The following is a 108,964-nucleotide window of genomic DNA, read 5'->3' on the forward strand; positions in this document are numbered from 1 at the left end:
TGACCAGCGCCGCCGTGCGCGCCGGAGCCGCCCTCGGCGCCGGAGCCGACCGTTGAGGAGCGATCCGCTCCCCTGGCTGGAGCCCCGGGCCCTGGCGCGGGTCCTGGCCGAGCGCTTCGGCCGGGACGGGCTGGTGCTGCTCGACGGCGACGGCAGCCCCCTCGGCTGCCGCGGCGTGCTCGGGGTGGATCCGGTGGCCAGCGTGACCTGCCGGGGGCTGCCGGGCAGTCCGGGGGCAGCCGATCCCTTTGACGTCTTCGCCGATCTGGAGGGCCAGGGGGGACCCTGGCTGGGCTGGCTCGGCTACGAGGCCGGGGCCTGGGTGGAGCCGGCCGGGCACTGGCTGGCCTCCGACATGGCCACCCTCTGGGCGGCCCGCCACGATCCCCTGATCCACTTCGACCGGGGGGAGGGTCGGCTGTGGCTCGAGGGCCAGGACCCGGCCCGGTTCGCGGCCATGGCGGGGCTGCTGGCGGATCCCGCCCTGGCGGCGGCGGTGGCCGGGGCCGGGGAGCGCCCGGCCGAGGGGCCCGGCATCGCCCGCGGCGCCTGGCACTGGCACACCGACCCGGACACCTATGCCGCCCAGGTGGAGATCCTGCGGGAGTGGATCGCCGCCGGCGACCTCTTCCAGGCCAACCTCACCGCCTGCTGCGAGAGCCTGCGGGAGGAGCCGCCCGATCCGCTGGCGCTGTTCCTCCGTCTGGTGGGCCATGGCCCGGCCCCCTTCGCCGGCCTGGCCATCGCCGGTGGGGAGGCGGTGATCTCGGCCTCGCCGGAGCGCTTCCTGCGCCTGCACCCCGACGGCCGGGTGGAGACGCGCCCGATCAAGGGCACCCGGCCCCGCCACGCCGACCCCGACGCCGATGCCGCCCGCGCCGCCGAGCTGATCTGCGACCCCAAGGACCGGGCCGAGAACGTGATGATCGTCGACCTGCTGCGCAACGACCTGGGCCGGGTCTGCGTACCCGGCTCGGTGCATGTGCCCCAGCTGCTGGGGCTGGAGAGCTACGCCCACGTGCACCACCTCACCTCGGTGGTGATGGGACAGCTCGCCGCCGGGCGCGGCCTGGTCGACCTGCTGCGGGCCTGCTGGCCGGGGGGCTCGATCACCGGCGCCCCCAAGGTGCGGGCCTGCCGGCGCCTCAGCCAGCTGGAGCCGGTGCCGCGGGGGCCCTACTGCGGCTCCCTGTTTCACCTGGGAGCCGATGGCGGCTTCGACAGCAGCATCCTGATCCGCACCCTGCTGCAGAAGGATCGGCGCCTGCGGCTGCATGCCGGCGGCGGCATCGTGGCCGACTCCGACCCCGTGGGGGAGGCCCGGGAGATGGGCTGGAAGATCGAGCCGCTGCTGGAGGCCCTGGCATGAGCGCTGGCCCAGCTCCGGCCGGCACGGCCATCGCCTGGATCGACGGGCCGACGCCGGAGGGAACCTGGGGCGATCCGGACCGGCTCTGCCTGCCCCTGAACGACCGCGGCCTGCTGCTGGCTGATGGTCTCTTTGAAACGGTGCTGATCGAAGGGGGGACGCCCCGGCTGCTGGCGGAGCACCTGGAGCGCTGGCGCGTCTCGGCCGCCAGCCTGGGCCTGGCGCCACCCCCCGGGGCCGACCGGGTGCGGCCGCTGCTGGCCGAGGCGGTGGCCCGCAGTGGCCTCACCGGCAGCGGGGCCCTGCGGCTCAACTGGAGCCGGGGCAGCGGCGCCGGCCGGGGCCTGGCGCTGCCGGGGCCGGACGAACCCCAGGGCCGCCCCCGCTTCTGGCTGCAGCTGAGCCCCTGGAGGCCCGCCTCCACGCCGGTGGCGGTGATCGTCAGTGGGGTGGAGCGGCGCAACGCCGCCAGCCTGGTCAGCCGCTGCAAGACCTTCGCCTACGGCGGCGCCATCCAGGCCCTGCGGGAGGCCCGGGCCGCCGGGGCCGATGACGCCCTGCTGCTCGGCAGCGGCGGCGACCTGTGCTGCGGCACCAGCGCGAACCTGCTGGTGCGGCGCAGGGGCGCGTGGGTCACCCCGCCCCTGGAGAGCGGCTGTCTGCCGGGGGTGATGCGGGGCCGCGGCCTGGCCCTGGGGTTGCTGCGGGAGGAGCGGCTGTCAGTGGCGGACCTGCTGGAGAGCGAGGCGGCCCTGCTGGTCAACAGCCTGGGCGGCCGCCCGATCCGGCGCTGCGGGGCCATCGATCTGCCCCTGCCCGCCGGGGTTGATGGCCTCTGGAGACGGCTGCTGGCGTCGTCATAGGTTGGCGCCAGAATCGATCCATCACGTTGTTCGACGCTGTGGGGGGCCTGGGGTCCCGGAAGCACCTGGCAGGACTGCTGGCCGGCTTGCTCGCGGGCACGGGACTCGCCCTGGCCGGTTGCGGCGCCACCCCGAAGGAGGTGGCCGTTCAGGACGCCAAGCCGGGCGACCTGCTGGTGCAGGTGGACGGGAGCCGGGTGGAGCTGGTGCGGGCGTTCCAGCCGGGCGTTGCCAACGGGCTGCACAAGGGTGTGGTGAAGGTCACCTCAGGTGGCGGCGATGCCAAGGGCCAGCTGTACGAAACCACGGCGATCTGCAGCGTCAAGGGAGAGCCGGGCTGGCAATCGTATGACAATATCTATGGGGATCCGATCAGTGATCTCAACGCCAAGAGAACATTTCCGGTCAAGGATCGCTGGCAGTTTCTGTTCCACTTTGATGGCCGCACGGAGCAGGTCGGCAAGCTGGATCCCAGTGTCTGGGTAGCCCGATTGAAGGATAATCTCTGCCGCAAAGGGGATTTCGACGACACCTGATCCCCCGGTGGTCGAGGGGAGGGAGAAAGGTCTCCTGGATGTGAGAATGATTCTTGATCCCGTTCCCTGGAGCGGACACAGGGCCCCAATGTCCTGTAGCAATCGACACTTTCGGGCCGCAGGTCATCCTTTTGGATGGATGGGAAATTGCGCCTCGGTTCTTCGATGCCCAAAACACTCTTCTCCGTTGATCTCACCAAGCCGATGGATCAACAGGACATGCCCGGGCACAACCGCTGGCACCCGGAAATCCCTGCCGTGGCCTCGGTGAACCCTGGCGACGTGTTCCGGATCGAATGCAAGGACTGGACCGATGGTCAGATCAAGAACAATGACGACCCCAAGGACATCGAGGATGTGAATCTCGAGGTCGTTCACGTCCTCAGCGGCCCGATCTGGGTCAACGGTGCCCAGCCCGGCGACATCCTGGTGGTCGACATTCTCGATGTCGGTGCCCTGCAGGGGGATGAGTGGGGCTTCACGGGCATCTTCGCCAAGGAGAACGGTGGCGGATTCCTCACCGATCACTACCCCAAGGCCGCCAAGGCCATCTGGGATCTCGAAGGCATCTACACCTCCTCCCGCCACATTCCCGGTGTCCGTTTCGCCGGCATCACCCACCCGGGCCTGATCGGCTGCGCCCCCTCCCACGAGCTGCTCAACGAGTGGAACCGTCGTGAAACGGAGCTGGTGAAGACCGCCCCCGACCGCCGCACCTACGGCGCCGGCCTCTCCGGCAGCGAGCCCGTGCTGGCGGCCCTGCCCAACCCCAACAGCGCCATCCTCGGCACCCTCCCCGGCAGCGAGTTCGAGCGGGTGGCCAACGAGGCCGCACGCACGGTGCCGCCCCGCGAGCACGGCGGCAACTGCGACATCAAGAACCTCACCAAGGGCACCCGGATCTATTTCCCGGTCTATGTCGAAGGGGCCAAGCTCTCGATGGGCGACATCCACTTCTCCCAGGGGGATGGGGAAATCTCCTTCTGCGGCGCCATTGAGATGTCCGGCTATCTAGACCTCCACGTCGAGATCATCAAGGGCGGCATGGCGAAGTACGGCATGGTCAACCCCATGTTCAAGACCAGCCCGGTGGAGCCCCACTACACCGACTACCTGGTGTTCGAAGGCATCTCCGTGGATGAGTTCGAGGGCAAGCAGTACTACATGGACGTCCACATCGCCTACCGGCGTGCCTGCCTCAACGCCATCGAGTACCTCAAGAAGTTCGGCTACACCGGTGAGCAGGCCTACCTGCTGCTGAGCTGTGCGCCGGTGGAAGGCAGGATCAGCGGCATCGTCGACATCCCCAACGCCTGCTGCACCCTGGCCATCCCCACGGGGATCTTCGACAAGGACATCCTCCCCTGCTGATCAGCAGGCTGGCGGGAGGGGCCTGGATACCAGGCCCCTTTTTCTTGTCTGCCACTGTTCTTGTCTGCCACTGTTCGGGCCTGCCTGTGTTCCTGGCGGCCCTCTCTTTCCTCCCTGTCGTTCCCCTCGTCTTGCGATGCCTGTCTACGAATACAGCTGCAGCAACGGCTGCGACAACTATGAGGTCTGGCGCAGCATCGATGAGCGCCACAAGGAAACCAACTGCCCGAGCTGCAGCGCCGAAGGCCTCCGTGTGTTCACACCGGTCATGTCCCTGAGCGGCCCTTTCCGACTGAAGCAGGAGCAGTCCGAACCGCGTCTGGTTCGCAAGGAAACCAGGGAAGCCACCGGCAAGCCCCGGCTCAAGGAGAGTGGCACCCGTCCCTGGATGCTCAACCGCGGCTGCTGAGCGCCCCACCAAAGCAAAAGTCCCGGGTCGCGCCACCACTGGTGGCCTCGGCCCGGAACTTGCTGTTGCGCCGGAATCCTCAGACCGTGAGGAACTCCTTGATCACGTCGTCGGAGAGCTGGTCGGTCTGGCCGCTGGAGACGATGCCACCGCGCTGCATGGCGTAGTAGAAGTCGGACTGGCGCACGAAGTGCAGGTGCTGCTCCACCAGCAGCACGCTGATGCCGGTCTCCTTCATGATCCGTTGCACCGCATTTTCGATGTCGAGGATGATGGAGGGCTGGATTCCCTCGGTGGGTTCATCGAGGAGCAGCAGCTTGGGCTTGCCCAGCAGGGCACGGGCGATGGCGAGCTGCTGCTGCTGGCCGCCGCTGAGATCACCGCCCTTGCGCTTGAGAAACTTCTCGAGGATCGGGAAAAGATCGAAGATCAGCGGATCGATGTGGCGGTTCTTTTCCAGGCCGCCGGGAAGGGCCTCCATGCCCAGCAGCAGGTTCTCCTTGACGGTCACCTGGGGAATGATGTCCCGGCCCTGGGACACATAGCCGATGCCGGACCGGGCCCGTTTGTAGGGGGGCTGGTTGGTGAGCTGGCCGTCCTGGTAGGTGATCGTCCCGGATCGCTGCTGCAGCAGTCCGATGACGGTCTTGAGGAAGGTGGTCTTGCCGACGCCATTGCGGCCGATCAGGCAGACCATCTTGCCTTCGTGGATGGTCAGATCCACGTTGCGGAGAATGTGGCTCTCCCCGTAATACACATTGAGGTCGGAGACCTGGAGCAGGGGCTGGGCGCTGGTGGTGGACATGGGCTCGCGGTGGGTGATGGTCGGGAAACGATCAGTGTTCGGGCGGCCCCAGGTAGACCTCGATCACCCGCGGATCGGCTTTGACCTTCTCCAGCGGTCCTTCGGTCAGCACCTGTCCCTGGTGGAGCACGGTGACGTCGAAGCCCAGGTCGCGGATGAACTCCATGTCGTGCTCGATCACCACCACGGTGTGGTCGCCGGCGAGGGACTTGATCAGCTCGGCCGTGCGCAGGGTTTCCTCATCGGTGAGGCCGGCCACGGGTTCGTCCAGCAGGAGAACCTCCGGGGCCTGGGCCACCAGGGAGGCAATGGCGAGCCATTGCTTCTGGCCGTGGGACAGGGAGCCGGCCTTGACGGTGGCGAAGGGGGTCAGGCCCACGTAGTTCATGATCCGGTGCACCTCGTCCTTGGAGGACTGGGGCAGACCGGACCCCAGCAGACTGAAGGCGTTCTTGACCGGTGAGGCGGAGAGCTCCAGGTTGCGGAGCACGGTGAGGTTCTCGAACACCCGCGGCGTCTGGAATTTGCGGCCGATGCCGCTGCGCGAGATCTGCTGCTCGGAGACGCCAAGCAGCGACTTGCCCTTGAAGCTCACCGTTCCTTTCGTGGGCCGCACCTTGCCTGTGATGACATCCAGGAAGGTGGTCTTGCCGGCACCGTTGGGGCCGATGATGGACTTCAACTCACCCTTGTAGAGCTTCAGGCTGAGGTCGGTGAGGGCATAGAAGCCATCGAAACTCACGCTGACGTCATTGAGCTCGAGTAGAGGTTCTGACATGGACTTCGGAAGGGTGCGGAATCAAAGGAGCGGTCACAGCAGATGAGCCAGGAAGCGTCTTCCTGGGGGACTAATCCACAGGAACGGCCTCCTTGTCGATCTGGGGGTAGGTCTTGGCCTTCTGGGCGATGCCGAAGGCGGCCAGGAAGGTGCGGAAGCCACCCTTGGTGATCCAGCCGTAGATGCCATCGGGCATCAGGACCACCACGAAGATGAACAGGGCCCCCTGCACGAACAGCCAGGCCTCGGGCAGGGCCTCACTCACCAGGCTGCGCAGGTAGTTCACCAGGGTGGCACCGATGATCGGACCCACCAGGGTGCCCCTGCCGCCCACGGCGACCCAGATCACCATCTCGATCGAGAAGGAGATCGACATGTACTGGGGCGAGACGATGCCGGACTGGACGGTGTAGAGGGCTCCGGAGATGCCGCAGAGGGCTCCGGCCACCAGGAAGACGATGGTCTTGAAGGGGACGGGGTTGAAACCGGCGAAGCGCAGGCGGCTCTCGTCGTCACGGATGGCGATCAGGGCATCACCGAAGCGACCGCTGGTGAAGTAGCGGCAGACCAGAAAGGCCAGGGGCAGCAGCACCACCGTGAGGCGGTAGAACCAGACCTGCATGTCCGGGGAGCCCACCAGCTGGCCGAAGAGTTCGCTGGTGCTGGTCTTGAGACCGTTGGTGCCGTCAAAGAGTTTCTGCTGGCCGTTGAAGAAGTGGAAGAAGACCATCAGAGCCGCCTGGGTGATGATCGAGAAGTACACCCCCTTGATGCGGTTTCGGAAGATCAGCCATCCCACCAGGCCCGCCACCACCGCCGGAATCACCCAGAGGGCAATCAGGGTGAACACCGGTGACCAGAAGGGCTGCCAGAAGAATGGCAGCTGGTCGACGCCGTAGTTCTCGAAGAACTTGGGAATCCCGTTGCCACCCGCCAGGCTCTTGGTGTTGAGCATCAGGTACATGGCCACCGCGTAGCCCCCGAGGGCAAAGAAGATGCCCTGCCCCAGACTCAACAGACCGGTGTATCCCCAGATCAGGTCGATGGCCAGGGCCGTGATCGCCAGGGAGAAATAGCGGCCGAAGAGGTTGAGGCGGAAATCATCCAGCGCTGCCGGCAGGATGAACAGGGCGATCGCCAGCAGAATCCAGGGGACGAGTCGTTGGAAGATTTTCACAGGTAGGGCCTCCTGGTGGGGAGATGGAACGGGAATCTGCAGAGGTTGGGACGGACCGGGTCAGGCATCGACCGAGCGACCCTTCTGGGGGAACATGCCGTTGGGGCGGAACTGCAGGAAGACGATGATGAAGATGAACACCAGCACCAGGGACATGCTGGTGGTGGCGAAGAATTCGATCACCCCTTTCGCCGCCAGTGGCATGTCAGGGAAGATCGTCAGCAGGGTGCCAGAGCCGATCACCGACTGGATGATGCCCAGCAACAGGGAGGCCAGCACGGTGCCCAGCAGGTTGCCGACGCCTCCGAGGACGATCACCATGAAGCAGGAGACGATGTAGGCCGCGCCGAGGTTCGGACCCACCGAACCGAGCAGGGTGATGGCGCACCCGGCCACCCCCGCCAGGCCGGAGCCGATGCCGAAGGTGATGCTGTCGACGCGGTCGGTGGGGATGCCCAGGCAGTTGCTCATCTGACGGTTCTGGGTGACCGAACGGATGCGCAGGCCCCAGACGCTCTTGTTGAGGAACCAGTAGGTGGCCAGCAGCAACAGGGCGGACAGCAGAATGATGAAAATGCGCAGGCCGGGCAGTTCGATCGTGCCGATCATCCCCCAGCTTCCCTGCAGCCATTTCGGGGCGGTGACATCGATGTTGCGCGGACCGAACCAGGCCTTGGAGAGCGGACGGACCTGGTCAAAGAGGTTGACGGCGATCAGGCCGATGCCGATGGCGATCGCCCAGCCCAATCCGTTGAGATAGGTGAAGAAAGGCTTGGCGGAGAACTTCGCTGCGAGCAATTTCGAGATAATGAAGCCAACGCCGACACCCACGAGGATGCCCAGCATCATGGCCGTCGACACGCTCCGAATCAGCTGAATCAGAATCAGGCTGACCCCCCACGTGGCCAGGAGAGTTTCAAGCGGTCGGCCATAGAGCTGCCGGATCAACGTTCTTTCCAGCAGAACTCCAATCAGTGCCGTCACAATGAAGGACAACACCAGCGAGACCGGGAAATACAGTTCGAAGATCACACCACCCATGGGCTTGAAAGCCGATTGCACCACGTAGGTGACATAAGCCCCGAGCATCATGAATTCGCCATGGGCGAGGTTGATGACACCCATCAATCCGAAGACGATGGCCAGGCCTGTCGCTGCCAGCAGCAGCACGGACCCGATGCTGAGGCCATCGAGGATCTGAGAAAAGAAAAGTTCCAACGGAATGAAGGTTGAACGTTAGATCCAGCGCTGCTGAGGCGACGCTGGATCGGGTCGAACGTGGTGGTGTGGCGGACCGGAAAGGGGGCGGTTCCCGCAGGAACCACCCGACTTTCATTCCCTCACGGATGGCTCCGTGATCACATCTTGAACTTGCCGGCGTCAGGCCGATCCTGGGTCCAGTCGCAGGTGAAGCCCTTGGTCTCGGGAACGAACTGGTTCCAGGGAATCGGGGGGATGGCCTTGACGCTGTCGTACAGGATCTTGAACTGGCCGGTGGGCTCCGCTTCGCCGATGAGCACCCGCTCGGAGGTGTGGTGGTTGGGGAACATCTTGATTTCGCCCTGGGGAGCGGCGAAGGTGATCCCGATCATGTTCTGACGAACCTTGTCGAGATCCTCGAAGGTGCCCGCCTTCTCGACGGCGTTCTTCCAGAGGTACACCATGTTGTAGGCGGATTCGGCCGGGTCACCCGTGACGCGGTCGGCCCCGTACATGGCCTGGAAGTCGGAGGTGAACTTCTTGGAGGCCGGGGTGTCCAGGCTCATGAAGAAGTTCCACGCGGCGTAGGTGCCGGTGGTATACTCGGGGCCGATCTGGCGGATCTCCTCCTCGGCGATGGAGAACGACATGATCGGGTACTTGGCCGGATCGATGCCCGAAGCCTTGAACTGCTTGAAGAGGGCGACGTTGGAGTCACCGTTCAAGGTGTTGATGATGATCCCGCCATCCGGGAAGGCTTTCTTGATCTTGGCGATGATCGGAGCCACCTCGGTGTTGCCGAGGGGGATGTAATCCTCGCCGACGGTCTCACCGCCAAGGGCCTTCATCTGCTCCTTGATGATGGTGTTGGCCGTACGCGGATACACGTAGTCGGAGCCCACCAGGTAGACCTTCTTGCCGAGCTTGTCTCCGAACTTATCCATCAGCCACTGAACCGCGGGCTCAGCCTGCTGGTTCGGAACAGCGCCGGTGTAGAAGATGTTCTTCGAGCACTCTTGACCCTCGTACTGAATCGGGTAGAAGAGGATGTGGTTCTTCGACTCGAAGACCGGCAGCATCGCTTTGCGGCTGGCGGAGGTCCAACCACCGAAGACGACGGCGACCTTGTCGGAGTCGATCAGTTTCTGGGCTTTCTCGGCGAAGGTGGGCCAGTCGGAGGCGCCATCTTCGGAAACGGCAACGATCTTGTAGGACTTGCCGCCGACTTTGACGCCGCCGGCGTCATTGATTTCCTTGATCGCCATCTCTTCGACTTCTTTCAAAGTCGTTTCGGAGATGGCCATGGTGCCGCTGAGAGAGTGAAGGATGCCGACCTTCACTTCACCGTCAAAATTGCCGCCGGACCCGGACTCGCCCCCGCAGGAGACGAGGGTTACGCTCACGGCAGTTGCGGCGATTGCAGCTGCCAGTCGCCTTGAAAGATGCAGAGACATTGATGCCTGTTCAAGATGAATTGTAGTCGCCGTAACCGACGGCAAAGGGAAAGGTACGGAAGGACGTGGTTACCCCCGGTATCCAATGAGACAGAAAGCCGCCCAGGGCCCGCCGGAGTGAGGATTTGAACGTCGCAGACCTGTCGATATGTTGCATTACCTACGGTTTTTCTGATCAACGCCTGAAAGGCGAATACCAGAATCCTTGATCGCGTGCTCGACTCAGGCGGCTGCCGGTTCAGGCAGCTGCCGCAGCAGGAAGCTTTCGACCCGATCGAGGCCTTCGCCGCTGCGCAGATTTGTGAAGCACCAGGGGCGACCGCCGCGCATGCGTTCGGTGTCGCTCTCCATCACGGCCAGGCTGGCCCCGACCATGGGGGCCAGGTCGATCTTGTTGATGACCAGCAGGTCGGAGCGGGTGATGCCGGGCCCCCCCTTGCGGGGGATCTTGTCCCCGGCGGCCACGTCGATCACGTAGATGCACAGATCCACCAGCTCCGGGCTGAAGCTGGCCGCCAGGTTGTCGCCGCCGCTCTCCACCAGCACCAGGTCGAGGTCCGGGAAGGCCTCCTCCAGTTCCTGGACGGCCGCCCGGTTGATCGAGCAGTCCTCCCGGATGGCGGTGTGGGGGCAGCCGCCGGTCTCCACGCCCCGGATCCGCTCGGGGGCCAGGGAGCCGGCACGGGTGAGGAACTGGGCGTCCTCCTGGGTGTAGATGTCGTTGGTGACCACCGCCAGCTGCAGCCGCTGCCGCAGCCGCCGGCAGAGCGCGTCGACCAGGGCCGTCTTGCCTGATCCCACCGGACCGGCCACGCCGACCCTCAGTTTGCTGCCCATCGCCCCGGTCCAGGATGGGTGCCATCCTGACGCCAGCGCCGAGGGCTGCGGTGAGTGACGGACCGATGCCGACGCTGATCCGTCGCTTCGAGCGTCTGGATGCCCGACTCGTCGCCTCCGTCATGGGCACGGGGGTGGTGGTCTGCCTGGGGTTCATCGAGCTGCTGCGCAGTCCCCTGCAGCAGCTCTCCAGGGTGACGATCGAACTGCTGGCGGTGCGGGCCCTGCTGTTTCTGGCTCCCCTGCTGGTCAGCCTGTTGCTGCTGCTGCGGGATGGCCCGCTGCTCCTGGGCGGCCGTCGCCCCCCCGCCTCCTGGGGGCCCGACCTGCTGGCCAGCGGCCTGCTGAGCGTCGTGCTGCTGCTCTATTTCATGGCGGCCGTGATCATCACCGCCAGCCTCATGCTCAACCAGGGGGATGGGGTGGCGGAGGTGGGCTTCCTGATCGGCCAGCTGGAGCCGGCCCGCTTCGCGGCCGCCCTGGCCAGGGCGGCCGCCTATGGCGGGATCTGCGCCGCCATCTGCCTGCAGCAGGCCCGGCGCAGCGCCTCCGGCGAGGTGGGGATGGCCTCGGGCATGGCCCGGTCGCTGCGGCTGGGCATCGGGGTGATGGTCTGCCTCGATGTGCTCTGGACGATCGTCGTCGATCCCCTGCGCATGGGAGGAACCTGACCGTGTCCACCTCCGCCAGGCCGCGGCGCCCCGGCCCCCAGAGCCTGGTCTTCCTGGCCGGAGCGGTGGCCCTGCTGGGGGTGTTCGTGCTCGGGATCGCCCGCTCCGGCAACTGGCTGGCGCCCAGCGTCCGCCTGCAGTTCCGCACCCTCGACGCCGCCGGCCTGCAGACGGGCATGGCGGTGCGCATCTCGGGGTTCGCCGTCGGCCAGGTGCGCCGGATCGTGCTGCAGCCCGATGCCCAGGTGCTGGTGGAACTGGAGCTGCGGGACCCCTACCGCTCCATGGTGGGTCGCCGCAGCCGGGCCGAACTGGCCCAGCTGGGGCTCCTGGGCGACAACTACATCGCCATCACCCCCGACCCGGCGGCGATCGGCCAGCCCCCGATCGGCGACGGCGAGACGCTCGTCTTCACCAGCCGGCCCGACATCGACGACCTGATCGCCGAGGTGGCCAGCAGCCGCATCCCCCTGCAGCGGGCCGTCAGCAGCGGCCTGACCCTGGCGGAGACCCGCCTGCCCCGCAGCCTCGACGAGCTCGATCGCACCCTGGTCGCCAGCCGTCGCCTGGCGACGCGCCTGGAGGCGGACACCCGCCGCAGCAGCAGCGAACTGAATCGCACCCTGGGGGCTACCCGCGCCCTGGCCGAGCGGCTGGAGGACCGGGCTGACGGCACCGCCGCGGATCTGTCCGCCCTGATCCGGCGGCTGGAGAGCACCGAATCCCAGACGCGGCCGCTGCTGCTCCAGACCCTGCGCGAGCTCTCCACCATGGCCACCGCCACCAACCGCCTGGTGAAGACGCTCAACGAGAGCTGGGTGATCGAACTGATCGAGCGGACCGGGGAGCCCCGACGCGAGCGGGACCGCTGAGCGCCGCGACGGCTGCCGGCGGCGTCACCCCTCCACCCGGTCGGCCTGGCGCAGCAGCGGCGGCGGCAATGTCACTCCGATGGCCCGGGCCGTGCGGCGATTCAGCAGCAGCAGCTTCCGGGTCACCGGCACGAAGGCCATCGTGGCGGGGGAGCGGCCGCGCAGCACCTGCACCGCCAGGGCTCCGGCCTGGGCCCCGTCGGCCTCCGGATCCCAGCCCACCACCGCCAGGCACCCCGGCGTGGTGATGTCGGACGGGTCGACGGAATAGACCGGCAGGCGATGGCGCAGGCCGGCTGCCGCCAGGGCGGGGAAGCCCACGCTGGTGGCGTAGTCGCCCACCCGCACCAGGGCCCCCACCCGGTGGCCGGCCAGGGCGTCGGCCGCCCGGGTCACCTCCGCCGGCCCCGCCACCGGCTCGACCATCACCGCCAGGGAGCGCGGCGCCGCTTCCCGGCGCAGCAGCTCGGCTTCGAAGCTGGCGTTGGCCTCGGAGGGGTTGTAGACGAGCCCGACACTGGCCAGGCCGGGCCTGATCCGGCTGGCGAGATCGAGCTGCTCGGCCAGGGGATTGGTGCTGACCGTGCCTACCACATTGGGCCGGTGGCGGGTGTAGCTGGTGCCGGCCCCGGCCCCCCACGGGTTGGAGCAGTAGCAGAACACCACGGGCACCCGAGCCGGCGCGATCGCCAGGATCGCCGCCAGGGGCGGGGTACCGATGGCCACGAGCATGTCGACCCCGGCCTCCAGCAGCTCCTCCACCTGGGCGCGGCAGGTGGCCATGCTGCCCGCGGCGAAGCGCTCCAGCAGGGTCACGCCGGCCGGTGCCCGGAAGCCGCCCTTGGCCAGGCCCCGCACGAAGCCGCGGCGGGCGGCATCGGGGCCGGCCCCCCGCACGTATTGGACGATCCCCAGTCGCGGCGGACCCGGCGGCCGGCGGCGGGCGTTGCAGCCGGCGGCCAGGAGGGTTCCGGCGGCGGCGGCCCCGCCCAGCAGGCCCAGCGCCTGGCGCCGGCTGGCCCCTGCCGTCGTGGCCATCAGCTGCGGAACAACCGGGAATACAGCTCACCATGACTCAGCTGGGCCAGGCCCGCCCCCACCCCCCCGTTCCAGAGGGCTTCGGGATCGGCCGCCACCAGCTCCGCCGCCCGGGCAGCGACGGCGGGCGCCAGGGCCAGCTGCAGCCGCTGGGCTTCGGTGGGGCCCAGGGGCACCAGCCGCACGGCGGCGCTGAGCTGGGTGGCGATCCAGCCGTAGAGGTAGGCCTCGACCACCTCTTCGGGCCCGATCTCCAGGGCCACCCCGGCCCAGGCCCAGGCCGCCGGCCAGGCCAGCCGAGCTGGCTGCTCCCCGGGCAGGGGCAGGTCCAGGTCGGCCAGCAGCTGCAGCAGGGAGCGGCCCATCTGGCGCTGCTGGGCCCGCACCTCGGCCGCCTCCCGCTGGGCCAGCAGCCAGCCGTCCAGGTCCAGCACTTCCCCACGGGCCGGCCCGTCCGGGGACCCACGCCAGCGGGTGAGCCCCTGCATCAGTCGGCCCAGGCTGGCGGCCTCGATCGCCAGCGCCCCCCGGGCCAGCTCCGCCTCCAGCCAGTGGGCCACCGCCTCGGCGTCGCCCAGCTCGCCGGCCTGCACGAGCACCTCCAGGCCCTCGGAGTAGCTGAAGGCCCCCACCGGCAGGGCGGGACTGACGAGTTGGAACAGCCGCAGCCGGGTGAGGCTCATGGGTGGGCATGGTCCTGGTGACCATGATCCTGATGGCCATGGGGGTGGTGGTGGCCGTGGCCGGAGGGGGTGTAGGCCCCGGGCTCGGGCTGAAAGGGCCCCATCGTCCGCTCCACGCTCAGACCGCGGTGCCGCAGCAGATCCTCGAGCACGCTGTCGACCCCCAGGCGCAGCGCGTCGCGGTGCAGTTCCATGGCCACGTGGCGGTTGCCCAGGTGATAGGCCGCCTGCAGCAGGGCCAGGGGGTCGGCGGCACGCACCACCATCAGCGGCTCATCGGCGGCCTCCACCACCACCAGGGGTCCACCGGCCTCCGGTGCCAGCCGGTCGCCGGGTTCCAGGGCCCCGCCGCGGGGCAGCTGCAGCAGCAGGTCCCGTCCACAGGCGCTGCGGCGGTGGCCCCGCAGGCTGGTGCGCTCGTCGGCCCGGAGCGGCAACCGCAACCTCGCCTCCGGCTCCGCCGCCGTTTCCGGACCTGGCGCCTCGCCCTGGCGCAGGTGCCGCACCAGCACCAAGGGCCCGGCGGCGGCGGCAACCGTCACATCAGCCGTGGCGTCGGACACCGTGCCGTCGGAAACCGTGGGGCCGGGCATGGAGCAGGCCGGGGGTGAGGGATCGTCCACCCTGGCCAGCCGCCGGCCGGCGGCCGTGTGTCGGGCGCTACCGAATCCCGCCCCCTGGGGACCCAGCATCGGCGCCATGCAGCTCACCGCCCCTGCCCCCTGGCGAGCCCAGGCCCGGCTTCGTTTCGAGACCGGCACCGGCGTGGACGGCGCCACCCGGCACCAGGGCGGGGCGACGGCGCCGCTGAAGATCCAGCGGGCCTTCGCCGCCGCCGATGGCCGCTGCGAACTGCCCTTGCTGCACACCGGCGGGGGCCTGGTGGGCGGCGATGAGCTGGCCATCGAGGCCGAACTCGGCGCCGGCAGCCGCGCCCTGATCACCAGCGTGGCGGCCCAGAAGGTCTACGGAACCGTGGGCCGCTCCCGGCGGGTCCCCGCCGGCAGCTGGACCCACCAGAGCCTCGACTTCCGCCTCGCCGCCGGGGCCGACCTGGAGTGGCTGCCCCAGGAGCTGGTGGTCTTCCGGGACGGCCTGTTCCAGCAGACCTGTCGGGTGGAGCTGGCTGAAGGGGCGAGCTGGCTGGGGGCGGAGGTGGTGCGGCTGGGGCGCAGCGCCGACGGCGAGACGCTCGGATCCGGCCGCTGGCGCTCCCTGCTGGAGATCCGGCGGGAGGGGCAGTGGGAACTGGTGGACCGGCTGGAACTGGGCGGTGCCAGCCTGGAGAGCCCCCACGGCCTGGGGGGCCAGCCAGTGTTCGCCAGCCTGGTGTGGGCCGCCCCGGCGCCGGTGGGCGAGTCCCTGCTGGAGGCCTGCCGCGCCGAGCGGCACGGCCTGGAGGGGGCGATGGCCTGCGGCCGGCTGGAGCGGGGCCTGTTGGCCCGCTACCGGGGCCGCTCCACCCAGGCGGCCCGCTTCTGGTTCACGCGCATCTGGGCCCGGATCCGGGCCGAGCGGGGCCTGGGGGCTCCGGTGCTGCCCCGGGTCTGGCCGTTCCAGGAGCAGCCCCTGAACCAGGACCCGCTGCCGGTGACCACGGCCCGCAGCTGGTGACCCCCGGCCAGGCGCAACAACGGGCCTAGGTTCGCCCCAGGCGCCGTCCCCCCGATGCATCGCTTCCAGCTCTCCCTGCAGGCCCTGGGCCAGGCGCGCCACCTGATCGCCGTGGGCCGCAGCCAGGGGGATCTCGCCCGGATCGCCGATCTGGTCGACAGCTTCCTGGACACCCCCCAGATGGCCGCCTGCATCGCCCGCTTCCGGGCCCTGCCGGGCGGGGCGGCGATGATGGACGAACGCTACCCGCCCCTGCAGCCGGATCTGGAGCGGCTCGAGGCGCTGCCGGAGGGGAGCCTGGGGCGCACCTACGCCGCCCTGATCCGACGCTTCAACTACGACCCTGAATTCTTCCGCCCCCGTCCCGTCGACACGGAGGGCCGCTGGCTCACCCAGCGGATCGCCACCACCCACGACATCCACCATGTGGTCAGCGGTTTCGGCACGACGCCGTTGGGGGAGAACGGCGTGCTGGCCATCACCGCCGTGCAGATCGGCTTCCCCGCCTATGTGAGCCTCACCCACGCCGCCCAGATCGCCGGGTTCCGCTTCAGGCTCGACGGCTACGAGAGCCTCAGCCGCTCCATCAGCCATGGCACCACGATCGGCTTCACCGCCCATCCCTTCGCCACGGCGCGCTGGGAGGAGGGCTGGGAGCTGCCGGTGGCGGAGTGGCGCCAGCGGCTGGGGGTGACCCTGCCGGCGGATGGGGAGTCCTATGGGATCCTCCAACCCTGACCGGCCGTCCTGGGAGTGTGGTGGCCCCTGTCACCTGGGCCCCCTTGAGTTTCCCCGTCCGCCCATGAGCAGCGATCTGCCCTTCGGGATCCAGGCGCTGGTGGCGTTCCTGGCGGCGATCGCCGCCGGCGGGATCAACGCCCTGGCCGGCGGCGGGTCGTTGATCAGCTTTCCCGCCCTCACGGCCATCGGCCTGCCGGCGGTGATGGCCAACATCACCAACACCGTGGCCCTGGCCCCCGGCTACCTGGGCGCCACCGTGGCCCAGCGCCAGGACCTGCAGGACCAGCAGCGACGCCTCTGGCTGCTGCTGCCGGCGGGTGCCGCCGGCGGCCTGGTGGGCGGCCTGCTGCTGCTGCACACCGGCGAGCGCCTGTTCACCCAGCTGGTGCCGTTCCTGATCCTGTTCGCCTCGGGGCTGCTGGCGGTGCAGGAACCCGTGCGCCGCTGGGTGCAGCGCCGCTCCGAGCGCCACGGCCGCCGCCCCTCGGAACTCTGGGCCGTGCCGCCGGTGTTCCTGGCGGCCATCTACGGGGGCTTCTTCGGCGGCGGCCTGAGCGTGATCGTGCTGGCGGTGCTGGCCCTCAGTCTCGATGACACCCTCACCCGCCTCAACGGCCTCAAGCAGGCGGTGGCGTTCGCCACCAACCTCACCGCCGCCGCCTTCTTCCTCTTCTCCGGCCAGGTGGCCTGGGCCCTGGCGGCGGTGATGGCCATCGGCGCCATCCTCGGCGGAGCGCTGGGCGGCCGGCTGGCCGGCCGGATTCAGCCAGCCACTCTCCGCACCCTCGTGGTGGTGGTGGGCGTGCTGGTGGCGCTGCTGTACTTCCTCAAGACCTGAGCCGAGGCCCCCTGATGGACCAGCCGGACAACGCCCCTAGGCTTGGGCCCTAACCTACCGCTGGGCCATGCCGCTGCTGCTGATCCTGGTGGCGGTCGCCGCCGTCGGGTTGATCCTGATCTACAACCGCCTGGCCCAGCTGCAGGTGCTGGCGGATAACGCCTGGGCCGACATCGACGTGCAGCTGAAGCGCCGTCACGACCTGATCCCCAACCTGGTGGAGACGGTGCGGGGTTACGCCAGCCACGAAAAGGAAAGCTTCCGGACCGTGATCGAAGCCCGTAACGCTGCCATGGCGGCCCGGGGGCCCCGGGAGCAGCAGCAGGCGGAGCAGGCCCTCGGGGCATCGCTCGGCCAGCTGTTCGCCCTGGCGGAGGCCTACCCGGCCCTGCGGGCGGTGGAGAGCTTCCAGACCCTGCAGACCAACCTCAGCCAGATCGAAGAAACCCTCCAGAGCGCCCGTCGCTACTACAACGCCGTGGTGCGGGACCTGAACACGGCGATCGTGCAGTTCCCCTCCAACCTGGTGGCCGGTGGCTTCGCGATCCGCCCGCGCACCTATTTCGAGCTGGAGAACCCGGCCGAAGCGGCGGTTCCCGCCGTCCGCTTCGATGGCTGAGGGCCCTCCGGCCACCCGGAGACTGTGGCGGCGCTGGCGCTGGGGGCTGGGTGGGCTGCTCGGCCTGACCCTGACCCTGCTGCTCCTGGCCCCCTGGGGGGCCGGCGCCGCCCTCAGTGCCGGTGAGCGCCAGCTCACGCTCACCGATTTCCAGATGCAGGCGGTGGTGGAGCCCACCGGTGCCGTGCAGGTGAGCGAAACCCTCACCGCCCGCTTCGATGGCTCCTGGAACGGCCTGGTGCGCCAGATCCCCCTGCTGGCCCGGCGGCCCGGTGGGCTCGAACCCCTCGGGCTGCGGGTGCTGGCGGTCACCGACCCCGAGGGCCGGCCCTTCCGCTACGAGAGCAGCCACCCCGGTGCCGACCTGAAACTGAAGATCTGGATCCCCGGCGCCGAGAACACCAGCCGCACGGCCGTGATCACCTACCGGCTGAAGCGCGGTCTGCGCTTCTACCCGGACCACGACGAATTCAACTGGAACGTGACCGGCAACGCCTGGGAGGTTCCGATCGAGCGGGCCTCGGCCCGGGTGCAGCTGCCGCCGGGTGTGTCCGGACTCCACGCTTCAATCTACACCGGGCCCCGCGGCGCCCGTGACCGGAACGCCACCCTGGCGGTCGGTGCCGACACGGTGTCCAGCACCACCACCCGGCGGCTGGAGCCCGGCGAGGGCTTCACCCTGGCGGTGGGCTTCGCCAAGGGGCTGGTGCCGCCGCCCTCGGCCCTGGCCCAGCTGATCGACTGGTGGCAGGGTCGGCTGGCCCTGCTGCTGCCCCTGCTGTGCGCCGGCGTGCTGGGCCCGCTTTGGTGGCGGATCGGACGGGATCCGGCGGTGGGCGCGGTGCCGGTAGCCTACGAACCCCCTGAGGGGCTGCCGCCGGCGGTGCTGGGCAGCCTGGTGGCGGAGCAGGTGAGCGGAACCGCCCTTTCGGCCACCCTGGTGGCGCTGGCGGTGAAGGGCCAGCTGCGCATCGAGCAGGACCAGCGGAAGCTGCTGTTCCTGAATCTGGGCAAGCGCTACGTGTTCACCCTGCTGGGCGAGCCGGGTCAGAGGTCGGCGCTGCTGCCCCATGAGGCCTACCTCCTCGACACCCTGTTCCCCTCAGGCACGGCAGGGGACACGGTCAGCACCGATCAGCTTCGCGACCATTACTACGTTCATGTGCCCGGCTTCGAGCGGCTGGTGAAGCAGGCGGTGCTGGCGGAGCGGTTCTTCCGGCGCTGGCCCGGCACCGTGCGGGCCCTCACCTTCTTCGGCGGCCTGGGACTGGCCGGTGCGGCGGTGGCGCTGGCCCTGGTGCTGCTGCCCCACGACATCGTGCTGCTGCAGGGGGAGGCGCACCCGTGGCTGACCTTCGGCTCCCTGGCGCTGACGGTGGTGCTGGTGGGCGTGTTCGCCTGGATCATGCCCAGCCGCACCAGCCGGGGCACGGCGGTGCTGCGCCAGACCCTCGGCTTCCAGGAGTTCCTGCGCCGGGTGGAGGCGCCGCGGCTGGAGCGGGTGGTGCTGACGCCGGAGCTGTTCGAGCGCTTCCTGCCCTACGCGATGGTGGCGGGCCTGACCCGGCAGTGGACAGCTGCGTTCCAGGGGATCCTCGAAGTGGCCCCCAGCTGGTACGTCGGCAGCGGTGACTTCGATCTGACGGATTTCGGCACCAGCCTGGAGGACTGCTTCAGCACCACCACCGGCGCCATGCAGTCGTCACCGAGCAGCTCCAGCAGCTCCAGCGGCAGCTCCGGTGGAGGCAGCTCCGGCGGCGGCGATGGAGGCGGCGGCGGCGGCGGCTTCTGAGCACCGGGTCGGGGGCCTCCGCCAGGCCTAGCTTTCCCCGAGTTGCCGGCGTTGCCGTGGCCCCAAGCGTCCTGCGCCGCCCCGGGGCGGCCGCCCTGGTTCTGGGTCTGGCGCTCCAGCTCCCGGGGGCCGCCCGCAGCGCCGAGCCCCCCTCCGGCCCGCCGCCGCCGCCGCGCCAGGTGACGGCGGAAAGCCTGGCGGCCGCCCTGCCCCGGCTCGATGCCCTGGCTACGGAGATGCAGCGCAGCACCGGTGTCCCGGGCCTGGCGATCGTGGTGGTGCATGCCGACCGGGTGGTGTTCCTCAAGGGCTACGGCCTGCGGCGGGTGGGCGAGCCCGGCGCGGTGGATGCCGACACCGTCTTCCAGCTGGCGTCGCTCTCGAAGCCGATCGCCTCCACGGTGGTGGCCGGCCTGGTGGGCGACGGGCGCGTGGGCTGGGACGACCCGGTGCTGCGCACCCTGCCGGTGGCCCGGATCGGTCCGCCGGCCATCGCCCCCTTGGTGACCATCCGCGACCTGCTGTCCCACCGCAGCGGCCTGCCGGACCACGCCGGTGATCACCTCGAGGACCTGGGCTTCGATCGGGCCACGATCCTGGAGCGGCTGCGGCTGCTGCCCACCGGCAACCGCTTCCGCGCCGACTACGCCTACACCAACTTCGGCTTCACCGCCGGCGCCGTGGCCGCCGCCAACGCCGTCGGCCGGCCCTGGGAGCAGCTCTCCAGCGAACGGCTCTACGGGCCCCTGGGCATGAGCCGCACCAGCTCCCGCCACGCCGACTTCGCCGGCGCCGCCAACCGCGCCTCCCTGCACGTGCCGGAGGGGGGCCGCTGGGTGGCCCGCTACCAGCGGGATGCCGATGCCCAGGCCCCGGCCGGCGGCGTGAGCTCCAGCGTGCGGGATCTGGGCCAGTGGCTGCGGCTGCAGCTGGCCGGCGGCCGCCTCGATGGCCGTGTGCTGGTGGACGGCGCCGCCCTGGCCGAGACCCACCGGCCCCAGATCGTCAGCCAGCCGCCCCGCGATCCGGCCACCGACCGGGCCGGCTTCTACGGGCTGGGCTGGAACGTGAGCTATACCGATCGGGGCACGGTGCAGCTGGGCCATTCGGGCGCCTTCGACCTCGGCGCCGCCACGGCCGTCTACCTGCTGCCGGCGGAATCCCTCGGCATCATCGTGCTCTCCAACAGCCAGCCCCTGGGGGTGCCGGAGGCCCTCAGCCTCAGCTTCCTCGACCTGGCCACCACCGGAACGGTGAAGCGCGACTACCTCGCCGCCCTGCGCCCCCTGTTCCGGGGCATGGAGCAGCAGGACTACCCCGCCGTGGTCACCCCGGCCCGGCCCCTGCCCGCCCGCCCCGCCGACGCCTACACCGGCAGCTACGCCAATGCCTACGTGGGCCCGGCCGCGGTGATGCGCCGCGGCGATGGCCTCGAGCTGCAGCTTGGGCCGAGGCTGACCCCCTTCCCCCTCACCCCGGTGAGCGGCGACACCTTCCGCTACCAGCCCGCCGGCGAGAACGCCTACGGCCCCAGCGCTGTCAGCTTCACGGTCGGCCCCGACGGCCGGGCCACGGCGGTGCGGATCGACAACCTCAACCTCAACGGCCAGGGGGTGCTCCAGCGGCGCTGATCGGGGCAGCGAACGTTCCTTCTGAACCTGACCCGGTGCCGGAGCGCTGCGAGAGTGGGGCCGGCCAGCGCAGCCTGCATGAACCTCACCCCCCAGGAGAAAGACAAGCTGTTGATCGTCACCGCCGCCCTGCTGGCGGAGCGGCGACTCGGCCGGGGCCTGAAGCTCAACCATCCCGAGGCGGTGGCCTGGCTCAGCTTCCAGGTGATCGAAGGGGCCCGCGACGGCCGCAGCGTGGCGGAGCTGATGCGGGAGGGCACCACCTGGCTGAGCCGGGATCAGGTGATGGAGGGGGTGCCCGAGCTGATTCCCGAGGTGCAGATCGAGGCGATGTTCCCCGACGGCACCAAGCTCGTCACCCTCCACGAACCGATCCGCTGATCCCCCACCCCGCCATGCCCCCCCTGATCCCCGGCGAACTGATCCCCGAGCCCGGCACGATCGATCTCAACGTCGGCCGCCCGGTCACCACCCTGTCGGTGGCGAACCGGGGCGACCGGCCCGTGCAGGTGGGTTCCCACTTCCACTTCTATGAAGCCAACGGCGCCCTCGAGTTCGACCGCGAGGCGGCCCGCGGCCTGCGGCTCGACATCCCCGCCGGCACCGCCATCCGCTTCGAGCCCGGCGACCAGCGGGACGTGCATCTGGTGCCCTACGTCGGCGACCGTCGCGTGTTCGGCTTCAACGGTCTGGTGAACGGCCCCCTCGACTGAACCCCCATGGCTTACCGAATTGACCGCCGTGCCTACGCCGAGACCTACGGCCCCACCACCGGCGACCGCCTGCGGCTGGCCGACACCGAACTGATCCTGGAGGTGGAGAGCGACTGCACCACCTATGGCGATGAGGTGAAGTTCGGCGGCGGCAAGGTGATCCGCGACGGCATGGGCCAGGCCCAGACCCCCCGCTCCGAGGGCGCCGTCGACACGGTCATCACCAATGCCCTGATCCTCGACTGGTGGGGCATCGTCAAGGCCGACATCGGCCTGAAGGACGGCCGCATCTGCGCCATCGGCAAGGCGGGCAACCCCGATATCACCGATGGGGTGACGATCGTGGTGGGCCCCGGCACCGAGGCCATCGCCGGGGAGGGGCACATCGTCACCGCCGGGGCGATCGACACCCACATCCACTTCATCTGCCCCCAGCAGATCGAAACCGCCCTCGCCTCCGGCGTCACCACCCTGCTGGGCGGCGGCACCGGCCCGGCCACCGGCACCAACGCCACCACCTGCACCCCCGGCGCCTTCCACCTGGCCCGCATGTTCCAGGCCGCCGAGGGGCTGCCGATCAACCTGGGCTTCTACGGCAAGGGCAACGCCAGCACCCCGACGGCGATCGAGGAGCAGATCCGCGCCGGTGCCTGTGGGCTGAAGCTGCACGAGGACTGGGGCACCACCCCGGCGGCCATCGACTGCTGCCTGACGGTGGCCGACAAGTACGACGTGCAGGTCTGCATCCACTCCGACACCCTCAACGAGGCCGGCTTCGTGGAGGACACGATCCGGGCCATCGGCGGCCGCACCATCCACACGTTCCACACCGAGGGGGCCGGCGGCGGCCACGCCCCCGACATCATCCGGATCTGCGGCGAGGCCAACGTGCTGCCCAGCTCCACCAACCCCACCAAGCCCTACACCGTCAACACCCTCGAGGAGCACCTCGACATGCTGATGGTGTGCCACCACCTCGATCCCCGCATCCCGGAGGACGTGGCCTTCGCCGAATCGCGCATCCGCCGCGAGACGATCGCCGCCGAGGACATCCTCCACGACCTGGGGGCCTTCAGCATCATCGCCAGCGATTCCCAGGCCATGGGCCGCGTCGGTGAGGTGATCACCCGCACCTTCCAGACAGCCCACAAGATGAAGGTGCAGCGCGGCTTCCTCCCCGAGGACGCCGCCGGTCCCCGCGGCGGCCGCAACGACAACACCCGCCTTAAGCGCTACATCGCCAAGCTCACGATCAATCCCGCCATCGCCCATGGCCTCGACAGCCAGATCGGCTCGGTGGAGGTGGGCAAGCTGGCCGACCTGGTGCTGTGGAAGCCGGGCTTCTTCGGCGTCAAGCCGGAGCTGGTGATCAAGGGGGGCTCGATCGTCTGGGCCCAGATGGGGGATGCCAACGCCTCGATCCCCACCCCGGGCCCCGTCCACGGCCGGCCGATGTTCGCCGCCTACGGCGGATCCCTGGCGGCCAGCTGCCTCAACTTCGTCAGCCAGGCCTGCCTTGAGGACGACCTGCCCAGCCGCCTCGGCCTGAAGCGGGCCTGTGTGCCGGTGGTCCAGACCCGGGGCATCGGCAAGGCCCAGATGCGCAACAACACCGCCCTGCCCAAGGTGGAGGTGGACCCCCAGACCTACGAGGTCTTCGCCGACGGGGAGCTGCTCACCTGCGAGCCGGCGGAGGTGCTGCCGATGGCGCAGCGCTACTTCCTGCTGTAACGGCTGCTCTGAGGACCGGTGAGGGAGGGGGCCGGGGGTCAGAGGGCCACCCGCTCCCGCTCCTCCTGAACGGCCCATTCCTCCTGGTTGGGATCGCGGCGTGTGCCGCGCCGCTCCACCGAAAGCACAGGCACCTCCTGGAGGGGGGTGGCGAAGGCGACGCCGAAGCTGAGGGCGAAATGGGCCCGGGTGAGCCAGCGCAGCCGGGCCCGCAGGCGCAGCTGGCCGAAGCCGGGATGGGAACGCACATCCAGCAGGAGCCACTGCCCCAGCTCCAGGGCCTGGTCCTCATTGGCGATCAGGCACATCCCGCCCTCGGCCACGTCGGCGATGTCGGCGAGGAACCAGCGTCCGCAGGGCTGGCCATCGCCGTCGAGGCGCCGGACGGCGATGGTGCGGCAACTCTCGATGGAATGGCGGGCAAAGAGGCGCTTCTCCCGGCGGGTTCCGCCCTGCTCCTTTTCGCGCAGCTGGACGCCCGGGGCCCGCGGAGCCGAGGAAGGCTGGGATCCGCTCTGGCTCATCAGCATGGCCCTTACCCCCTGCCGTTCTGTTCATCCTCAACCCTGCCGATCCCGCAGGGACCAACGCTTATCAAAGCGCTATTCGTCGGCGCCGCCCGTCGGGGTGCCTTGCCGGCACCCGTCGGAGGCCGGCAAGGCACCCTGGGTTTCGTAGCAACGGCAACGGGTGGCCACCCCGGCGGCACTGCAGGATCCAAGCGCGCGGACGGGTGTGGAATGTTCAGTCAGTACAAACCGAACCAGGGGTACGACGAGTACTTCACCTCCACCGACCAGCCGAGGGCGACCCTGACCCCCCTGCTGTCCTCCCTGGGCCAGATGGGTCTGGACCAGCTGAACCGCAACCACGCCGCCGCCGGCATGCTGCTCAAGCGGCTCGGCGCCACCTTCCGGCTCAACGATTCCGACAGCAAGGGCGTCGAGCGGATCCTCCCCTTCGATCCCCTCCCCCGCCTGATCGGCGCCCGGGACTGGGAGCGGCTGGAGCGGGGGCTGTTCCAGCGGCTGGAGGCGATCGACCGCTTCCTGGCCGACGTCTACGGCGACCAGAAGATCCTCGCCGACGGGGTGGTGCCCAGGGCCGACGTCGAAAGCTCCCAGGGCTGGCGGCCCCAGATGCAGGGTTTCCAACCGCCCCTCGGCCGCTGGTGCCACATCTCCGGCCTCGATCTGGTGCGCGACGGCGACGGCACCTGGCGGGTGCTGGAGGACAACCTGCGCTGTCCCTCGGGGGTGGCCTACTTCCTCGAGAACCGGCGCGTCATGAAGCGCATGTTCCCGAGCCTGTTCGCCGGCCGCACCGTGCAGCCCATCGACGACTACCCCTCCCACCTGCTGCAGACCCTGCGGGAGCTGGCCCCCTGGACCGACACCCCCAAGGTGGTGCTGCTCACCCCCGGGGTGTTCAACAGCGCCTACTTCGAGCACAGCTACCTGGCCCAGCAGATGGGCATCCAGCTGGTGGAGGGGCGCGATCTGGTGTGTGAGGGGGATCGGGTCTGGATGCGCAGCACCGCCGGCCTGGAGGCGGTCGACGTGATCTACCGCCGCATCGATGACGATTTCCTCGACCCGGCCGTGTTCCGCAGCGATTCGCTCCTCGGCGTCAGGGGGCTGATGGGCGCCTATGCGGCGGGTCGGGTGGCGATCGCCAATGCCCCCGGCACCGGCGTCGCCGATGACAAGCTGATCTACGCCTACGTGGGCGAGATGATCCGCTACTACCTGGGCGAGGAGCCCATCATCGAGAACGTCCCCACCTACATCTGCTCCCGCCCCGACGACCAGGCCTACGTGCTGGCCCATCTCGGCGAGCTGGTGGTGAAGGCGGTGGCAGAGGCCGGCGGCTACGGGATGCTGATCGGCCCCCATGCCACCCAGGCGGAGATCGAGGAGTTCGCCGTCAAGATCCAGGCCAACCCCCGCAACTACATCGCCCAGCCGACCCTGGAGCTCTCCACCGTGCCCTCCCTGAGCGAAGGGGAGCTCTACCCCTGCCACGTGGATCTGCGGCCCTACGTGCTGCGCGGCAAGGACGCCTGGGTGAGCCCCGGCGGCCTCACCCGGGTGGCGCTGCGGCGCGGGTCCCTGGTGGTCAACTCCTCCCAGGGCGGCGGCTGCAAGGACACCTGGATCGTGGATGAAGCCCCATGCTGAGCCGCGTCGCCGACTCCCTTTACTGGATCAACCGCAACGTCGAGCGGGCCGAGAACATCTCCCGGTTCGTGGAGGTGAGCGAGGCCATGGCCCTCGACTGTCCCCCCGGCAGCGCCGAGCCCTGGCTGCCCCTGATCGATGCCAGCGGCGACCGCAAGCTCTTCGATGAGCTCTGCCCGGTGGTCACCCCCGAGGCGGTGATCCATTTCCTGGTGCGGGAGGCTGAGAACCCCAGCAGTGTTCTCAACTGCATCGGCAACGCCCGGGAGAACGCCCGCCAGATCCGTGAGGTGATGACCACGGAGATGTGGGAGCAGATCAACGACATCTACTGGACGCTGCAGGAGGACGCCTTCTGGCAGCAGCCGCCCCAGGAGCAGCTGCGGGAGATCCGCCGCGCCTGCCAGCTCTTCTACGGCATCACCGACGCCACCCTCAGCCGCGACCTCTCCTGGCAGTTCAGCCGGCTGGGGCGGCTGCTCGAGCGGGCCGACAAGACCACCCGGATCCTCGACGTCAAATACTTCCTGCTGCTGCCGTCCCCCGAGGAGGTGGGCGGGGTGCTCGACGAGCTGCAGTGGATCTCCCTGCTGCGCTCGGCCGGGGCTTACCAGATGTTCCGCCAGTCCAGCCAGCAGGCCATCGAACCCAAAGCCGTGGCGGCGTTCCTGCTGCTGGATCCGATCTTCCCCCGCTCGGTGCGCTACTGCCTGGAGCGGATCAACGAGACACTGCGGATCATCCGCGGCAGCTCCGTTCCCCGCCCCGCTGACGATCTGGAGTGCCTGATCGGGCTCACCCTGGCCCACTGGAGCTTCACCAGGATCGACGAACTGGTGGCCACCGGGCTCCATGAAGCCATCGACAACTTCCAGTCCGATCTCAATCGCCTGCATGAGCTGATCGAAGCGCGCTACTTCATCGCCCCTGCCGGCACCACCGCCAGTCAGGAGGCGGCATGCGAGCCCGCATAACCCACACCTTCGACTACCGCTACAGCGCTCCGGTCTTCCTGGGTCCGCACCGGTTCTGCCTGAAACCCCGCGGCCACGGCTTCCAGCGCCTGCTGCACTTCCATCTGGCGGTCACGCCGGAGCCCTCCCGCTTCTATCCGCTGCTGGCCGCCAGCGGTGATGAGATCCTGCGGGCCCGCTTCACGGGCAGCACCGAGCACTTCCGGGTGCAGGCCATCAGCGATGTGGAGACCCAGCAGCCCCCGGCCCTGGCCAGCTGCCTGGAGGATCAGGAGCCGCTGCTGCCCTATCCGGTGGGGCACCTCAACGGCGATCTGCTGGGCTCCCTGGAGGGCTGGCTGCCCAACGGCCAGCACGATCCCGCCGCGGTGGACCTGGCCCAGGAGGCGCTGATGGGCAGCGACCAGCGGGGGCTGATGTTCCTGGAGCAGCTGGTGGAGATCATCAAGGACCGGGTCAAGTACACCCAGCGGCACGTGGGGCCCGCCTGGCCGGCGGGGCGCACCCTCAAGGAACGGGTCGGTTCCTGCCGCGACCTGGCGATGCTGATGGTCGAGACCTGCCGCTGTGTCGGCCTGCCGTCCCGGTTCGTGAGCGGCTATCACCTGGTGGAGCCACAGCCGAAGCAGTACGACCTGCACGCCTGGGCGGAGGTCTACCTGCCCGGGGCGGGCTGGCGGGGGTTCGACCCCAGCGGCATGGGCAGCGTCGACGACCGCTACATCACCCTGGCCACCTCCTCCAAGCCCACGCTCACCGCGGCGGTGAACGGCAGCTTCTCGGGCCCCACGGGGGTGGACAGCGAGCTGGAATGGAGGATCGAGGCGGAGCTGCTGGAGCCCACCCCCATGGGCTCCGCCTGGCACGAGGTGCTGCACGGCTGAAGCGAGGCCAGCGGAAGCGAAGCCACTCTTAAGGTGCGCCGGCTGGTAGCCGATGCATCAGCGGCGGCGGTACTCCCCAGGCCAGGACTGGTCCACTCCGCCGACCGCCGCCCGTCCCCATGGCCAGCCCCACACCCGCCCCGTGCCCGCCCAAGGGCCAGGCCCTCCTGGAGGCGATGCGGCGCCATCTGTTCTCCAGCCAGGCCAAGTCCGCTTCCCTCGCCACCACCCACGACCACTATGTCTGCCTGTCGCTGGCGGTCCGGGACATCCTGCTGACCAGCTGGGTGGACACGGCCGACACCTACACCAGCCAGCACGTCCGCACCGCCACTTACATGTCGGCGGAGTACCTGCTGGGGCCCCACCTGGAGAACAACCTGGTGAGCCTCGGGCTGCGGGAGGAGGCCGCGGCCGCCTGCGAGGCCCTCGGCCTCTCCCTCGAGGAGATGCTGGCGGAGGAGCCGGAGCCGGGCCTGGGCAACGGCGGCCTGGGCCGGCTGGCGGCCTGTTTCCAGGAGTCGATGGCCACCCTCGAGCTTCCGGCCATCGGCTACGGCATCCGCTACGAGTTCGGGATCTTCCGTCAGCAGATCGGCCCCAACGGCCAGATGGAGAGCACCGATCCATGGCTGGCGCGCGGCAACCCCTGGGAGGTGATCCGGCCGGAATGGAGCTATCCGGTGCTGATCGGGGGCCAGACCGTGATCGGTGTGGCCTACGACACCCCGATCCTGGGCTACGGCGTCCACACCGCCAACACCCTGCGGCTGTGGTCGGCCCAGGCGCCGGACGCCTTCGACTTCGCCTCCTTCAACGCCGGCGACTACACCCGGGCCGTGCTGCACAAGGTGCAGTCGGAGACCCTCTCCAAGGTGCTCTACCCGAATGACGAGCTGGAGCAGGGCAAGCGCCTGCGGCTCAGCCAGCAGATCTTCTTCGTCTCCTGCTCCCTGCAGGACATGTTCCGCATCCTGGCCAGCCAGGGGATCCCGGTCACCGAGTTCCACCGCAAGTTCGCGGTGCAGCTCAACGACACCCATCCGGCGATCGCCGTGGCGGAACTGATGCGGCTGCTGATCGACGTGCACGGGGTCGACTGGGACACCGCCTGGAGCATCACCACCGCCACGATCAGCTACACGAACCACACCCTGCTGCCGGAAGCCCTCGAGGCCTGGGGGCTGGAGCTGTTCCAGCAGCTGCTGCCGCGCCAGCTGCAGATCATCTATGAGATCAATGCCCGCTTCCTGCGCACCCTGCGCATCCGCTTCCCTGGTCAGCCGGAGCTGCTGGAGCGGCTGTCCCTGATCGAGGAGGGGCCGCACCGCAAGGTGCGCATGGCCCACCTGGCGGTGGTGGGCAGCCACACGGTGAATGGGGTGGCGGAACTGCACAGCCGCCTGCTGAAGGAGAACCTGTTCGCCGACTTCGCCCGGGTGTGGCCGGATCGCTTCACCAACATCACCAACGGGGTCACACCGCGGCGCTGGCTGGCGGTCGCCAACCCGCCCCTGGCCGCCCTGCTCAACGACGCCATCGGCACCGATTGGTGCCGGCACCTCGACCAGCTGCGCCGGCTCGAGCCCCTGGCCACCGACGCGGCGTTCCTGGAGCGCTGGCAGCGGGTGCGGGAGCAGTCCAAGGAGCGCCTGGCCGCCACGATCCGCCAGGACACCGGCGTGCTGGTGGACCCCGCTTCCCTGTTCGACGTGCAGGTGAAGCGCATCCATGAGTACAAGCGCCAGCACATGGCCGCCCTGCAGGTGGTGGAGCGCTACCTGCGCCTGCGGGCCGGGGAGGACCTGCCGCCGCGCACGGTGATCTTCGGCGGCAAGGCGGCCCCCGGCTACGCCATGGCCAAGCTGATCATCCGCCTGATCGTGGGCATGGCGGAGATCATCAACATCGACCCGGCGATGGACGGCCGCCTGCGGGTGATCTTCCTGCCCAACTTCAGCGTCAAGCTGGGCCAGAAGATCTACCCCGCCGTCGACCTGTCGGAGCAGATCTCCACCGCCGGCATGGAGGCCTCCGGCACGGGCAACATGAAGATGTCCCTCAACGGCGCCCTCACGATCGGCACCCTCGACGGGGCCAACATCGAGATCCGCGAGCGGGTCGGCGACGACAACTTCTTCCTGTTCGGCCACACCGCCGAGCAGCTGGCCGCCATCAACCGCAGCGGCTACCACCCGATGCCCTGGCTGGAGAACGACGCCCTGGCCAAGGAGGCCATCGACCTGATCGGTTCGGGCCACTTCAGCGAAGGGGATCGCGACCTGTTCCATCCGCTGCTGGCCAACCTCTGCAGCAGCGACCCCTTCCGGGTGATGGCCGACCTGGGCGACTATCGCCGCGCCCAGAACGAGGTCGACAGCGCCTGGTGCGATGCGGGACGGTGGAGCATGATGTCCGTGCTCAACACGGCCCGCTGCGGCTTCTTCAGCAGCGACCGCTCCATCCAGGAGTACGCCGAGCGCATCTGGAAGGTGGCGCCGGTTCCCGTCAATGCCTGCAGCGTGATTCCCAGCCCGTCCCCATGAGCCTCCCCCAACCCACATGAGCTGGCCCGCATGAGCTGGATGGACAGGGTGGCCGAGGCGGCCGAGTCCCGCCTCCGGGCCGCCGGCATCCAGCTCACCCTCGGCGGTGAGCCCACCTTGGTGCCCCTCGAGCCGGAGGGGCCGGAGTGGAGCGTCACCGCCGATGGACCCACCAAGCTGCCGATCGCCCGGGCCCTGGCCCGGGATCTGCAGCAGCGTGTCTGGCCCGGCAGCACCCTCCTGTACTGCCCCGGCAAGCGTTACGACGGCGAGGTCAACCCCCGCTGGGCCCTGCGTCTGTTCCTGGGCGATGACGGCACGGCGCCGGTGCGCTGGCCCGGCCTCTGCCAGCCCGGCCTGGAGGGAGCACCGCTGACGGCCGAGGCGGCCCCGGCCTGGCTGGAGCAGCTGGGTGGGCGGCTGGGCCTCACGCTCCAGCCCGTGGTGCTGCGGGATCCCTTCGAACCCGAGCGCCGGGTCTGGGCCGCCCCCCTGAGCGTGGCGCCGCCCGAGGCGGACGACCCGGCGGCGGCGGTGGCCTGGGCGGTGGCACCCTGGCCCCTCGAGGAAAGCCTGCGGGAACTCACCGGCGCCCCCGGCCCCGCCGGCCTGCGCCTGCCCCTGGAGCACCTGCCCGAGGACGTGCCCCGCCAGGTGCTCACCCTGGAGGTGGACCCCGACGGCTGGGAGCTGTTCCTGCCCCCCCTGGAGCGGGAACCCCTGCGGCTGCTGCTGCAGGCAGTGGCCGACAGCCTCGGCCCGCTGGCGGCGCCCCGGCTGAGCGGCGTGCTTCCCCTCGATGCCGGTGAGCGCTGGCAGGTGCTGGGGCTCACGGCCGACCCCGGCGTGCTGGAGATCAACCTGCCCGTCTGCCACAGCTGGATGGAGTACCGCCGCTGGCTGCAGCGGCTGGAGGAGGCCGGCGAGCGGGTGGGGCTGCGCAGCTGGAAGGACCTGGGTGACGGCCGCCAGGAGGGCACCGGCGGCGGCAACCACCTGCTCTGGGGTGGCCCCGACCTGGCCCACCACCCCTTCTTCTCCCGCCCGGCCTGGCTGACCGGGATCCTGCGCTACTGGCAGCGGCATCCGTCGCTGGCCTACCTGTTCTGCGGCCCCGGGGTGGGCCCGGCCTCCCAGTCGCCCCGGCCGGACGAGGCGATCGGTGAATGCTTCGACCTGGAGCTGGCCTACCGGGCCATCGAACAGGCGGAGGGCCAGCCCTCGGGGGAGCCCTTCGGCGATGTCCGGGGCCTGATCGGCGAGACGCTGCGCCATCTGCACGCCGACCGCAGCGGCAACAACCACCGCAGCGAGATCAGCTTCGACAAGTTCTGGAATCCCGGGGCCCCGGCCGGATGCCTGGGGCTGGTGGAGTTCCGGGCGCTGGAGAGCCTGCCCCGCATGGAGTGGAGCAGCACGATCGCCCTGCTGTGGAGCGCCCTGGCGGCCCACCTGCTGGAGCCGCGCCACCGGCCCGGGAGCCTGCACGACTGGGGGTCGGCCCTGCACGACCGCCAGCTGCTGCCCAGCCAGCTGTGGGCCGACCTGGAGGCCATCCTGGCCGACCTGGCCGCCGATGATCTGGCCCTGGATCCGGCGCCCTTCCGGGCCATCTGGGAGTGGCGTTTCCCGCCCCTGCTGCGCTGGCAGGGGGAGGTGGACGCCACCGGGACGGCGCCTGCCCTGGAGCTGCGGCCGGCCCCCGAGCCCTGGCCCCTGATCTGCGACACCCCGGTGCAGGGAGGCTTCACCAGCCGGTTCATCGACGGCTCCCTGCGCCGCTTCGAAGTGGTGGCCAATGCCGCCTTCCGCCGCGACTGCGGGCTGTTCCTCAACGGCCGGCCCCTGCCGCTGGAGCCCGCCGCCGACGGGGCCGGCCTGCCGCTGGCGGTCCGCTTCCGCTTCCAGCGGCTCTACCCATGCCTGCATCCGGCGATCGAGCCCCACATGCCCCTGGAGCTCCTGCTGCGCACCCCCGGCGGCGATCGGGTCTTCCAGCTGCACCCGGACGGTCACCGCTTCGATCCCGTGGCGGCGCCCCAGGCCGGGCCGCGGCCCGAGGCTCCCCCCTGGCGGGGACGTCAGCGCCCGACGGATCTCACCATCGACCTCAGGATCGACTGAGGCGCCGGCGGCGCCCCATATCGCTGGACCGCACAAGCACCGAAATCCGAGCTCGGCCCGGCGATCAGGCTGCATTCAATTCTTCTCTTTTCCTCACTTCTCAGGCCCTGGACTTCCCACGTTTCCAGTGGAATCTTCAGATGCGAAGCCTCCATCCCGCTGCGCTTCAGCTTGGCAGGGGGTTTTCTTCCCCATCCTGGTCAGCAATGAAAACGCTGCCTAAGATCCTGCGTGAATGGAACCGTCAGTGCAATCCTTCTGGTTCAGCACCCCGGCGGAACAGGGGCTGATTCCTTGCGTCGACAGCGTCGGCGATGCACTGCGTTTTGCCGCCGACCTGGGCAGCGACGATCTGGTTGTCCTTGATCTGGCCAGTGGCCATTTCATCGACTGCAACCGTTCGGCCCACGAGCGGCTCGGCTACTCCCGGGAGCACTTCCTCACCCTCAATCCGGCGGCGATCCAGGCGGACGCGGAGCTGGCCGACGACCTGATGCACGACCAGCTGCGGGTGATGCGCCAGCAGCCCAGGGGCAGCTTCGCCACACGCCACCGGGCCCGTTGCGGCGCCTGCCGGGACGTGTCCGTGAGCTATCAGGTGCTCGTCCTCTGCGGCCGGCTGGTGGCCCTGGTGAGTCACCGCGACCGCACCGAACTGGACACGGCCCTGCGGGAAAGCTCCCGGCTGGGATCCCTGCTGCAGGAGGCCGAGCGGCTCACCCATGTGGGCAGCTGGGAGCTGAACCACCGCACGGGGGAACTGCTCTGGTCGAACGAGACCTACAGCATCTTCAACACCGCCCCGGAGCTGACGGCCCCCTCCTATGGCCACTTTCTCCAGACAGTCCACCCGGAGGACCGCTCCCTGGTCGACGCCACCTTCCAGGAGTCCTTCCGCACGGGGCGGCCCTACCGGATCGAGCATCGGCTGCTGCTCGGCGACGGGCTGCTGAAGATGGTGCTGGAGCGGGGGCGCACCACCCTGGGCGCCGACGGCGAGCCGCTCACCACGGTGGGCACCGTCCAGGACATCAGCGAGCAGCACGAGATCCAGCAGCGGCTGGAGCGCATCGCCTTCGTCGATCCCCTCACCCGGCTGCCCAACAAGGCCGCCGCCGTCCGCCAGCTGGCCCGCCTGCTGCGCATGGCCGGCTCCGAGCGCGGCATCGCCCTGATCAACCTCGACCTCGACAACTTCCAGTCGATCAACAACAGCCTGGGCCATGAGATCGGCAACCAGGTACTCCAGGCCAGCGGCAGCTGCCTGCGCCACCTGATGCGGCCGGACGACTGGCTGGCCCGGGTGGGCAGTGATGAGTTCATCCTGCTGCGGCCCATGGCCATGGCCGACCGGCTCGAGGCCCTGCAGTGGGCGGAGCAGATCCGGCGCACCCTCGGTAACAGCCCCGGAATGGGCACCGGCCTGGCGGTCCAGCCCAGCGCCTCGCTCGGGGTGGCCCTGGCCCCCGACCACGGCTCCGACCCCGACACCCTGCTGCGTTGTGCCAACACGGCCCTGATGGAGGCCAAGCAGCACGGCAAGAACCAGCTGCGCTTCTACACCCCGGAGATCAGCCTGCAGCTGCGCGAGCGCCTCGAGCTGGAGCTCAGCCTGGGCCGGGCGATCGACAGGGAGCAGCTGCGGCTGTTCTACCAGCCCCAGATCGACCGGGGTGGCAGCCGGATCGCCGGGGCCGAGGCCCTGCTGCGCTGGCGTGATCAGAACGGCCGGATGGTGTCCCCCAACGTGTTCATCCCGCTGGCGGAGAAGACCGGCCAGATCCACACCATCGGCCTCTGGGTGATCGAGGAGGCCTGCCGGCAGCTGCAGGAGTGGCACCGCCAGGGGCTGCGGCTGGGAAAACTGGCGATCAACATCTCGCCGCTCCAGCTGGGGGCCGAGCATCCCTCCCTCTCCGAGCTGCTGGCCGGGGCCCTGAGCGCCTACGACCTGGTGCCGGAGAATCTCGAGCTGGAGATCACCGAAACGGCCCTGCTGAACGATCCCGAGCGTGCGGGGGAGCAGCTGCGGCAGCTCGCCGAGAGCGGCTTCAGCCTGGCGATCGACGATTTCGGCACGGGCTACTCGTCCCTGGCCATGCTCCACTCCCTGCCGCTCGACAAACTCAAGATCGACCGGTTCTTCGTGGAACGGCTGGGTAACGACGACGCCGACCTGGCCATCGTCAAGGCCACCATCGTGATGGCCAAGGAGCTGGGGCTGATGACCCTGGCGGAAGGGGTGGAAACCGCCGAGCAGCTGGGGATGCTGCGGAACCTGGGCTGTGACCAGTTCCAGGGTCACCTGCTGGGCAAGCCGATGCCCGCCAGGGACTTCGGCGCCCTCCTGGACCGCGCCGCGACGGCCTGAGCCCTCCGCTTACCAGCTCACCCCGTGCAGCTTGGGCAACGGGGCGGTTTTGGAGGTGACGGCGAACAGCCGGGGGATGCGGTGGCTGTTGTACACCCGGAACTCCCGCACCACGCTGGCACCCTCCTCGCGCACGGCCTGGTTGAGCACCAGGGAGCCGTCGGGGTCGGAGACGGAGCGGTGGAACGTGCCGGGAGGTATGCGCAGAATGTCGCCGCCGCAGTCGAGGCGAACGATGTGATACGGATAGTTCCAGCCGAGATTGACCAGGAAGAAGGTGCGGCCGCCATGCATGGCGAGCAGGTTGTCCTCCTGGTGGGGGTGGAGATAGAACTGCCAGCTGCCGGTCTCCTGGCAGTCCGGGGGGCTCACCGCCGGGCCCGAGTGGACCACCAGATCCCGCTTGTTCGAGCTGGGCACGGTGATGTCGAAGAAGCGCACCGAGGGGGTGTCGCGGAACTTCTCGTAGGGGATCAGCTCAAACATCGGAGCCGGCCGGGGACCCTGGCTGGCCCCGGAGGGTCTGTGGTCCTGCAGCTCGTCTCTCGACGGGACGGTGGCGGTCATGGGAGCGACTTCGTCAGAAGCCTCTGCGGTCTCTTCAGTGAACCTAATCCTGGCGGGGTCCCACGGTGAGATCGGCTACGAAAGCCCGCCGGGCCTGGGCCAGTTCCAGCGCTGGAGTGCACTCCGACCCCACCGGGGCGGAACGCCCAGCCGCGGCCGGAACTTGCTTGAATGCCCGCCGTATCGGGACCAGCTTCAGGACGGCACGCCATGGCCACGTCGCAGATCATGCGCAGACGCACCCTGGGCGGAGTCGCCCGTGATCTCCCCCGCTCGCTTGCCCTCGGCCTCAGCCTTGGTGCCGCCGCCGTCCCCGCCGCCGCCCTGGCCCAGAGCCGTCAGCCGGTGGCCCGCCCCACCGTCTCGGTGCCCGCCTTCAAGAACACCGTCACCCAGCCCACGTGGTGGTGGCAGGGTCCGGTGGCCGATGATCTCGCCGCCGCCCTGGCCAACGAGCTGCAGGGCACCGGCACGCTGCAGGTGGTGGAGCGGCGCCAGCTCAAGGACGTGCTTTCCGAGCAGGAGCTGGCGGAACTGGGGATCGTCAAGAAGGGCCCCGACGCCGCCCGCAGGGGTCAGATGCGCGGCGCGCGCTACATCGTGCTGGGAACGGTCACCTCCTACGAAACCAACGTGGAGCAGAAGCAGTCGGGCAACAGCTTCGGCCTGCTGGGCTTCGGCAAGCAGAACCAGCAGGTGGAGACGAAGGACTACGTGGCGATCGACATCCGCGTGGTGGACAGCTCCACCGGCGAAGTGGTCGGATCCCGCACCGTGGAAGGCCGTGCCAGCAACACGGCCAGTGCCAGCGCCAGCGGCGTGAGCCTGCTGCCGGCGGCGGGTCTGGCCCTCTGGCTGGCGCCGAACATGGGCCGCACCGGCCAGGCCCTCACCGGTGCCGCCGGCACGCTCAACTTCGGCAGCAACCAGTCCCAGGCCCAGCGCACGCCCGCCGGCAAGGCGATCCGGGCGGCCCTGGTCGACGCCTCCGAGTACGTGAGCTGCGTCCTGGTGCCCCAGGGGGACTGCCTGGCCCGTTTCGAGCAGCAGGACCAGCAGCGCCGCCAGCGCACCAGGGGCGTGCTCCAGCTGGACTGAGCCCAGGGCCCGCCCGCCGGCTTCCTAGGGTTCGGGTTCCGCCTGGGGCCGGGTCCATGGGCCGCCACGACCACTGTTTCGGCTTTGAGGCCGACTTCGTCGGCGACCTGCGCTGCATCCCCATGGCGGTGCGGCGCAAGCTCGATCTGGTGGGGGTCAAGCTGAAGCTGGTGCACTGGAGCGACCTCGACGAGGGGGAACGGCAGCGGCTGCTGGCCTGGCCCGACGACCCCGGGGCCCTGGCGGAGCTGGACCGCTGGCTCGAGCGGCGCACGGCCGCCATGGCCGCCGGCGTCGCCGGCCGGCTGGAGCCCGCCTGCGGCGCCCCCTGGCAACAGGGCGACGAGCCCCCGGAGGTGCTGCTCGCCTCCTGCCGCCAGCTGGGGCTGACCCTGCCCCCCCACGCCTGGGGGGAGCTCGATGAGCTGCAGCGCTTCGCCCTGGTGAAGCTCAGCCATCCGGGCCATGAGCACCGCAACCTGCCGCGGGCCCTGGCGGAATTCGGCCTGGTGGGCCCGGACCCCGACGGTTCGCCGCTGCCATGAGCGGCCTGCGGGCCTGCCTGCTCAGCGGCGGCGCCAGCCGCCGCATGGGCACGGACAAGGCCCTGCTGCCCCATCCCGCCGGGGGCACCTGGCTGGAGTTCAGCCTCGGGCGACTGGCGGCGCTGCCGCTGCCGATCACCCTCGTCAGCCACCACCGGGCCCACCACGCCCTGGCGCGGCCCCGGCGGGACGGGCTGGGCCAGCCGATCACGGTCCTGGAGGAGCCGCCACCCCGGGAGGGGCCGCTGCTGGCCCTCGACCGGCTGATGGCGCACCACCCCGGCCAGGACCTGCTCCTCTGCCCTGTGGATATGCCCTGGCTGGAGACCGCCGCCCTCGAGGCCCTGCTGGCGGCCGCCTCCACCCACGCCGCCGCTGGCACCCCGGCTGCCACTGGGCCCCCCCCCATCCACCTGGCCCACGACGGCCGGCGGCTGCAGCCGCTGCTGGGGCTCTATCCGGCCCATCCGGGCCGGTGCCGGCGGCTGCGGGCGTTCACGGCAGCGGGGGGGCGGCGGCTGCAGGACTGGCTCGCGGCAGAGCTGGTGGTGCCGGTGGCCCTGCCGGCCGCTGGGCTGCGGAACGCCAACCGACCCGACGACGCCACCGGCCTATGGCCCTAGCTTTCCTGCCATGGCGGAGCGTCCACTGGATCTGCATGGCCGGCCCCTGGGGGTGCTGCGGCTGTCGTTGACGGCCCGCTGCAACCTGGCCTGCCCCTACTGCTGTCCGGATCTCGAGGATCCGCCCGACCTGCTGACCCTGGCGGAGCGGGTGGCCCTGGTGGAGGCGACCGTCGGCCTGGGAGTCCACACCCTGCGCCTCACCGGCGGCGAGCCCCTGCTGCACCGGCGCCTGGAGGAGCTGATCGCCGCCCTGCAGCCGCTGCGGCGGCGTGACCCCGGTGATCCCCGCGGCGCCCTGCGGGAGATCGCCCTCACCAGCAACGGGGTGCTGCTGAACGCCGAGCGGGCACGGCAGCTGAAGGCGGCGGGGCTCGACCGGATCACCCTCAGCCTCGATGGCACCGATGGGGCCAGCGTGGCCCGCATGGCCGGCCTCCCGGGCGCGGCCGCCGGCGAGGCCGTGCTGGCTAAGGTGCTGGCGGCGATCCGGCATGCCAGGGAGGCTGGCTTCGATCCGGCCCGGGGCGCCCTGAAGCTGAACGCGGTGATCACCCGCTCCGGCAATGGCGACCAGCTGCTGCCCCTGGCGGCGCTGGCCCGGGAGCAGGGGCTGGAGCTGCGCCTGATCGAATTCATGGACGTGGGCAACCGCAACGGCTGGTCGCCGGAGCAGGTGCTGCCGGCGGCCGAGATGGTGGCCCGCATCGGGGCGGCCTGGCCGCTGGAGCCGGTGGGACGGGCGCCCCACGGCACCGCCGGCCGCTGGCGCTACCGCGATGGGTGCGGTCACCTGGCGGTGGTGGCTTCGATCACGGCGCCCTTCTGCGGCGACTGCAACCGGCTGCGGATCACCGCCGACGGGGTGGCCTACAGCTGCCTGTTCGCCGCCGACGGCACCGACCTCAAGCCCTGGCTGCGCCCCCGGCCCGAACCGGGCCGGCTGCAGCAGGCGCTGGAGGGGCTATGGCGCGCCCGCCGCGACCGCTGGAGCGAGGAGCGGCAGGAAACCGTCGACCAGCGGCCGGCGCCGGCGGAGATGGCCTACCTGGGGGGCTGATCGGTGCCCGGCGGCTCCCCGGCCATGCGCAGGCCATGGTCGTGGATCAGCTGGGCCACTAGGCCGGTCCAGCCCGTCTGGTGACTGGCACCCAGGCCGGTGCCGTCATCGCCGTGGAAGTACTCGTGGAACAGGTGCAGCCGCTGGCCTTCGGCATCGGTGAGGAAGGCGGCGGTGGCGCCGTAGGCCGGCGGCGGCTCACCGGGGCGGGGCAGGAACAGGCCGATGAGCCGCTCGCTGATCAGGTCGGCGGCCTGCTGCAGGCTGAGCCACTGGCCGGAGCCGGTGGGGCATTCCACCTGGAAGCCGTCACCGGCGTAGCGGTGGAACTGCTGCAGCGCCTCGATCAGCAGATGGTTGACGGGGAACCACACCGGGCCGCGCCAGTTGGAGTTGCCGCCGAACAGCCCGGAGCGCGATTCCGCCGGCTCGTAGCCCACCCGGTGCTCCCGGCCTTCGAAGCTGAACACGTAGGGGTGCTCGGCATGGTGGCGGGAGAGGGAGCGGATGCCGTGGTCGCCGAGGAACTCGGCCGGATCGAAGAGGCGCTTCAGGATGCGCCGGAAACGGTCCTCCGCCACGAAGCGGTTGGGGCTGAGGTAGGTGAGGGCCAGCAGGCGGCGGGCCTTCTGCCCCCTGGTCTCCATGCAGGCCACGTTCACCTTGAGATCGGGCCGGTGCTGGATGAACCACTCCAGCCGCGCCCGGAAGGCCGGCAGCCGCTCGAGCACCTCCGGTTCGAGGATGGCGATGGCGAACAGGGGGATCAGCCCCACCATCGAGCGGATCTTCAGCGGCAGCCGCTGGCCGTCCGGTAGGTGGAGCACGTCATGGAAGAAGCCGTCCCCGTCGTCCCAGAGGTGGTGGCCACCGTCGCTGCCGGAGGCATTCATGGCCGCGGCGATGTAGAGGAAGTGCTCGAAGAACTTCGTCGCCATGTCCTCGTAGACGGGATTCTCCTGCGCCAGCTCCAGGGAGATCGTGAGCATGTTGAGGCAGAACATCCCCATCCAGCTGGTGCCATCGGCCTGCTCGATGAAGCCCCCGGTGGGCAGCGGGGCGCTGCGATCGAACACCCCGATGTTGTCGAGGCCGAGGAAGCCGCCCTGGAAGATGTTGTTGCCCTCCGCGTCCTTGCGGTTCACCCACCAGGTGAAATTGAGCAGCAGCTTCTGGAACACCCGCTCCAGGAACGGCCGATCGCCCCTGCCCGTGGCCCGTTTCTCCAGGCTGTACACCTGCCAGGTGGCCCAGGCGTGCACCGGCGGGTTGACGTCGCCGAAGGCCCACTCGTAGGCGGGCAGCTGGCCGTTGGGGTGCATGAACCACTCCCGGGTCAGCAGGTCGAGCTGGTGCTTGGCGAAGCCGGGATCCACCAGGGCGAGGGGCACGCAGTGGAAGGCCAGATCCCAGGCGGCGAACCAGGGGTACTCCCAGCCGTCGGGCATCGACAGCACGTCGTCGGCATGGAAGTGGGGCCATTGGTGGTTGCGGCCGTGGCGGCGGGACGGCGGCGGCGGGGTGGCCGCATCCCCCGCCAGCCAGTCGCGGATCCCGTAGAGGTAGGTCTGCTTGCTCCAGAGCAGGCCGGCGAAGGCCTGGCGCTGCAGCGCCCGACGCTCGGGGGGCAGCCCGGCCGGGAGCAGGTCTGCGTAGAAGGCGTCGGCCTCCCGCTGCCGCTCCCGGCTGATGGCCTCGAACCCGGCACCGAGGGGGTCATCCGTGAGCCGGCGATCCACCAGCCGCAGCTTCAGCACCCGGGTTTCCCCCGCCGCCAGGGGCAGGACGTAGTGGAGCGACGCCTTGGTGCCGACGCCCTCGGGATTCACCGCCCCCCGATCGCCCGCCACCACCCGGTCGTTGATGCCGTCCTTCACGTAGGGGCCGGCGTTGGCGGCCCCGAACAGCCGCCGGGCGTTGGTCTCGTTGTCGGTGGCCAGCAGCTCGGCCGGCTGCTCGGCGTGGAGCCAGAAGGTGCCCATCTCGGGGTGGGTCGCGGCCAGGGTCCGCCAGGGCACGGGCCGGGAGGACTCGGGTGCCGGCGGCGCAGCGGGCTCGGCCGCCGGCTCCGGCGGAACGGGTCGGATCGAGGGGCGCGGTTCCTCGCCGCCCCAGCTCCAGGTGTTGCGGAACCAGAGGGTGGGCAGCAGGTGCAGGGTGTGGGGATCGGGACCGCGGTTGGTGACGCACAGGCGGATGAGGATGTCGTCCGGGGCCCCCTTGGCGTAGGTCACCTCGATGTCGCAGAAGCGGTCGCCGGTGAAGATGCCGGTGTCGAGCAGTTCGTATTCGGGGGCGTCGCGGCCGCGACGGCCGTTCTCTGCGATCAGGTCCTCGTAGGGGAAGCGCCCGTGGGGGTAGCGGTACAGCGCCCTCATCCAGCTGTGGCTGGGGGTGCTGTCGCGGTGGAAATAGATCTCCTTGACGTCCTCGCCATGGTTGCCCTGGGGGCCGCTGAGCCCGAACAGCCGTTCCTTGAGGAAGGGGTCGCGGCCATTCCAGAGAGCGAGGGCGAAGCAGAGGCGCTGGTGGTTGTCGCAGAGCCCCAGCAGGCCGTCCTCCCCCCAGCGGTAGGCGCGGGAGCGGGCCTGCTCGAAGGGGAAATGCTCCCAGGCGTTGCCGTCGGCGCTGTAGTCCTCCCGGACCGTGCCCCACTGGCGGTCGCTCAGGTAGGGCCCCCAGCGGCGCCAGCGGGCTTCGCGGCGATCATCATCGGCAAGCCGCTGCCGCTCCGCCGCCGCCCCCTCCGGCACTTCGGCTGCCCCTGCCGGGGCGTCAGACGCCATGGCCGGCGGCCAGCGCCCCCCGCACCAGCACCGGCACCCGCTTGAAGGCCGGGGTGCCGCAGCGGGGGTCGATCACGGCTTTCATGAGCACGTTCACCTCCGGGTAGAACATCAGCGCCGCCCCCTCGCGGATCTCGCCGGGGATGATCTCGACCCCCTCCAGGGCGCCCGCCTCCCCCTGCACCGTCACCCGCTGGTGGGCCGCCAGGCCGCAGCGGCGCAGGTCGGCCCGGTTCATCAGGATCGTGCGGCGGTGGGGCATGCCGCGGTAGCTGTCGCCGGGCTTGTAGACGACGGTGTTGTGCTGGCCGTAGCTGCGGGCCGTGATCAGGGCCAGCACCAGGCCCCCTTCTCCGGGCCCGAGGCCGCCGAAGTGCGCCGCCTCCGGCAGCGACAGCTCCGGCAGGGGGGTGGGGGCCATCCGGGCCCGGCCGCTGGGGGTGGGGAAGTGGGGGGAGTCGAACAGGCGCCCTTCGACGCTGAACTCTTCGCGGGTGGCATCGATGCGGACGATCGGCCCGTAGCCGGGCACGGTGCGGCCGATCAGGTCCCGCACGTAGGCCGGATCCTGCAGCCGCCCCCAGTCGATCGGGTCGGTGCCCATCAGCCGCCGGGCCAGTTCCGCCAGGAAGGCCACCTCGCTGATCAGGTCGGCCCCGCGCAGGTGGGTGGTGCCGGGTTCGTTGAGGCGCACGTAGTTGTTGCCCGATTCGGTGGTGGTGCGGTGGGGGGTCTCGAAGCGGTTGAACACCGGCAGCACCAGGGTCTGGCGGGCGGCCAGGCCGTGGAAATGGCCCTGGTTGGGCTTGGTGGCCAGGTACAGGATCGTGTCGATGCGGCCCAGGGCCCGTTTCGCCTCGCCGCTGTCGGGGTTGGCGCCCCAGAGGTTGCCCCCCAGGCACAGCAGGCTGTCGACCCGGCCGGCATCGGCGGCCTCGATCAGGGCGCGGGTGTCGTAGCCGGGCACCCGGCTCAGGGGCCGGCCCAGCAGCTGCTCGAGGGCCTGCTGCATCTCCGCCCGCAGCTTGACCGTGACCCCCATCGAGCCGAAGCCCTGCACGTTGGAGTGGCCCCGGATCGGCATGGTTCCCGCCCCGGGACGGCCCACGTTGCCGCTGAGCAGGGCCGTATTGGCGATCGCCTGCACGTTGTCGATGCCGTTGGCGTGGTGGGTGATGCCCATCGCCCAGGCGAACACCACGCCCCGGGCCGCGGCGATCACGGCGGCGGCGTGCTCCAGTTCCCGGCGGCTGAGGCCGCAGGCGCCGCTGATCGCCTCCCAGGAGGTGCGCTCCAGCTGCGCCAGCAGCGCCTCCCAGCCCTCGGTGTGGGAGGCCAGGAAATCCCGTTTGACGGCACCGGCCTCCAGCAAGGCCTTCTGCAGCCCCAGGAACACGGCCGTGTCGCTGCCCGGTACGGGCTGCAGGAACAGGGAGGCGATCTCCGAGCCCGCCAGCATCGAGCGGATCGGGAAGGCGGGGGAGCCGAACTTCAGCAGCCCCACCTCGATCACCGGGTTGATCACGATCACCGTGCCGCCCCGCTGGCGCAGCTTGATCAGCTCGTTCATCAGCCGCGGGTGGTTGGCCGGGGCGTTGGAGCCCACCAGCACCACACAATCCGCCTGCTGCAGGCTCTCCAGGCTCACCATCGAGGTGCCGGAGCCGAAGATGGCGTTCAGCCCCACGGTGGAGGGGGCGTGGCAGAGGTCGGAGCAGTCGGCCAGGTTGTTGGAGCCCATGGCCCGCAGCAGCAGCTGCAGCAGGTAGGCGGCCTCGTTGGAGGAGCGGCCCGAGCTGTAGGAGGCCACCCGCTCCGGCGGGCGCCGGAAGGCGGCCTCGGCGATGGCGAACACGTCGTCCCAGCCGATGCGCTCGTAGTGGCTGCCGCCCTCCCGCAGCAGCAGGGGGTGGCTGAGGCGGCCGAGTCGGTCGGCCTCCATCGAGGAGAACTGCTGGAGGTCCGCCAGGCTGCGGCGGCCGAACACGCCCTCGCTCACCGCCGGCTGCAGCTCGGCCATGATCGCCTCGACGCTCTTGAGGCAGCGCTGCAGCGGCTCCCCCAGCTCGTCGACGAAGCCGCCGTGCTGGCCGCCGGTGCCCCAGGCGCAGGAGAGGCAGGCGCTCTTGTGGTTGAGGGTCTGCCAGAGCTTCGGGCCCCGGGGGCTGAGGGTGGCCTTGGCCCAGCCGTCGATCAGGGGCCAGCCGCCGCCCTGGCCGGGCGTGGCGGCATCGGCGGGGCTGGCGTTGTCGCTCATCGGGCCGGCCGTTGGTGCCCCTCACTCTGGCCGCTGGCAGCCATGGGTGGGGGGCTGGAGCCACGTCCGGTTCCCCGTGGCGCCGGGCCCCGCCAGAATCGGACCTTCGATTGATCCCCATGGCTGAGGCCACGGGCCAGAACCTCAGCGAGGAGGGACCCATGCTCCGCCATTTCGACCACGTCACGATCGTCGTGCGCGACCTGGCGGCGGCCCGGCACTTCTTCAGCCTGCTGGGCTTCGTGGAGGACAAGGCCGTGCTGATCAGCGGGCCCCAGTTCGCCGACTACATGGGGGTGGAGGGCCTCGAGGCCGACCACGTGACGCTGGTGCTGGCCGGGGCCACACCTCGGCTGGAGGTGCAGCTGCTGCACTACCGCCACCCGGATCCCCTGCCCGAGCCGGCCATGGACAACCTGGCCCGGGTGGGGTTCAACCACATCTGCTTCGCCGTCGACGACCTGGAGGCCACGGTCGCCCGGCTGCAGGCCGGGGGTGTGGAGCTGCGCAATGCGGTGATGGAGTTCCACCACCGCAAGCTGGTGTTTCTCCGGGGCCCGGAGGGCATCACCGTGGAGCTGGCGGAATGGAAGGGCGCCGCCGCCCCCTAGCTGGCGACGGCCAGCAGCGCATCCAGCCGGCCCTGGCGCTCGAGGGCGTAGAGGTCGTCGCAGCCGCCCACATGGGCGTCGTCGATGAAGACCTGGGGCACCGAGCGCCGGCCGTCGCGGCCCCGGGCCACCATCGCGTCGCGGGCGTCCTCGTCGCCGTCGATCACGTATTCCTCATAGGCCACCCCCTTGCGGTCCAGCAGCTGCTTGGCCCGGATGCAGAACGGGCAGAAGCGCCAGGTGTAGATCTCGACCTTGGGCATGGAGGGCACACGGGGTGGAGCGGAACCCGTTGATTCTGTCGAAATGGCGGCCTGCCGTCCGTCATGGAGATGACGCACGCCTTTCGGGAGTGTGTCCCCCACCAACCTTTCGAGTGCCCCCCATGCAGTACGCCGTTCTGATCTTCGAAAGCGAGCAGGACTTCGCTGACCGTCCCGGCCTGATGCCGGCCTACGCCGCCTACTCCCAGGCCCTGGCCGAGGCCGGCCACATGGCCGGTGGCGAGGCCCTGCAGTCCCCCCACACCGCCACCACCGTGCGCCTGCGCCATGGCGAACGGCAGGTGCAGGACGGGCCCTTCCCCGACAGCAAGGAGCAGCTGGGCGGCTTCTTCCTGATCGATGTGCCCGATCTCGACGCCGCCCTCACCTGGGCCGCCCGCTGCCCGGCGGCGGAGCGCTGCGCCGTGGAGGTGCGGCCGGTGCTCGCCATGGCCGCCTCCTGAGATGGAGGGGCGGCGGGCGGCGGAGCTGGCGGCACGGCAGTCCTTCGGGAAGCTGGTGGCCTGGCTCACCGCCCGCTGCGGCGATGTGGCGGCGGCGGAGGACGCCCTCGGCGATGCCTTCCTCGCCGCCCTGCGGCGCTGGCCCGACGAGGGGGTCCCCCGGGCCCCCGAGGCCTGGCTGCTGGTGGTGGCCCGGCGGCGGCTGATCGACCGGGCCCGCCGCGACCGGACCCTGGAGCAGCTGCTGCCGGAGCTGGGCGCCTTCGCCGTCGCCCCGGATCCCGCTGTGCCTGAGAACGCCATGGAGATTCCTGACGAGCGGCTGCGGCTGCTGTTCCTCTGCGCCCACCCGGCGATCGATCCGGGGATCCAGGCCCCGCTGATGCTCCAGACCGTTCTGGGGCTCAATGCCTCCCGGATCGCCGCCGCCTTCCTGGTGGCGCCGGCCACCATGGGCCAGCGGCTGGTGCGCGCCAAGGCCAAGATCCGCGATGCCGGCATTCCGTTCGTGCTGCCGGGCGCCGAAGCCCTGCCGGCGCGCTCGGCGGCGGTGCTGCAGGCGATCTACGCGGCCTACACCACCGGCTGGAATGGTGAGGGCGGCGACGGCCGCTCCCGGGGGCTGACCCAGGAGGCGGTGCTGCTGGCGCGGCTGTGCGCCGCCCTGCTGCCCGAGGAGCCGGAGGCCCGCGGCCTGCTGGCCCTGCTGCTGCACGGCGAAGCGCGCCGCGGGGCCCGGCGGGCCGCCGACGGCAGCTACGTGCCGCTGCTGGAGCAGGATCCGGCCCTGTGGGACGGCGCCCTGATCGCTGAAGCGGAGGCGGCCCTGACCCAGGCCTCCCGGGCGGGGCGGCCCGGGCGCTTCCAGCTGGAGGCGGCGATCCAGTCGCTCCATGCCCATCGCGCCGTCAGCGGCAGGGTGGACTGGCCCGCCCTGCTGGGGCTCTACAACGCCCTGCTGGCCCTGGCCCCGAGTGCGGGGGCCCGGGTGAGCCGGATCGCCGTGCTGGCGGAGCTGGCCGGCCCGGCCGGCGCCCTGACCGAACTGGAGGCGCTGGCCACCGCCGACCCGGCCCTGGGGGACCACCAGCCCTGGTGGGCGCTGCGGGCCCACCTGCTGCAGCGGACCGGCCAGGCCGGCGCGGCCCGGCAGGCCTACCGGCGCGCCATCGACCTGGCGGACGATCCGGCCGTGCGGGCGTTCCTGCGGCTTCGGGCCGAGACCCGAAGCGCCTGACTTGACGCACCTAAAACCTGAAGCCAGGCTGAATGATCAGGGCCACTCCCCACAAAGGACGGACGATGCGGCGTTGGACGGACCGAACGTGTGATCGGAGCCATCGGGCCGGGTACCGCCGAGGCAGCCGCCTCGGTGCCTGGCTGGTGCTGCCGGCCCTGACGCTTGCCGGCGGTTGCTCCCGGGCCGTCGACAACATCGACGAAGTCAAGGCAGCGACGGTTCGGATCCTGGCTGAGGGCCCCATGGCCGAAGCGGGGGAAAACGGCGAGATCAAGATCGGGACCGGTGGGGGCTCCGGCAGTGGCTTTCTGGTGTCAGGTGATGGGCTGATCCTCACCAATTATCACGTGGCGATGAACGCCCCCAATCTCAAAGTCTTTCTGAATGGTGATCCCACACCTCGCAGTGCGTCCCTGGTCGGGGCGTCGCAATGCAACGACGTGGCCTTACTGAAGATCGAGGGTCGGGATCTTCCGTTCTTCGAACTGGACGTTCGCCAGCCGATCAAGGAAGGGGATTCACTTTTCCTGGCTGGTTTCCCCAGGGGAACCGAAACCTACACCCTCAAGCCGGGTGCGGTGAGCACCCTGAAAAGCACGGTGAATCTTCCTTCGGCCGTCCTGACGGAAGCCTTCGAGCATTCCGCCGACTCCCAGCCCGGCAACTCTGGCGGGCCCGTGGTGCGGCCCAACGGCAAGGTGGTGGGCATCCATTTCGCCGGCGCCAGGGACTATAAACAGCCACTGGCGATTTCCTCACGGCTGGTGGCCAACCTGCTGCCATCCCTGCGCCAGGGTAAGGATGACTCCCTGGGCATCGGCATCGACGGCTCCTACCGTGGTGCCATCACCGGGTTGCTGGTGGCGAGTGTGAAAGCGGGGTCGCCGGCGAACCTTTCAGGGGTGGAGCCCGGGGATCTGATCACCTCACTCCAGAACGTGGCGGTCAAGTCGCAGAACTCCGTACCGCAGTTCTGCGAAACCATCGCCTCCCGGGGGCAGGACCAGCCGCTGATGGTGGAGCTTTACCGGCGGGCCGATCGTCAGATCCTGGCGGGCCCCCTGGGCAAAGCTGATCCCCTGCGAACGAAGACGAGCTTCACCCCCTTCTCCTTCGCTGGCTACGACATGTTGGTTCCCACCAACTGGAGCCGTAGCGATCAGGAAACCGTAGGCGAGGGAGACCGCGCCTACGTGCGTCGGGTCGCTGCCCCTGATGCAGGCGCTTTCAACAAGAGCTATCTCGCCAACGGTGTCGAAATAAGAATCTCCAGGCATGCGCAGAAGATCAACGGACGTGACATCGCGGACCTCAATACGCACTGTCAGGGCGAGGGCAAGGAAGCCACGATCAGGAACGGCAGCATCACCACCTATGTCTGGGATGGCTGCCGAAACAAGGCCTCGATCATGTTGGCGATTGCCAGTTCATCCAGGGACCCTGCCTATGCGCTTGGGCTCCTCACCCAGCTGGAGAGCAACATGGACATCACAGAACGGCAGGTGATGGTTGATTCCATCAACCTCCCCTGAGCAGCCGCTGTGGCAATCAGCAGCAGGCCTGCCGGCGCGCCATCGACCTGGCCAGAGGATCCGGCCGTGCGAGCGTTCCTGCGGCTTCGGGCCGAGACCCATGCACCCTGATCTGCCTGGCGGCCTTACGCCCTACAAACGCACGCCCACCTTTGACGCGGAGACCGTGCCGGCGGGTCTGAGGGCGCAGCACAGCACCAAAGCGGGGGTGTGGGCCCGGGTCGTGGTGCTGGAGGGCTCGCTGCCGTTCCGGTTTCTGGAGCCCGACGAGGAGCTGGTGGTGCTGACGCCCGAGCGGCCCGGCATCGTGGCGCCCACCCAGCGGCACCAGGCCGAGCCGGGCCCCGGTGTGCGGTTCTACGTGGAGTTCCACAGGGCTGGACCGCCGCTCACGCCGCCACCTCAGACCGCCTGACGCGGCCGGATGCCGTACTGACGGCGCACCTCCTCCAGGGGCAACGGGAAGTCGTCCCAGGGATCCCAGTCGCTGATCAGGTCCCGGGTGACGCCGAGGCCGTGCTCCAGACCGCGGAAGATCACCTCCGGATCCGCCTGGCCGGTCTCGGCCGCCGTCACCGGGGTGGAGCCGATGCCCAGCTGGAACTGGGCCAGGCCGAACAGGATCGTGAAGAAGGGGTCGTTGCGGCCGAAGCCGGCCTGGAAGCCGAGCACGCCGCATTCCTCGCTGGGGCTGGTGCCGTAGCCGCCGAGCACGTGGCAGCAGTCGTGGCGCACCACCGGGGGCGGCGGCCCGCCCAGCTCGCCGGGAACGCTGAAGCCGTTGGCATCGATGAAGGCCAGGTAGGCCCGGCCGAGGCTGCCGTGGGGCAGTTCCGCCAGGGCTCGGTAGCGGCGGGCCAGGGCGGGATCCTCCTGCTTCAGCAGCGAGCGGGCGATCTGCAGGGCGCCGGCGGGGCCCTCATCGCGCACGTAGGCCGCGGCGGCCCCCCGCTGGAACCCCCGCCGCATGATGTCGAGGCGCACCAGGTTGAACTGGTGGTCGAGCACGTGGCGGAAGGCCTGCACCGGGGCGTCATCGATCGCCAGCGCCCGGGCGGTGGCCTCGAGCCGGGCCAGGACGTCCTCGCCAGGGGAGTCCTCGAGCAGGGCCAGCACGGTCATGCCCCGCAGGATCCGCTGGCGCCATTCGCTTTCGGGCACCGCCGCCGCCAGCTGCTCCGGCGTGAGAGGGGCCAGCGAATCGAGGGGGATGGGCAGCCGGATCAGGTGGTCCCGGATCGCGGTGATCGTGCGCAGGGCGATGGGGCTGGGGGGCCCGTCCACGGAGGCGATCGCCAGCAGGCTGCCCAGGCCGGCCCGGCCGATGGCCTCGCGGCGTTCCGGGGGCGGTTGCGCGGAGAGGAGGGGGTTCATGGCGTTCAGGCCAGCTCGAAGCGGTCGAGGTCCATGACCTTGCCCCAGGCCGCCACGAAGGCGGCCAGGAAGCGCTCGGCGCCGTCGGCGGAGGCATGCACCTCGGCGATCGCCCGCAGCTGGGCGTTGGAGCCGAAGATCAGGTCGACGCGGCTGGCGGTCCACTTCAGATCACCGGTGTGGCGGTCGCGGCCCTCGAAGCTGTCCTCCGCCTCGGAGGTCGCCGTCCAGGTGGTGCCCATGTCGAGCAGGTTCACAAAGAAGTCGTTGCTGAGGGTCTCGGGGCGGTGGGTGAAGACCCCATGCCGTGACTTGCCGTGGTTCGCATCGAGCACCCGCAGGCCCCCCACCAGCACCGTCATCTCCGGGGCGGTGAGGGTGAGCAGCTGGGCCCTGTCGATGAGCAGCTCCTCGGCGGAGGCCGGCAGGCCCGGCCGCAGGTAGTTGCGGAAGCCGTCGGCCTTCGGCTCGAGCACGGCGAAGGAGGCCACGTCCGTCTGCTCCTGGGAGGTATCCATGCGCCCGGGGGTGAAGGGCACCGTCACCGTGTGCCCGCCCCGCCGGGCCGCCTCCTCCACCGCGGCGCAGCCGCCCAGCACGATCAGATCGGCCAGGGAGATGCGCTTGCCGTCGTGGCGGGAGCCGTTGAACTCCTGGCGGATTGCCTCAAAGGCCTCCAGGGCCCGGGCCAGTTTGGCGGGCTGGTTCACCTCCCAGTCCTTCTGGGGGGCCAGCGCCAGCCGGCCGCCGTTGGCGCCGCCGCGCTTGTCGGAGCCGCGGAAGCTGGCGGCCGCGGCCCAGGCGGTGGCCACCAGCTGGGAGATGGGCAGCCCCGTCGCCAGGATCCGCCCCTTGAGGGCGGCGATGTCGTCAGCCTCCACCAGGGGATGGTCGACGGGCGGAATCGGGTCCTGCCAGAGCATCACCTCCTCCGGCACCAGGCTGCCCAGGTAGCGGGAGCGGGGCCCCATGTCCCGGTGGACGAGCTTGAACCAGGCGCGGCGGAAGGCCTCCCCCAGCTGGTCGGGGTTGGCATGGAACCGCCGGGAGATTTCCAGGTAGGCCGGATCGACCCGCAGGGACAGATCGGTGGTGGCCATCATCGGCGCGTGGCGCTTCGAGGGGTCGTGGGCATCGGGCACGGTGGCCGCCGCCGCCGGATCGGTGGGCCGCCACTGCCAGGCCCCGGCCGGACTCTTCTCCAGCGCCCACTCGTAGCCGAACAGGTTGTCGAAGTAGCCGCCGTCCCACTGCACGGGGTTGGCGGTCCAGGCGCCCTCCAGGCCGCTGGTGATCGTGTCGTCCCCCTTGCCGCTGCCGAAGCGGTTACGCCAGCCCAGGCCCTGCTCCTCCAGGCTGGCGGCCTCGGGTTCCGGTCCCACCAGGTCAGGGTCGCCGGCGCCGTGGCACTTGCCGAAGGTGTGGCCCCCGGCGATCAGGGCCACGGTCTCCTCGTCGTCCATCGCCATGCGGGCGAAGGTCTCGCGGATGTCCCGGGCGGCGGCGAGGGGATCGGGTTCGCCGTTGGGCCCCTCCGGGTTCACGTAGATCAGACCCATCTGCACGGCACCGAGCGGGTCTTCCAGCTGGCGGTCACCGCTGTAGCGCCTGTCCCCCAGCCATTCGGTCTCCGGGCCCCAGTCGATGTCGATCGGCGGCTCCCACACGTCCTCGCGGCCCCCGGCGAAGCCCAGGGTGGGCAGGCCCATCGACTCGATGGCGCAGTTGCCCGCGAAGATGATCAGGTCGGCCCAGGAGAGGGCGCTGCCGTACTTCTGTTTGATGGGCCAGAGCAGGCGCCGCGCCTTGTCGAGGTTGCCGTTGTCGGGCCAGCTGTTGAGGGGGGCGAAGCGCTGGGTGCCGGAGCCGCCGCCGCCGCGGCCGTCGTGGATGCGGTAAGTGCCGGCGCTGTGCCAGGCCATGCGCACGAAGAACGGCCCGTAGTGCCCGTAGTCGGCCGGCCACCAGTCCTGGGAGGTGGTCATCAGCGTGAACAGGTCCTGGCGCAGGGCCTCCAGGTCGATCGTGCGGAACGCCGCGGCGTAGTCGAAGCCGCTGCCCATCGGATCGGCCTGGGGCGCGTGCTGATGCAGCACCGCCAGGTTCAGCTGCCGGGGCCACCAGTCGCGGTTGGAGCGGGCCCCGGCCGTGCTGCCCCGCAGGGTGCCGTGCAGGAAGGGGCATTTCCCGCCGGTGTCGGCACCGGACGGCGGGGACAGTCCTTCCATCGGGGGCGGCAGCGTCTGCGCTGAATGTAGGAATGGAATTCCGGGAGGCCCATGGAGGCCGGGAGGGGCCCCGGGGAGATCGGGCCACAATGAGATCAGCCCGTCCCCCCCGGTGCCCCATGACGACCCCCGCCCGTGCCGCCGCCGGACCGACGACCGGGTTTCTGGAGGAGTCCCCCGGCAACCGTTCCAGCATGCGCCTGATGTGCCTGCTGGCCCTGCTGGCCTCGATCGCCTTCGGGTCGATCACGATGCTGCGCAGCGCCCCCATGGTCAGCCGCGACGCGGCCGGGCAGGACAGCCTCACTTATCCCCCCCGGGACGACACCGGGATAATCGTCACCTTCGCCTTCCTGCTCGCCGCCTTCGCCCCCAAGGTGGTGCAGAAGTTCGCCGAGCAGCGTCTCGGGGCCCTGGGGTCCACCGGCCTGCGGGAGCTGGTGCTCGGCGTCGTCCGGTCCGAGCCGGCCGCGGCCGGCGACCCTACCGGCGCCGCGGCCGCCAGCGCCGTGGAGGATCCACGCCTGGGCCAGCTGCGGGAGGAGCTGGGGCGCCTGCGCGCCGAGCTTGAGCGCAGCCGCACCCCCATCCAGGTGACCCCGGCCACCCCCGTCGCCCCGCCGGCGCCGGCCCTGACCCCCCTGGAGCGGATCCGGCTGGGGGGAAGCCTCTGATGCCGTACATCACCGCCCGCCAGGATGCGGGGCTCAGCCCCAGCCCCGCCGCCGCCGATGCCGACTCCTACGTGGCGTCCGGCTCCCGCATCGCCGTGACCTGGGTGCGCCCCGCCCCCGGCTCGGACCTGGCCATCGCCCGGCTGGCGGGGCCCTACACCTGCCCCGGCGGCGCCGTGCCGCTCCCGGATGGCGAGCAGCGCTACCTCAATCCCGCCCGCTTCATCATTCCCGATGAGGCCTGGTTGCCGACGCCCGGTGGCGGGGCGCTGCCCCTGGAGGTGGCCCAGCTCAACCACCACTACGAGGGCTGCCGGCTCCAGGCCTACCCCGATCCCCGCACCGGCGGCGCGCCGATCACCATCGGCTGGGGCAGCACCTTCTACCAGGACGGCTCTCCGATCCGGCTGGGGGATGTGATCACCCAGGAGCAGGCCGACGCGCTCTACGAGCACAACTGCCGCGAGCGGTTCTGGAAGGTGCTCGAGGCCACGATCCCCTTCTGGGCGGAGATGGGGGATCGCCAGCGGGCCGCCCTGTGCAGCTTCGCCTACAACAACGGCGCCCATTTCCACGGGGATGGCTACCACGACACCCTGGATCGCCACCTGCGGGAGCGCCGCTGGTCGGCCGTTCCCGCGGCCCTGATGCTCTACCGCAATCCCGGCGAGACGGTGGAGGTGGGGCTGGGCCGCCGTCGCCGGGCCGAGGGACTGGTGTGGGGCGGCATGGAGCCCGCCGCCGCCTGCGCCCAAGCGGAGCGGGAGATCCGCACCCCGGCTGACTGCGAAGCCTGGGAGCAGCGTCTGAAGCAGGAGATCGCCGGCCCGGCCCCGGCGGCCAAGGCCCTCACGGCTCCGCCCGCCGCCTCCGCTGCCCCCGCCCCTGCGCCCGCCATCGAGCGGCCCACCGACCCTCCCGGGCTGGTGGGTCCGAAGAAGACCCCCCGGGACTTCGGCTTCAGCGGCTCCGACAGCCATGTGGTGGTCAACGACGTCAGCGAGACGGCCCGGGCCTATGACGTGGAGGGCCGCCTGCTCTGGGAGATCCCGGCGCTGGCGCGCGGCCAGGGCCGGGAGGACCAGTACCGGGACACCTCCACCGACACCCCTCCGGGGATCTACCGCATCGCCAAGAAGGTCTACCGGGACTACGAGCAGGACCCCAGTCCCACCTACTCAGATGATCGCCTCAGCTATGGCTGGTACAGCTTCGATCTGGAGGATCTGGAGATGCAGGAACGGCGTTTCGGCCGGGCCGGGATCATGGTGCACGGCGGCGGCAGCGCCTGCGGCTGGCCCGGGGCCTGGGCGCCGCGCCAGCGCCTCCACGCCACCCTGGGCTGTGTGCGGCTGCACAACGAGGATCTGCGCGACCGCCTGCTGCCGCTGGTGGAACAGGGCACCGTCTACGTGTCGGTGTACCAGGAGGCCTGAGCCAGCCGCCAGCTCCCTGTCCAGCCATCGGCGTCCCCATGGCGACCGCTGACCTTGTGTTCCTCGGGTCCGGCGTCCTTGCCGCCGGCGCGGGCGGGGAGCTTTTCGTGCGTGGCGCCGTGGGCCTGGCCCACTGGGCACGCCTCTCACCCGGGATCGTCGGGGCCACGGTGGCGGCCTTTGCCACATCCAGCCCGGAGTTGTCGGTGGCGACCATGGCGGCGCTCGAAGGCAAGCCCCAGATCGCGCTGGGGGATGCCCTCGGAAGCAACGTGGTCAATGTGGCCCTGATCCTGGGCCTCACGGTGGCGATCTCAGGGCAGCGCATGCCTGCGGAGAGCGCCCGTCGCGATCTGCCGGTGGCCTTGGCGGGCCCGCTGCTGACAGGGCTGTTGCTTCTCGACGGCACCCTCTCGCGGCTGGATGGCGTCCTGCTCCTGGTTGTCTTCCTCCTTTGGATGACGGGCGTGTTGCAGGAGGTGCGTCGACAACGCAGCGTCGCCGAGGTGCTTCGGGGGGAGCGGCGCGGCTGGCCTGCCGTCCTGTTCTGTGGCGTCGGCCTGGGGCTTCTGCTGGTGGCCGGGAGGCTGGTGGTGCTGGGGGCCCGGGGTCTTGCCCAGTCCTTCGGCATCGATGCCTTCCTGGTTGGCGCCACCCTTGTGGCGATCGGCACCTCAATGCCGGAGCTGGCCACGTCGCTGATCGCGGCCTGGCGGGGTCAGGCTGAGGTCGGCCTGGGCACGATCCTCGGCAGCAACATCTTCAACGGGCTCTGGGTGGTGGGTGTCGCCGCCACCATCACCCCGATCGCCGTGCCGCTCCAGGAGGTGCAGCTGGTCCTTGGCTTCGGCCTCGCGGCGCTGTTCCTGCTGATCCTCCCCAAAGGCTCTGACCTCCTGCAACGCTGGCGCGGCTGGTTGCTGCTGACCCTGTACGGCGTTTATGTCCTGGCGATCGTGCGTGGCCGGGGGCTGATCGGTTGAGGTGTTTCGGACCGTGGTACGCCCCTACCCTGACGGCACCGCCCCGGCCCCGGCATGCCCACCTCCTTCGCCCTGATGCTCCTGGCGCTGCTTGATGCGACGCCGCGGATCGCCGAGGCCCAGCCGCAGAGCGGGGAACTCAGCCCGCGGGAGGAATTCATGGTGATGGTGGGGGTGGGCTCCGGCTACATGAGTGCCCTCTGCAACCTGGAGAAGGACGGCTACATCGCGACCGCCACCCGCGCCAAGCTGGCCCAGGAACAGCTCGACGTCATCGGCGGCGACCCTTCCACCAAGGACGATCTGGAGGGGGTTCTGGCCGGCATGAAGGGCGTCGAGGAGGACAAATCGCTGTGCCCCAGCCAGGTGCTGCCGCCCCGCCGGAAATGAGCTGCGGCGGGGGACGCTGATGGAGCCGCGCCAGGGCCTGGCCGTGGTGCTGCCGGGGCTGGCGCGGCTGCTGGGCTACGAGCGCAGCTGGCTGCGGCCCGACCTGCTGGCGGGCCTCACCGTGGCGGCCTACCTGGTGCCCCAGTGCATGGCCTACGCCGAGGTGGCCGGTCTGGCGCCGGTGGCGGGGCTGTGGGCGATCCTGCCGCCCCTGCTCCTCTATGCCCTGCTGGGCTCGTCCCCCCAGCTGTCGGTGGGGCCGGAGTCCACCACCGCCGTGATGACGGCCGCGGCGGTCGGGCCGCTGGTGGCAGGGGATCCACTGATCTACGCGGGCTTCTCCAGCCTGCTGGCCCTGCTGGTGGGGCTGGTCTGCTGCGCCGGCGCCTGGGCACGGCTCGGATTCCTGGCCGATCTGCTCTCCCGGCCGATCCTGGTGGGCTATCTGGGGGGCGTGGCCCTGATCATGATCGGCGGCCAGCTGGGGCGGGTCAGCGGCCTGAAGCTGCAGGCGGCCGCGCTCCCCGGCCAGCTCCTGGAGCTGCTGGGCCGGCTGGGGGAGATCCACCGGCCCACCCTGCTGCTGGCCGTGGGGGTGCTGGTGTTCCTGCTGCTGGTGCAGCGGCGCTTCCCCCGGGCCCCGGGCCCCCTGCTGGCGGTGCTGCTGGCGATGGCGGTGGTGGCGGTGGGCCATCTCGATCAGCAGGGGGTGGCCGTGATCGGCGCCATCCCGGCTGGTCTGCCCCACCCCTCCCTGCCGTCCGCGGTGTCGGGCGCCCAGCTCCGCTCCCTGCTCACGGCGGCGGTGGGCATCGCCCTGGTGGGCTACTCCGACAACGTGCTCACGGCCCGCGCCTTCGCCGCCCGGGGCGGCTACCGGATCGACGCCAACCAGGAACTGCTCGCCCTGGGCACCATCAATCTGGGCAACGGGCTGATGCAGGGCTTCCCGGTGAGCAGCAGCGGCAGCCGCACCGCCATTGGCGATTCCCTCGGCAGCCGGTCCCAGCTGTTCTCCCTGGTGGCCCTGGCGATGGTGCTGGCGGTGCTGCTGTGGCTGCGGCCGGTGCTGGCCCTGTTCCCCACGGCGGCCCTGGGGGCGATCGTCATCTATGCCGCCCTGCGCCTGATCGACATCCCCGAGTTCCTGCGGCTGCACCGCTTCCGCCCCAGCGAATTCCGCCTCGCCCTGATCACCCTGGTGGGGGTGCTGCTCACCGACCTGCTCACCGGCGTGGCGCTGGCGGTGGGGCTGTCGGTGATCGATCTGTTCGCGCGCCTGGTGCGCCCCCACGACGCCGTGATGGGGATCGTGCCCCGGTTGGCGGGCCTGCATGACGTGCGCGACTGGGAGGGGGCGCGCACGATTCCCGGCCTGGTGCTGTTCCGTTTCGATGCGCCGCTGTGCTTCGCCAACGCCGAGCACTTCCGCCAGCGGGTGCTGGAGACGATCGCCGCCGAATCCCAGCCGGTGGCCTGGTTCGTGCTCAACGCCGAGGCCATCGTGGAGATCGACATCACGGCGGCCGACGTGCTCGAGGAACTGCAGCGGGAGCTGACCGCCCGGGGCATCACCTTCGCGTTGGTGCGGGTCAAGCAGGACCTGCATGCCCAGCTGGAGCGCGCCGGCCTGGTGGAGCGGATCGGGCCGCGCCTGTTCTTCCCCACCCTGCCCACGGCGATCGCCGCCTTCCAGGCCCGCACGGGCGGGGCGCCGCTGCCCAGCCCATGAACGCCGCCCCCGAGCGCCACCAGCTGCTCCTGGCGGGCGGCGGCCACAGCCACGTGCTGGTGCTGCGCCGCTGGCTGATGCGCCCGCGCCTGCGGCCGCCCCACACCCGCATCACCCTGGTGAGCCGCCACGGCACCGCCCTCTATTCGGGCCTGCTGCCCGCCGTGGTGGCGGGGCTGGAGGCCCCGGAGGCCGCCGCCATCGACCTGCGCCGCCTCTGCACCCTGGCGGGCGTGACCTTCGTGCAGGCGGAGATCACCGGGCTGGACCTGGCGGCACGGGAGCTGCTGCTGGCGGGCCGTCCGCCCCTGCGCTTCGACCGGCTCAGCCTCGATCTGGGCGCCGTGACCACCACCTCGGGATGGTCGGCGGGGCAGGCGATGGCCGTCAAGCCGCTGGAGCCCTTCCTGGCCTGGGCGGAGCAGCGTGTCGCCGGCGAACCCCTGGTGATCAGGGGGGGCGGCGCCGCCGCCGTGGAACTGGCCCTGGCCTTCCGGGCCCGGGGGATGGCCTGCGAGTTGTTGCTGCAGGGGGAGCGCCTGAACCTGGGCTCGACGGCGGCGAACCGGGCCGCCGAACGGCTGCTGGCCCAGGCGGCCATCCCGATCCAGCGGCGGGCACCGAACGATGCCCCGGCCGATCTGGCCTGCACCGGCAGCCGCGCCCCCGCCTGGCTGGCGGCCGCCGGTCTGCCGGTGGACCCCGAAAACGGCCGGGTGCTGACCGAATCCAGCCTGGCGGTGATCGGCCATCCGGCCCTGTTCGCCAGCGGCGACTGCGGACTGATCGCCAGCGATTCCCGGCCCCCCTCGGGGGTGTGGGCGGTGCGGGCGGCGCCGGTGCTGGCGGAGAACCTGCGCCGCAGCCTGGCCGAGCCCGCCCGGCCGCTGCGGCCCTGGCGGCCCCAGGCGCGGGCCCTGCAGATGCTGGGCGATGGCGGCTGGCAGACCGGTGGCCCGCGGGCCCTGGCGTTCTACGGGCCCGTGGCCCTGGGGCCATCGGCGTGGATCTGGCACTGGAAGCAGCGCATCGACCGGGCCTTCATGGCCCGCTTCGCTGAGCTCCAGCCCATGGCCACCGCTGCCATGGCCTGCCGCGGCTGCGCCGCCAAGCTGGGGGCCGCTCCCCTGGCGGCCGCCCTGGCCCGGCTCGACCCAGCCGGACCGCGCCGGCCAGTGGAGGACGCGCCCGTGGTGGGCACCGCCGCCGACGGCGACCTGCTGCTGCAGAGCGTCGATGGCTTTCCGGCCCTGGTGGACGACCCCTGGCTGAACGGACGGCTCACCAGCCTGCATGCCTGCAGCGACCTGTGGGCCAGCGGCGCCGCCGTGGACAGCGTGCAGGCCCTGGTGACGGTGCCGGCGGCGGCTGGCGGGATCCAGGAGGAGCTGCTGCTGCAGACCCTGGCCGGGGTGCGCTCGGTGCTGGAGCCCCTCGGGGCCGCCCTGGTCGGCGGCCACACCCTGGAGGGCCGCGACGGGGCCGGGCTGGCCCTGGCCCTGACCGTCAACGGCCGGGTGGCGCCGGCGGCCCACTGGGGCAAGGGCCCGCTGCGGCCCGGCGAGGCCCTGCTGCTGAGCCGGCCCCTGGGCAGCGGCGTGCTGTTCGCCGCCGCCATGGCCGGCGCCGCCGCGCCCGCCTGGATGGAGGCCCTGCTGGAGGCGCTGCAGCGCAGCCAGGCGCCCCTGGTGCCGCTGCTGGCTGCCCACGGCTGCCGTGCCTGCACCGACATCACCGGCTTCGGCCTGCTGGGCCATCTCGGCGAGATGCTGGAAGCCTCCGGCGCCGGGGTGGCGGTGGAGCTCGAGGCTGCCGCCATGTCCGCCTGGCCCGGTGCCCTGGAGTTGCTGGAGCGGGGCTTCGCCAGCACCCTGGCCCCCGCCAACGCCGCCGCCCTGGCCCTGCTGGAGGGGCCGGTGCGGCTGGTGGGCGGCAGCGGCGCGGGGCGGGCCGCTCTGGCGGGTCTGCTGATCGATCCCCAGACCTGCGGACCGCTGCTGGCGGCGCTGCCGGCAGCCGAGGCACCCGCCGCCCTGGCGGCCCTGCGGGCCGCCGGCTTCGGGGCGGCGGCGGTGGTCGGGCGGGTGGTCAGCCGGTCGGGGGCTGCTGCGGCGTCACCAGCCCCCGGCGGATGAGCTGCCCGGCGGCCTCCGGTGCCGCCAGGCCCCCCAGATCCACGGGGGTGATGGCATGGCCGTCCAGGTCGTGGTCGTAGCAACGGTCGTAGTAATCGAGCATCTGCTCGCAGGCGGTGGCCCAGTCAGCACGCTCGATCGCCTCGAGGGCCAGGGCGGTGCGCTGGGGCCCCAGCCGCTTGGCGATCCGCCGGGTGGCCTCCGCCAGCGCGAGCGGATCCTGGGCGCCGTAGATCTGCACCAGGTGGTCCACCCGCTCCGCCAGGGGCCGCTCCACCGCCAGCACCGGCGCGGCCTTCATCTGGCGCCATAGGCCGGCGGGGATGCGGCAGCGGCCCACCATGGCGCTCTCGGCCTCCAGCCAGATCTGCTCGGCGCCGGCCAGGGGGGCCAGGGCCGCAGCCAGCTGGTTCTCATAGTGCTCGCTGCTGGGCTGCTCCGGCAGTCCGAGCCCGCCGAAGCTGCTGCCACGGTGGTGCGCCAGCCCCTCCAGGTCCACCACCGCCGCCCCCCGCTCCCGCAGGGCCAGCAGCAGTTCGGTCTTGCCGCAGCCGGTGCGGCCCCCCAGCAGCCGCAGGGGCCAGGGCCGCTCGAACAGCTCCAGAACCCAGCGCCGGTAACTCTTGTAGCCCCCTTCCAGGAGCTGCACCGGCAGCTCCAGCTGCCGGGCCAGCCAGGCGACACTGGCCGAGCGCATGCCGCCCCGCCAGCAGTGCAGCCGCAGCGGCGCCCCGCCCGAGCGTTCGCTCCAGGCCACCAGTTCGGTGGCCAGGGCCTCCATTCGCGGCCCCACCAGGGCCAGGCCCCTGAGCACGGCGGCCTGGCGGCCCTGCTGCTTGTAGAGGGTGCCCACCTCGGCCCGCTCGCCGTCGCTGAACAGGGGCAGATTGGCGGCGCCGGGGATGTGGCCCTGGCGGAATTCGGCCGGCGTTCGCACATCGAGCAGGGCGCCACCAGCCGCCAGGAATGGATCGATGGGAAGGCTGGGTGCCATGGGGCTCGCGGCAGGGACGGGGGCGTCTGGCGATGACGAAAGCCGCGGGCCGGCACCCACCTGGTCGCCATAGTGGAGCAACGGCCTGCTCCCCTGCCCAAGCCCGATGTTGTTCCGGATCCGCACCACTGCCACCGCCGCCCTGATGGGGGTATCGCTGGCGATGCTGCCCCTGCTGGCGCCCCCCGCCGCCCCCCTCCCCGGCCGGCCGGCTCCGGCGGCGGCCCAGCAGAGCCAGAAGGTGCTGCGCATCGGTGCCATCCCCGACCAGAAGCCCGAGACGCTCAACCGGCTCTACCCGCTGGTGGCCAATGAGCTCAGCCGGCAGCTGGGGGTGAAGGTGGTCTACGTGCCGGTCGTGGATTACGCCGCCGCCGTCACCGCGTTCCGCACCGGTGGCCTGGATCTGGTGTGGTTCGGCAGTCTCACGGGGGTGCAGGCGCGCCTGCAGAAGCCCGGCGCCGTGGTGATCGCCCAGCGTGACATCGACGCGTCGTTCCAGAGCGTCTTCATCGCCAACAGGAGCAGCGGCCTGAAGCCGATCACCAACGTCAAGGGGCTGGCGGAGCTGAAGGGCAAGCGTTTCACCTTCGGCTCGGAGAGCTCCACCTCCGGCCGCCTGATGCCCCAGTTTTATCTGAATCAGGCCGGGGTCAAGCTGAGCGATTTCGCCGGCGGTGCCCCCGGCTTCAGCAGCAGCCATGACGCCACGATCGCCCTGGTGCAGAGCGGCGCCTACCAGGCCGGCGCCGTCAGCGAAGAGGTCTGGCGCAGCAGCCTCAGCGAGGGCAAGGTGGACCGCGCCAAGGTGGTGCAGATCTGGAAAACCCCCGGCTATCCCAACTACCACTGGATTGCCCAGCCCGATCTCGACAAGCGTTTCGGCAAGGGCTTCACCGCCAAGATGAGGTCGGCGATCCTCAGCTGGCGCCCCACCAATCCCCGGCAGAAGGAGGTGCTGGCGTTGTTCGGCGCCCAGCGGTTCATCCCCGCCAATGCGGCGGCCTACAGCCCCATTGAGAAGGTGGGCCGCCAGATCGGCAAGATCCGCTGATCGGCCCCGCCCGCCGGCAGCGCCGCGGCTACACGGCCGCCGGGCTGGCCCTGGCGGCCCTGCTGGGCTGGCCTGGGCCGGCGGCCGCCGGCGCCTGTGTGCCCTCGGGGGCCTGGGTGGAGCCCACTGCCGCGGGTCCCCGCACCCTGGCGGCCGCCGACCTGCTCGATCGCCTGGCCCGGCGTCCGGCGGTGCTGCTGGGGGAGCGCCACGACAGCGCCGCCCACCACCGCTGGCAGCTGGCCACGCTCCAGGCGCTGCAGGCGCGCAGCCCCGGCCTGAGCCTCGGCCTGGAGATGGTGCCGCGCCGGCTGCAGCCGGTGCTCGACCGCTGGGTGGCCGGGGCCCTGGAGGAGCGCGCCTTCCTCGACGCCCTCGACTGGCCGACCATCTGGGGCTACGACGCCGAGCTGTATCTGCCGATCCTGCGTTTTGCCCGTGACCGGCGGCTGCCGCTCGTGGCCCTGAACGTGGAGCGCCGGCTGGTGCGGCGGGTGCGGGCCGAGGGCGCCGCGGCGGTGCCCGTCCGCGAGCGGGAGGGGGTGGGGCGACCGGCGCCGGCCGACGCGGCCTACCGGGCCCAGCTGCACCGGCTCTGGCGGCACCATCCCTTCGTCCCCAGCGGCAGCCAGGGGGTGCCGGGGCTGGAGGACCCTTCCTTCGGCCGCTTCGTGGAGAGCCAGCTCCTCTGGGACCGGGCCATGGCCGAGGCCATCGCTGAGCAGCACCGCCGGCGCCCCGGGGCTCCGGTCGTGGCCCTGATCGGCAACGGCCACCTGGCCGGGGGCCACGGCGTGCCCCATCAGCTGCGGGCCCTGGGCCTGGCGGACGTGGCCTGGTTGCTGCCCTGGGAGGCCAGCCTCGACTGCGCAGCGCTGCAGCCGGGCCTGGCGACGGCGGTGTACGGCGTCGTGTCCCCGCCGCCGGCGGGCCTGCGGCTGGGGGTGTATCTGGAAACCCACGGCGGCCGGGTGGAAATCCACCAGGTGGCTCCCGGCTCGCTGGCGGAGCGCTCCGGGCTGCAGGTCGGCGATGACATCGCGGCGATCGATGGCCAGCCCGTGAGCAGCGCCCGCCAGGTGATCGAGCGGGTGGCCGCGCACCCCGTGGGCCGGCCCCTGGGCCTCACCCTGCGGCGGGATGGGCGGCTGCTGACCCTGCAGCTGGCCCTGCCGGGCCGCTGAGATCCTTCGCTGCCGTCCCTACCAGGGCCACCACGTTCACCGGGGACACGGAAGCCGATGCGGTCCATGAAGGCGAGGTGGGCGCGGCCCAGGCTTCCCTCGGGACAGTGGGCCAGCTGGCGGTAGGGGCTGCAAGCTTTGGGCCCTTCTGGTGGAGAAGATGGCGAACGCTCTGCAGCCCACCATCGATGTCCCCATCGCGGAGGTTGTCCAGGGTGGCTCCCTTCTGAACGCCGCGTCGGGCGATGCCGAGTCGCACCGGATTGAACGGTCCATCAAGGACATGATGGACGCTGGTCACGCTGGTGTCGGCGATGGCTTGCGCGTGTCCCCTTCAGGCCAATGCTGGTGATGGATGTCCGGGGTTTGACCCTGCTCTTTTGATCTGGTGTTGCCGAGGCGCAATTGTTGGTCAGCTTTCTTCTCGCAGCGGCGTCATCACGGCACCAGGTCGTGACATCTGGAGGCTATGCGCTGGCTGATCCCTCAATGGCGCAGGGTTGTACCAGCAACACAACCGAGCCTGCGCAATCCATTGCACCATGGAGATGCCGTGGATTTGAGGCGCATCCTCAGCATTCAACCACCTGTTGGAGGCCCATAGTGAAGGAAGAGGAGCCTTGGGGTGTGACCAGCGAAAGGCTCTGCTCTGCCAGCAATCCGACCCTTCCTTGTGCCCCATCCATTGTTTCCAGATCCTTGCGGACCCAGCCATGAACAAGCTTCAGTTCAAAGGTGAATGGCATGAGTTAAAAGGCAAGCTCAGGCAGAAGTTTGCCGATCTCACTGATGACGACCTGGCTTACACCCAGGGCCAGGAGGAGGAGCTGCTATGTCATCTGCAGAAGAAGCTTGGCAAGAGTCAGCAAGAGATCGCCCAGCTGATCAACACACCTTAGGAGCCCCGTCATGCTTAACTACGCCATATCCTTTTTTGTCATTGCGATCATTGCTGGCGTTCTCGGCTTCAGTGGTATCGCCGGGTCAGCTGCGAGCATCGCCCAGGTCCTGTTTCTTGTGTTTCTCGTGCTTGCCCTGATCTCGTTCCTCACCGGGCGGCGCAACGTGATTTGAAGAGCTGCGTCATTCATGACGCATCAGCTGCCACAGTTCATTCCCATTCATTCTCGTTTCCCCCTCTCCATTCTCGCCATGAATCGCCACATTCGTTTGCTGCGCCAGCTGGCCGCCACTGGCCTTGGCCTGGTCATCAGCCTGCTGATGTTGATCGCCACGCCGGCCTTGAGCGCTTCCGCTCAGGCCTCTGGAGTTACCCTCCTCAGCGCCTCCACCGTGCCCCTGGCCGCCGCTGCCGGCCGCTTCAAGGCTGGCACGAAGGACATGGAGGGCAAGACTCAGGAATCGATTGGCAAGGTCACTGGCAGCAAGGGAGATCGCCTCGCTGGCAAGGCGAAGCAGGCTGAGGCCAAGGGTCGCAATGCCGTCGAGACTGTCAAGGACAAGGCCGGCATGGGCTGAATCAGGATCAGCGGCGCGGCCTGGCATCCACGACTGAGGAACTCCACCTTGGTGTGGGAAGTCCCCAGCCTGCAGACATCGAGGAGCAGGTTCTCCTCAGCTCATGTCGGCCCCTTCGATGGAATCAAGTTCTGTCGCCAGAGTGATATCAGCCCGGGTGAGTCCTTCAGACTGGTGGGTGTAGGTGATCGCTTCCGCATAGCCCCAGCCTAACTTGAAGTCGGCGTGGTGGCCCTGTTTCTCACAGATGGCTCCAGCGTGACCCACCCAGTCCAGGGCTGAGCTGAAGTCCTGAAAGGTCAAGGCTTTGTGCAAGTGATGGCCATCCACCAGATCCCAGCCCGGAAGGGAGCCCAGGGAATCCTTGATCTCATCTGGAGTCAGGTTGGCACCAATGTCCTCAGGGGAGCTGTTGACCTGGTCGGCTAACACCATCATCGGTTCGATTGCGTTGGACTGGAATCAGCCTAGTGAGGCAGATGTCGACTGATGGAGTTTTTCCGGTTGCCGAAGGCGCAGTCAAGGTGCTGATCTGCGGCACATGGGACGCTTCGTATCTTGCCCTCATCCCACAAAAACCAGCAGCCTTCAATGGAGGGCCGCCGATGTGATCCTGCTCCCTTGACCTCGGCGTTGATCTCAATCACCAACTGCGTCAACCTCTCCGTGAAAACTCAGTATTACGCGGCATGCAGCCTGGATGGGTTCATCGCCACCACGGACCATTCCCTGGACTGGTTGCTTCAATTCGGTGAAGCGGAAGGCCCAGGCTATGAGAACTTCCTGGCTGGGGTTGGGGCGATTGCCATGGGTTCAGCCACCTATCAGTGGCTGCTGGATCATTACATCAAAGCGGGAACGTCGGAGGAAAAGCCCTGGCGCTTTGAGCAACCCACGTGGATTTTCACAAGCCGCACGCTTGCCTCCGTCCGCAACGCGGATCTGCGCATCGTGCAGGGTGCTGTCTCCCCCGTGCACCGGGAGATGGTCGCCGCCGCGGAGGGCAAGAACATCTGGATTGCCGGTGGGGGCGAACTGGCGGGTCAGTTCTTCGATGCCGGCCTGCTGGATGAGCTGATCATTCAGGTGGCCTCCGTGACGCTGGGCCAGGGATGGCCGCTCCTGCCCCGGCGGATCGCCTTCCCGCCCCTGAGACTCACATCGGTGCAGGCCCTTGGTGAGGCGTTCGCCGAACTCCACTACGACGTGCCGCCTCAGACGGCGGCGGTCTGATCGCCGTTTCACGGGTGCCCCTACCAGGGCAGCACCTGGCCGTTGGCGTGCCAGAAGGTGCCGCTCGTCTCCAGGGTCAGGGCGTCGATGCGGGCCAGCAGGCCGCGCACCGACTCCTCGGGGCTGATGCCCTGGGCGCTGAAGCCCGTCATGCGGGTGCTCACCAGGCCGGGATGGAGCAGGGCCACGGCGATGCCGCGGGGGCGCAGGTCGATGGCCAGGGACCGGCCGGCCATGTTGAGCGCCACCTTCGACATCCGGTAGCCATAGGAGCCGCCGGAGCCGTTGTCGTCGATCGAGCCCATGCGGCTCGTCATCAGGATCACCTTGGCGCCCTCGGGCAGCTGGCCCAGCAGGGCCCGCGTGAGCTGCAGGGGGGCGATGGCGTTCACCTCGAACTGGCGCCGCAGGCTTTCGGCATCGAGGGCCCCCAGGCTGGTGGACTCCAGGATCCCGGCGTTGAGGATCAGGGCATCGAGGCGCAGGCCATCGAGCCGTTCCACCAGGGCGTCGATGGCGGCCGCGTCGGTGAGGTCGATCCCCGCCTCGATGCGCACCCCGAGGCGCTCCAGCTCGGGAGATGGGGTGCGGCAGACCGCCACCACCGTGTCGCCCCTGGCCTGGAGCTGGCGGCAGTACTCCAGGCCGATGCCGCGGTTGGTGCCGGTGATCAGGACGGTGGCCATGGGGACGGGGGCGCTGCGACGGCTGGCTGGATCGTATGGGGCTCAGCCCTCCTCCCAGCGGAACCCCTGGTCGTCCCACGCCCTGGGGTCCTCGATCGGCTCGAGGTGGGTGAGCACATCGCTGCGGGGCAGGGCGTCGGCGATCTCCTGTTCCAGCCGTTCGCAGAAGTCATGGCCGGCCTGCACGGTCCAGCGGCCCGGCACCAGCACGTGCAGGGCGACGAAGCGGCGCGACCCCGCCACCCGGGTGCGCAGGGCATGGAAGCGGATCTCCTCCGAGGCATGGGAGGCCAGCAGCGCCTCCAGCTTGTCCTGCTCGTCGATGGGGAGCGAGCGGTCGAGCAGGCCGGTGGCCGTCTCCCGCAGCAGATTCCAGCCGGTCAGGGTGATGTTGAGCGCCACGGCGATGGCGATGATCGGGTCGAGGATCGTCAGGCCGGTGAGCTTCACCAGGCCGATGCCCAGCAGCACGCCGCAGGAGGTCCAGACGTCGGTGAACAGATGGTGGGCGTCGGCCCGCAGGGTGATCGAGTGGAAGTGGCGGGAGGCCCGCAGCAGCACCCAGGCCACCACGCCGTTGAGGACCGTCGCCACCAGGGAGAGGGCCATGCCCAGCCCCAGCTGCTCCAGCGGTTCCGGGTGCTGCAGCCGCCCCACGGCGGAGTGGATGATCGCCACGGCCGCCAGCACGATCAGCACGCTCTCCAGACCGCTGGAGAAGTACTCGGCCTTGAAGTGGCCGTAGTGATGGGTGCGGTCGGCCGGTTTGGCCGCCAGGCTGAGGGCCCAGAAGGCCCCCAGGGCCGCCACCAGGTTCACCCCGGATTCCATCGCATCCGAGAGCAGGCCCACCGAGCCGGTGTAGCGCCAGGCCGCGGTCTTGAGCACGATGGTGGCCACCGCCGCCGCCACCGACAGGAGGATGTAGGAGCGGGGGGACGCGAAGACCATGGGATCGGACCGGGCGGCAGGGGCAGGAGGCCGCCCGGCCATGCTCGCCCAGCCTGGCCACGGCGCCGCGTGGGGTCACGGTTCGGCCCGTTCAGGGCTGCCGATCGGCCACCAGCAGCAGGCCGCCGATGATCGAGAGGTTCTTCAGCAGCTGGATCCGCTCCTGGGGGTCGGCCACATCGCTGTGGAACAGCAGGGTGGTGGGCACCAGGAACAGCAGCAGCAGGATCGCCCCGAGCCGTGCCCGGAAGCCGCTGATCACCAGCACCGATCCCACGACCATCAGCGCCACGGCCGCCGCCAGCAGCACCGGCGCCAGGGGGATGCCCCGGCCGGCGATCATCCCGGCCACGCCGGCGAAGCCCGTCAGCTTGCCGATCGCCGCGTGCAGGAACACCAGGCACAGAAGCACCCGGGCGACTCCATCGAGGAGCGAGGGCCTGGATCCGCTGGAGGAGGTCATCGGGGGCCGCGGCGCAGGACGGGGGGTGGGTTGATTCTGCTGGGGCTCCCTTCGGCCTGACGAGCCACGGGGGTTCGTCCAGACGTGCCAGGGGCCCGGGCCGGATGGCTGGCAATCTGGATCCGACGTTCGCGCTTCCCGCCCCCGATGGCCGCCGGCCCCGCCACCGCCGTGCTCGCGCTCCAGGGCGTCCGTGTGGCCGGCCGCGGGCGGCCCCGGCTGGAGGACGTCGACCTCAGCCTGGCCCCGGGCGAGCGGGTGGCGCTGCTGGGGGCCAGCGGTGCCGGCAAGAGCACCCTGCTGGCGGTGGCCAACGGCCTGCTGCCGCCGGCGGCGGGCACGGTGCTCTGGGAGGGCCAGCCCCCCGCCCGCTCCCGCCGCGGCCGGCGGCGCCAGCAGGCGCGCATCGGCACCCTCTGGCAGGACCTGCGCCTGATCGAGGAGCTGACCGTCCAGCAGAACCTCAACGCCGCCCGCCTGGCCCGCTGGGGCTGGCCCCGGGCCCTGCTCAACCTGCTGCTGCCGCTCGACACCGAGGCCTGCGCGGCGGCCCTGCGGGCGATGGATCTGGATCCGGCCCTGCTGGAGCAGCCGGTGACGGCCCTCTCCGGCGGCCAGCGCCAGCGGGTGGCGATGGCCCGGCTGCTCCGCCAGGAGCCCACTTTGCTGCTGGCCGATGAACCCCTGGCCAGCCTCGATCCGCGCCTGGCCGGCGAGCTGCTGGCCCTGCTGCTGGCCCAGGCCGTGGCCCCCCGGGCCCTGCTGCTGAGCCTGCACCGCCCCGACCTGCTCGCCGGTTTCGATCGGGCCGTGGGCCTCAAGGACGGCCGGGTGCTGTTCGACGGGCCGGTGGCGCAGGTCAGCGAGGCCCTGCTGGCGGACCTCTACGGGGGCATCCCGCCCGGCGTGGCCCCTTGAAACCGGCGCCGCCGCTGCTGATGCTGCTGCCGGCCCTGGTGCTGGTGCCCCTGGCCGTCCTGCTGCCGCCGCTGGTGCACGGGGGCGGCTGGGAGCTGATCGGCGGCTTCCTGGTGGCGGCGGTGACGCCCTCCCTGGATCCGGTGGTGCTGACGTCGCTGCTGAAGGGGCTGGGGGTGACGGCAGGGATGGCCCTGCTCGGCTGGGCCGGCAGCCTGGTGCTCGGCCTGCTGCTGGGGGCGGCCAGCTCCCGCACCGTGTGGCGCACCCTGACGGGCAGCGGCGTGCCGGCGGAACTGATCCGCCGCCTGCTGGCCCTGCCCCGGGCGATCCATGAACTGATCTGGGGCCTGCTGCTGCTCCAGCTGGTGGGGCTGCAGCCGGCGGTGGCGGTGCTGGCGATCGCCCTGCCCTTCGGGGCCCTGGTGGCCCGGGTGCTCTCCGACCTGCTCGATGCCCTGCCCACCACCGGCCTGGAGGCCCTGCGGGCGGCGGGCGCCCCGGCCCCGGCGGCCCTGCTCACGGCCCTGGGGCCGGCCCTGCTGCCGGGGGTGCTCAGCTACGGCGGCTACCGGCTGGAGTGCGCCCTGCGCAGCGCCACCCTGCTGGGGGTGTTCGGCCTCGGGGGCCTGGGCACCGACCTCAAGCTGACGCTGCAGTCGCTGCAGTTCCATGAGCTCTGGAGCGGCCTGTGGCTGCTGCTGGCGGTGATGCTGGCCCTGGAAGCGGGCATCAGCCTGCTGCGGCGGCGCTGGCTGGTGCCCGGCCGGTTCGTGCTGGCCCGGCGGGGGGTGGGCGAGCGCAGCCGCGAGATGCTGATGGCCCTGGTGGCCCTGCTGCCCCTCTGCGTCGTGGTGGGCCGGGCCCTGGGGGTGGATCCGGCGGCCCTGCTCAGCTGGCAGCCCTTGCCGGGCCTGGGGGCCGGCGACTGGGCGGCCACCTGGGCCCTGCCCTGGGCCCGGCTGGTGGGGGGCACCCTGCTGCTCACCGCCCTGGCGGCCAGCCTGGCGGTGGGGCTCGCGCCGCTGCTGCTGCTGGTGGCGGCTCCGGTGGGCTGGGCGCGGCAGGGGCTGCGGCTGCTGTGGGCCCTGGGTCGCCTGTGGCCGCCGCCGCTGACGGCCCTGCTGCTGCTGTTCGTGCTGGAGCCGGGGGTGATCACCGCCGCCCTGGCCCTGGGCTTCCATAACCTGGGTGTGCTGGGCCGGCTGCTGCTGGAGAGTGCCGACGCCACCGATCCGGCCGCTGAGGAGGCCCTGGCCTGCGGCGGCAGCGGGCCGCGGCTGGCCCTGCTCTACGGCCGCTTCAGTGCCCTGGCCCGGCCCTACCTGGCCTACGGCGCCTACCGGGCCGATGTGATCCTGCGGGAATCGGTGGTGGTGGGCCTGGTGGGGGCGACCGGGCTGGGCAGCCAGCTGCTGGAGAGCCTCAGCTCCTTCGCCTGGGACCAGCTGCTGGCGCTGGTGGCCGCCTATGCCCTGCTTACCCTGGTCGGCGAGGACCTCAGCGACAGGGCGCGCCGCCGCTGGTTGCGGGCGGCCTGAGGGGCCGCCCGCGGCGCCGGCTCAGGTGCTGCTGAGCAGGACGCGCCCCCCGTCGGGCACCGGCAGCGCCCAGGCCACCTGATCCAGAGCCTTGTCGGCCAGGGTGGCGCCCTTGAGATCGGCGAAGAAGGTGCCGCGCTGCTCCGCGCTCACCTGCAGGGGGATGTTCGTGAGGGAGCCCGACAGCGAGGAGAGCGAGAGTTCCACGTACCCCCGGACCTCATAATCCAGGGTCTCCACCTTGTCGGGTGTCGGCTGCACCAGGAGCTGGGCGGTGGCCGACGCGGGCAGACTCAGGGGTGAAAAGCGGAACTTGTTGGCCGTCGACGTCGGCTCGAGGGCGCCGGCAATGTTGGTGCCGGACGTGTCAAGGAAGGAAATGCTGCCTTCCAGCCCGGAGCCGGAATTGGTGCGGGCAGTGAACACCACAGAGAGCAGCAGATCGGTGAGGCTCGTATTGGAGATCGTCAGGAAGTAGCCGATGATCACATTGCGGCTGAGGCTGGCGATCGGGCCTGGGATACCGCTCGGAAGCTGGGGTTTCGCAAGCAGTTCGAAGGTGGAGATGATGGCCATGGGGGTGCTCGATGTTGGAGATCAATCGCAGGCAGGGAAGATCACACAACACCGGAACGAGCAACGCCGGGACGAGTCAATCCTGGCGATGACGATGGGACCCTGTGCGAGGGCCTGCCTGTGGACGTACTCTGAATCAATAGTCCGAGCCGAGTTGACAGTTCCTACATGCAATGTATCGATCTCACGGTTGTGTCTTCGAGGTGACTCGGGCCTGTCACGACCATGCAGAAGGCCTGCCATCGAGGTCGCTTTTCCTCCTGCCGCATGGTCGTAGAACAGCGCCCAGCGATCAGCGCGTACCACCGATGTCCCTTCCCGTTCAGCCGCTGCATTTTCAGCCGCTGCATTTCTGCTGGGCTGCCCTTCATCCCCGGCCCAGGGGTGTGGTCGTCTTCATCGGCGGTGCCTTCTTCGGCACCTTCCCCACCGTCTTCTACCGAAGGTTCCTGTCCCTGCTCCATGCCCAGGGCTACACGCTGGTGGCCCTGCCGTTCCGCTTTTCCTTCCGCCACTGGTCCATCGCCCTCAGTCTGGTCGCCTATCAGGACGAACTGCGCCGGGAGCTCGCCGAGCTGGCCACCCGCCTCGGCCATGCGCCCGACCCCTACGTCGATTGGAAACCGTTCACCTGGATCGGCCACAGCCTCGGCTGCAAGTACCTGGCCCTGCTGGAGCTGCTCAGCGATCTGGAGCTCGATGCCCTGCGGCGAGCCCTGGCCGATTGCGTCGGCGCCGATCAGGCCGGACGGCTCATCGCCGCCCTCTCCTCGGAGCCCCTCGACCACCAGTCTCTCCACAACCAGCCCACCCTGCTGCTCGACCCGGTGATGGCGGACCTGGAGGGCGCCGTGCCACTGCCATTGCTGCAGAAGCTGCTGAATCGCTGGATCCGGGTGCTGCCGTCACGGTCGGAAAGCTTCTGCATCGTCGGGAACTCGCGCCTGTTCAACCTCACCTCCATCGTCGGCTTCGGCAGCCGGCTGGCGACCGCCACGGTGGCGTCCTTCGTGGACCTGCTGGGGCCGCGGCTCCGTCACCTGATCCGGCTCGAGCCGCGTGATCACCTGGCGATCATGGGCGTCGGCCATACGGACATGGAGGTGGTCGCCGCCGTCAGCGACTGGTTGAACCAGGAGCCCGCGTGGCACGCCTCCGGAGAATGACGCAAGGTGAGCCGACCCCGGCGCCGCTGCGAAGCCTCTGCGATGCCTCTGACGCGATCCGCTCCCGACACCCAGGGCCCACCCTTCCACTACCGGTTTCTGCATCGCGTCGCGCCGGCGGCCCGAACCGGTTTCCTGGAGCTGGAGGAACGGCTGCGGACCGCGGCCCGCGGCTATCCGGGCTTCGTCGCGGAGAGTCTGCCCCTCCCCCTGGGCCAGGCCGACAACGGCGAGCTGCTCTACGAGTCGGCGCTCACCTTCGCCACCCTGGCCGATTTCCTGGGCTGGATGGACAGTCCGGAGCGGCGGAGCCTCCTCAACCCCGCCGAGCGCGGGGGGTACCGCTACGCCGGAGCCGGCGACTGGGACGGCTATGCCCACTGGCTGGGGGAAGCGGGGCGCCAGCGGGTGCCCGTCTGGAAGGTGAACCTGCTGGTGCTGCTGGTGCTCTATCCCACCGTGGAGCTGCTGCGGGTGCTGCTCCGGCCCCTGCCGCTGGACGGCCCCAGCGGCCTGCTGCTGGCCAATGTCTGCAGCGTGGCCCTCACCGGCTGGTGGCTGGTGCCCGGGGTGAGTCGGCTGTGCGGGCCGTGGCTGGAGGGCACCGGCAGCCGGCGCGGCCAGCGGCTCACGCTGACGGCGATCCTGGTGGGCCTGGCCCTGATGCTGCAGCTGTTCCGCGCCATGCCCGCCACCCGCGGCTGAGCGCCGCCGCCACCGGATCGCCCGTCGCCGCTGGGCGTCAGTAGCGGATCCGGTCGGGTCGGGCCTGGTAGGCCTTCCAGACCTCCACCGCCTCCTCCCGCAGGATCTGGGTCAGGCGAATGGAGCGCTGCTCCTTGGGCAGGGCCAGCTGCTCGTAGATCGGGCGGTCGTCGAAGTCGCCGTATTCGAGGGCATCCTCGACGGTGGCGGCGTAGTACACCTCCTCGATGCCGGCCCAGTAGCAGGTGGCCATGCACATCGGGCAGGGCTCGGCGGAGGTGTACAGGATGCAGCCCGGCAGCTTGAAGCTCTGCAGGGTGATGCAGGCCAGCCGGATCGCCTCCATCTCCCCGTGCCAGGTGGGGTCGTGGCTGGCCACCACGCGGTTCATCCCCTGGGAGATGACCACCCCGTCCCTGACGATCACCGCCCCGAAGGCCCCGCCGGTGCCGTACTCCAGGGCCGCCTTGCGGGACAGGTCGATCGCCTGGCGGATGAACGTTTCGTGGTCCGGCGTCGCTGCAGCCATGAACCTTCCTCCGCGTGCCCCACCGTACCGGCGCCGGCCATGGCAGCCTTCCTGCTGTGATCACCCCGGGGGCACCGATGGCAGGGAGTGCCGCCCGGTGCGGGCCGTGGCGGGGGGCGGGCCTGGCGGCCATCGCCCTGGTGGTGAGCAGCGTGGCGATGGGCGCCCTTGCCCCCACGGCCCTGGCGTCCCCCTCCCCCGCGGCACCGCCGCCATCGGCGCTTCCCGGCCCGCCCTGGCTGCAGCGGCTGATCGGCCAGCTGCGGGCCCAGCCGCCCGGCAACCCGCCCCGGACGGTATGGCGCTACCGCTACCGGGGCCAGGTGGTGTACTACCTGCCGCCCCAGTGCTGCGACCAGATGAGCGTGCTCTTCGATGCCGGGGGCACCGTGATCGGCGCCCCGGACGGGGGCCTCAGCGGCCGGGGTGATGGCCGGGCGGGGGATTTCCACGCGCAGCGACGCGAGGGCCTGCTGCTCTGGCGCGACCCGCGGGGGATGGGCTCGCCCTGATCAGCCCCGGGCGGCCAGCTCCAGGCCATCGGCCAGGGGGATCCCCTCCCGCTGGAAGCGGGCCACCAGGCGCCCCTGCAGCTCCCGGGCGCAGGCCCACTGCTCGCCGGTCACCGTGGTGAGCAGGACGCTGACGGTGATGCCCAGCGGGCCGGTGGCACTGACGCCCCGCAGCAGGGGGGGCGCCAGCAGCCGGGGTCCCCAGGTGGGGTCGGCGTGGAAGGCGGCCAGCTCGTCCGCCACCACCGCCAGGGCCTGGCCGATGGCGGTGCAGCGGTGGGAGATCAGCAGCTTCACCTCTTCCCCGGAGCGCAGCTTGGTGTGGTTGACCACCCGGTCGAAGGCGCTGTTCTGGACCACGGCCACCCGGTGGTCGAGGCAGTGAAGCTGGGTGCTCAGCACGCCCACATCCACCACGTCGCCCTCGAGGCCATCGATCTCCACCCAGTCGCCGATGGCGTAGCGGTCTTCGATCAGCACGGCGAGGCCGGCGACGAAGTCCCGCAGCAGCCCCTGGAACACCAGCGCCAGGCCGCCCAGCAGGGCGCCGCCGGCCAGCAGCGCGGAGGAGGAGGCGGCGCGGATGCCGGGAATGTCGATCAGGATCCAGCCCGCCGCCACCAGGATGCAGGCCAGATCGATGAGGCGATGGCTCACCCGCAGCAGGCTGCGGTGGCGCTGCTCCCGGCGGGCCTGCTCCTCCACCGGCACCCTGGCGCCGTCGGCCCACTGGTGCAGCAGAAAGGTGGCCAGGGAGCGCGCCAGCAGGGCGACCAGCCCCACCATCAGTACCTTGAGCACGGAGTGAACCGGCTGGAGCAGCAACTGCAGCCCCAGGGGCACCTTGCCGGGGACGGCCATCACGCCCAGGGCCAGCATGACCATCAGCTGCAGCAGCACCAGCAGCAGCAGCACCAGCCCGAAGACCTGGCGGAGCTGCAGGCGCTGCTCCAGGGCCCGGTCAGGGGTGGGGAGCCGGCGGCTGACCAGCGCGGCGCAGCGTTGCCGGTTCCAGCGCCACAGCCAGAGGGTGGCGGCGGTGACCAGGGCCAGCGCCAGCTGGACGGCGACGGTGATCTGCCAGCGGCGGCGCAGATCGGCCGGCTGCATCACCTGGCGGGCATGGCGCAGGCGGCTCTGCAGCCGCTTCTGCCAGCGTTCCCCCAGGGCCATGGCGCTGACGCCGTTGAGGCTGGCATCGGCCCGGGTGACCGTGAGCAGGGGCAGGGGTTCGGAGCGTTCCGGCACCCTGGCCTCCAGCACCACATCGCCACCTGGCAGCTGCCGGCGCTCCACCACCAGCGACCCGGGGGCGTTCCCGCTCCCGCCCAGGAGCGGCGAGGGCTCACAGGCCCCGCCGCTGCCCCCCAGCACCTTCACCAGCACCCACTCGGCCAGCTGTTCGCTCTCGCTGCAGAGGTGCTCGGGGTCGTAGAGGAGGCGCAGGTTGCCCTCGATCACCTCGGCACGGCGCCGGGCGTCGGGGGCATTGCCCTGGTGTCCCACCACCGGCGAGGCCACGGTGAGGGCGGGAACGCCGAGGATCCTCACCTTGGCCAGTTCGAAACTGCCGGCGGCCACCACGCCCCCCGGGTCGGCCGGGCCGGTCCCGGCCCCCCGGGCCCCGCCGTCATCGGCCGGGGCGGCGACACCCGCTCCGGCCGATGACGGCAGCCACCAGAGGCCGACGCTGAGCAGCAGGGCGAGGGCCCCCAGCCACCAGGGGCGGGTCCGCCACCGAGGGAGGGTCCCCATCAGGTTTCCGTGAGCCGTGGCAGCAGCTGCACCAGGTTGCAGGGGCGGGTGGTGGCGTCGAGCTGGGCGCGGATCAGCCGGTCCCAGGCGGTGGACACCGCATCGAGGGAGCCGGGCAGCACGAACACCACCGTGCCGTTGGCCACCCCGGCCAGGGCGCGGCTCTGCAGGGTGCTGGTGCCGATCGTCTCGAAGGAGAGCACCCGGAACAGTTCGCCGAAGCCCTCGATGGTCTTGTCGAGCAGGGGCGCGACGGCCTCGGGGGTGCCGTCGCGGCCGGTGAGGCCGGTGCCGCCGGAGCTGATCACCACCTGCACGGCGGGGTCGGCGATCCAGCGGCTCAGCTCGGCCCGGATGCGGTAGCGGTCATCGGGCACCAGGGTGCGCTCCACCAGCCGGTGGCCGGCCGCTTCCAGCCGCTGCTGCAGGGCATGGCCCGAGGCGTCGTCGGCGAGGGTGCGGGTGTCGGAGACCGTGAGCAGGGCGATGGAAAGGCTCACGGATCCGGGGCTGGGCTGGCTCCGACGCTAGGGCGTGGAACGCCTCTGGCACACTGCCTGTTGAGGAAAGCAGGCCAAGCGGAGCCCCCGGGGATGCGCTGGAAACGGCTGGGACGGGGGTTGCTGTTCGGCTTGGCGGGCTTCGTGCTCAGCACCGGCCTGAGCTACGTGCTGGTGCTGCAGCTGTACACCCGCCACGACCGCGAGCTGGCCGCGGCGATGGGCAGCTTCTTCTTCTTCGGCCCCATCGGTGGGGCCATCGCCCTGGTGCTCGGCCTGCTGGTGTGACGCCGGGGCCCGCGCTCAGGCCGCCACCGCCTCCACCACGGCGACCGGTGACGGGGTCGGGTGGATCCCCGCCAGGCGCAGGCCGGCGCGCTCCAGCAGCTGGCCGTACTCCGTGGGGGTGCGCTCCCGGCCGCCCTCGGTCATCACCAGCATGTTCAGATCGAGCAGCTTGCCCGGGGCCGGATCGTTGCCCGGGGGGATCACCTGCTCAAGGATCAGCAGCCGCCCGCCCGGGGCGAGGCCGGCGCGGATGTGGCCCAGGATCGTCAGGCAGGCGTCATCGCCCCAGTCGTGGAGGATGTGCTTGAGCAGGTAGGTGTCGCCGCCGGCCGGCACGCCGGCGAAGAAATCACCGCCGGCGATGCTGACGCGTCCCTCCAGTTCCGGCGGCACCGTCACCGGCGCCACCACCGCCGGCTGGTCGAAGAGGGTGCCGCGCAGGTGGTGGTGCTGGCGCAGCACCGCCTGCAGCAGCCCGCCGCGGCCGCCGCCCACATCGATCAGGTGGCGGGCGTCGCTGAAGTCCCAGGTCGCCAGAAGACCCTCCGTCTCGACGCGGGAGAAGTCGGTCATGGCGCCGTCGAAGATGGCGCCGCGGTCGGGGTTGTGGCCGTACCAGTCGAAGACCGGCTCGCCGAAATGGTGGCGGAAGGCGCTCTCGCCGCTGCGGACGCTGTGGAGCAGGTCGGTCCAGGCGTCGTAGTGCTCGCCGCCGAGCATGCGCACGAACTGGCGCAGGGAGCCGGGGTGGTCGCTGCGCAGCAGTTCGGCCAGGGGGGTGAGCACGAAGCGGCGCGGCTGGCTGCCGCCCTCGGCGAACACGCCCAGGCTGGCCAGACCCCGCAGCAGCCGGAACAGGGATTCGCCGTCGGCGCCGCAGCGGCCGGCGAGCTGCTCGGCCGTCAGGCCTTCGGGGCCGGCGGCCGCCAGATGGTCGGCGATCGCCAGCTCGGCGGCCACGTTCAGCATCTGGGTCACCCAGTTGCCGCAGGCGAGCTGCAGGAATGGGCCGGAGAGATCCGCGCTGGGGTCCATCGAGGCGGGGCGGGGCGTTGCCGGTCTACACCTGCCCCCGGTCCCCAGCGGGGGCATCGGAGATCACCGGCGGAACGGGCCGCCCCCGCTTAAGTTCCGCTCGACACCTTCCGTCACCGCGCTGCCCGGCCATGACCCTGAGCTCCACCGAGCTGCTTGATGCCCTCCGCTGGCGCTACGCCACCAAGCAGTTCGACCCCAGCCGCCGCATTCCCGCCGACACCTGGGCAGCGCTGGAGGCGGCGCTGGTGCTCACCCCCTCCTCCTACGGCCTGCAGCCCTGGAGGTTCCTGGTGATTGAGGATCCGGCCCTGCGGGCCGAACTGCGGCCCCATTCCTGGAACCAGTCCCAGATCACCGAGGCCTCGCACCTGGTGGTGTTCCTGGCGCGTCGCACGATCGAGCTGGCCGATCTCACCCGGCTGATCGAGGCCACCAGTGCGGCCCGCGGCATGCCGGCGGAGCCGCTGGAGGGCTACCGGCAGATGATGCAGAAGGATCTGGTCGACGGCCCCCGCAGCGCCGCCATCGCCACCTGGGCCAGCAACCAGGTGTACATCGCCCTGGGCAATTTCATGACCGCCGCCGCCCTGCTGAAGGTGGACACCTGTCCGATCGAGGGCTTTTCGCCCCCCGACTACGACCGCCTGCTGGGCCTGGAGACGACCCCCTACCGCAGTGCCGTGGTGTGCGCCGCCGGGTATCGCGATCCGGCCGACAAGTACGCCGACCTGGCCAAGGTGCGCTACCCGCTCGATGAGCTGATCGAGCACCGCTGATCCGCTGCGCCCCCCTCCGTCGCACCGACCCCGCGCCGGATCAGCCCGTCGCTGGCAGCAGGATCGGATCGAGGGTCCCGTGACGCCAGCGGCCCTCGGCCTTCTCCGCCACCAGCGGCGTGAGCGTGAGCGTCAGGGGGCTGCCGGCCGCCACGTCGACCCGCAGGGCCGAGTAGGAGCGACGCAGGGAGGAGCCCCGGCCGCTGCGGCCGAGGAACAGACGGGAGCGGGCCACGACCCGCTCGCTGCCCGCCGGACCCTCCAGCAGCTCGGGCCCCTCCGGCCGCTGGCGGCGCAGGCTGTAGCCGCTGCCGCCGCAGATCAGCCAGGGGATGTGGGCGTCGCCGTGGCCGGTGTCTCCGGTGTGGAGCAGCTCCAGGCAGTGGGCATGGCCGCTGAAGGCCAGATCGATCAGGGGGCGGCCGGCCGGCCGGTCGCCGAGGGCGGCGGCGACGCGATCCAGCACGCCGCGCAGCCGGGCGCGCACCGCCAGGGTCTGGCCCTGGTCCCACTTGCTGACTTCGGTGACGACGGGGGGATGGTGCAGCACCAGCAGCCGGCCCCGCACCTCCGGGTTGCGCCAGGAGGCGATCAGGGCGTCGGCGAACCAGTCGAGCTGCTCCTGGTCGACCGCCGGCGGTCCGCTCTCGAGCTGCTTGTCGATGTCCCGGATCTGCTCGTCGAGCTGCTCGGCCTTGGCGGCCCGGTCGTCGCGGGCGTCCTCGTCGCCGTCGAGGGGACCGAGGGAGAGCACCAGGGCGGCGCGCTCGGCGTCGAGCTGCTGGCGCCGCCGGCGCAGCTCCCCGCCGTCGTCGCCGGCGGGCAGGGGCTGGTTGAAGGTGTTGGAGTCGAGGGCGAACACATCGAGGCCGGCCCAGCGGAAGGTGTAGTGGCGATGGGGCAGGCGGGTGAAGGCGCCGGGGCGGTAGAGCAGGCAGCGGGCCCCGTCCACCGTGGCGGTACGGGTGCGGGCCAGGTGCTCCTCCAGCCCGGCCTCGGGCACGGCCGCCAGCCCATCGAGGAAGGCGCGGGCCCAGGCCTGGCCCACGTAGGAGCCGTGCCAGCCCACATCCAGCTGGATCCAGCGGCGCAGCAGCCGGCGCGGCGGTGCCGTGAGGCCAGCCAGCACCCCGAGCGGCAAGGGCAGGTCGTAATAGTCGTGGTTGCCGAGCACCGGCAGGAACGGCACCCGGAAGACGAGCTGGTCGTAGCGCAGCCGCCGCCAGTCCTCGCCGCCGACGATCCACTCCCGGTAGGGACGGATGAAGTTGTCGGGGTACTGCTCGCTGGAGCCCACCGGGTAGACGACGTCGCCGGTGTGGAGCAGGAAGCGGGCATCGGCGCCATGGGCGAGCAGTTGCTCCGCCACGCGCCGCTGGGGGGTGGCGCGGCGATGCAGCCCGGTGCCGCTGTCGCCGAGCACGAGGAAGGAGAAGGCCTCGGGGGTGTCCGGATCGCCTGCGATCGCCAGGCGGCAGGGGTCGATGCCATGGCGGGCGAAGGCGGGATGGCCCCAGCGCACCCGGTCGGCCATGAGGCGGATCTTGGTGGCGACGCCCGCCTCGGTGGCCAGGTTCATGGGGGCGTGGTCACGGTGGCGGCAGCGGCGCGAACACCGTCAGGGCGCCGGGCAGGCAGGTGAAGGTGACCGGGTCGGCCTCGACCATCTCGCCGTCGATCACCAGCCGCTGGGGCGGGTCGGTGGTGATCGTGATGCGGCGGGCCCGCAGGCACAGGAGGTCGGGGTGGTTGGCGGGCGACTGCACCACGGCGGAGGTGAGCAGGGAGGCGAGGGCGTTGAGCCCCTGCAGCCGGGTGGCGGGCGAGGCGATCGTGACCTCCAGCAGACCGTCGTCGGGGATCACCCGCCCGAAGCCCTGGGCCAGCACGGAGGTGGCGGGGGCCACGTTGGCCACGGTGATGGCGGCGGCCTGGACCTCGGTGACGGTGCCGTCGATCTCGACGCGGGCCTGGAAGGGCTGCTGGGACGCCAGCTGCTGGGCGCCGGCGAGCACGTAGGCGAGCGGGCCCAGCATCGTCTTGAGCTCCCGGGTGGCGCGATCCACCATTCCGGCCTCGAAGCCGACCCCGGCCAGCAGGGTCATCGGCACGTCGTTGCAGCGGGCGGCGTCCACCACGTGGGTGTGGCCGGCCAGGATCGTCTCGCAGGCGGCCACCAGGTCGGTGGGAATGAACAGCGCCGAGGCGAAGGCGTTGGCGGTGCCGCGGGGAAGGACGCCAAGGGGAATGCCGGTGCCCGCCACCGCCCCCGCCACGGCCGAGACGGTGCCGTCGCCGCCGCAGGCCACGATCATGGCGTTGCCCGCCTCGTCGGCCGGCCGGGCCTGGAGCAGTTCCACCAGTTCGCGGCACTGGTCGGCCGGGTCGATGCCGGCCCGGGTGAGCAGCACGGTGACCCGGAGCTGGGGTTCGAGGATCGAGCGGATCAGGGCCAGATCGGCGTTGGCATCCCCCTGGCCGGCGACCGGATTGAACAGCAGGTAGGCCGAACGGCCGTGGGACAGACCCCGCAGGGCCAGCTCGGCGGTGGCGGCATTGAGGGCCAGGGGGACGGCGGCCAGATCACAGGCGCGGATCAGCAACCCGGCGTCGGGCGGCGTGCCCGCCGGCGCCGTCGGATCGAGGAAGGCCACCACCAGGTCCACTGCACCGGCCAGCACCTCGGCGGCCACCTGGATGTCCCCCCCCTCGGCGAGGGCCGCCAGGGCCGTGACCTGCAGCTGGGCGGTGCGCGGGTCGCTGCCGAGTGCGGCCGCCAGTTCGCCGCTGACCAGCAGGGGGAAGCCGGCCAGCGCCAGCGACTGCCGGTCGAGCCAGTCGAGCAGCGCCTCGCGGCGCGACGCACTTGCCAGCAGGGCCAGGGCATGGGCCATGGGGATCAGGCTAGGGGCGTCGCCGCCACCTTCCCATGGCCCGTCCCCAGCAGCGCCTGGCCGCCAACGCCCCCGGGCCGTTCTATGTGGATCGGACCTGCATCGACTGCGGCACCTGCTGGCAGTTCGATCCGGCCCACTTCGCCCCCACCGGCCGCACGTCCCACGTCTGGGCCCAGCCGCAGGGCGAGGGCGATACCCGCGCGGCGCTGCTGGCACTGCAGGCCTGCCCGGTGGCGGCGATCGGCACCAGCAGGGAGCTGCTGGCCCGGACCCCGGCCGATGGCTTCCCGTCGCTGGTGTGCAGCCTGCCGGCGGGGCAGGTGCACTACGGCGGCTGGGCGTCGCGCAAGAGCTTCGGGGCCAGCAGCTGGCTGATCACCCGGCGCCACGCCGAGGGCCGGCCCGACAACGTGCTGATCGATTCCCCGCGCTGGAGCGGCGCCCTGGCCCGCCGCATCGGGGCCCTGGGGGGCGTGGGCCGGATCCTGCTCAGCCACCGCGACGACGTGGCCGACCACGGCGCCTGGGCCCGGCACTTCGGCGCCGAGCGCTGGATCCATGCCGCCGACGCCGACGCCGCCCCGGAGGCGGAGCACCGCTTCGCGGGAACCGAAGCCATCGCGCTCGATGACGACCTGCTGGTGCTGCCGGTGCCGGGCCACACGGCCGGCTCGGTGGCGGTGCTGTTCGCCGACCAGGTGCTGTTCAGCGGCGACCACCTCTGGTGGGGTGTGGATCCCCCCGGGGTGGTGGCCTCCCGCCGCTACTGCTGGTGGGACTGGCAGGAGCAGGTGCGTTCGGTGGAGCGGCTGCTCGAACTGGACGTGCGCTGGCTGCTGCCCGGCCACGGCCGCTGGCACCACTTCGCCCCGGGGGAGTGGCGGGTGGAGCTGGAGAAGACGCTGGCGCGCCTTTCGGCAGTCTCTGGCCTCTAACCCCTTGGGGTGCAGTGATGGGACGACCACGATGATTGATCCCGATGCATTGCATCGGGGGCCGGGAGACGTGATGGGTCCGGGGCACTGCCTGCAGCAGAGGGGATCGGTGGTTTTCGGACAGCGGCAGCTTCCACCCGTTGTTCACGGAACCCGGCGAAGCACAAGTTCGTCATCCTGCTTCAACAACCGCTGCAATCACCTGCTCAGCCCGTGCGAAAGAATCTTCTGAGGGGTCGTCGGGCGGATTCAGAACAGACGCCCCCGACACCCCTTCAACAGCACGACCCAAGGCATCCCCTTCGGCATCATCTTCGACCATTGCAACCCCAGCCCCTTGCGCTTCCCAGACGGCACCTTTGCTTTCATTCCGCACCGCTACCCGCACCGTTGGCTGTCCCACCAAGGCATTTGCCGTCGCTGCACTGGTCTGTCCTGTCGCACCTGATGACCCCACAGAGCTCACCATTTTTGATTTTCCTTTTGTCTGAACGTTGGCCTGTGCCTTTCCATGGGGATGCATGGGCAATGCTTTAGAATGCGCTGGCGGTCGGGCGAACAATGATTTCATTCACATCCACATCCGCTGGTTGAGCAATCGCATAGAAGACAGCTCGGGCGATCGCATCTGATGTGAGTGCCGTCTTGCGAAGTTCTTGTAAAAAATCCTTGCTGGCATTGTCCGTGATATCAGAGCCAAGTTCAGTTTCGACTACGCCAGGGGAGATCAGCGTGACACGGATGTTTTTTGACTCCTGACGCAGCCCATCGGAGATTGCCCAAACGGCGTATTTTGTGGCGCAATAAACTGCAGCAGTAGGTCCGACCCAATGGGCGGCGATCGAGGCCGTGTTGATAAAATGCCCACCGCCTTGCGCTTCCATGATCGGCAGTCCCGCTGCAATGCCATTCAAGACACCGCGGATGTTGACATTGATCATGGTGTCCCATTCCTCAACTTTCAGGGCATCCAGTCGTGATAGCGGCATCACGCCAGCGTTGTTAAAGATCACGTCAACACGCCCATATCTGTCTTTGGCAAAGTGAATGAATGCTTTTACGTCCTCGCGATTGGCGACATCCACTGCTTTAAACTCTGCTGTGTGGCCCTGATCACGAATGTCCCCGACAACTTTTTCGAGCCGCTCTGTCCGTCGCGCTCCTAGAACAACGTTCGCGCCATTTTGAGACAGCAATCGAGCAGTCGCTTCACCGATTCCACTGCTGGCTCCAGTAATGACGACAACTTTTTTGTCAACGTTCAGCATGTTGCTTTTCCTGGCTGACTGGTTTGGACAGATTCACGGTAAAAGCAAAAGCAAGAAAGCAGAATCCATAGACCTCCCGGATTCTTGCCTAATCCTCCAAGCTGGGATTGTGTTGGTCGTCTATACTGCTGGGTCGAAGGTGATTCCATGAGTCGGTACACTCCCATGACACCTGAAACCATTTGCTCAGTCAGCCATCAAGCTGAGATCACAAAGCAGTGCCAGGAATTGGCAGACCTGATCACTCGTCACACCGATGGCAAGGGGAATGGGTGTCATCAAACCGCGATCGCTCAATTGGAATTTCAGCGAGAATCTTCAGTTTCCACTGCACTACGCGGAGTTTGTGACCCGATCTTTGCAATTTTGGTTCAAGGCAAAAAGGAGCTGTTGCTGAATGACGAGATCTATCGGTATGGTGCGGCGCAATACCTGGTTGTTTCAGTTGATCTGCCGCTGACCGCATTTGTTGTAGAGGCGACGTCTGACAAGCCTTATCTGGGATTTAAGCTGACGTTAAATCCCTATCACCTCTGCGATCTGATGATTCAAGCCAGTGCGATTCAGCGTCAACAAGAAAATGCTGTGAGGGGCTTGTTTGTCAGCACTACTGATATGCCGTTGCTCGATGGTGCCCTCAGGCTGACGAAGCTTTTGGATGCACCACAGGATATTCCCATCCTAGCACCGCTAATCATTCACGAACTCTATTACCGCCTTTTAACGAGTGACCAAGGCGCAGCGGTTCGCCAAATTGCCACATCGGGTAGCCATATGCAGCGAATCGCTGAGGTGATAAAACAGCTCAAGGCTGATTTCACACAGCCATTGCGGATTGAGAACTTAGCAAGGCAAGCCGGGATGTCTGCTTCCTCGTTTCATCATCACTTTAAAGCCGTGACATCCATGAGTCCGCTGCAATATCAAAAACAATTGAGACTCCTCGAGGCGCGCCGTCTGATGCTTGCTGAAAACGCTAATGCGTCCAATGCTGCCTATCAGGTGGGGTATGAGAGTCCGTCGCAATTCAGTCGCGAGTATGCTCGGATGTTCGGTGCGCCGCCGATTCAAGATATTGAACATCTACGGACAGCCTGAGCAAAGCCTGCATCCTTATGGGCGCTACTGAATGTAGATATGATTTGCAGATGGGCATTCTTGCTTCAGGGCTGTTCGCGTATCGCCCCTGAGACATTCCTAAGTCCGATCAGCAACGCCTGCTTGTGATTGAGATTGAGATGGAAGTTGGATGAACGCGATTGCCGCCGAACAATGCAAATGCAGCAAACGGCAAAAGGTACGAGTTCTGGGTTGAAGTTCGTCTGTCTCCGCTGATTTGGGGCGTTCGGACTCCAGGAGCTGCTTAGCGCTGTTTCCGTCGTTTCGCCCGCAGCATCGGGTTTCGAGCTGGTGTCGTTCATTCTGAGCGTCAGCCGCGCACCACACTTGAAGCAGGAAAAGAGGTAAAGTCACTGCACCATCGTGTCCCTGATCGCATGAGCCAGCCCGACACCTGAACTCTTTCGGCCTCACGTGACTCCTTAGTACCTCCTTCATCTCTTTAGTGGTCGAGACATGAATCCGTGGCAAGTTGGACTGTTCATGAGGCGATTCTCCAAGTGGAGCATCAACATCCTCGCCGTTTTCATGGTCGCGGGCGGGGTTCACCTTGCCTTTGCCGGAGACGACCAGGACGACAGCCTGATCGGGGCTGCCAACATCGTCCTTGGGGCGTCCCTCCTGTCCCTTGTGGATGATGAGCCAGTGACCCGGTAGGCACCGATGGATCAGCCTGTTGATTCCGGTGGATCAAGCGATCCATGAGCATCGGCAAGGTCGCTATTCTTTCATCGTCTTTCTTGGCGATCGGCGATGAGCTTTGTGCGATCTCCGATGCTCCAGCGTGCATGGCTCATTGGCGAACGTCCTGTTGTCAGGGAGAAGAGTTCCATGGCTGCCCATCAGCTGTCCCATCTGCGGAACATCGGGAACACCGTTGCGTTGAGACTCGGTGAGGTTGGGATCAAAAGCGAAGCGGAACTGAGAAGGGTTGGAGCGGCCCAGGCCTATCAGTTGATGGCTGCGCAATGTCCAGGAAAGCGCCTGCCAGTCTGCTACTACCTCTATTCGCTTGAGGGTGCGCTCCAGGACAGGCCGTGGGATGCTTTGTCTGAACAGGAGAAAGCTGCACTCAGGTTGGCGGCGGGCTTGCCAAGGTGACCATCAGAACATCAGATCCTCGCGTCACCCGGGATCCACCCGTCTGCGCCGCTGAACCTGACATCATGGTCTAACGTTTGGACGGATGTGTAACGGCGTTACTCGGGAACGGAACGCGAGGATGAATCCTGTGAGCGCCCTGTGACTGTTTCCCTTCTCCGAAGCTGAGGCCTTCCCTGTGAGGCCTGCCACCTGATGGACCCCATCACGCCTCTGCAGTGCCTGGACCAGGCGATTGGCAAGCGTCACCCAAGCACCCTGACCCTTCCTTGCATCGCTGGAGGACTTGGCGCATGAAACGGTCTGGTGGATGCCACTGTGGCGCCATTCGCTACGAGGTTGAGGGAGATCCCCTCACCCATGCGCTGTGCCACTGCTCCGATTGCCGCCGCCATGCCGGTGCCCCCGTCGTGGGTTGGACGATGGTTCCCGAGACGGCCCTGCGGGTGACACGCGGTGTACCCAGAATCTACCCATCGTCGCCGCAGGGTCGTCGACACTTCTGTGGCGACTGCGGCACTGGGCTCTTCTACTACAACCCTGAAGGGCTTCCTGGCATTGTCGATATCCAGAGCGCGACATACGATGACCCGGAGGCCGTACCGGCGCGCATTCAGATCCAGGTGGCGGAACGCATTGCCTGGATGGAGCGGGCCCATGAACTTCCCCAGTTTGAACGCTTCCCTCCGCAGGCGTAGCCGCTGGCCAGCCATCCCGATCGACAACTCCTTTTGCACGACCCTCTGCTTGTCTGTGTCAACTCTCAAGCAAGGCGCCGATGGGCCCCGATGATGCTGGGATGATGGTTCGTCATGTGGTTTGAAGCGCTGACGGGATTGGCTGAGACATCCCCACAGGACGTGCGTCAGCAGATCTCCCTTGAGGGTGAATGTCTGAGGTCCCATGCGAATGGGAGGATTCTGGTCTGTGGACGGCTGGAAACGCCGTCGTTGGCGGAGTTGCGAGAGCGGGTTGCTTCCATTGGCTATCCGTCCGGCAAGCTGACGGTGCGCGAAGTGGTGGCCAATGTCCAGCATCTGCATGCCGACGAATTGAACGCCAATGCACTCTTTAAGGTGGCCTCTCAGTTCAATCTGCTTGAAATGGTGTCACCGGATGTGACGCCAGAGCGCGGCGTGGGGATTTATGAGCATGACCATACCCAGGGACCAGCGTGTGCCATGGCGGCTGGTGCCGGCACGATTTTTCGCAACTACTTCGCAGACGTCAATGGCCAAACCGGTCAATCGGCGGACAACCAGCTGGATTGCCTGGCGGATCTCGGCATCGCCCTGGGAAATGCAGAGGGTCGTCTCTGGGAGATGAGGAACGGATATCCCTTGGCCTCGCAGGCTGGCCTGGTTGAGATGGCTGAGCGTCTGACGTCAGCCGATGAAGCGGAACGCGACGGCTGGCGGCAGCTGCTGCGGATCGGCATTCAGTGGCGGACCCAGGTGACCCTGAAGGAGTGCACACACCTCGTTTCCCAGGCCTACGGTTCCGCCTTGCCCGTTGCCTATTCCAGGCATCCGTCGAACCTATGGGCCCCATTCGCACGTCTGATTCTGGAAGCCTCCTATGAAGCAACGATCTGCACGGCCATCCTGAATTCGGCTCAGCATGGAAGCAACCGACTGTTCCTCACCTTGTTGGGTGGCGGGGCCTTTGGCAACGAATCCGACTGGATTCTGGCAGGCATCCAGCGAGCCCTGAACCTCTATCGCAACGTCGATCTTGATGTGGCCATTGTCAGTTACGGTGCTTCCCGTCCGCCTGTCAGACGACTGGCCAGTCAATTCTGATCATGGACGCCTTCTTTGAGATTCAGGATGTTCAACTCTGTTGGGCGGAGGCGAGGGCCAGGCGCTGAGGTCTTCCTCGGTCAGGGCTGCTGAGGCTGCTCTCAGCGACCCACGGCACCTGCCCATTGTCGGGCGTCCAGCGCCCTTCTGATGATGGCCATCAACAGCCTCCGCTCTGCGCTGAGCTCGACCATCGACCCCCTGGTAGTGACCAGCTGGGCTTTCCAGTCCTTGGCCGCTCGCTCAACCGGGTCAAGGGTTACGGCCTCTGTTTTGTTTGCTGATCCGGTCGCCCAGCCAAGTTGGAGCGGCTTGGTGGAACGCTGGCGATACCAGACACCTGACGTCGGCCTGATCCTGCGTAAACTCTGTCCAGCCATGCCTTCCGGAACGTGATGCCGCCTGAAACGCCCATCAGCACGACACGTTCCACCCTGGCGTTGCGCTTTGCTGCCGGCACCGCCATGGGTGTCCTGATCGCTTCGGTGCCATTCGCCGCTGGTCATCCCCTTCAGCTCAGCAGCCTGGAGATGCTCGCCGCCGCCCTGGTGATCAGCGCGTCCGGCGTGATGGGCTGTCTCTGGGGCGGTCGTTTTCTTGATGCCCTTTCCAGGGCACTGGATTCCACCTCCGTGTGAGGCTTCAGACTGCGCTCCATTCCGAGGACGAAGGCAGCCATGGCCTTCACGCGACTGCTGACCAATCTCTGCTCCGATCGTCTGGCCGAGAGTCGTGATTTCTATGTCTCGCTGCTCGGGTTCAAGGTGAACTACGACAGCGACTGGTATGTCCAGCTGCGCAGCCCTTCCCATCCGGAGCTTGAGCTCGGCATCATCGCCCGATCCCACGACCTCGTTCCGGCGACGTTTCAGCAGACGCCAACGGGGATGTACCTCACCTTCGTCGTCCCCGACGTCGATGCCTTGCATGCCCGGGCCATGGCGCTTGGCCTGGCGATCCTCCAGGAACCCAGGAACGAGTTCTACGGGCAGCGGCGCTTCCTGACGGTGGACCCGAACGGTTGCCTGATCGACATCTGCAGCCCCTGCTGAGCGCCTGACCACCCCACCCGACAGGGAGCCCAGGTCGGCCATGCCCCCGGAAGCCATGATGGCCATCATGCGATATCCGGAGAGTCACAAGCAGGCCGTGCGCCAGCGCATCCTCGAGGCCGCCGCCGAGGAGCTGCGCCGCCATGGCCTTTCCGGTATCGGCATCCCGGCCCTGATGAAGCGCGCCGGCCTCACCCATGGAGCCTTCTATGCCCACTTCCCCAGCCGGGATGCCCTGGTGGCCGAGGCCATCCGCACGGCTGCGGCCGACAGTGCCGCTGGCCCGCTGGCCGACGCCCTGCCCCTGCAGCAGAGCCTGGCCCACTACCTCTCCCCCGAGCACCTCGCCCATCCGGAGCGGGGCTGCGTGATCGCGGCCCTCGGCGGCGAGGGATCCCGTCAGCCGGCCCCGGTGCGCTCGGCCTTCGCGGCCGCCGCCAGGGGGCTGCTGGCGGCGATCGAGCGCAAGCTCCATCCCCGCCGGCCGGCGCCGGAGCCCAGCGATGCGGCCCTGCGACTGGCCTCGGCGATGGTGGGGGCCGTGGTGCTGGCCCGCCTCGTGGAGGATCCCGCCCTGGCCCGCCGCCTGCTGGAGGCCGCCGCCTCAGCAGCCACGCCCGCGACGCCCGCCACGCCCTCCACGCCCGCCACCCCTGCCGCGGGCTGAGACGGGCCGAGCCGGCCCCGGGCGACCCTCTCTTTTTTGCCCTATTGGATGACGATCATCATGGCAGCCTCCGACCCCCATCCCGCCCTCGCGGCCGCCCGCGCCCGCGGTCCCCTTCCGGCGCCGCCGCCCCTCTCCCTGGAGGAGGTGCGCGCCATCGCCCTGGAGGCCGGCGCCGATGACGCCGGATGGGTGTCCCTCGACCATCCCGATCTGGCCGAGGAGGTGCCTCACGTGCTCTCCGCCATGCCCGGCGCCCGCTCCCTGGTGGCGATCGTGCTGCGCATGCACCCAGAGAACGTGCGCAGCCCCCGCCGCAACGTGGCCAACCTCGAGTTCCACCGCACCGGCCACGGGGTGGATGAGGTTGCCGCCCGCATCGCCCAGGCCCTTTTTGAGCGCGGACACCGGGCCATGAACCCGCCCATGGCCTTCCCCATGGACATGGGCTCCTTCCCCGGTCGCTCCTGGATCGTCTCCCACAAGCGCGTCGCCCAGGCGGCCCAGCTGGGAACGATGGGCCTCCACCGCAACCTGATCCATCCCCGCTTCGGCTCCTTCGTGCTGCTGGGCACCGTGCTCACCGATGCCGAGCCGACCGAGGCCCCGGCCGCCTTGGGCTACAACCCCTGCATCGACTGCCGGCTCTGCGAGGTGGCCTGCCCCGTGGGGGCCATCGAGCCGGGCGGTGGCTTCCGCTTCTCCGCCTGCTACGACCACAACTATCGGGAGTTCATGAGCGGTTTCGCTGACTTCGTCGAGGACGTGGTGGAGAGCCGCGACCGCCAGGACTTCCGCGATCGCGTGCCCCTGCACGAGGCCGTGACCACCTGGCAGGGGCTGGCCTACAAGCCCAGCTACAAGGCCGCCTACTGCGTGGCGGTCTGCTCCGCCGGCGACGACGTGCTCGGCGGCTTCGTGCACGACCGCACCGGCCACGTGCAACGGGTGCTGAAGCCGCTCACCGAGCGGGAGGAGACCATCTACGTGGTGGCCGGCTCCGACGCCGAGGCCCACGTCCGCCGCCGCTTTCCCCACAAGCGGGTGCAGCGGGTGCGCTCCAGCCTGCGGGCCACCCGCCCCCGGGAATTCTTCGGCGCCCTGCCGCTGATCTTCCAGCGGGGCCCGGCGACGGGATGGGCCGCCACCTTCCACTTCGATCTCAGCGGCCCCGAGGCGGTGCGTGGCACGGTGCGGATCGATGACGGCCAGCTCCAGGTGACCCCCGGCGAGCTCATCGGCACGGCCGATCTGCTGGTGCGGGTCGACGCCCGCCTCTGGCTCGCCATCGTCAGCGGGCGCCGCAGCCCGGTCTGGGCGCTGCTGCGCCGGCGGCTCAGGATCACTGGCGACCGCCGGCTTCTGACCCGCTTCGCGGCCTGCTTCCCGCGTTGATTTCCCCCATCCTTCCCATCCCTTCCCCCCCTCCCTTCACCCGAGCCGCGATGTCCTCCGCCCCGACCCGACGCCAGCGGCGCTTCCTGGAACGCTACGGACCCTGGGCCGTCGTCACCGGCGCCTCCTCCGGCATCGGCCGCGCCCTGGCCGTCGCACTGGCGGAGGCCGGGCTGAACCTGGTGCTCGTGGCCCGCGACCGCCCCCGCCTCGAGACCCTCGCCGCCAGCCTGATGGCCACCCACGGCGTGCAGGTGCAGGTCATTGCCGTCGATCTGGCCCGGGACGACCACCTCTGGACGATCCGCCGGCTCACCGATCCCCTGGATGTGGGCCTGCTGGTGGCCTCCGCCGGCTTCGGCAGCGCCGGCCCCTTTCTGGACGCGGACATCGCCAGCGAAACCGGGATGCTGATGGTCAACGGCCGGGCGGTGCTGCAGGCCTGCCACCACTTCGGCCGCCGCTTCCGGGAACGGGGACGGGGCGGCCTGGTGCTGCTCAGCTCGATCGCCGCCTTCCAGGGCATGCCCTACGCGGCCCATTACGCCGCCACCAAGGCCTATGTGCAGACCCTGGCGGAAGCCCTGCACGAGGAACTCCGGGCGGACGGGGTGGACGTGCTGGCCGCGGCGCCCGGGCCCACCCACAGCGGTTTCGCCGCCAGGGCCGGCATGGCGCTGGGGATGGCCCTGGAGCCCGAGGCGATCGCGCCGGTGATTCTCGCGGCCCTCGGTCGCCAGGTCACGGTGCTGCCGGGCGCGCTCTCCAAGCTGCTGAGCTGGCCGCTCGTGCCCCTGCCGCGCTGGGCGCGGGTGAGCATCATGGGCAGCGTGATGCAGGGCATGGCCCTCCACTGATGCAGAGCCAGTGATGCTGAGCAAGTGATGCAGAGCCTCTGATGGAGAGCAGCGTCTTCACCGCCGTCCTGCTGCCGGTGGCCCTGGCCATCGTCATGCTGGGCATGGGCCTCAGCCTGGTGCCCGAGGACTTCCGGCGCATCACGCGCTACCCCCGGGCGGTCGCGGTGGGCACGGTCTGCCAGTGCCTGGTGTTGCCGCTGCTGGGGGCCCTGATCGCCCTGGTGGTGCCGATGGAGCCCGTGATGGCGGTGGGGCTGGTGGTCGTGGCCGTCTGCCCGGGCGGGCCGTCGTCGAACCTGATGACCTATCTGGCCCGGGGGGATGTGGCCCTGTCGGTGACCCTGACGGCGCTCAGCAGCATCATCACGGTGGTCACGATTCCGCTGTTCACCAACCTGGCCCTCCAGCATTTCCTGGGGGAGGGGGCCGCGATCGCCCTGCCGATCGGCACCACCATGCTGCAGATCGTGCTGATCACCCTGCTGCCGACCGCCATCGGCATGGCCATCCGCCATCGCTTCCCCGGGCCGGCCCGGCGCCTGGAGAAGCAGATGGGCCGCCTGGCCGGGGGCCTGCTGGCGCTGATCATCCTGCTGCTGTTCATCCGCGAGGCCCCCAAGCTGCCAGGCTTTCTGGCCCAGATGGGACTGGCGATCGCCCTGCTCAACGTGTTGGCCATGCTGGCGGGCTTTCTGGCCGGCAGGTTGTTCCGCCTGCCCGTGGCCCAGCAGGTGTGCCTCGCGATCGAAGTGGGGATTCAGAACGGAACCCTGGCGATCGCCATCACCGCCGGCCTGCTCAATAACCCCGACATGGCGGTGCCGGCGGCGGTCTACAGCCTGCTGATGTACGTGTTCGGCTTCGGCGCGGTCCTCTGCGGCCGGCGCCTGATCCCTGCGGTCCGCGGGGCGTGATCTCCGATCGCATCACCGGGCCGACCGGGAAGTGGTGCGTCCCAATGGCCCTGGACCTCCCAACGGAAGGACCCAACCCAGAGCCTGTCTGACGCCGATCGGTCGGTCACCGCCTCACCCGCAGCACCTCAATGACGGCGGTGGGCTCACTCGGCTGAACAAGGTGATGAGACACAACACCTAAGCCTGGGCTGCGGATGATCGGCCGCTTCTTGAATTTTCCTTGGGTTGGCCTGATGGGTGTCCAATCCCCTGCAAGGATCAAACCAGGGACGACTGCAAAGCTGCAGCAGTTCACATCATTGAGGGCTGATCCAATGAGTGCCTTGCCACCAGAAACCATTCGCGGAGTGTCTCAAGCCCATTTTCGCCCCAGGACAGAGCGTCTTCAGATGGGTAAAGCTCTTCGTCAGTCTGTAGCGAGGGAGCTCCAGGCGGATTGGCAACCCTCCAGCAGCCGCCGTGATCCTATCGATGTTCTTGAAGCCTCCAATCAAGGGCGACTATCTGAGCTGATTCCCATCCGCTATGGGCGCATGCTCCGCAGCCCCTTTACGTTTCTACGCGGCTCTGCACCACTGATGGCTTACGACCTGGCGACAACCCCGAACAGTGGTATCCAGGTGCAAGCCTGTGGGGATTGTCACCTGCTGAATTTTGGCTTGTTTGCCACCCCTGAGCGACATCTGGTTTTCGACCTGAATGATTTTGATGAAACCCATCCAGCTGCATGGGAATGGGATTTGAAGCGCCTGGTAACGAGCTTTGTCGTTGCTGGGCGGGATAACGGCTTGTCTGATGACGACTCCAAGGATGCTGCCATTGGTTGTGTCCGCTCCTATCGAGAGCACCTACGGCGGTACTCCTGTATGAGCCCGCTGGAGGTTTGGTATGACCGCATGGACATGGATAGCCTCATTGCGATGGCTCCTGACACGAAGACAAAGCGCCGCAGACAAGACTTCGCCGATAAAGCCCACGGGCGAATCGTTGACAACCTCTTTCCTAAGATTGTGGCCAAGGTTGGTGGACGACCCCGCCTTGTGGATCAGCCGCCTGTCCTCTTCCACCCAGCGGTCGAAGACTTTGAGTCCATTGTTCGAGAGGGTCTTGAGGACTACCGCCAGACGTTGTCGGATGAGCGTCGCATTCTCTTTGATCGATACAGATTCGAGGATGCCGCTCTCAAAGTGGTTGGAATCGGTAGCGTAGGAACAAGATGTTTTATTGCTTTGTTCTTTTCCGAGGACAATCATCCTTTGATGTTGCAATTCAAGGAGGCACTCCATTCGGTTCTCGAGCCGTACACTGAAATCAGCCGCTACGGCAACCAAGGCGAACGTGTCGTCATGGGGCAAAGGCTGATCCATTCCTCAAGTGACATCTTTTTGGGGTGGTTTCGGTCGCGGAATGGTCGAGACTTCTATGTTCGCCAGTTGCGCGATATGAAGGTGTCGTTTCCGATTGAGGGATTCTCCTCTGTCCAGCTCATGCGATACGCCGAGATCTGCGGTTGGAGCCTGGCCCGTGCCCACGCGAAGTCTGGTGATGGGACGACGATCTGTGGTTACCTTGGAAAAGGTGACCAGTTCGACAAGGCGATGGGCAAGTTTGCTGTGGCCTACGCCAACCAGACCGAGCACGATCATTCCGCTCTGGTGGCAGCAGTCGAGACAGGGAGAGTTGAGGCCTTGGTGGAAGAGAACTTGTGATGCTCACCCTCTCATCTATCTTCGTTTTGTTTTTTATCACTCTTGGCCCCATCAAGACAATCATTCCTTTCGTGCAGCTAACGGCCCATGCTGATTCCTCGCTTTGTCGAATAGTTGCATTGAGAGCTGCACTGGCATCCACCGCGATCGTGCTGACCCTCTGTGTTGTTGGCCCGTTGCTTCTGAAAAATTGGAACGTTTCATTTGATGCCGTGGCTCTGACTGGGGGGCTCATTCTCGTTGTGCTGCCCTTGCAGATGATGCTCAAATCCGACGAGAGTCCTCCCAGCAGAGGTGAAGCTACAGAGGCCATCCCTACCTCGATGCTGATTTCACGTCTTGTGATTCCGACCATTGTCACGCCTCCAGGCATCGCGACGATACTGGCCCTTACGGTATTGAGTCGGGGAAATCAACCGTCTTGGTTGGCGGTTGTTGTCCTGCTCGTCTTGATTATGATCACTAATCTGGTTGCTATGATTGCAGCCCGGAAGCTGCTGGGCTTCATCACTGCTGCGGGGCTACGTGTGATTGGTTGGGTGTTCGCGGTGCTTCAAGCGTCCCTGGGCATGCAGGTGCTGCTTAACTCCCTCCGCAGGCTCGGAGCACTGCCGATTCCGTAAGGGACGACGACGGGCCACCCGTCCATCCTGTTCTAGTTCGGCGGAAGCGGCGTCGACCTTGTCCCATGCAAGTCTGGCTGCTTGACTTCCTGGCCGAGGCCCTGACTCAAGGCCTGGTCCGAACCTCGAGCTGTTGATCACGAGCATGGCTGCATGGCACTCGCCTTGAGCTTACTGTGACTACGAGTAAAGTCGTGGTTCCGGCACCTGCGCCCGTTCCGGGACATCCGTGGAGTCACCACAGTTGCCTGACGGGGCTGGCATGGGCACGTTGGCGGTCAATATCCTCTTTGACGCTGTTGACGCTGTTGACGCTGTTGACGCTGTTGACGCTTGACGAGCCCGTCCAGTGGGCGGTCTCGGCCCTTCCGCCACAGTGAGCTCTGCACCTGCTGATGCATGGTCATCAACATCGCGCAACAGTTCTTGCTGGTCGAGGCCACCCCGACCAAGCTGATTTTATCTCCGTTGCCGCGAGCGCCTCGCTGGGATATCTGGCTGCTTCCCAGCACCCTGCCAATGGTTTCCGAAGCTGTGCGCTTCCACTACTCACCCAAACCCTCTATTGAGCCTCTCCGATCGCTTCATCCGAAACCCGGTCCTCACCACGGTGTGCTCCCTGGTGATCCTGCTTGTTGGTGGCGTTGCGATCCCCTTGCTGCCCCTGGAGAAGCTGCCGCAGCTGGCCCCCACCCAGATTCAAGTCACCGCGACCAACATCGGAGCCGACGCCCGCACCACGTTCGATACCACCACCAGGGTGCTTGAGAAGGAAATCAACGGCGTGGAGGACATGAAGTACATGGCCTCCAATACCTCATCTGATGGCATCAGCAACATCAACGTTTTCTTCCCCGTTGCCGTTGACAGGAATACAGCCCAGGTCAACGTGCAAAACCGGGTGGCCCAAGCCGAACCCACCCTACCGGACGTGGTGAAGCAGACCGGCGTGACCGTCAAGGCAGCCTCCCCCAGCATCCTGGTGGCCTACGGCTTCTTCGCCGACACAGGCAGTAACGGCCAGCCCCTCTATGACCAGTTGTTTCTCAGCAATTTCGTCGACCAGAACCTGATCGATGAAGTAAGGCGCATCCCCGGTGTCGGCGACGTCAAGATCATCGGGGAGCGGCGGTATGCCCTGCGCCTCTGGCTTGACCCGGCCCGGCTGGCTGGTGCTGGCCTCACCCCCATGGACGTACAGCGCGCCCTGCTGGATCAGAACATCCAAGCCGGTGCCGGTCGCCTCGGCCAGGAACCCAGCCCGAAGGGCCAGGAGGTGGCCATTCCACTGATGGCCAGAAGCCGTTTCCGCGACGTGGCCGATGCCGAAAATCTTGTGCTCAAAGTGGGCGACGACGGCACGCTCGTCAAAGTGAGTGATGTGGGACGGGTGGAGCTTGGCGCTGAAAATTACGACGTTGACACCAGCCAGAGCGGGCGGCCAGCGGCCTCACTGTTTGTGTATCAGTTGCCGGGTGCGAATGCCCTCGATACCGGCAACCGGGTGAAGGCGCGGATCCAGGAACTCTCCCACACCTTTCCGCCCGGGATGCGCTACGAGATTCCCTACGATTCCACCCTGTTCGTCACCACCTCGCTGGCAGATGTGACAGGTAACCTGCGCGATGCCATCGTGATGGCGGTGCTCACCATCCTGTTGTTTCTGCAGGACTGGCGCTCCACAATCGTGCCCGCGCTGGCGATGCCGGTCGCCATGGTGGGGGCCATGGCGGTGGTGCTGGACCTGGGTTTCAGTATCAATCAGCTCACCATGTTCGGCATCATTCTGGCCATCGGCACGGTGACCGACGACGCCGTGGTGGTGGTGCAGGCGATCAAAGCCAAGCTCAGCCAGGGGATGAAGCCGTTGCAGGCCGCTCTGGACGCCATGAATGAACTGGCCTCCCCCACCATCACCGCCGCCCTGGTGCAACTGGCCGTGTTCATTCCGGTCTGCTTCTTCCCTGGCACCACCGGCATCGTCTACCGGCAGTTCGCCATCACCCTGGCGGCCGCGATCGTGTTCTCCACGTTCAACGCGCTCACCTTCTCCCCCACGCTCAGTGCCCTCTTTCTCCAGCCGGAGGGTGCCAGACCCGATGCTGTGCAGCGATGCCTGAACTGGGCCTTCGGCTGGCTGTTCCGTGGTTTCAACCGTGGATTTGGGGCGCTGATGGCCTGGTATGGACGCACGATTCAGCGGCTGGTGCAGATGCGCTATCTGGTGTTCGCCCTCTTCGTGGCAGGCCTGGCGGCCACCTACGGGATGCTGATGCTGGTGCCCACTGGCTTCATCCCTGATGAGGACCAGGGATTGATGATCATTCAGGGGGAATCACCACCCACCGCGTCCCTGCCCTACACCCAGCGGCAGGTGGCCCAGGTCACGGAGATCCTCAAGGAGGTGCCGGAGATTGAGAGTTTCCTCGGCGCTGCCGGGTATGGACTGGAGGGCAACGCCTACAACAAGTACCTGTTCTTCATTCGCCTCAAGCCATGGGATCAGCGCCCTGAGGCGACCCAGTCGGTGTTCAGCCTCCTGCAGGCCATCAATGCCCGCCTGCGCGCCGAAGTGAGCGGCTCGCTGGCCTTTGCCGCCAACATCCCCCCGGTGGATGGGGTCGGCGCCACCGGGGGGTTCGAGTTCCATCTGCAGAACCGGGCCAACCAGCCGATGGATGTCCTGATCGACAACGCCCAGGCCCTGATTGCGGCGGCTGTGGACCGGCCTGAACTGGGACGGGTCACCACCACCTTCACCCCGGCGACCGAGCAAATGACGATCAGTCTGGATCGCGATCTCACCAAAACTCTCAATGTGGACGTCCAGGAGGCGTTTGGCACGCTCCAGGCCTATCTGGGCGGGACCTATGTGAATGACTTCATCCTCGGCAGCGACCAGTACCGGGTCTATGTCCAGGCCGAGGCCAATGAGCGCCGGCAGCCCAGCGACATCGCCTCCTTCTTCGTGCGCTCTCGCGATGGCGACCTGGTGCAGATGGGGAGCTTGGTGAAAGCAGAGCCCTTCATTGCCCCGCCCACAATCACCTCCTTCAACGTCTACGAATCCATCAAGATTCAGGGTGTGCCTGCGCCAGGCTACAGCTCCGGGCAGGCCCTATCCGCGATGGAGGAGCTGGCCACTGCCACCCTTGATCCGGGCTTTGGCTACGAGTGGGCCGGCCTGTCGCTGGAGGAAAAGAGCGCCGGTGGATCGACCACGGCGATCTTTGCCTTGGCGTTTGTGTTGGTGTTTCTGGTGATGTCAGCCCAGTACAGCAGTTATATCGATCCGATCATCATTCTGCTGACTGTGCCGCTGGCCACCCTCGGGGCCATGGTAGCGATCTGGGGGCGCGCCAACCTGCTCCAGGCCGGCGGCTTCTGGCCGGTGATCAGCAACGACATATTTGCTCAGGTTGGTCTGTTGATGCTGATCGGCATGGCCAGCAAGAACGCCATCTTGATTGTTGAACAGGCGAATGAGTTCCGCACGCTGGGAATGGGTCTCCACCAAGCCTCCATCAATGCCGCCAAGGTCCGCTTTCAGCCGATTGTGATGACGGCCGCCTCCGGCCTGGTGGGCTACATCCCCCTGATGACCGCCTCCGGAGCTGGCGCCATGAGCCGCTGGTCGATTGGCACCGTGAGCTTTGGCGGGTATCTGGTGGCCACCGTGCTCAGCCTCGGGGTCGCGCCAGTCCTCTACGTCATCATCAAGGGATTGGAGCAGCAGTTTCTTGGTGACGGCGGTGGAGATGGATCTGCCGCAGCGGGTTCTGATGCTTCACCGCCTGAGCCTGGCAAGGATCCCCCAGAGCCAGCTCTTCGATGAACCGGGCCAATCGTCAGCGTCTGTTTGCCGTCCTGATCGGGGCCATCGTCGGAGCCGGGCTGGGGCGCTCGATCGAACCGCTCAGCCAGGGGCCCAGCGGCATGGAACGGTTCCGAAGCCTGCCGTATCAGCGCCTTTATCGGGCCTATCCCAGGGTGGGCGCCGGCCTGGGGGCTCTCGCAGGTGCTGGTCTGGCTGCCATCGCCCAAGCGCAGCGCCGCCGTTTCAGGCAGCAAAAACCTCGATCAGCCGCGCCATCAAGAGATTGGCGCCCTTGAGGCCGTAGTCGCTGCCCCAGCAGCGCAGCGGCAGATGCCCCCGCGGCGGCAGGGCATCGTCGTCCAGGGCAGCAGGCACCGGCACTGTGAGTCCGTCTGGCAGGACAAAGCTCACTCCCGCCAGCGTGGGCCAGGCCACAGCCTGGGTGAAGCGCGCGAACAGCGCCAGGTCCTGGCTGATCAGGCTTTCGCGGCTGCCCCCCAGCTCCCGATACAACTGTTGTTGCATCGAGAAGCCCTGACGGCCATGGCTGCTGGTGCTCCAGAGGCCGTCGATGATCCGCAGCATCGCCGCCGGGCAGCGCTCCAGCGCCTCCGGGCTGACATCCTCGTGCTGATCCGCCAGCCCATCGAACAGCAATTTTGCTGTCTCCATATCGGCGGCATCGAGATCCCCTGCGGCAAGGAGGTCGCGCAAGCGGGAGTAACGCTGCACATCACCCACCAGCAGCAGCGTGTTCTGCAAGGCCTGGAGCTGGATGGTGAGCTCTGCCTGTTGGTGCTCAAGGGCTGCGACGCGATCGTCCAGGCTGCTCATCGGACGCTGACCTGAGAACCGTGACGAAGGCTGAACAGGTTGCTCACGATGACGAGCTGGCCGGATTGAACCCCCTGGCGTACCGGATACCGATTGTTCTGGAGCGGCCCCAGCGACACCGGCGTTTTCAATGCATACCGGCTGGTGGCTGGCAACGCCCGCAGTTGCTCCAGCGGAATGTTGCCCGGCCTGGCTTCCAGCTCCTGCCTAGTGCCCACCACAAAGACGAAGGTCTGGCCGCTGGTTCGCGTCACCGCCACAGCTGGAACAGACAACTCTGGGCGTATGTCGATCACCAGACGCGTCCGCACACGCTCGCCGTTCCGGAAACGCCCGTCCCGGTTGTCAATCTCCGCCTTGGCCAGGAACGACTGGGTGGCGCCGCTGGCACGGGGGTCAATGGAGACCAGCCGGCCTTCGACGTTGCCGCCACCATTGGGGTCGCTGACCAGGACGGTCTGCCCGAGCTGCACCCGCTGCCCGTACTGTGCCGGCACATTCATCCTGGCCAGCAAACGGCCAGTGCGCTGGATGGTGGTGAAGGGTGTGCCGGCACTAATGACATCGCCCGGATTCACCTTCACATCGCTCACCACACCAGAAATTGGTGCCCGCAGATCTTTGAAGGCCAGGTCACTCTGCTTGGCGCGAACAGCAGCATCAGCAGCAATGAAATTCTGCCGCAGCGCGTCCCGCTGGATGGGTGAGGCTGCACCTTGCCTCACAAGATAGGCGAAACGCTGGAAGTTGAGCTTGCTCTCATCGCGCTGACTCTCCAGCGCCCGCAGTTCTTCCCGGAGCTGCGTCTGATCCAGCACCACAAGCAGCTGGCCTTGGCGCACCGAGTCGCCCTGACGCATCTGAAGGCGTTCGATCCGCCCCCCTGCCTGGGCCGCAAGATTCACTTCATCGGGAGCTTCCAGGCTGCTGATCGTGTTGATCTGCTCCGGAAAGGCGACGCTTTCCACCGGGCTGGTTTCCACAGCGAGCGGTTTGATCGGCAGGGCCGCCTCTTTCTGCCCGCAGCCGGCAGTGCCCACGACCAGAGTGAGCAGGGCCGCCACACCACGCACCGGGACCAGCCGAAGCCTCCCGCGGCCAGCCCGTCCGAACCGCGCGTCTGTCAATCGAGAAGGAGAGGAGTCATCCCCATTGTGAGGCCCTATTTTCTTGGGGCTACGGTTCCTTGACCATCGGCCACCAAGGAGGGACGCGTGTCCGGGGCGCAGAGGCGTTCGTGCTTCATTGTCACCGTGGTGAGGGCCCGGACACCGGCTACCCCGCTGTCCGGGCCGGGGTAAGCCGCTCTTTCTCCGTAGGATCACCGACCCACATTGGCAGCTGCTGTCGAAGCGCAGGATCGCCTCGGGGCTGGCCGAGCTGCTGTCGCTCGCTCTGGGGACGGTGAAAATGGGGATGGGCCTCAGCTTGGCGCCTGAGGACTTCCGGCTCGATCCGTTGTTGGTGGCGGTTGGCACCTTCTGCCAGACGCTGATCCTGTCCATGCTCGGTGGCCTGATCGCCCCGATGCCAACCCCCGTCGGCATGGCCTCCGCCAGTGCTGTCCCGGGTCGGCCCGCTGCATGGACTCCTGGCGCTGATCACCGTTCTGCTGCCAGCTCGCGAGGGCAACCGGCTGCCTGGATTCCTAGTCCAGTCGGGCCTCACCATCGCGGCCACCAACCTGTTGGCGGTGCTGTCCGGCTTCATCCGCTGTCGGCTGTTCCGTTTCCCCCCGGTGCAGCTGGTGTGCATCGCGATCGAAATGGAGATCCAGACTGGAGCGCTGGCTATCGCCATCACCACCGGATCCCTCAAAAAATCGCGAGCTGGCTCTACATAACCGCCAATACCTTTCATACCTTCCTTCACAGGTTGAGTACGGCGGAACCCTGATCGCCTCCGCTGATGATCTGCTCGACGATCCCGAAAGAAGCGACCAGCAGGCCGCCCCTGCCAGAATGATTGTCGTTTCTGGCATCACCGTGGCTCGTCACCGGCCTCCCGTCGTCCCCCTGGCCACTGCCGCGGGCCTCTTCGCCGGCCTCCTGGCCGCCCTGGGCGGCGCCCCTGCCCTGGCACAGCAGCCGGGCCATGGCGCCCAGAAGGCGGTGTTCGCCACCAAGGCGGAAGCGGAAGCCGCCGCCAAGCACTTCAACTGCACCGGGGCCCACAGGATGGGCAACCAGTGGATGCCCTGCGCCACCCATGCTGAAACCAAGGGCGGTGCGTCCAGCCATGGCTCCCACTGATGCCTGATCCGGACGCGCCGGAAACCACTCCCACCGGCAGCCCCTCGGCCTGTGGCGGCCGGCCGAAGATCGTGGCCATCGGCATCGCCCCCCTGGGCATCATCTCGATCGGCATCGTGCCCATGGGGGTGATCAGCATCGGCGTCGTGCCGATGGGCGTGCTGAGCTTGGGGGCGGTGGCGATGGGGGTGATCAATGCCTCCGTGGTGGGGATGGGCATCCTGATCGCCGGCGTCAACGTGATGGGCGTCTGGTGGGTGGGGATGGAGGGGATGGGGCCCTACCGGCTGGGAAGCCCGAGCGGCCAGGTGCACCATCACCACAACCACAGCTCAGGCCAGGGCCAGCCGAACCTCTACGCCTACCCCAGCCGTGAGGAGGCCCTGAGGAAGGCCAGGGAGCTGGGCTGTGAGGGGGCCCACGCCATGGGCTCCCTGTGGATGCCCTGCGAGGAGCATCCGGGACCCTGATCTCAGCCCAGCGACTTGAACATCACCAGGGCGTCCACCTCCCCCAGCCGGGGGTGGCGGAAGGCCCCGGGCAGCCGGCCGATGGTGCTGAAGCCGTTGCGGCTCCAGGCGGCCACGCCGGCGGTGTTGGTGCTCACCACCAGGTTGAACTGCATCGCCGTGAAGCCCCGTCGCCGGGCCTCCTCCTGGGAGTGGCGGCAGAGGGCATGGCCCACCCCCCGGCCCCGGGCGGCCTCGGCCACCACATAGCCGGCGTTGGCCACATGGGCCCCCAGGCACGGCTGGTTGGGCCGCAGGTAGTAGGTGCCAAGGATCGTTCCGTCCGCATCGGTGGCCACGACGGTGGCATCGACCGCCTCCACCCAGGCCCGCCGGGCCGCCTCGCTGTCGATCGCCGGGTCGTGGGGGAAGGTTTCTCCGGCCCGGAACACCGGCTCCAGCACCGCCCACACCGCCGGCCAGTCGCCAGGTTCGTAGGGCCGGAGGATCAAGCCGCTTGCACCACGATCGATTTGGTCACCGTACCGGGCAGATTCCTCGACACCGGGCAGACCTTCATGCGGCGCTCCAGAAAGGCCCGGCCGGGCCCATCCAGCTCGGGGGCCGGCCCCCCGTCGGCCGCCTCCAGCCGCACCTGGAACGTGCCGTCCACCGCCTCGATCATCCAGTCGGCGGAGGCTGTCACGCTCAGGATTCCCTCCACCGAGGCCAGGGGCAGATGCCGCTCGGCGGCGTTGGCCACCAGGTCATGGTGCTGGCAGAGCAGCAGCGACAGCAGGTAGAGCCGGAAGCCGGGGGTCCGCAGGCTGGGCTCCAGCGCCTGCCACGGCTCCTGCTCGCCGTTGCGGACATCGACGCTGAGGCTGTCGCCGGCGGCCCCGTGGCGGCTGTGCAGGCGGAACTGGAACAGGAGGTGGGTCATCGCTGGGGGGAGACGGCGTGGGTGGGGGGACTGGCGGCGCTGGGGCTGCGCTGACGCTGGACGGCTTCGGCGCCCGTGAGCAGGGCCGATCCGACCAGCAGGGCGGCGAAGCCCTGGCGCAGGTGCCGGTCGGAGAGGTGGGGGGCCAGGGCCTGGCCGCCGATCGCGCCCACCAGTCCGCCGCCGATCAGGGGGCCCAGCAACGGCAGGCCGGCCGTCGGCCAGTGTCCGAGGGCCCCCAGGGCCACCAGGCTGTTGGTGGCGATCAGCACCAGGCTGGTGCCGCTGGCCAGGGGCATCGGCAGACCGGCCAGCAGCACCAGGGCGGGCACGATGGCGAAGCCGCCGCCCACGCCGGCGATGCCGGTGAGCAGGCCCACCAGCACCCCCTGGCCCGCCAGGGCCAGGGCCCCTCCGGGCCGACGGGATGCGCCGGCCGGTCTGCCGCCCCCCGCGCCGGGCCGCCGGCGAGACAGCAGCCAGGCGGCCACCAGGGCGGCGGCGGCGAACACGGCCAGCTGCACCGGCTCCGGGACCAGCCCCTGCTTGACGAGGGAGCCGCCGATCCAGCTGCCGGCCAGGGCCGGCACCCCCAGGATCAGGGCAGGCCGGGGCGCCACCTGGCGCCGCCGCAGGTAGGGGCCGGCGTTGGCCACCGCCAGCAGGGTGACGGCCAGGAGCGACAGGGGCACCGCCTCACGGGTGGGCAGCCCGGCGCCGCTGATCAGCAGGGGCAGCAGCAGGATCGAGCCGCCGGCGCCGAGCACCGCCAGCAGGAAACCGATCAGGGCACCCCCGCCGGCCATCAGCAGCAGGAGGGTCACGCTCAAGGCCGTCCCCCCTGCCGGGCCCGAGCGGCTTGGCGTGGCGATGCGGGAACGGCGGACATCGAGGCGGGATGGTCGGCTAATTATGACTATACACGCATACAACGGCAAAAGAGTGAAAAGCTGCTGCCCTCTGCGCCCCATTGACGGGAACGGCGCTGCATAATGTCTCTAGCGCCATAGTGAGCAGTCATGGGGGTTGTCGGCCCCGGATCGATGCCCAGTCCGGAACTGCTGGAGGAGTTCAGCCAGTTCTTCCGGCTGCTGAGCGAGCCCGCCCGGCTCCAGCTCCTCTGCCATCTGCGCCAGGGTCCCTGTGATGTCGCCTCCCTGATCGAGGCCACCGGCTTCAGCCAGTCCCACATCAGCCGCCAGCTCTCCCAGTTGCTGCGGGCCGGCCTGGTGAGCTGCGAGCGTGAGGGGGTCCGCCTCATCTACCGGGCCGACGCCGAACTGGTGGAGGAGCTCTGCCACCTCGTTCAGACGCGCATGAAGCAGCGCCTGCAGCAGCAGCTCGACCAGCTCCACACCGTCTGAGGCCATGGGCCCCCACCCCCTGTGGACCCGGGCCTTCCACGGTTTCAACCTGCTGGTGCTGCTGCTGATGGCCGCCAGCGGCCTGGAGATCTACAACGCCAATCCGGTCTTCGGCGGTCGGGCGGGGGCGACCGTGCCCCCGTGGCTCACCCTCGGCGGCTGGCTGGCCGGCGGCCGTGACTGGCACTTCGGCGCCATGGGGCTGTACGCCGCCAACCTGGGGCTCTGGATCGGCCTGCTGCTGCACCGGCGCCACCGGCGCCTGGCCGACGGCGGCGATCTGGGCACCCTGCGCCGCAGCGCCAGTCCCCCCCGGCGCCGCCTGGCCAGCCACCGCATCACCTACACCCTGATGCTGATCGTGCTGGCCTTCAGCCTGCTCACGGGGCTGGCCATGTACAAGCCGGCCCAGCTGTGGTGGCTGGTGTCGCTGTTCGCCGTCGCCGAACCGGCCGGCCTCTCCAGCTGGCAGGCGCTGCGGGTCTGCCACCTGGCCACCATCCCCGCCATCGCCCTGCTGCTGGTGGCCCACATCGGGCTTTCCTGGCGGGTGGGCGGCCTGCGGCTGCTGCGCCGCATGGTGCTCTGATGCGGGGCGCGGACCCAGGCATCCCCGCGATGGCCGATCCCACCGATCTCCCCGGCCGTCGCCGCGCCCTCGGCCTGCTCCTCTCCGGCGGCTCCTCCCTGCTGCTCGGCGGCTGCGGCCTCAACCGCTGGAGCGGAGCGGTGGGGGAGGCCACCCAGCCGCTGAACGAACGGATCGAGGCCCTGCTGCAGGGGAAGGGGCCGGTGCCCGAGTTCCGGCGCAGCCAGGTGGAGCCGGCCGCCCTGCTGGTCAACAGCTTCAACGGCACGCCCAACCTCCCGCCCGAGAGCTACCGGCTCGTCGTCAACGGGGCGGTGCGCCGCCCGTTGCGCCTCGATCTGGCCGCCCTCGCCGCCCTGCCCCAGCGGGAGTGCGTCATCCGCCACGTCTGCGTCGAGGGCTGGGCGGCGATCGTCGCCTGGTCGGGCCCGCGCCTGGCCGATGTGCTGGCCCTGGCCGGCCCCTCGCCCCTGGGGGCCTATCTGGCGATCCGTTCCGCCGACCAGTACTTCGGGACCTGGGATCTGGCCTCCGCCCTTCACCCCCAGACCCTGCTCGCCACCCACATGAACGGGGCGCCGCTGCCCGTGGCCAACGGCGCCCCCGTGCGGCTGGCGAGCCCCATCAAGCTCGGCTACAAGCAGAGCAAGTGGGTCACCGGCCTGGAGCTGATGACGACCCTCGGCGACCGCCGCGGCACCTGGGAGGACAGGGGCTACGAGTGGTTCGCCGGGTTGTGAGGGGCCCGGCGATGCTCGGTGTTGCGGCGCTCAGGGCTTGAGGGGCGCCCAGGCCATGGTGGCGTTGAACTTCTGGCACCAGATCAGCACCGATTTCTGGGCCTTGAGGTCGATCGAGGCGGGGATCACGTAGCTCTGGCCCCCCTGGCTGGATTTCAGCTTCGAGAGCAGGGTGTAGGTGCCGGGCTTGAGGGGGAAGCCGGGGGCCTTGCTCATCGCCAGGGGCGTGGCGGAGGGGCTGAAGGCCACCCAGAGATCGGGGGCCATGTCGTTGGTCTTGAAGTCGCCGCTGAGGGTGAGCACCGTCTTGCCGCCCTGCTGGCTGATCGTGAAGCCACCGCTGACGGGGGCCTCCGCCTTGCGGAAGCTGCCGGTGGCCTTCGCCATGGCCTGGGCCACCGCACCCAGGGCGGGGGTGATGGGCTCGGCCCGGGGGAGGCCGAGGCTGCGGGCGGGGAGGACGGTGCCGGAGAAGGCCGCCGCCGCCACCAGGGTGAGGGCGCCGCTGAGGACGGTGCGGGGGGAGCGGGTCATGGGGAATGCGGTGTGAGGGGCGAGGGACAGGCCGGGCGTTGCGACGCCAGAACCCGCACCCACCAGCAGATACCCGCGGGTGGCCCGTCCGGATTGGATCCGGTTCCCGCTCAGGTGATCGGCACGGTGCGGTCGAGGGCTTCGAGCGCCACGAGGCGACGCCCCCGGCTGTCGGTGGACACCAGATCGGCGAAGGCACGGCCCTGGAGAATGTCCTCGATGCGGTAGTGATGGACCTGGAGCAGCGAGGAGCCCGTCACTTCGTCGGAACCCTCCACCAGCACCATCAGGGCACCGCTGCCCCTGGCGATGGCGTCGAGACCCAGCTGGACCAGGGGACTCTCCGGTGTCAGCGGGTGGGTCAGCACCGCCGTCACGTGCAGCTGGGGCGTGGAGGGGTTCAGCAGGGGCAGCGGGTGCACACGGCGCTGCCACAGCCCCGGCTCGATTTCCTCATCCACGAACAGGGCCATCGTGTACGACACCTTCAGCCAGTAGCTGGGGTCGGCGGTGACGAAGCGGCAGCTGAGGTGACCACAGGGCCAGGAGCTCAGGCACAGCTGGCGGCTGAACTGCAACGGGGAATCCACCTGGGTGAACCGCAGGAAGAACAGACCCGTGACCATGGCGGTGGTCAGGATTCCGACGATCCGCTGGGCCGCCGCCAGGCCCAGGGTGAAGGGCGAGTCGACCCTGGCGGACTGGAAGCTGGCGCTGAACAGGTTCTGCAGGGCGAAGATGCCGCTGGCGGGCAGTCCCATCGCCCCGTCGGCCTCCACATGGCCGGCGTCCAGCTGGAACGCCAGGGCGAAGATCAGCACCTCCGCCAGGTAGATGAGCGTCATCGCCAGGAAGAACACCGGCCAGGGCATCCGCATCGCCATCGACACCGGCTGGCGCCAGAGGCTGGTCCAGGGGCTGCGCTGGTGATCAAGGGTGCGGCGTGCCGGCAGCGACAGCTGGTGGAGGACGGTGGAGAGGCGCACGAGGACCCGGAGCCCGATGCAGGAACAGTAGGGGCCCCGGCCCAGTGCTCCAGGGCCGCCCTCCGGCTGTTCCCTGGTGGCCTGGAGGGAGCCATCCTGAGCCGATGAGGCTCCCAGATCCATCGGACGGGCGACCGCGGCCGATCCCGGGCCTGCTGCCGCTGCTGCTCTACGTGCTGCTGCGGGGCTTGGATGCCACCGTGCTCAAGGGGCTGCAGGACCTCGGGATGGCCCATCCGGTGCAGGGTGAGAACCCGATCAGCTTCTGCAACGTCTTCTTCCTGGCCCAGCTGACGGTGGGGCTGGCGGCCCTGATTCCCGGACGGCGCACCCTGGCCAACGACCTGGCGCAGCTGGAGCCGGCCGATCGGCGCCTGCTGGCCCTGCATGGGGGCCTGGGCCTGTTCCTCGGGCCGGTGGCCTACTACCTCGCCCTGGAGTCCCTGTCGGTGATCAGCCAGACGCTCCTGTTCGCCCTGGTGCTGCCCGTCTCCGCCCTGCTGGCGCGCTGGCTGCTCGGGGAAGCCCTCCCCGCCGGCTTCCGGCTCAGCCTGGGGCTGATCGGCGCCGGCCTGGTGCTGCCCCAGGCGGCCATGGCCATGGGCGGCGGCCGGATGGACGACCTCACCGGCATCATCTGGGCCCTGGTGGGGGTGCTGGCCTTCGCCGGCTCGGCCGTCAGCGGCCGCGCCATCGCCGCCCGCCGCTGGCCGGCGGCCGTGGGTGTGGGGGTGCCCACCCTGCTGAGCGCCCTGGTCTTCGGTGCCATCGCCCTGGTGCTGTTCGGGCCGCAGCATTTCCTGCTGCTGCGGCTCTGGTGGGTGGTGGGGGTGATCGGCGTCTATGCCGTCACCCTCTCCCTGGGCCGGGAGCTGGCCCTGCGCCAGGCCTACCGCCGCTGCAGCGTGGCCGTCGTCTCCCTCTGGAGCTCCCTGGCCCTGGTGGTGGCGGTTCTGAGCGCCGCCCTGCTGCTGGGGGAACCGCTGGGCGTGCCGGTGCTGGCCGGTGCGGCCCTGGTGCTGGGCGGGGTGTTCGTCAGCCGCCGGCCGGGCCCCATCCGATCGCGGCTCTCGCCGGTATCCGAAGCACGGCACCCCCGCCGAGCCCCTCCCCGGTCGTGAACCCCTCCGACGCCGAAGCTCCACCCCGCCGTCCACCGCTGCGGGGCGCCCTCGCGGCGTCTACCGGCGAGGGCGCCGACCTGGCCGCCCTCTACGACAGCTGCAGCGGTCCGGTGTACCGCCTGGCCCTGCGGCTGTGCCGCTCCAGCCAGGAGGCCGAGGACCTCACCCATGACGTCTTCCTGCGCTACTGGCAGCAGGGGCGCTACGACCCCTCCCGGGGGCCGGTGCTGGCCTACCTGCTGCTGTTGACGCGCTCGATGGCCATCAACCGCCTCACCCAGCGCGCCAACCGCTGGCAGCTGGTGCAACGCTGGTCGGAGCACCTGTTTCCAGCGGCCGTGCCCACGCCCCACGACCGTGCCGAGTCCGAGGATCTGGCCGAGAAGGTCCGGGGTGCCCTGGCGGCGATCCCCGCCAACCAGCGCCAGGTGCTGGAGATGGCCTACTACGAAGGGCTGAGCCAGTCGGCGATCGGGGCGCTGCTGGAGCTGCCCCTCGGCACCGTCAAGACCCGCGCCCGCCAGGGCCTGATCCGCCTGCGCGCCCTCCTCCACGACTCGCCCGCCCAGCCATGACACCCGACGCCATCCCCACCCCCGATGCCGCCGGCATCGACGCCCTGCTCGCCGGCCATGCCCTCGGGGATCTGGAGCCAGCCGAGCGGGAGCAGCTGGCGACCCTGCTGCGGCAGCGCCCCGAGCTGCGCCGGCGGCTGGAGGAGTTCAGCACCACCCTGGAGCTGCTGCCCCTGGCCCTGCCGGCCACCGCGGTGCCGCCTCCCGCCCTGCGCCGGCGCCTGCTGGAGCCCCGGCCCCAGCCGGGGCCCTGGCGCCTCTGGCTGGTGCCCTCCCTGCTGGCGGCCGGCCTGCTGGTGCTCGCCGGTGAGCTGCACCAGACCCGCCAGCAGCTGGCGGGTCTGCAGCGCCAGCTGGCCCCGGCACCCCTGGCCGACCCTCGCCTGATGCCGCTGCAGGCCGTCCAGCCCGGCCAGAAGGCGGTCGGTGAGGTGCTGGTCACCGGCAACCGCACCCACAACCTGCTGACCCTCAGCCACCTGCCCCCCCTGCCGCCGCAGCGCACTTACCGCCTCTGGGCCACGGTGGCCGGCAAGACCGTCGGTTGCGTCCACTTCGTGCCCGATGCCCGCGGCCAGGTGGCCATGCCCATCCCCCTCTCCCCCACCAGCCAGGCCAGCGCCGTCAGCGTCAGCATCGAAGGCGACCCCAACGGCCAGGAGCCCAGGGGCCCGATGCTGCTCACCAGCTCCCTCTGAACGATGGCCCCCGCCCCCTTCCCCACCCAGCTCCATGCCGATCGGGACCGCAGGGCGGTCGTCGACAGCGGTGCCCTGCCCTGGCATCCCTCCCCCCTGGCGGGGGTGGAGCGGCGCCTGCTGGAGCGCGACGGCGGCGAGGTCGCCCGGGCCACGTCGATCGTCCGCTACGCCCCCGGCAGCCGCTTCTCCCCCCATGGGCACGGCGGCGGCGAGGAGTTCCTCGTGCTCGAAGGCGTGTTCTCTGATGAGTACGGCGACTACGGCGCCGGCACCTACGTCCGCAACCCGGTCGGCTCCGCCCATGCCCCCTTCAGCGAGGGCGGCTGCACGATCCTGGTGAAGCTGCGCCAGATGGACCCGGCCGACCAGACGCGGGTCGTGATCGACACCGGCTCCTCCACCTTCGTGCCCGGCCTGGTGCCCGGCCTGACCGTGCTGCCCCTGCACGCCTTCGGCCTCGAACACGTGGCCCTGGTGCGCTGGGAGCCCGGTACCTGCTTCCCCCTCCACGCCCACCCGGCGGGCGAGGAGATCTTCGTGCTCG

112 protein-coding genes (2 of these 112 only partly in view) are annotated in these 108,964 nt (G+C 69.3%); 75 read left to right on the forward strand and 37 right to left on the reverse strand.

Going from position 1 to position 108,964, the window contains the following annotated elements:
* From queC to KBZ08_RS06240, 6 genes are all read left to right on the forward strand, one after another.
* Positions 1-56 carry the 3' portion of a 7-cyano-7-deazaguanine synthase QueC gene (gene queC, locus KBZ08_RS06215; RefSeq protein ID WP_254972354.1) on the forward strand. 685 nt of this gene lie to the left of the window's left edge, so the window shows 56 of its 741 coding nt (coding positions 686-741); its start codon lies off the left edge, out of view; its stop codon occupies positions 54-56.
* A complete protein-coding gene (locus KBZ08_RS06220) occupies positions 53-1,369 on the forward strand; it encodes an anthranilate synthase component I family protein (protein ID WP_254972079.1) in 1,317 nt (438 codons plus the stop codon). Before queC ends, KBZ08_RS06220 begins: the two co-directional genes overlap by 4 nt.
* Positions 1,366-2,232 carry an aminotransferase class IV gene (locus KBZ08_RS06225; RefSeq protein ID WP_254972080.1) on the forward strand — a complete coding sequence of 289 codons (867 nt, stop codon included), beginning with the start codon at positions 1,366-1,368 and terminating at the stop codon, positions 2,230-2,232. The genes KBZ08_RS06220 and KBZ08_RS06225 overlap by 4 nt, the downstream gene beginning before the upstream one ends.
* Before the next feature lie 26 nt (positions 2,233-2,258).
* The gene (locus KBZ08_RS06230) at positions 2,259-2,768 is read left to right on the forward strand and encodes a hypothetical protein (RefSeq protein ID WP_254972081.1); all 510 of its coding nucleotides are present in this window, start codon (positions 2,259-2,261) and stop codon (positions 2,766-2,768) included.
* A 165-nt stretch (positions 2,769-2,933) separates the two neighbouring features.
* Entirely contained in the window at positions 2,934-4,139 is a 1,206-nt protein-coding gene (gene fmdA, locus KBZ08_RS06235) for a formamidase (RefSeq protein WP_015110077.1), read from the forward strand.
* Positions 4,140-4,275: 136 nt separating this feature from the next.
* The gene (locus KBZ08_RS06240; RefSeq protein ID WP_106219602.1) at positions 4,276-4,548 is read left to right on the forward strand and encodes an FmdB family zinc ribbon protein; all 273 of its coding nucleotides are present in this window, start codon (positions 4,276-4,278) and stop codon (positions 4,546-4,548) included.
* Positions 4,549-4,627: 79 nt separating this feature from the next.
* Here the strand turns inward: KBZ08_RS06240 and urtE are convergent, their stop codons facing one another.
* From urtE to ureG, 6 genes are all read right to left on the reverse strand, one after another.
* Positions 4,628-5,353 (reverse strand): urea ABC transporter ATP-binding subunit UrtE, encoded by a 726-nt coding sequence (gene urtE / locus KBZ08_RS06245; RefSeq protein WP_106219601.1) that lies wholly within the window; start codon positions 5,351-5,353, stop codon positions 4,628-4,630.
* 31 nt (positions 5,354-5,384) lie between these two features.
* Positions 5,385-6,131 carry an urea ABC transporter ATP-binding protein UrtD gene (gene urtD / locus KBZ08_RS06250; RefSeq protein ID WP_106219600.1) on the reverse strand — a complete coding sequence of 249 codons (747 nt, stop codon included), beginning with the start codon at positions 6,129-6,131 and terminating at the stop codon, positions 5,385-5,387.
* Positions 6,132-6,201: 70 nt separating this feature from the next.
* Positions 6,202-7,308, reverse strand: coding sequence for an urea ABC transporter permease subunit UrtC (gene urtC / locus KBZ08_RS06255; RefSeq protein ID WP_106219599.1), 1,107 nt, complete (start codon positions 7,306-7,308; stop codon positions 6,202-6,204).
* A 60-nt stretch (positions 7,309-7,368) separates the two neighbouring features.
* On the reverse strand, positions 7,369-8,526 hold the full coding sequence (locus tag KBZ08_RS06260; RefSeq protein WP_106219598.1) for an urea ABC transporter permease subunit UrtB: 1,158 nt from the start codon (positions 8,524-8,526) through the stop codon (positions 7,369-7,371).
* Positions 8,527-8,666: 140 nt separating this feature from the next.
* Positions 8,667-9,962 carry an urea ABC transporter substrate-binding protein gene (urtA, locus tag KBZ08_RS06265; protein ID WP_106219597.1) on the reverse strand — a complete coding sequence of 432 codons (1,296 nt, stop codon included), beginning with the start codon at positions 9,960-9,962 and terminating at the stop codon, positions 8,667-8,669.
* 222 nt (positions 9,963-10,184) lie between these two features.
* Positions 10,185-10,799, reverse strand: coding sequence for an urease accessory protein UreG (ureG, locus tag KBZ08_RS06270; protein WP_106219596.1), 615 nt, complete (start codon positions 10,797-10,799; stop codon positions 10,185-10,187).
* Positions 10,800-10,864: 65 nt separating this feature from the next.
* Between ureG and KBZ08_RS06275 the strand changes: the two genes are divergently transcribed.
* Together KBZ08_RS06275 and KBZ08_RS06280 are read left to right on the forward strand one after the other, a co-directional pair.
* The gene (locus tag KBZ08_RS06275; RefSeq protein WP_254972082.1) at positions 10,865-11,470 is read left to right on the forward strand and encodes a hypothetical protein; all 606 of its coding nucleotides are present in this window, start codon (positions 10,865-10,867) and stop codon (positions 11,468-11,470) included.
* Between the two features lie 2 nt (positions 11,471-11,472).
* Entirely contained in the window at positions 11,473-12,342 is an 870-nt protein-coding gene (locus KBZ08_RS06280; protein WP_106219594.1) for an MlaD family protein, read from the forward strand.
* A gap of 24 nt (positions 12,343-12,366) precedes the next feature.
* On the opposite strand, the gene KBZ08_RS06285 is transcribed toward KBZ08_RS06280, so the two are convergent.
* From KBZ08_RS06285 to ureE, 3 genes are read right to left on the reverse strand one after another with little or no spacing between them, the layout of a single operon-like run.
* Positions 12,367-13,380: an ABC transporter substrate-binding protein gene (locus KBZ08_RS06285; protein WP_254972083.1), complete on the reverse strand. Its 1,014-nt coding sequence runs from the start codon at positions 13,378-13,380 to the stop codon at positions 12,367-12,369.
* Positions 13,380-14,063: an urease accessory protein UreF gene (locus tag KBZ08_RS06290; RefSeq protein WP_254972084.1), complete on the reverse strand. Its 684-nt coding sequence runs from the start codon at positions 14,061-14,063 to the stop codon at positions 13,380-13,382. Before KBZ08_RS06290 ends, KBZ08_RS06285 begins: the two co-directional genes overlap by 1 nt.
* A complete protein-coding gene (ureE, locus tag KBZ08_RS06295) occupies positions 14,060-14,656 on the reverse strand; it encodes an urease accessory protein UreE (RefSeq protein ID WP_254972085.1) in 597 nt (198 codons plus the stop codon). Before ureE ends, KBZ08_RS06290 begins: the two co-directional genes overlap by 4 nt.
* Before the next feature lie 106 nt (positions 14,657-14,762).
* On the opposite strand from ureE, the gene KBZ08_RS06300 reads away from it, so the two are divergent.
* From KBZ08_RS06300 to ureC, 9 genes are all read left to right on the forward strand, one after another.
* Entirely contained in the window at positions 14,763-15,677 is a 915-nt protein-coding gene (locus KBZ08_RS06300) for an urease accessory protein UreD (protein WP_254972355.1), read from the forward strand.
* Positions 15,678-15,731: 54 nt separating this feature from the next.
* A complete protein-coding gene (locus KBZ08_RS06305; protein ID WP_254972086.1) occupies positions 15,732-16,415 on the forward strand; it encodes a Coq4 family protein in 684 nt (227 codons plus the stop codon).
* Positions 16,416-16,479: 64 nt separating this feature from the next.
* Complete coding sequence (locus tag KBZ08_RS06310) at positions 16,480-17,256, forward strand: sulfite exporter TauE/SafE family protein (RefSeq protein ID WP_254972087.1); 777 nt, start codon at positions 16,480-16,482, stop codon at positions 17,254-17,256.
* 67 nt (positions 17,257-17,323) lie between these two features.
* Positions 17,324-17,875, forward strand: a complete 552-nt coding sequence (locus KBZ08_RS06315; RefSeq protein ID WP_254972088.1) for a LemA family protein — start codon at positions 17,324-17,326, stop codon at positions 17,873-17,875.
* Positions 17,868-19,667, forward strand: a complete 1,800-nt coding sequence (locus tag KBZ08_RS06320; RefSeq protein WP_254972089.1) for a DUF2207 domain-containing protein — start codon at positions 17,868-17,870, stop codon at positions 19,665-19,667. Before KBZ08_RS06315 ends, KBZ08_RS06320 begins: the two co-directional genes overlap by 8 nt.
* Before the next feature lie 56 nt (positions 19,668-19,723).
* Positions 19,724-21,298 (forward strand): serine hydrolase, encoded by a 1,575-nt coding sequence (locus tag KBZ08_RS06325; RefSeq protein ID WP_254972090.1) that lies wholly within the window; start codon positions 19,724-19,726, stop codon positions 21,296-21,298.
* Positions 21,299-21,376: 78 nt separating this feature from the next.
* Entirely contained in the window at positions 21,377-21,679 is a 303-nt protein-coding gene (locus KBZ08_RS06330) for an urease subunit gamma (protein WP_015110097.1), read from the forward strand.
* 14 nt (positions 21,680-21,693) lie between these two features.
* Entirely contained in the window at positions 21,694-22,011 is a 318-nt protein-coding gene (locus tag KBZ08_RS06335) for an urease subunit beta (RefSeq protein ID WP_094585297.1), read from the forward strand.
* A 6-nt stretch (positions 22,012-22,017) separates the two neighbouring features.
* A complete protein-coding gene (gene ureC / locus KBZ08_RS06340) occupies positions 22,018-23,742 on the forward strand; it encodes an urease subunit alpha (RefSeq protein WP_254972091.1) in 1,725 nt (574 codons plus the stop codon).
* 38 nt (positions 23,743-23,780) lie between these two features.
* Here ureC and KBZ08_RS06345 read toward each other — a convergent pair whose 3' ends face one another.
* Positions 23,781-24,266 (reverse strand): PilZ domain-containing protein, encoded by a 486-nt coding sequence (locus tag KBZ08_RS06345; RefSeq protein WP_254972092.1) that lies wholly within the window; start codon positions 24,264-24,266, stop codon positions 23,781-23,783.
* 216 nt (positions 24,267-24,482) lie between these two features.
* Between KBZ08_RS06345 and KBZ08_RS06350 the strand changes: the two genes are divergently transcribed.
* From KBZ08_RS06350 to KBZ08_RS06375, 6 genes are all read left to right on the forward strand, one after another.
* Complete coding sequence (locus KBZ08_RS06350) at positions 24,483-25,922, forward strand: circularly permuted type 2 ATP-grasp protein (RefSeq protein ID WP_254972093.1); 1,440 nt, start codon at positions 24,483-24,485, stop codon at positions 25,920-25,922.
* The gene (locus KBZ08_RS06355) at positions 25,916-26,896 is read left to right on the forward strand and encodes an alpha-E domain-containing protein (RefSeq protein WP_106219582.1); all 981 of its coding nucleotides are present in this window, start codon (positions 25,916-25,918) and stop codon (positions 26,894-26,896) included. Before KBZ08_RS06350 ends, KBZ08_RS06355 begins: the two co-directional genes overlap by 7 nt.
* On the forward strand, positions 26,881-27,780 hold the full coding sequence (locus KBZ08_RS06360; protein WP_106219581.1) for a transglutaminase family protein: 900 nt from the start codon (positions 26,881-26,883) through the stop codon (positions 27,778-27,780). Before KBZ08_RS06355 ends, KBZ08_RS06360 begins: the two co-directional genes overlap by 16 nt.
* Before the next feature lie 119 nt (positions 27,781-27,899).
* The gene (locus KBZ08_RS06365) at positions 27,900-30,326 is read left to right on the forward strand and encodes a glycogen/starch/alpha-glucan phosphorylase (protein ID WP_106219580.1); all 2,427 of its coding nucleotides are present in this window, start codon (positions 27,900-27,902) and stop codon (positions 30,324-30,326) included.
* A gap of 30 nt (positions 30,327-30,356) precedes the next feature.
* Complete coding sequence (locus KBZ08_RS06370; RefSeq protein WP_254972094.1) at positions 30,357-32,450, forward strand: transglutaminase family protein; 2,094 nt, start codon at positions 30,357-30,359, stop codon at positions 32,448-32,450.
* Positions 32,451-32,685: 235 nt separating this feature from the next.
* A complete protein-coding gene (locus KBZ08_RS06375) occupies positions 32,686-34,821 on the forward strand; it encodes a bifunctional diguanylate cyclase/phosphodiesterase (RefSeq protein WP_254972095.1) in 2,136 nt (711 codons plus the stop codon).
* 9 nt (positions 34,822-34,830) lie between these two features.
* Here KBZ08_RS06375 and KBZ08_RS06380 read toward each other — a convergent pair whose 3' ends face one another.
* Positions 34,831-35,307, reverse strand: coding sequence for a hypothetical protein (locus KBZ08_RS06380; RefSeq protein WP_015110109.1), 477 nt, complete (start codon positions 35,305-35,307; stop codon positions 34,831-34,833).
* Positions 35,308-35,598: 291 nt separating this feature from the next.
* Between KBZ08_RS06380 and KBZ08_RS06385 the strand changes: the two genes are divergently transcribed.
* Genes KBZ08_RS06385 through KBZ08_RS06400 form a run of 4 tightly spaced genes read left to right on the forward strand, consistent with a single transcriptional unit; the run spans position 35,599 to position 38,714 of the window.
* On the forward strand, positions 35,599-36,486 hold the full coding sequence (locus KBZ08_RS06385) for a CsgG/HfaB family protein (protein ID WP_254972096.1): 888 nt from the start codon (positions 35,599-35,601) through the stop codon (positions 36,484-36,486).
* A gap of 56 nt (positions 36,487-36,542) precedes the next feature.
* Positions 36,543-37,031 carry a nitrate reductase associated protein gene (locus KBZ08_RS06390; RefSeq protein WP_254972097.1) on the forward strand — a complete coding sequence of 163 codons (489 nt, stop codon included), beginning with the start codon at positions 36,543-36,545 and terminating at the stop codon, positions 37,029-37,031.
* Positions 37,028-37,654: a molybdenum cofactor guanylyltransferase gene (locus tag KBZ08_RS06395; protein WP_254972098.1), complete on the forward strand. Its 627-nt coding sequence runs from the start codon at positions 37,028-37,030 to the stop codon at positions 37,652-37,654. Before KBZ08_RS06390 ends, KBZ08_RS06395 begins: the two co-directional genes overlap by 4 nt.
* A gap of 10 nt (positions 37,655-37,664) precedes the next feature.
* The gene (locus KBZ08_RS06400; RefSeq protein ID WP_254972099.1) at positions 37,665-38,714 is read left to right on the forward strand and encodes a GTP 3',8-cyclase MoaA; all 1,050 of its coding nucleotides are present in this window, start codon (positions 37,665-37,667) and stop codon (positions 38,712-38,714) included.
* On the opposite strand, the gene KBZ08_RS06405 is transcribed toward KBZ08_RS06400, so the two are convergent.
* Together KBZ08_RS06405 and KBZ08_RS06410 are read right to left on the reverse strand one after the other, a co-directional pair.
* A complete protein-coding gene (locus KBZ08_RS06405) occupies positions 38,699-41,500 on the reverse strand; it encodes an MGH1-like glycoside hydrolase domain-containing protein (protein WP_254972100.1) in 2,802 nt (933 codons plus the stop codon). The two genes, KBZ08_RS06400 and KBZ08_RS06405, sit on opposite strands and share 16 nt — an antisense overlap.
* On the reverse strand, positions 41,490-43,757 hold the full coding sequence (locus tag KBZ08_RS06410; protein ID WP_254972101.1) for an FdhF/YdeP family oxidoreductase: 2,268 nt from the start codon (positions 43,755-43,757) through the stop codon (positions 41,490-41,492). Before KBZ08_RS06410 ends, KBZ08_RS06405 begins: the two co-directional genes overlap by 11 nt.
* A gap of 119 nt (positions 43,758-43,876) precedes the next feature.
* Between KBZ08_RS06410 and KBZ08_RS06415 the strand changes: the two genes are divergently transcribed.
* Positions 43,877-44,368: a VOC family protein gene (locus KBZ08_RS06415; protein WP_254972102.1), complete on the forward strand. Its 492-nt coding sequence runs from the start codon at positions 43,877-43,879 to the stop codon at positions 44,366-44,368.
* Here the strand turns inward: KBZ08_RS06415 and grxC are convergent.
* Positions 44,365-44,631, reverse strand: a complete 267-nt coding sequence (gene grxC / locus KBZ08_RS06420; protein ID WP_106219572.1) for a glutaredoxin 3 — start codon at positions 44,629-44,631, stop codon at positions 44,365-44,367. The genes KBZ08_RS06415 and grxC overlap by 4 nt on opposite strands.
* Before the next feature lie 122 nt (positions 44,632-44,753).
* On the opposite strand from grxC, the gene KBZ08_RS06425 reads away from it, so the two are divergent.
* From KBZ08_RS06425 to KBZ08_RS06440, 4 genes are all read left to right on the forward strand, one after another.
* The gene (locus KBZ08_RS06425; RefSeq protein ID WP_106219571.1) at positions 44,754-45,095 is read left to right on the forward strand and encodes a YciI family protein; all 342 of its coding nucleotides are present in this window, start codon (positions 44,754-44,756) and stop codon (positions 45,093-45,095) included.
* A gap of 1 nt (position 45,096) precedes the next feature.
* Positions 45,097-46,332, forward strand: coding sequence for an RNA polymerase sigma factor (locus KBZ08_RS06430; protein WP_254972103.1), 1,236 nt, complete (start codon positions 45,097-45,099; stop codon positions 46,330-46,332).
* A 146-nt stretch (positions 46,333-46,478) separates the two neighbouring features.
* The gene (locus tag KBZ08_RS06435) at positions 46,479-47,867 is read left to right on the forward strand and encodes a S1C family serine protease (RefSeq protein WP_254972104.1); all 1,389 of its coding nucleotides are present in this window, start codon (positions 46,479-46,481) and stop codon (positions 47,865-47,867) included.
* Between the two features lie 100 nt (positions 47,868-47,967).
* On the forward strand, positions 47,968-48,282 hold the full coding sequence (locus KBZ08_RS06440; RefSeq protein WP_254972105.1) for a DUF1971 domain-containing protein: 315 nt from the start codon (positions 47,968-47,970) through the stop codon (positions 48,280-48,282).
* On the opposite strand, the gene KBZ08_RS06445 is transcribed toward KBZ08_RS06440, so the two are convergent.
* Positions 48,270-49,241 (reverse strand): hypothetical protein, encoded by a 972-nt coding sequence (locus KBZ08_RS06445; RefSeq protein WP_254972106.1) that lies wholly within the window; start codon positions 49,239-49,241, stop codon positions 48,270-48,272. The genes KBZ08_RS06440 and KBZ08_RS06445 overlap by 13 nt on opposite strands.
* Before the next feature lie 5 nt (positions 49,242-49,246).
* A complete protein-coding gene (katG, locus tag KBZ08_RS06450; RefSeq protein ID WP_254972107.1) occupies positions 49,247-51,469 on the reverse strand; it encodes a catalase/peroxidase HPI in 2,223 nt (740 codons plus the stop codon).
* A gap of 119 nt (positions 51,470-51,588) precedes the next feature.
* Between katG and KBZ08_RS06455 the strand changes: the two genes are divergently transcribed.
* The 6 genes from KBZ08_RS06455 to selD are packed head-to-tail and all read left to right on the forward strand — an operon-like array spanning position 51,589 to position 58,819.
* Positions 51,589-52,143 carry a hypothetical protein gene (locus KBZ08_RS06455; RefSeq protein ID WP_254972108.1) on the forward strand — a complete coding sequence of 185 codons (555 nt, stop codon included), beginning with the start codon at positions 51,589-51,591 and terminating at the stop codon, positions 52,141-52,143.
* Complete coding sequence (locus KBZ08_RS06460) at positions 52,143-53,579, forward strand: glycoside hydrolase family protein (RefSeq protein WP_254972109.1); 1,437 nt, start codon at positions 52,143-52,145, stop codon at positions 53,577-53,579. The genes KBZ08_RS06455 and KBZ08_RS06460 overlap by 1 nt, the downstream gene beginning before the upstream one ends.
* A 38-nt stretch (positions 53,580-53,617) precedes the next feature.
* Positions 53,618-54,562 (forward strand): calcium/sodium antiporter, encoded by a 945-nt coding sequence (locus KBZ08_RS06465; protein WP_254972110.1) that lies wholly within the window; start codon positions 53,618-53,620, stop codon positions 54,560-54,562.
* Positions 54,563-54,616: 54 nt separating this feature from the next.
* The gene (locus tag KBZ08_RS06470) at positions 54,617-54,952 is read left to right on the forward strand and encodes a hypothetical protein (RefSeq protein WP_106219563.1); all 336 of its coding nucleotides are present in this window, start codon (positions 54,617-54,619) and stop codon (positions 54,950-54,952) included.
* Between the two features lie 19 nt (positions 54,953-54,971).
* Positions 54,972-56,684, forward strand: coding sequence for a sulfate permease (gene sulP, locus KBZ08_RS06475; RefSeq protein WP_254972111.1), 1,713 nt, complete (start codon positions 54,972-54,974; stop codon positions 56,682-56,684).
* Complete coding sequence (selD, locus tag KBZ08_RS06480; protein ID WP_254972112.1) at positions 56,681-58,819, forward strand: selenide, water dikinase SelD; 2,139 nt, start codon at positions 56,681-56,683, stop codon at positions 58,817-58,819. The genes sulP and selD overlap by 4 nt, the downstream gene beginning before the upstream one ends.
* On the opposite strand, the gene mnmH is transcribed toward selD, so the two are convergent.
* The gene (mnmH, locus tag KBZ08_RS06485) at positions 58,773-59,813 is read right to left on the reverse strand and encodes a tRNA 2-selenouridine(34) synthase MnmH (RefSeq protein ID WP_254972113.1); all 1,041 of its coding nucleotides are present in this window, start codon (positions 59,811-59,813) and stop codon (positions 58,773-58,775) included. The genes selD and mnmH overlap by 47 nt on opposite strands.
* Before the next feature lie 106 nt (positions 59,814-59,919).
* Between mnmH and KBZ08_RS06490 the strand changes: the two genes are divergently transcribed.
* The 5 genes from KBZ08_RS06490 to KBZ08_RS16490 all read left to right on the forward strand — a co-directional run bounded on the left by KBZ08_RS06490 (position 59,920) and on the right by KBZ08_RS16490 (position 63,530).
* Positions 59,920-60,867, forward strand: coding sequence for a putative selenate ABC transporter substrate-binding protein (locus KBZ08_RS06490; protein ID WP_254972114.1), 948 nt, complete (start codon positions 59,920-59,922; stop codon positions 60,865-60,867).
* Positions 60,868-60,983: 116 nt separating this feature from the next.
* Complete coding sequence (locus tag KBZ08_RS06495; protein WP_254972115.1) at positions 60,984-62,051, forward strand: ChaN family lipoprotein; 1,068 nt, start codon at positions 60,984-60,986, stop codon at positions 62,049-62,051.
* Between the two features lie 713 nt (positions 62,052-62,764).
* Positions 62,765-62,950 (forward strand): CsbD family protein, encoded by a 186-nt coding sequence (locus tag KBZ08_RS06500; protein WP_254972116.1) that lies wholly within the window; start codon positions 62,765-62,767, stop codon positions 62,948-62,950.
* Positions 62,951-62,960: 10 nt separating this feature from the next.
* Positions 62,961-63,125 carry a DUF1328 domain-containing protein gene (locus KBZ08_RS06505; protein ID WP_106219555.1) on the forward strand — a complete coding sequence of 55 codons (165 nt, stop codon included), beginning with the start codon at positions 62,961-62,963 and terminating at the stop codon, positions 63,123-63,125.
* Positions 63,126-63,140: 15 nt separating this feature from the next.
* On the forward strand, positions 63,141-63,530 hold the full coding sequence (locus tag KBZ08_RS16490; protein ID WP_315861245.1) for a CsbD family protein: 390 nt from the start codon (positions 63,141-63,143) through the stop codon (positions 63,528-63,530).
* Between the two features lie 96 nt (positions 63,531-63,626).
* Here KBZ08_RS16490 and KBZ08_RS06515 read toward each other — a convergent pair whose 3' ends face one another.
* Positions 63,627-63,965, reverse strand: a complete 339-nt coding sequence (locus KBZ08_RS06515) for a 4a-hydroxytetrahydrobiopterin dehydratase (protein ID WP_254972117.1) — start codon at positions 63,963-63,965, stop codon at positions 63,627-63,629.
* A 186-nt stretch (positions 63,966-64,151) separates the two neighbouring features.
* On the opposite strand from KBZ08_RS06515, the gene KBZ08_RS06520 reads away from it, so the two are divergent.
* Positions 64,152-64,763: a dihydrofolate reductase family protein gene (locus KBZ08_RS06520; protein ID WP_219903811.1), complete on the forward strand. Its 612-nt coding sequence runs from the start codon at positions 64,152-64,154 to the stop codon at positions 64,761-64,763.
* A 20-nt stretch (positions 64,764-64,783) separates the two neighbouring features.
* Here KBZ08_RS06520 and KBZ08_RS06525 read toward each other — a convergent pair whose 3' ends face one another.
* The 3 genes from KBZ08_RS06525 to KBZ08_RS06535 all read right to left on the reverse strand — a co-directional run bounded on the left by KBZ08_RS06525 (position 64,784) and on the right by KBZ08_RS06535 (position 66,863).
* Positions 64,784-65,449: an SDR family oxidoreductase gene (locus KBZ08_RS06525; RefSeq protein WP_254972118.1), complete on the reverse strand. Its 666-nt coding sequence runs from the start codon at positions 65,447-65,449 to the stop codon at positions 64,784-64,786.
* Positions 65,450-65,491: 42 nt separating this feature from the next.
* Positions 65,492-66,400, reverse strand: a complete 909-nt coding sequence (locus KBZ08_RS06530) for a cation diffusion facilitator family transporter (protein ID WP_106219553.1) — start codon at positions 66,398-66,400, stop codon at positions 65,492-65,494.
* 91 nt (positions 66,401-66,491) lie between these two features.
* Entirely contained in the window at positions 66,492-66,863 is a 372-nt protein-coding gene (locus KBZ08_RS06535; protein WP_106219552.1) for a DoxX family protein, read from the reverse strand.
* 147 nt (positions 66,864-67,010) lie between these two features.
* Here KBZ08_RS06535 and KBZ08_RS06540 point away from each other — a divergent pair, with 147 nt between their 5' ends.
* A complete protein-coding gene (locus KBZ08_RS06540) occupies positions 67,011-67,781 on the forward strand; it encodes a phosphonate ABC transporter ATP-binding protein (RefSeq protein ID WP_254972119.1) in 771 nt (256 codons plus the stop codon).
* On the forward strand, positions 67,778-69,322 hold the full coding sequence (locus KBZ08_RS06545; protein ID WP_254972120.1) for an ABC transporter permease: 1,545 nt from the start codon (positions 67,778-67,780) through the stop codon (positions 69,320-69,322). The genes KBZ08_RS06540 and KBZ08_RS06545 overlap by 4 nt, the downstream gene beginning before the upstream one ends.
* 21 nt (positions 69,323-69,343) lie before the next feature.
* Here KBZ08_RS06545 and KBZ08_RS06550 read toward each other — a convergent pair whose 3' ends face one another.
* A complete protein-coding gene (locus KBZ08_RS06550; RefSeq protein WP_106219549.1) occupies positions 69,344-69,898 on the reverse strand; it encodes a hypothetical protein in 555 nt (184 codons plus the stop codon).
* A 308-nt stretch (positions 69,899-70,206) separates the two neighbouring features.
* Between KBZ08_RS06550 and KBZ08_RS06555 the strand changes: the two genes are divergently transcribed.
* Both KBZ08_RS06555 and KBZ08_RS06560 read left to right on the forward strand, forming a co-directional pair.
* A complete protein-coding gene (locus KBZ08_RS06555; RefSeq protein ID WP_254972121.1) occupies positions 70,207-71,064 on the forward strand; it encodes a DUF1350 family protein in 858 nt (285 codons plus the stop codon).
* Positions 71,065-71,106: 42 nt separating this feature from the next.
* Entirely contained in the window at positions 71,107-71,769 is a 663-nt protein-coding gene (locus KBZ08_RS06560; protein WP_254972122.1) for a hypothetical protein, read from the forward strand.
* A gap of 37 nt (positions 71,770-71,806) precedes the next feature.
* Here the strand turns inward: KBZ08_RS06560 and KBZ08_RS06565 are convergent, their stop codons facing one another.
* Positions 71,807-72,298 carry a nucleoside deaminase gene (locus tag KBZ08_RS06565; RefSeq protein WP_254972123.1) on the reverse strand — a complete coding sequence of 164 codons (492 nt, stop codon included), beginning with the start codon at positions 72,296-72,298 and terminating at the stop codon, positions 71,807-71,809.
* Positions 72,299-72,312: 14 nt separating this feature from the next.
* Between KBZ08_RS06565 and KBZ08_RS06570 the strand changes: the two genes are divergently transcribed.
* On the forward strand, positions 72,313-72,810 hold the full coding sequence (locus KBZ08_RS06570; protein ID WP_254972124.1) for a DUF6970 domain-containing protein: 498 nt from the start codon (positions 72,313-72,315) through the stop codon (positions 72,808-72,810).
* On the opposite strand, the gene KBZ08_RS06575 is transcribed toward KBZ08_RS06570, so the two are convergent.
* Together KBZ08_RS06575 and moaB are read right to left on the reverse strand one after the other, a co-directional pair.
* Positions 72,811-74,565 carry a mechanosensitive ion channel family protein gene (locus tag KBZ08_RS06575; RefSeq protein ID WP_254972125.1) on the reverse strand — a complete coding sequence of 585 codons (1,755 nt, stop codon included), beginning with the start codon at positions 74,563-74,565 and terminating at the stop codon, positions 72,811-72,813.
* A complete protein-coding gene (moaB, locus tag KBZ08_RS06580) occupies positions 74,565-75,065 on the reverse strand; it encodes a molybdenum cofactor biosynthesis protein B (RefSeq protein WP_106219543.1) in 501 nt (166 codons plus the stop codon). The genes KBZ08_RS06575 and moaB overlap by 1 nt, the downstream gene beginning before the upstream one ends.
* A 93-nt stretch (positions 75,066-75,158) precedes the next feature.
* On the opposite strand from moaB, the gene KBZ08_RS06585 reads away from it, so the two are divergent.
* Positions 75,159-75,353: a hypothetical protein gene (locus KBZ08_RS06585; protein ID WP_146134505.1), complete on the forward strand. Its 195-nt coding sequence runs from the start codon at positions 75,159-75,161 to the stop codon at positions 75,351-75,353.
* A gap of 15 nt (positions 75,354-75,368) precedes the next feature.
* Here the strand turns inward: KBZ08_RS06585 and KBZ08_RS06590 are convergent, their stop codons facing one another.
* Positions 75,369-76,388: an acetylserotonin O-methyltransferase gene (locus KBZ08_RS06590; RefSeq protein ID WP_254972126.1), complete on the reverse strand. Its 1,020-nt coding sequence runs from the start codon at positions 76,386-76,388 to the stop codon at positions 75,369-75,371.
* Positions 76,389-76,519: 131 nt separating this feature from the next.
* Here KBZ08_RS06590 and KBZ08_RS06595 point away from each other — a divergent pair, with 131 nt between their 5' ends.
* A complete protein-coding gene (locus tag KBZ08_RS06595) occupies positions 76,520-77,167 on the forward strand; it encodes an NAD(P)H-dependent oxidoreductase (RefSeq protein WP_254972127.1) in 648 nt (215 codons plus the stop codon).
* Between the two features lie 40 nt (positions 77,168-77,207).
* Here the strand turns inward: KBZ08_RS06595 and KBZ08_RS06600 are convergent, their stop codons facing one another.
* Positions 77,208-78,746, reverse strand: a complete 1,539-nt coding sequence (locus KBZ08_RS06600) for a metallophosphoesterase (RefSeq protein WP_254972128.1) — start codon at positions 78,744-78,746, stop codon at positions 77,208-77,210.
* A gap of 10 nt (positions 78,747-78,756) precedes the next feature.
* Complete coding sequence (locus tag KBZ08_RS06605; RefSeq protein WP_254972129.1) at positions 78,757-80,061, reverse strand: diacylglycerol kinase family protein; 1,305 nt, start codon at positions 80,059-80,061, stop codon at positions 78,757-78,759.
* Positions 80,062-80,096: 35 nt separating this feature from the next.
* On the opposite strand from KBZ08_RS06605, the gene KBZ08_RS06610 reads away from it, so the two are divergent.
* On the forward strand, positions 80,097-80,999 hold the full coding sequence (locus KBZ08_RS06610) for an MBL fold metallo-hydrolase (RefSeq protein ID WP_106219538.1): 903 nt from the start codon (positions 80,097-80,099) through the stop codon (positions 80,997-80,999).
* 172 nt (positions 81,000-81,171) lie between these two features.
* Here the strand turns inward: KBZ08_RS06610 and KBZ08_RS06615 are convergent, their stop codons facing one another.
* Both KBZ08_RS06615 and KBZ08_RS06620 read right to left on the reverse strand, forming a co-directional pair.
* Complete coding sequence (locus KBZ08_RS06615; RefSeq protein ID WP_254972130.1) at positions 81,172-81,522, reverse strand: NmrA family NAD(P)-binding protein; 351 nt, start codon at positions 81,520-81,522, stop codon at positions 81,172-81,174.
* A 10-nt stretch (positions 81,523-81,532) separates the two neighbouring features.
* Entirely contained in the window at positions 81,533-82,267 is a 735-nt protein-coding gene (locus KBZ08_RS06620) for an SDR family oxidoreductase (protein ID WP_254972131.1), read from the reverse strand.
* Positions 82,268-82,432: 165 nt separating this feature from the next.
* Between KBZ08_RS06620 and KBZ08_RS06625 the strand changes: the two genes are divergently transcribed.
* From KBZ08_RS06625 to KBZ08_RS06675, 13 genes are all read left to right on the forward strand, one after another.
* Positions 82,433-83,365, forward strand: coding sequence for an AraC family transcriptional regulator (locus KBZ08_RS06625; RefSeq protein WP_254972132.1), 933 nt, complete (start codon positions 82,433-82,435; stop codon positions 83,363-83,365).
* Positions 83,366-84,217: 852 nt separating this feature from the next.
* Positions 84,218-84,487: a TfoX/Sxy family DNA transformation protein gene (locus tag KBZ08_RS16605; protein ID WP_106219752.1), complete on the forward strand. Its 270-nt coding sequence runs from the start codon at positions 84,218-84,220 to the stop codon at positions 84,485-84,487.
* A gap of 293 nt (positions 84,488-84,780) precedes the next feature.
* Entirely contained in the window at positions 84,781-85,185 is a 405-nt protein-coding gene (locus tag KBZ08_RS16610; protein ID WP_396122377.1) for a GFA family protein, read from the forward strand.
* A gap of 252 nt (positions 85,186-85,437) precedes the next feature.
* Complete coding sequence (locus tag KBZ08_RS06630; protein WP_254972133.1) at positions 85,438-86,289, forward strand: hypothetical protein; 852 nt, start codon at positions 85,438-85,440, stop codon at positions 86,287-86,289.
* Between the two features lie 395 nt (positions 86,290-86,684).
* Positions 86,685-86,927, forward strand: coding sequence for a hypothetical protein (locus KBZ08_RS06635; protein ID WP_146134503.1), 243 nt, complete (start codon positions 86,685-86,687; stop codon positions 86,925-86,927).
* A 39-nt stretch (positions 86,928-86,966) separates the two neighbouring features.
* Positions 86,967-87,341, forward strand: a complete 375-nt coding sequence (locus tag KBZ08_RS06640; RefSeq protein ID WP_254972134.1) for a VOC family protein — start codon at positions 86,967-86,969, stop codon at positions 87,339-87,341.
* Between the two features lie 58 nt (positions 87,342-87,399).
* Positions 87,400-88,008, forward strand: a complete 609-nt coding sequence (locus KBZ08_RS06645) for a TetR/AcrR family transcriptional regulator (RefSeq protein ID WP_254972135.1) — start codon at positions 87,400-87,402, stop codon at positions 88,006-88,008.
* Positions 88,009-88,068: 60 nt separating this feature from the next.
* Complete coding sequence (locus KBZ08_RS06650; RefSeq protein WP_254972136.1) at positions 88,069-89,403, forward strand: SCP2 sterol-binding domain-containing protein; 1,335 nt, start codon at positions 88,069-88,071, stop codon at positions 89,401-89,403.
* Positions 89,404-89,453: 50 nt separating this feature from the next.
* Positions 89,454-90,260, forward strand: coding sequence for an SDR family oxidoreductase (locus KBZ08_RS06655; protein WP_254972137.1), 807 nt, complete (start codon positions 89,454-89,456; stop codon positions 90,258-90,260).
* Positions 90,261-90,301: 41 nt separating this feature from the next.
* Positions 90,302-91,177 carry a bile acid:sodium symporter family protein gene (locus KBZ08_RS06660; RefSeq protein ID WP_254972138.1) on the forward strand — a complete coding sequence of 292 codons (876 nt, stop codon included), beginning with the start codon at positions 90,302-90,304 and terminating at the stop codon, positions 91,175-91,177.
* 197 nt (positions 91,178-91,374) lie between these two features.
* Positions 91,375-92,889: a DUF2252 domain-containing protein gene (locus tag KBZ08_RS06665; RefSeq protein WP_254972139.1), complete on the forward strand. Its 1,515-nt coding sequence runs from the start codon at positions 91,375-91,377 to the stop codon at positions 92,887-92,889.
* Positions 92,889-93,512: a MarC family protein gene (locus KBZ08_RS06670; RefSeq protein WP_254972140.1), complete on the forward strand. Its 624-nt coding sequence runs from the start codon at positions 92,889-92,891 to the stop codon at positions 93,510-93,512. The genes KBZ08_RS06665 and KBZ08_RS06670 overlap by 1 nt, the downstream gene beginning before the upstream one ends.
* Positions 93,513-94,077: 565 nt before the next feature.
* Complete coding sequence (locus KBZ08_RS06675; RefSeq protein WP_254972141.1) at positions 94,078-97,347, forward strand: efflux RND transporter permease subunit; 3,270 nt, start codon at positions 94,078-94,080, stop codon at positions 97,345-97,347.
* Between the two features lie 225 nt (positions 97,348-97,572).
* Here KBZ08_RS06675 and KBZ08_RS06680 read toward each other — a convergent pair whose 3' ends face one another.
* A complete protein-coding gene (locus tag KBZ08_RS06680) occupies positions 97,573-98,163 on the reverse strand; it encodes a GUN4 domain-containing protein (protein ID WP_254972142.1) in 591 nt (196 codons plus the stop codon).
* Positions 98,160-99,227, reverse strand: coding sequence for an efflux RND transporter periplasmic adaptor subunit (locus tag KBZ08_RS06685; RefSeq protein ID WP_254972143.1), 1,068 nt, complete (start codon positions 99,225-99,227; stop codon positions 98,160-98,162). Before KBZ08_RS06685 ends, KBZ08_RS06680 begins: the two co-directional genes overlap by 4 nt.
* Positions 99,228-99,721: 494 nt before the next feature.
* Between KBZ08_RS06685 and KBZ08_RS06690 the strand changes: the two genes are divergently transcribed.
* From KBZ08_RS06690 to KBZ08_RS06700, 3 genes are all read left to right on the forward strand, one after another.
* Positions 99,722-100,006 carry a hypothetical protein gene (locus tag KBZ08_RS06690; RefSeq protein ID WP_254972144.1) on the forward strand — a complete coding sequence of 95 codons (285 nt, stop codon included), beginning with the start codon at positions 99,722-99,724 and terminating at the stop codon, positions 100,004-100,006.
* A 118-nt stretch (positions 100,007-100,124) separates the two neighbouring features.
* Positions 100,125-100,415 carry a hypothetical protein gene (locus KBZ08_RS06695; RefSeq protein ID WP_315861246.1) on the forward strand — a complete coding sequence of 97 codons (291 nt, stop codon included), beginning with the start codon at positions 100,125-100,127 and terminating at the stop codon, positions 100,413-100,415.
* The gene (locus KBZ08_RS06700) at positions 100,415-100,885 is read left to right on the forward strand and encodes a hypothetical protein (RefSeq protein WP_254972145.1); all 471 of its coding nucleotides are present in this window, start codon (positions 100,415-100,417) and stop codon (positions 100,883-100,885) included. The genes KBZ08_RS06695 and KBZ08_RS06700 overlap by 1 nt, the downstream gene beginning before the upstream one ends.
* A 2-nt stretch (positions 100,886-100,887) precedes the next feature.
* On the opposite strand, the gene KBZ08_RS06705 is transcribed toward KBZ08_RS06700, so the two are convergent.
* Genes KBZ08_RS06705 through KBZ08_RS06715 form a run of 3 tightly spaced genes read right to left on the reverse strand, consistent with a single transcriptional unit; the run spans position 100,888 to position 102,631 of the window.
* A complete protein-coding gene (locus KBZ08_RS06705; protein WP_254972146.1) occupies positions 100,888-101,376 on the reverse strand; it encodes a GNAT family N-acetyltransferase in 489 nt (162 codons plus the stop codon).
* The gene (locus KBZ08_RS06710; RefSeq protein WP_254972147.1) at positions 101,373-101,807 is read right to left on the reverse strand and encodes an OsmC family protein; all 435 of its coding nucleotides are present in this window, start codon (positions 101,805-101,807) and stop codon (positions 101,373-101,375) included. Before KBZ08_RS06710 ends, KBZ08_RS06705 begins: the two co-directional genes overlap by 4 nt.
* A complete protein-coding gene (locus KBZ08_RS06715; protein ID WP_254972358.1) occupies positions 101,804-102,631 on the reverse strand; it encodes a sulfite exporter TauE/SafE family protein in 828 nt (275 codons plus the stop codon). Before KBZ08_RS06715 ends, KBZ08_RS06710 begins: the two co-directional genes overlap by 4 nt.
* Positions 102,632-102,850: 219 nt before the next feature.
* Here KBZ08_RS06715 and KBZ08_RS06720 point away from each other — a divergent pair, with 219 nt between their 5' ends.
* The 3 genes from KBZ08_RS06720 to KBZ08_RS06730 are packed head-to-tail and all read left to right on the forward strand — an operon-like array spanning position 102,851 to position 104,500.
* Positions 102,851-103,171 carry a helix-turn-helix transcriptional regulator gene (locus tag KBZ08_RS06720; RefSeq protein ID WP_181279956.1) on the forward strand — a complete coding sequence of 107 codons (321 nt, stop codon included), beginning with the start codon at positions 102,851-102,853 and terminating at the stop codon, positions 103,169-103,171.
* A 4-nt stretch (positions 103,172-103,175) separates the two neighbouring features.
* Positions 103,176-103,760 (forward strand): cytochrome b/b6 domain-containing protein, encoded by a 585-nt coding sequence (locus tag KBZ08_RS06725; RefSeq protein WP_254972148.1) that lies wholly within the window; start codon positions 103,176-103,178, stop codon positions 103,758-103,760.
* 29 nt (positions 103,761-103,789) lie between these two features.
* On the forward strand, positions 103,790-104,500 hold the full coding sequence (locus tag KBZ08_RS06730) for a molybdopterin-dependent oxidoreductase (RefSeq protein WP_254972149.1): 711 nt from the start codon (positions 103,790-103,792) through the stop codon (positions 104,498-104,500).
* 30 nt (positions 104,501-104,530) lie between these two features.
* On the opposite strand, the gene KBZ08_RS06735 is transcribed toward KBZ08_RS06730, so the two are convergent.
* Both KBZ08_RS06735 and KBZ08_RS16495 read right to left on the reverse strand, forming a co-directional pair.
* Entirely contained in the window at positions 104,531-105,034 is a 504-nt protein-coding gene (locus KBZ08_RS06735) for a DM13 domain-containing protein (RefSeq protein ID WP_106219520.1), read from the reverse strand.
* Between the two features lie 110 nt (positions 105,035-105,144).
* A complete protein-coding gene (locus KBZ08_RS16495) occupies positions 105,145-106,020 on the reverse strand; it encodes a hypothetical protein (RefSeq protein ID WP_254972150.1) in 876 nt (291 codons plus the stop codon).
* A gap of 104 nt (positions 106,021-106,124) precedes the next feature.
* On the opposite strand from KBZ08_RS16495, the gene KBZ08_RS06745 reads away from it, so the two are divergent.
* The 4 genes in view from KBZ08_RS06745 to KBZ08_RS06760 are tightly spaced (at most 3 nt apart) and all read left to right on the forward strand, a layout consistent with a single transcriptional unit that may run on beyond the window.
* Positions 106,125-107,141, forward strand: coding sequence for a DMT family transporter (locus KBZ08_RS06745; protein ID WP_254972151.1), 1,017 nt, complete (start codon positions 106,125-106,127; stop codon positions 107,139-107,141).
* Positions 107,138-107,719, forward strand: coding sequence for a sigma-70 family RNA polymerase sigma factor (locus tag KBZ08_RS06750; RefSeq protein WP_254972152.1), 582 nt, complete (start codon positions 107,138-107,140; stop codon positions 107,717-107,719). The genes KBZ08_RS06745 and KBZ08_RS06750 overlap by 4 nt, the downstream gene beginning before the upstream one ends.
* Complete coding sequence (locus tag KBZ08_RS06755; protein WP_106219516.1) at positions 107,716-108,417, forward strand: anti-sigma factor domain-containing protein; 702 nt, start codon at positions 107,716-107,718, stop codon at positions 108,415-108,417. The genes KBZ08_RS06750 and KBZ08_RS06755 overlap by 4 nt, the downstream gene beginning before the upstream one ends.
* 3 nt (positions 108,418-108,420) lie before the next feature.
* Positions 108,421-108,964: the 5' portion of a cupin domain-containing protein gene (locus KBZ08_RS06760; RefSeq protein ID WP_254972153.1), read on the forward strand. 155 nt of this gene lie beyond the right edge of the window; only the first 544 of its 699 coding nucleotides appear in the window; the start codon lies at positions 108,421-108,423; its stop codon lies beyond the right edge, outside the window.

The organism is Cyanobium sp. Candia 9D4, assembly GCF_024346155.1.
GTDB lineage: Bacteria > Cyanobacteriota > Cyanobacteriia > PCC-6307 > Cyanobiaceae > Cyanobium > Cyanobium minutissimum.

Coding starts and splice junctions, on each gene's coding strand:
- KBZ08_RS16605 (WP_106219752.1), top strand. CDS start 84,218: ATGGCTGCCCATCAGCTGTCCCATCTGCGGAACATCGGGAACACCGTT.
- KBZ08_RS06445 (WP_254972106.1), bottom strand. CDS start 49,241: ATGAACCCCCTCCTCTCCGCGCAACCGCCCCCGGAACGCCGCGAGGCC.
- KBZ08_RS06540 (WP_254972119.1), top strand. CDS start 67,011: ATGGCCGCCGGCCCCGCCACCGCCGTGCTCGCGCTCCAGGGCGTCCGT.
- KBZ08_RS06365 (WP_106219580.1), top strand. CDS start 27,900: ATGGCCAGCCCCACACCCGCCCCGTGCCCGCCCAAGGGCCAGGCCCTC.
- KBZ08_RS06590 (WP_254972126.1), bottom strand. CDS start 76,388: ATGGACCCCAGCGCGGATCTCTCCGGCCCATTCCTGCAGCTCGCCTGC.
- KBZ08_RS06555 (WP_254972121.1), top strand. CDS start 70,207: ATGTCCCTTCCCGTTCAGCCGCTGCATTTTCAGCCGCTGCATTTCTGC.
- urtD (WP_106219600.1), bottom strand. CDS start 6,131: ATGTCAGAACCTCTACTCGAGCTCAATGACGTCAGCGTGAGTTTCGAT.
- KBZ08_RS06225 (WP_254972080.1), top strand. CDS start 1,366: ATGAGCGCTGGCCCAGCTCCGGCCGGCACGGCCATCGCCTGGATCGAC.
- KBZ08_RS06310 (WP_254972087.1), top strand. CDS start 16,480: ATGAGCAGCGATCTGCCCTTCGGGATCCAGGCGCTGGTGGCGTTCCTG.
- KBZ08_RS06400 (WP_254972099.1), top strand. CDS start 37,665: ATGGCGGAGCGTCCACTGGATCTGCATGGCCGGCCCCTGGGGGTGCTG.
- ureG (WP_106219596.1), bottom strand. CDS start 10,799: ATGGGCAGCAAACTGAGGGTCGGCGTGGCCGGTCCGGTGGGATCAGGC.
- KBZ08_RS06745 (WP_254972151.1), top strand. CDS start 106,125: ATGAGGCTCCCAGATCCATCGGACGGGCGACCGCGGCCGATCCCGGGC.
- KBZ08_RS06500 (WP_254972116.1), top strand. CDS start 62,765: ATGAACAAGCTTCAGTTCAAAGGTGAATGGCATGAGTTAAAAGGCAAG.
- mnmH (WP_254972113.1), bottom strand. CDS start 59,813: ATGGCACCCAGCCTTCCCATCGATCCATTCCTGGCGGCTGGTGGCGCC.
- KBZ08_RS16610 (WP_396122377.1), top strand. CDS start 84,781: ATGAAACGGTCTGGTGGATGCCACTGTGGCGCCATTCGCTACGAGGTT.
- KBZ08_RS06425 (WP_106219571.1), top strand. CDS start 44,754: ATGCAGTACGCCGTTCTGATCTTCGAAAGCGAGCAGGACTTCGCTGAC.
- KBZ08_RS06430 (WP_254972103.1), top strand. CDS start 45,097: ATGGAGGGGCGGCGGGCGGCGGAGCTGGCGGCACGGCAGTCCTTCGGG.
- KBZ08_RS06285 (WP_254972083.1), bottom strand. CDS start 13,380: ATGGCCACGACGGCAGGGGCCAGCCGGCGCCAGGCGCTGGGCCTGCTG.
- KBZ08_RS06405 (WP_254972100.1), bottom strand. CDS start 41,500: ATGGCGTCTGACGCCCCGGCAGGGGCAGCCGAAGTGCCGGAGGGGGCG.
- KBZ08_RS06315 (WP_254972088.1), top strand. CDS start 17,324: ATGCCGCTGCTGCTGATCCTGGTGGCGGTCGCCGCCGTCGGGTTGATC.
- KBZ08_RS06345 (WP_254972092.1), bottom strand. CDS start 24,266: ATGAGCCAGAGCGGATCCCAGCCTTCCTCGGCTCCGCGGGCCCCGGGC.
- KBZ08_RS06625 (WP_254972132.1), top strand. CDS start 82,433: ATGACACCTGAAACCATTTGCTCAGTCAGCCATCAAGCTGAGATCACA.
- KBZ08_RS06440 (WP_254972105.1), top strand. CDS start 47,968: ATGCACCCTGATCTGCCTGGCGGCCTTACGCCCTACAAACGCACGCCC.
- KBZ08_RS06465 (WP_254972110.1), top strand. CDS start 53,618: ATGGCGACCGCTGACCTTGTGTTCCTCGGGTCCGGCGTCCTTGCCGCC.
- katG (WP_254972107.1), bottom strand. CDS start 51,469: ATGGAAGGACTGTCCCCGCCGTCCGGTGCCGACACCGGCGGGAAATGC.
- KBZ08_RS06300 (WP_254972355.1), top strand. CDS start 14,763: ATGCAGCTCACCGCCCCTGCCCCCTGGCGAGCCCAGGCCCGGCTTCGT.
- KBZ08_RS16490 (WP_315861245.1), top strand. CDS start 63,141: ATGACGCATCAGCTGCCACAGTTCATTCCCATTCATTCTCGTTTCCCC.
- KBZ08_RS06305 (WP_254972086.1), top strand. CDS start 15,732: ATGCATCGCTTCCAGCTCTCCCTGCAGGCCCTGGGCCAGGCGCGCCAC.
- KBZ08_RS06460 (WP_254972109.1), top strand. CDS start 52,143: ATGCCGTACATCACCGCCCGCCAGGATGCGGGGCTCAGCCCCAGCCCC.
- sulP (WP_254972111.1), top strand. CDS start 54,972: ATGGAGCCGCGCCAGGGCCTGGCCGTGGTGCTGCCGGGGCTGGCGCGG.
- KBZ08_RS06335 (WP_094585297.1), top strand. CDS start 21,694: ATGCCCCCCCTGATCCCCGGCGAACTGATCCCCGAGCCCGGCACGATC.
- KBZ08_RS06710 (WP_254972147.1), bottom strand. CDS start 101,807: ATGACCCACCTCCTGTTCCAGTTCCGCCTGCACAGCCGCCACGGGGCC.
- KBZ08_RS06605 (WP_254972129.1), bottom strand. CDS start 80,061: ATGGCCCATGCCCTGGCCCTGCTGGCAAGTGCGTCGCGCCGCGAGGCG.
- KBZ08_RS06290 (WP_254972084.1), bottom strand. CDS start 14,063: ATGAGCCTCACCCGGCTGCGGCTGTTCCAACTCGTCAGTCCCGCCCTG.
- KBZ08_RS06730 (WP_254972149.1), top strand. CDS start 103,790: ATGGCCGATCCCACCGATCTCCCCGGCCGTCGCCGCGCCCTCGGCCTG.
- KBZ08_RS06525 (WP_254972118.1), bottom strand. CDS start 65,449: ATGGCCACCGTCCTGATCACCGGCACCAACCGCGGCATCGGCCTGGAG.
- KBZ08_RS06415 (WP_254972102.1), top strand. CDS start 43,877: ATGGCTGAGGCCACGGGCCAGAACCTCAGCGAGGAGGGACCCATGCTC.
- KBZ08_RS06350 (WP_254972093.1), top strand. CDS start 24,483: ATGTTCAGTCAGTACAAACCGAACCAGGGGTACGACGAGTACTTCACC.
- KBZ08_RS06505 (WP_106219555.1), top strand. CDS start 62,961: ATGCTTAACTACGCCATATCCTTTTTTGTCATTGCGATCATTGCTGGC.
- KBZ08_RS06565 (WP_254972123.1), bottom strand. CDS start 72,298: ATGGCTGCAGCGACGCCGGACCACGAAACGTTCATCCGCCAGGCGATC.
- KBZ08_RS06665 (WP_254972139.1), top strand. CDS start 91,375: ATGATCGGCCGCTTCTTGAATTTTCCTTGGGTTGGCCTGATGGGTGTC.
- KBZ08_RS06470 (WP_106219563.1), top strand. CDS start 54,617: ATGCCCACCTCCTTCGCCCTGATGCTCCTGGCGCTGCTTGATGCGACG.
- KBZ08_RS06660 (WP_254972138.1), top strand. CDS start 90,302: ATGGAGAGCAGCGTCTTCACCGCCGTCCTGCTGCCGGTGGCCCTGGCC.
- KBZ08_RS06595 (WP_254972127.1), top strand. CDS start 76,520: ATGACCCTGAGCTCCACCGAGCTGCTTGATGCCCTCCGCTGGCGCTAC.
- ureC (WP_254972091.1), top strand. CDS start 22,018: ATGGCTTACCGAATTGACCGCCGTGCCTACGCCGAGACCTACGGCCCC.
- KBZ08_RS06680 (WP_254972142.1), bottom strand. CDS start 98,163: ATGAGCAGCCTGGACGATCGCGTCGCAGCCCTTGAGCACCAACAGGCA.
- KBZ08_RS06330 (WP_015110097.1), top strand. CDS start 21,377: ATGAACCTCACCCCCCAGGAGAAAGACAAGCTGTTGATCGTCACCGCC.
- KBZ08_RS06240 (WP_106219602.1), top strand. CDS start 4,276: ATGCCTGTCTACGAATACAGCTGCAGCAACGGCTGCGACAACTATGAG.
- selD (WP_254972112.1), top strand. CDS start 56,681: ATGAACGCCGCCCCCGAGCGCCACCAGCTGCTCCTGGCGGGCGGCGGC.
- KBZ08_RS06700 (WP_254972145.1), top strand. CDS start 100,415: ATGCCTGATCCGGACGCGCCGGAAACCACTCCCACCGGCAGCCCCTCG.
- KBZ08_RS06550 (WP_106219549.1), bottom strand. CDS start 69,898: ATGGCCATCATCTCCACCTTCGAACTGCTTGCGAAACCCCAGCTTCCG.
- KBZ08_RS06575 (WP_254972125.1), bottom strand. CDS start 74,565: ATGGGGACCCTCCCTCGGTGGCGGACCCGCCCCTGGTGGCTGGGGGCC.
- KBZ08_RS06720 (WP_181279956.1), top strand. CDS start 102,851: ATGCCCAGTCCGGAACTGCTGGAGGAGTTCAGCCAGTTCTTCCGGCTG.
- KBZ08_RS06560 (WP_254972122.1), top strand. CDS start 71,107: ATGCCTCTGACGCGATCCGCTCCCGACACCCAGGGCCCACCCTTCCAC.
- KBZ08_RS06530 (WP_106219553.1), bottom strand. CDS start 66,400: ATGGTCTTCGCGTCCCCCCGCTCCTACATCCTCCTGTCGGTGGCGGCG.
- grxC (WP_106219572.1), bottom strand. CDS start 44,631: ATGCCCAAGGTCGAGATCTACACCTGGCGCTTCTGCCCGTTCTGCATC.
- KBZ08_RS06360 (WP_106219581.1), top strand. CDS start 26,881: ATGCGAGCCCGCATAACCCACACCTTCGACTACCGCTACAGCGCTCCG.
- KBZ08_RS06395 (WP_254972098.1), top strand. CDS start 37,028: ATGAGCGGCCTGCGGGCCTGCCTGCTCAGCGGCGGCGCCAGCCGCCGC.
- KBZ08_RS06275 (WP_254972082.1), top strand. CDS start 10,865: ATGCCGACGCTGATCCGTCGCTTCGAGCGTCTGGATGCCCGACTCGTC.
- KBZ08_RS06370 (WP_254972094.1), top strand. CDS start 30,357: ATGAGCTGGATGGACAGGGTGGCCGAGGCGGCCGAGTCCCGCCTCCGG.
- urtE (WP_106219601.1), bottom strand. CDS start 5,353: ATGTCCACCACCAGCGCCCAGCCCCTGCTCCAGGTCTCCGACCTCAAT.
- KBZ08_RS06695 (WP_315861246.1), top strand. CDS start 100,125: ATGATTGTCGTTTCTGGCATCACCGTGGCTCGTCACCGGCCTCCCGTC.
- KBZ08_RS06410 (WP_254972101.1), bottom strand. CDS start 43,757: ATGAGCGACAACGCCAGCCCCGCCGATGCCGCCACGCCCGGCCAGGGC.
- KBZ08_RS06645 (WP_254972135.1), top strand. CDS start 87,400: ATGGCCATCATGCGATATCCGGAGAGTCACAAGCAGGCCGTGCGCCAG.
- urtA (WP_106219597.1), bottom strand. CDS start 9,962: ATGTCTCTGCATCTTTCAAGGCGACTGGCAGCTGCAATCGCCGCAACT.
- KBZ08_RS06535 (WP_106219552.1), bottom strand. CDS start 66,863: ATGACCTCCTCCAGCGGATCCAGGCCCTCGCTCCTCGATGGAGTCGCC.
- KBZ08_RS06610 (WP_106219538.1), top strand. CDS start 80,097: ATGGCCCGTCCCCAGCAGCGCCTGGCCGCCAACGCCCCCGGGCCGTTC.
- KBZ08_RS06670 (WP_254972140.1), top strand. CDS start 92,889: ATGCTCACCCTCTCATCTATCTTCGTTTTGTTTTTTATCACTCTTGGC.
- KBZ08_RS06620 (WP_254972131.1), bottom strand. CDS start 82,267: ATGCTGAACGTTGACAAAAAAGTTGTCGTCATTACTGGAGCCAGCAGT.
- KBZ08_RS06735 (WP_106219520.1), bottom strand. CDS start 105,034: ATGACCCGCTCCCCCCGCACCGTCCTCAGCGGCGCCCTCACCCTGGTG.
- KBZ08_RS06635 (WP_146134503.1), top strand. CDS start 86,685: ATGCCGCCTGAAACGCCCATCAGCACGACACGTTCCACCCTGGCGTTG.
- fmdA (WP_015110077.1), top strand. CDS start 2,934: ATGCCCAAAACACTCTTCTCCGTTGATCTCACCAAGCCGATGGATCAA.
- KBZ08_RS06725 (WP_254972148.1), top strand. CDS start 103,176: ATGGGCCCCCACCCCCTGTGGACCCGGGCCTTCCACGGTTTCAACCTG.
- ureE (WP_254972085.1), bottom strand. CDS start 14,656: ATGCCCGGCCCCACGGTTTCCGACGGCACGGTGTCCGACGCCACGGCT.
- KBZ08_RS06585 (WP_146134505.1), top strand. CDS start 75,159: ATGCGCTGGAAACGGCTGGGACGGGGGTTGCTGTTCGGCTTGGCGGGC.
- KBZ08_RS06320 (WP_254972089.1), top strand. CDS start 17,868: ATGGCTGAGGGCCCTCCGGCCACCCGGAGACTGTGGCGGCGCTGGCGC.
- KBZ08_RS06655 (WP_254972137.1), top strand. CDS start 89,454: ATGTCCTCCGCCCCGACCCGACGCCAGCGGCGCTTCCTGGAACGCTAC.
- KBZ08_RS06650 (WP_254972136.1), top strand. CDS start 88,069: ATGGCAGCCTCCGACCCCCATCCCGCCCTCGCGGCCGCCCGCGCCCGC.
- KBZ08_RS06385 (WP_254972096.1), top strand. CDS start 35,599: ATGGCCACGTCGCAGATCATGCGCAGACGCACCCTGGGCGGAGTCGCC.
- KBZ08_RS06640 (WP_254972134.1), top strand. CDS start 86,967: ATGGCCTTCACGCGACTGCTGACCAATCTCTGCTCCGATCGTCTGGCC.
- KBZ08_RS06390 (WP_254972097.1), top strand. CDS start 36,543: ATGGGCCGCCACGACCACTGTTTCGGCTTTGAGGCCGACTTCGTCGGC.
- KBZ08_RS06600 (WP_254972128.1), bottom strand. CDS start 78,746: ATGAACCTGGCCACCGAGGCGGGCGTCGCCACCAAGATCCGCCTCATG.
- KBZ08_RS06380 (WP_015110109.1), bottom strand. CDS start 35,307: ATGTTTGAGCTGATCCCCTACGAGAAGTTCCGCGACACCCCCTCGGTG.
- KBZ08_RS06355 (WP_106219582.1), top strand. CDS start 25,916: ATGCTGAGCCGCGTCGCCGACTCCCTTTACTGGATCAACCGCAACGTC.
- KBZ08_RS06515 (WP_254972117.1), bottom strand. CDS start 63,965: ATGGTGTTAGCCGACCAGGTCAACAGCTCCCCTGAGGACATTGGTGCC.
- KBZ08_RS06455 (WP_254972108.1), top strand. CDS start 51,589: ATGACGACCCCCGCCCGTGCCGCCGCCGGACCGACGACCGGGTTTCTG.
- KBZ08_RS06375 (WP_254972095.1), top strand. CDS start 32,686: ATGGAACCGTCAGTGCAATCCTTCTGGTTCAGCACCCCGGCGGAACAG.
- KBZ08_RS06615 (WP_254972130.1), bottom strand. CDS start 81,522: ATGCATCCCCATGGAAAGGCACAGGCCAACGTTCAGACAAAAGGAAAA.
- KBZ08_RS06755 (WP_106219516.1), top strand. CDS start 107,716: ATGACACCCGACGCCATCCCCACCCCCGATGCCGCCGGCATCGACGCC.
- KBZ08_RS06490 (WP_254972114.1), top strand. CDS start 59,920: ATGTTGTTCCGGATCCGCACCACTGCCACCGCCGCCCTGATGGGGGTA.